Source organism: Pseudoalteromonas sp. MMG012 (assembly GCF_018100875.1).
GTDB classification, from domain to species: domain Bacteria; phylum Pseudomonadota; class Gammaproteobacteria; order Enterobacterales; family Alteromonadaceae; genus Pseudoalteromonas; species Pseudoalteromonas aurantia.
The window spans coordinates 1-115,343 of record NZ_JAGJEF010000003.1 but is presented as its reverse complement, the minus strand read 5'-3'; the positions used below and the strand labels follow the sequence as shown (position 1 = coordinate 115,343).

Annotated in this window: 92 protein-coding genes, 1 pseudogene and 1 riboswitch (1 of these 94 running past the window's edge); of the genes and pseudogenes, 60 read left to right on the top strand and 33 right to left on the bottom strand. The window is 40.6% G+C overall.

Translation table 11 applies throughout. The features are described from left to right. The 3 genes in view from kdsB to tcdA are tightly spaced (at most 1 nt apart) and all read left to right on the top strand, a layout consistent with a single transcriptional unit that may run on beyond the window. Positions 1 to 335, top strand: partial view of a 3-deoxy-manno-octulosonate cytidylyltransferase gene (gene kdsB, locus J8L97_RS02045; protein WP_192507240.1) — the end only. The gene continues 421 nt to the left of window position 1, outside the view; only the last 335 of its 756 coding nucleotides appear in the window; its start codon lies beyond the left edge, outside the window; it ends in the stop codon at positions 333 to 335. Then, entirely contained in the window at positions 328 to 993 is a 666-nt protein-coding gene (locus tag J8L97_RS02040) for a TIGR01621 family pseudouridine synthase (RefSeq protein ID WP_211047685.1), read from the top strand. The genes kdsB and J8L97_RS02040 overlap by 8 nt, the downstream gene beginning before the upstream one ends. Position 994: 1 nt before the next feature. Then, complete coding sequence (tcdA, locus tag J8L97_RS02035; protein ID WP_211047684.1) at positions 995 to 1,795, top strand: tRNA cyclic N6-threonylcarbamoyladenosine(37) synthase TcdA; 801 nt, start codon at positions 995 to 997, stop codon at positions 1,793 to 1,795. A 21-nt stretch (positions 1,796 to 1,816) separates the two neighbouring features. On the opposite strand, the gene J8L97_RS02030 is transcribed toward tcdA, so the two are convergent. The 3 genes from J8L97_RS02030 to J8L97_RS02020 form a co-directional block, all read right to left on the bottom strand. Then, complete coding sequence (locus tag J8L97_RS02030) at positions 1,817 to 2,221, bottom strand: SufE family protein (protein WP_211047683.1); 405 nt, start codon at positions 2,219 to 2,221, stop codon at positions 1,817 to 1,819. Between the two features lie 3 nt (positions 2,222 to 2,224). After that, complete coding sequence (locus tag J8L97_RS02025) at positions 2,225 to 3,442, bottom strand: aminotransferase class V-fold PLP-dependent enzyme (protein WP_211047682.1); 1,218 nt, start codon at positions 3,440 to 3,442, stop codon at positions 2,225 to 2,227. A 102-nt stretch (positions 3,443 to 3,544) separates the two neighbouring features. After that, positions 3,545 to 4,831, bottom strand: coding sequence for a citrate synthase (locus J8L97_RS02020; protein WP_211047681.1), 1,287 nt, complete (start codon positions 4,829 to 4,831; stop codon positions 3,545 to 3,547). A 411-nt stretch (positions 4,832 to 5,242) separates the two neighbouring features. Between J8L97_RS02020 and sdhC the strand changes: the two genes are divergently transcribed. The 9 genes from sdhC to J8L97_RS23910 all read left to right on the top strand — a co-directional run bounded on the left by sdhC (position 5,243) and on the right by J8L97_RS23910 (position 17,026). After that, on the top strand, positions 5,243 to 5,620 hold the full coding sequence (sdhC, locus tag J8L97_RS02015; protein ID WP_192508535.1) for a succinate dehydrogenase, cytochrome b556 subunit: 378 nt from the start codon (positions 5,243 to 5,245) through the stop codon (positions 5,618 to 5,620). Further along, positions 5,611 to 5,958 carry a succinate dehydrogenase, hydrophobic membrane anchor protein gene (sdhD, locus tag J8L97_RS02010; RefSeq protein ID WP_192507246.1) on the top strand — a complete coding sequence of 116 codons (348 nt, stop codon included), beginning with the start codon at positions 5,611 to 5,613 and terminating at the stop codon, positions 5,956 to 5,958. Before sdhC ends, sdhD begins: the two co-directional genes overlap by 10 nt. Then, positions 5,959 to 7,731: a succinate dehydrogenase flavoprotein subunit gene (sdhA, locus tag J8L97_RS02005; RefSeq protein WP_192507247.1), complete on the top strand. Its 1,773-nt coding sequence runs from the start codon at positions 5,959 to 5,961 to the stop codon at positions 7,729 to 7,731. 10 nt (positions 7,732 to 7,741) lie between these two features. Next, positions 7,742 to 8,461: a succinate dehydrogenase iron-sulfur subunit gene (locus J8L97_RS02000; protein ID WP_192507248.1), complete on the top strand. Its 720-nt coding sequence runs from the start codon at positions 7,742 to 7,744 to the stop codon at positions 8,459 to 8,461. Between the two features lie 84 nt (positions 8,462 to 8,545). Continuing rightward, a complete protein-coding gene (sucA, locus tag J8L97_RS01995) occupies positions 8,546 to 11,365 on the top strand; it encodes a 2-oxoglutarate dehydrogenase E1 component (protein WP_211047680.1) in 2,820 nt (939 codons plus the stop codon). A gap of 3 nt (positions 11,366 to 11,368) precedes the next feature. Beyond that, positions 11,369 to 12,871 carry a 2-oxoglutarate dehydrogenase complex dihydrolipoyllysine-residue succinyltransferase gene (gene odhB / locus J8L97_RS01990; RefSeq protein WP_211047679.1) on the top strand — a complete coding sequence of 501 codons (1,503 nt, stop codon included), beginning with the start codon at positions 11,369 to 11,371 and terminating at the stop codon, positions 12,869 to 12,871. A 177-nt stretch (positions 12,872 to 13,048) separates the two neighbouring features. After that, on the top strand, positions 13,049 to 14,215 hold the full coding sequence (gene sucC / locus J8L97_RS01985) for an ADP-forming succinate--CoA ligase subunit beta (RefSeq protein ID WP_192507251.1): 1,167 nt from the start codon (positions 13,049 to 13,051) through the stop codon (positions 14,213 to 14,215). Then, a complete protein-coding gene (gene sucD, locus J8L97_RS01980) occupies positions 14,215 to 15,087 on the top strand; it encodes a succinate--CoA ligase subunit alpha (RefSeq protein ID WP_211047678.1) in 873 nt (290 codons plus the stop codon). Before sucC ends, sucD begins: the two co-directional genes overlap by 1 nt. Before the next feature lie 103 nt (positions 15,088 to 15,190). After that, on the top strand, positions 15,191 to 17,026 hold the full coding sequence (locus J8L97_RS23910) for a tetratricopeptide repeat-containing diguanylate cyclase (RefSeq protein ID WP_211047677.1): 1,836 nt from the start codon (positions 15,191 to 15,193) through the stop codon (positions 17,024 to 17,026). A 13-nt stretch (positions 17,027 to 17,039) separates the two neighbouring features. Here the strand turns inward: J8L97_RS23910 and J8L97_RS01970 are convergent, their stop codons facing one another. Then, positions 17,040 to 18,110 carry a DUF3083 family protein gene (locus J8L97_RS01970; protein WP_211047676.1) on the bottom strand — a complete coding sequence of 357 codons (1,071 nt, stop codon included), beginning with the start codon at positions 18,108 to 18,110 and terminating at the stop codon, positions 17,040 to 17,042. 229 nt (positions 18,111 to 18,339) lie between these two features. Between J8L97_RS01970 and glnS the strand changes: the two genes are divergently transcribed. From glnS to J8L97_RS01950, 4 genes are all read left to right on the top strand, one after another. Then, positions 18,340 to 20,004: a glutamine--tRNA ligase gene (gene glnS / locus J8L97_RS01965; protein ID WP_211047675.1), complete on the top strand. Its 1,665-nt coding sequence runs from the start codon at positions 18,340 to 18,342 to the stop codon at positions 20,002 to 20,004. 60 nt (positions 20,005 to 20,064) lie between these two features. Beyond that, positions 20,065 to 21,906: a protein kinase domain-containing protein gene (locus J8L97_RS01960; protein ID WP_211047674.1), complete on the top strand. Its 1,842-nt coding sequence runs from the start codon at positions 20,065 to 20,067 to the stop codon at positions 21,904 to 21,906. 287 nt (positions 21,907 to 22,193) lie between these two features. Then, positions 22,194 to 22,529 (top strand): hypothetical protein, encoded by a 336-nt coding sequence (locus tag J8L97_RS01955; protein ID WP_247688497.1) that lies wholly within the window; start codon positions 22,194 to 22,196, stop codon positions 22,527 to 22,529. A gap of 43 nt (positions 22,530 to 22,572) precedes the next feature. Beyond that, positions 22,573 to 23,142: a hypothetical protein gene (locus J8L97_RS01950; protein ID WP_211047673.1), complete on the top strand. Its 570-nt coding sequence runs from the start codon at positions 22,573 to 22,575 to the stop codon at positions 23,140 to 23,142. A gap of 73 nt (positions 23,143 to 23,215) precedes the next feature. On the opposite strand, the gene J8L97_RS01945 is transcribed toward J8L97_RS01950, so the two are convergent. Both J8L97_RS01945 and J8L97_RS01940 read right to left on the bottom strand, forming a co-directional pair. Beyond that, the gene (locus J8L97_RS01945; protein ID WP_210997446.1) at positions 23,216 to 23,662 is read right to left on the bottom strand and encodes a DUF3010 family protein; all 447 of its coding nucleotides are present in this window, start codon (positions 23,660 to 23,662) and stop codon (positions 23,216 to 23,218) included. A 63-nt stretch (positions 23,663 to 23,725) separates the two neighbouring features. Beyond that, positions 23,726 to 24,730 (bottom strand): endonuclease/exonuclease/phosphatase family protein, encoded by a 1,005-nt coding sequence (locus J8L97_RS01940; RefSeq protein WP_211047672.1) that lies wholly within the window; start codon positions 24,728 to 24,730, stop codon positions 23,726 to 23,728. 264 nt (positions 24,731 to 24,994) lie between these two features. Here J8L97_RS01940 and thrS point away from each other — a divergent pair, with 264 nt between their 5' ends. From thrS to rplT, 4 genes are all read left to right on the top strand, one after another. Further along, on the top strand, positions 24,995 to 26,905 hold the full coding sequence (gene thrS, locus J8L97_RS01935; RefSeq protein ID WP_211047671.1) for a threonine--tRNA ligase: 1,911 nt from the start codon (positions 24,995 to 24,997) through the stop codon (positions 26,903 to 26,905). Positions 26,906 to 26,961: 56 nt separating this feature from the next. Continuing rightward, complete coding sequence (infC, locus tag J8L97_RS01930; RefSeq protein ID WP_084622626.1) at positions 26,962 to 27,522, top strand: translation initiation factor IF-3; 561 nt, start codon at positions 26,962 to 26,964, stop codon at positions 27,520 to 27,522. 182 nt (positions 27,523 to 27,704) lie between these two features. Then, positions 27,705 to 27,905, top strand: a complete 201-nt coding sequence (gene rpmI, locus J8L97_RS01925; RefSeq protein WP_010363888.1) for a 50S ribosomal protein L35 — start codon at positions 27,705 to 27,707, stop codon at positions 27,903 to 27,905. A 15-nt stretch (positions 27,906 to 27,920) separates the two neighbouring features. After that, positions 27,921 to 28,280, top strand: a complete 360-nt coding sequence (gene rplT, locus J8L97_RS01920; RefSeq protein WP_192507261.1) for a 50S ribosomal protein L20 — start codon at positions 27,921 to 27,923, stop codon at positions 28,278 to 28,280. A gap of 114 nt (positions 28,281 to 28,394) precedes the next feature. Here the strand turns inward: rplT and J8L97_RS01915 are convergent, their stop codons facing one another. Next, on the bottom strand, positions 28,395 to 29,219 hold the full coding sequence (locus tag J8L97_RS01915) for an SDR family oxidoreductase (protein ID WP_211047670.1): 825 nt from the start codon (positions 29,217 to 29,219) through the stop codon (positions 28,395 to 28,397). Positions 29,220 to 29,372: 153 nt separating this feature from the next. Here J8L97_RS01915 and J8L97_RS01910 point away from each other — a divergent pair, with 153 nt between their 5' ends. The 6 genes from J8L97_RS01910 (at position 29,373) to J8L97_RS01885 (ending at position 36,060) form a co-directional block, all read left to right on the top strand. Continuing rightward, a complete protein-coding gene (locus J8L97_RS01910; RefSeq protein WP_211047669.1) occupies positions 29,373 to 31,157 on the top strand; it encodes a M14 family metallopeptidase in 1,785 nt (594 codons plus the stop codon). A 1-nt stretch (position 31,158) separates the two neighbouring features. Then, on the top strand, positions 31,159 to 31,800 hold the full coding sequence (locus tag J8L97_RS01905; RefSeq protein ID WP_211047668.1) for an MBL fold metallo-hydrolase: 642 nt from the start codon (positions 31,159 to 31,161) through the stop codon (positions 31,798 to 31,800). A gap of 68 nt (positions 31,801 to 31,868) precedes the next feature. Next, positions 31,869 to 32,327, top strand: a complete 459-nt coding sequence (locus tag J8L97_RS01900; RefSeq protein ID WP_192507265.1) for an Lrp/AsnC family transcriptional regulator — start codon at positions 31,869 to 31,871, stop codon at positions 32,325 to 32,327. A 139-nt stretch (positions 32,328 to 32,466) separates the two neighbouring features. Further along, positions 32,467 to 34,023, top strand: a complete 1,557-nt coding sequence (locus J8L97_RS01895) for a SulP family inorganic anion transporter (protein WP_192507266.1) — start codon at positions 32,467 to 32,469, stop codon at positions 34,021 to 34,023. Between the two features lie 142 nt (positions 34,024 to 34,165). Then, positions 34,166 to 35,236 (top strand): sensor histidine kinase, encoded by a 1,071-nt coding sequence (locus tag J8L97_RS01890; RefSeq protein WP_192507267.1) that lies wholly within the window; start codon positions 34,166 to 34,168, stop codon positions 35,234 to 35,236. Then, positions 35,236 to 36,060 carry a LytTR family DNA-binding domain-containing protein gene (locus J8L97_RS01885; RefSeq protein WP_211047667.1) on the top strand — a complete coding sequence of 275 codons (825 nt, stop codon included), beginning with the start codon at positions 35,236 to 35,238 and terminating at the stop codon, positions 36,058 to 36,060. Before J8L97_RS01890 ends, J8L97_RS01885 begins: the two co-directional genes overlap by 1 nt. A gap of 39 nt (positions 36,061 to 36,099) precedes the next feature. On the opposite strand, the gene pyk is transcribed toward J8L97_RS01885, so the two are convergent. Next, a complete protein-coding gene (pyk, locus tag J8L97_RS01880; protein WP_192507269.1) occupies positions 36,100 to 37,533 on the bottom strand; it encodes a pyruvate kinase in 1,434 nt (477 codons plus the stop codon). A 497-nt stretch (positions 37,534 to 38,030) separates the two neighbouring features. Here pyk and gndA point away from each other — a divergent pair, with 497 nt between their 5' ends. Next, a complete protein-coding gene (gene gndA, locus J8L97_RS01875; protein ID WP_211047666.1) occupies positions 38,031 to 39,404 on the top strand; it encodes an NADP-dependent phosphogluconate dehydrogenase in 1,374 nt (457 codons plus the stop codon). A gap of 415 nt (positions 39,405 to 39,819) precedes the next feature. Here gndA and J8L97_RS01870 read toward each other — a convergent pair whose 3' ends face one another. The 3 genes from J8L97_RS01870 to J8L97_RS01860 form a co-directional block, all read right to left on the bottom strand. Beyond that, the gene (locus tag J8L97_RS01870) at positions 39,820 to 40,257 is read right to left on the bottom strand and encodes a hypothetical protein (RefSeq protein WP_192507271.1); all 438 of its coding nucleotides are present in this window, start codon (positions 40,255 to 40,257) and stop codon (positions 39,820 to 39,822) included. A 230-nt stretch (positions 40,258 to 40,487) separates the two neighbouring features. Then, positions 40,488 to 43,631, bottom strand: a complete 3,144-nt coding sequence (locus J8L97_RS01865; RefSeq protein ID WP_211047665.1) for an efflux RND transporter permease subunit — start codon at positions 43,629 to 43,631, stop codon at positions 40,488 to 40,490. 3 nt (positions 43,632 to 43,634) lie between these two features. Then, positions 43,635 to 44,810 carry an efflux RND transporter periplasmic adaptor subunit gene (locus J8L97_RS01860; protein WP_211047664.1) on the bottom strand — a complete coding sequence of 392 codons (1,176 nt, stop codon included), beginning with the start codon at positions 44,808 to 44,810 and terminating at the stop codon, positions 43,635 to 43,637. A 623-nt stretch (positions 44,811 to 45,433) separates the two neighbouring features. Here J8L97_RS01860 and J8L97_RS01855 point away from each other — a divergent pair. Next, on the top strand, positions 45,434 to 46,126 hold the full coding sequence (locus tag J8L97_RS01855) for a metal-dependent hydrolase (RefSeq protein ID WP_210997457.1): 693 nt from the start codon (positions 45,434 to 45,436) through the stop codon (positions 46,124 to 46,126). 84 nt (positions 46,127 to 46,210) lie between these two features. After that, positions 46,211 to 46,978: a viroplasmin family protein gene (locus J8L97_RS01850; protein WP_409455145.1), complete on the top strand. Its 768-nt coding sequence runs from the start codon at positions 46,211 to 46,213 to the stop codon at positions 46,976 to 46,978. A gap of 452 nt (positions 46,979 to 47,430) precedes the next feature. Here the strand turns inward: J8L97_RS01850 and J8L97_RS01845 are convergent, their stop codons facing one another. Then, positions 47,431 to 50,241 carry a TonB-dependent siderophore receptor gene (locus J8L97_RS01845; protein WP_211047662.1) on the bottom strand — a complete coding sequence of 937 codons (2,811 nt, stop codon included), beginning with the start codon at positions 50,239 to 50,241 and terminating at the stop codon, positions 47,431 to 47,433. An 868-nt stretch (positions 50,242 to 51,109) separates the two neighbouring features. On the opposite strand from J8L97_RS01845, the gene J8L97_RS01840 reads away from it, so the two are divergent. Next, positions 51,110 to 51,355: a hypothetical protein gene (locus tag J8L97_RS01840; protein ID WP_211047661.1), complete on the top strand. Its 246-nt coding sequence runs from the start codon at positions 51,110 to 51,112 to the stop codon at positions 51,353 to 51,355. Between the two features lie 536 nt (positions 51,356 to 51,891). Here the strand turns inward: J8L97_RS01840 and J8L97_RS01835 are convergent. Next, positions 51,892 to 56,121 (bottom strand): DEAD/DEAH box helicase, encoded by a 4,230-nt coding sequence (locus J8L97_RS01835; RefSeq protein ID WP_211047660.1) that lies wholly within the window; start codon positions 56,119 to 56,121, stop codon positions 51,892 to 51,894. A 318-nt stretch (positions 56,122 to 56,439) separates the two neighbouring features. On the opposite strand from J8L97_RS01835, the gene J8L97_RS01830 reads away from it, so the two are divergent. From J8L97_RS01830 to J8L97_RS01820, 3 genes are all read left to right on the top strand, one after another. Next, the gene (locus J8L97_RS01830; protein WP_211047659.1) at positions 56,440 to 56,751 is read left to right on the top strand and encodes a hypothetical protein; all 312 of its coding nucleotides are present in this window, start codon (positions 56,440 to 56,442) and stop codon (positions 56,749 to 56,751) included. Then, complete coding sequence (locus J8L97_RS01825; RefSeq protein WP_211047658.1) at positions 56,711 to 57,556, top strand: S41 family peptidase; 846 nt, start codon at positions 56,711 to 56,713, stop codon at positions 57,554 to 57,556. Before J8L97_RS01830 ends, J8L97_RS01825 begins: the two co-directional genes overlap by 41 nt. A 505-nt stretch (positions 57,557 to 58,061) precedes the next feature. Further along, the gene (locus J8L97_RS01820) at positions 58,062 to 58,313 is read left to right on the top strand and encodes a YkgJ family cysteine cluster protein (RefSeq protein WP_192507280.1); all 252 of its coding nucleotides are present in this window, start codon (positions 58,062 to 58,064) and stop codon (positions 58,311 to 58,313) included. A gap of 33 nt (positions 58,314 to 58,346) precedes the next feature. Here J8L97_RS01820 and J8L97_RS01815 read toward each other — a convergent pair whose 3' ends face one another. From J8L97_RS01815 to J8L97_RS01795, 5 genes are all read right to left on the bottom strand, one after another. After that, a complete protein-coding gene (locus J8L97_RS01815; protein WP_211047657.1) occupies positions 58,347 to 58,754 on the bottom strand; it encodes a hypothetical protein in 408 nt (135 codons plus the stop codon). Positions 58,755 to 59,047: 293 nt separating this feature from the next. Then, the gene (locus J8L97_RS01810) at positions 59,048 to 59,602 is read right to left on the bottom strand and encodes a DUF4136 domain-containing protein (protein ID WP_211047656.1); all 555 of its coding nucleotides are present in this window, start codon (positions 59,600 to 59,602) and stop codon (positions 59,048 to 59,050) included. 53 nt (positions 59,603 to 59,655) lie between these two features. After that, positions 59,656 to 62,448 carry an ATPase gene (locus J8L97_RS01805; RefSeq protein ID WP_211047655.1) on the bottom strand — a complete coding sequence of 931 codons (2,793 nt, stop codon included), beginning with the start codon at positions 62,446 to 62,448 and terminating at the stop codon, positions 59,656 to 59,658. Then, positions 62,445 to 62,996: a condensin complex protein MksE gene (locus J8L97_RS01800; RefSeq protein ID WP_211047654.1), complete on the bottom strand. Its 552-nt coding sequence runs from the start codon at positions 62,994 to 62,996 to the stop codon at positions 62,445 to 62,447. The genes J8L97_RS01805 and J8L97_RS01800 overlap by 4 nt, the downstream gene beginning before the upstream one ends. Beyond that, complete coding sequence (locus tag J8L97_RS01795) at positions 62,983 to 64,245, bottom strand: hypothetical protein (protein ID WP_211047653.1); 1,263 nt, start codon at positions 64,243 to 64,245, stop codon at positions 62,983 to 62,985. The genes J8L97_RS01800 and J8L97_RS01795 overlap by 14 nt, the downstream gene beginning before the upstream one ends. A 149-nt stretch (positions 64,246 to 64,394) precedes the next feature. On the opposite strand from J8L97_RS01795, the gene nhaD reads away from it, so the two are divergent. From nhaD to J8L97_RS01775, 4 genes are all read left to right on the top strand, one after another. Beyond that, positions 64,395 to 65,642: a sodium:proton antiporter NhaD gene (nhaD, locus tag J8L97_RS01790; RefSeq protein WP_211047652.1), complete on the top strand. Its 1,248-nt coding sequence runs from the start codon at positions 64,395 to 64,397 to the stop codon at positions 65,640 to 65,642. 118 nt (positions 65,643 to 65,760) lie between these two features. Then, positions 65,761 to 65,932, top strand: a riboswitch (Lysine riboswitch). Between the two features lie 87 nt (positions 65,933 to 66,019). Further along, entirely contained in the window at positions 66,020 to 67,366 is a 1,347-nt protein-coding gene (gene lysC / locus J8L97_RS01785; RefSeq protein ID WP_211047651.1) for a lysine-sensitive aspartokinase 3, read from the top strand. A gap of 102 nt (positions 67,367 to 67,468) precedes the next feature. Further along, positions 67,469 to 67,999: a DUF924 family protein gene (locus tag J8L97_RS01780; RefSeq protein WP_192507288.1), complete on the top strand. Its 531-nt coding sequence runs from the start codon at positions 67,469 to 67,471 to the stop codon at positions 67,997 to 67,999. 108 nt (positions 68,000 to 68,107) lie between these two features. Continuing rightward, on the top strand, positions 68,108 to 69,430 hold the full coding sequence (locus J8L97_RS01775; protein ID WP_211047650.1) for a sodium-dependent transporter: 1,323 nt from the start codon (positions 68,108 to 68,110) through the stop codon (positions 69,428 to 69,430). A gap of 54 nt (positions 69,431 to 69,484) precedes the next feature. Here the strand turns inward: J8L97_RS01775 and J8L97_RS01770 are convergent, their stop codons facing one another. Next, positions 69,485 to 70,789 (bottom strand): NAD(P)/FAD-dependent oxidoreductase, encoded by a 1,305-nt coding sequence (locus J8L97_RS01770; RefSeq protein WP_211047649.1) that lies wholly within the window; start codon positions 70,787 to 70,789, stop codon positions 69,485 to 69,487. Positions 70,790 to 70,931: 142 nt separating this feature from the next. Continuing rightward, complete coding sequence (locus tag J8L97_RS01765) at positions 70,932 to 71,798, bottom strand: AraC family transcriptional regulator (RefSeq protein ID WP_211047648.1); 867 nt, start codon at positions 71,796 to 71,798, stop codon at positions 70,932 to 70,934. Positions 71,799 to 72,113: 315 nt separating this feature from the next. Between J8L97_RS01765 and J8L97_RS01760 the strand changes: the two are divergent. From J8L97_RS01760 to J8L97_RS01745, 5 genes and pseudogenes are all read left to right on the top strand, one after another. Next, positions 72,114 to 75,080 (top strand): annotated as a pseudogene (locus J8L97_RS01760) (TonB-dependent receptor). 222 nt (positions 75,081 to 75,302) lie between these two features. Then, positions 75,303 to 75,629, top strand: a complete 327-nt coding sequence (locus tag J8L97_RS23905; RefSeq protein ID WP_312037112.1) for an MFS transporter — start codon at positions 75,303 to 75,305, stop codon at positions 75,627 to 75,629. Continuing rightward, positions 75,604 to 76,542, top strand: a complete 939-nt coding sequence (locus tag J8L97_RS01755) for an MFS transporter (protein WP_312037111.1) — start codon at positions 75,604 to 75,606, stop codon at positions 76,540 to 76,542. The genes J8L97_RS23905 and J8L97_RS01755 overlap by 26 nt, the downstream gene beginning before the upstream one ends. A gap of 10 nt (positions 76,543 to 76,552) precedes the next feature. Continuing rightward, positions 76,553 to 77,404, top strand: a complete 852-nt coding sequence (locus J8L97_RS01750) for an ROK family protein (RefSeq protein ID WP_247688495.1) — start codon at positions 76,553 to 76,555, stop codon at positions 77,402 to 77,404. Beyond that, positions 77,397 to 79,940, top strand: coding sequence for a family 20 glycosylhydrolase (locus J8L97_RS01745; RefSeq protein WP_211047647.1), 2,544 nt, complete (start codon positions 77,397 to 77,399; stop codon positions 79,938 to 79,940). The genes J8L97_RS01750 and J8L97_RS01745 overlap by 8 nt, the downstream gene beginning before the upstream one ends. Before the next feature lie 55 nt (positions 79,941 to 79,995). On the opposite strand, the gene J8L97_RS01740 is transcribed toward J8L97_RS01745, so the two are convergent. Then, positions 79,996 to 80,976: a 2-hydroxyacid dehydrogenase gene (locus tag J8L97_RS01740; RefSeq protein ID WP_211047646.1), complete on the bottom strand. Its 981-nt coding sequence runs from the start codon at positions 80,974 to 80,976 to the stop codon at positions 79,996 to 79,998. Further along, positions 80,942 to 81,457 (bottom strand): glutathione peroxidase, encoded by a 516-nt coding sequence (locus J8L97_RS01735; RefSeq protein WP_211047645.1) that lies wholly within the window; start codon positions 81,455 to 81,457, stop codon positions 80,942 to 80,944. The genes J8L97_RS01740 and J8L97_RS01735 overlap by 35 nt, the downstream gene beginning before the upstream one ends. Before the next feature lie 138 nt (positions 81,458 to 81,595). Here J8L97_RS01735 and J8L97_RS01730 point away from each other — a divergent pair, with 138 nt between their 5' ends. Next, on the top strand, positions 81,596 to 82,489 hold the full coding sequence (locus J8L97_RS01730; RefSeq protein WP_211047644.1) for an NAD(P)-dependent oxidoreductase: 894 nt from the start codon (positions 81,596 to 81,598) through the stop codon (positions 82,487 to 82,489). 7 nt (positions 82,490 to 82,496) lie between these two features. Here the strand turns inward: J8L97_RS01730 and J8L97_RS01725 are convergent, their stop codons facing one another. The 4 genes from J8L97_RS01725 to J8L97_RS01710 all read right to left on the bottom strand — a co-directional run bounded on the left by J8L97_RS01725 (position 82,497) and on the right by J8L97_RS01710 (position 91,471). Next, positions 82,497 to 83,717 carry a serine hydrolase domain-containing protein gene (locus J8L97_RS01725; protein ID WP_312037110.1) on the bottom strand — a complete coding sequence of 407 codons (1,221 nt, stop codon included), beginning with the start codon at positions 83,715 to 83,717 and terminating at the stop codon, positions 82,497 to 82,499. A gap of 267 nt (positions 83,718 to 83,984) precedes the next feature. Further along, positions 83,985 to 86,744 carry a methyl-accepting chemotaxis protein gene (locus J8L97_RS01720; protein ID WP_211047643.1) on the bottom strand — a complete coding sequence of 920 codons (2,760 nt, stop codon included), beginning with the start codon at positions 86,742 to 86,744 and terminating at the stop codon, positions 83,985 to 83,987. 176 nt (positions 86,745 to 86,920) lie between these two features. Beyond that, positions 86,921 to 88,747, bottom strand: coding sequence for a di-heme-cytochrome C peroxidase (locus J8L97_RS01715; RefSeq protein ID WP_211047642.1), 1,827 nt, complete (start codon positions 88,745 to 88,747; stop codon positions 86,921 to 86,923). Between the two features lie 171 nt (positions 88,748 to 88,918). Beyond that, entirely contained in the window at positions 88,919 to 91,471 is a 2,553-nt protein-coding gene (locus J8L97_RS01710) for a TonB-dependent receptor domain-containing protein (protein ID WP_211047641.1), read from the bottom strand. Between the two features lie 155 nt (positions 91,472 to 91,626). Here J8L97_RS01710 and J8L97_RS01705 point away from each other — a divergent pair, with 155 nt between their 5' ends. Beyond that, a complete protein-coding gene (locus J8L97_RS01705; protein ID WP_210997939.1) occupies positions 91,627 to 92,151 on the top strand; it encodes a YaeQ family protein in 525 nt (174 codons plus the stop codon). Between the two features lie 23 nt (positions 92,152 to 92,174). Here the strand turns inward: J8L97_RS01705 and yfaE are convergent, their stop codons facing one another. From yfaE to ubiG, 5 genes are all read right to left on the bottom strand, one after another. Continuing rightward, positions 92,175 to 92,447: a class I ribonucleotide reductase maintenance protein YfaE gene (yfaE, locus tag J8L97_RS01700; protein WP_211047640.1), complete on the bottom strand. Its 273-nt coding sequence runs from the start codon at positions 92,445 to 92,447 to the stop codon at positions 92,175 to 92,177. After that, positions 92,447 to 93,577, bottom strand: a complete 1,131-nt coding sequence (gene nrdB / locus J8L97_RS01695) for a class Ia ribonucleoside-diphosphate reductase subunit beta (protein WP_210997941.1) — start codon at positions 93,575 to 93,577, stop codon at positions 92,447 to 92,449. The genes yfaE and nrdB overlap by 1 nt, the downstream gene beginning before the upstream one ends. A 49-nt stretch (positions 93,578 to 93,626) precedes the next feature. Next, on the bottom strand, positions 93,627 to 95,912 hold the full coding sequence (gene nrdA / locus J8L97_RS01690) for a class 1a ribonucleoside-diphosphate reductase subunit alpha (RefSeq protein WP_210997942.1): 2,286 nt from the start codon (positions 95,910 to 95,912) through the stop codon (positions 93,627 to 93,629). 361 nt (positions 95,913 to 96,273) lie between these two features. After that, entirely contained in the window at positions 96,274 to 96,921 is a 648-nt protein-coding gene (locus tag J8L97_RS01685; protein WP_210997943.1) for an HAD family hydrolase, read from the bottom strand. Further along, a complete protein-coding gene (ubiG, locus tag J8L97_RS01680) occupies positions 96,918 to 97,628 on the bottom strand; it encodes a bifunctional 2-polyprenyl-6-hydroxyphenol methylase/3-demethylubiquinol 3-O-methyltransferase UbiG (RefSeq protein ID WP_211047639.1) in 711 nt (236 codons plus the stop codon). Before ubiG ends, J8L97_RS01685 begins: the two co-directional genes overlap by 4 nt. A 191-nt stretch (positions 97,629 to 97,819) precedes the next feature. Here ubiG and gyrA point away from each other — a divergent pair, with 191 nt between their 5' ends. The 9 genes from gyrA to pyrF all read left to right on the top strand — a co-directional run bounded on the left by gyrA (position 97,820) and on the right by pyrF (position 108,137). Next, positions 97,820 to 100,510, top strand: a complete 2,691-nt coding sequence (gene gyrA / locus J8L97_RS01675) for a DNA gyrase subunit A (protein ID WP_211047638.1) — start codon at positions 97,820 to 97,822, stop codon at positions 100,508 to 100,510. Positions 100,511 to 100,578: 68 nt separating this feature from the next. Further along, positions 100,579 to 101,661: a 3-phosphoserine/phosphohydroxythreonine transaminase gene (serC, locus tag J8L97_RS01670; RefSeq protein ID WP_211047637.1), complete on the top strand. Its 1,083-nt coding sequence runs from the start codon at positions 100,579 to 100,581 to the stop codon at positions 101,659 to 101,661. Next, complete coding sequence (gene aroA / locus J8L97_RS01665; protein ID WP_210997947.1) at positions 101,661 to 102,941, top strand: 3-phosphoshikimate 1-carboxyvinyltransferase; 1,281 nt, start codon at positions 101,661 to 101,663, stop codon at positions 102,939 to 102,941. The genes serC and aroA overlap by 1 nt, the downstream gene beginning before the upstream one ends. A gap of 158 nt (positions 102,942 to 103,099) precedes the next feature. Beyond that, positions 103,100 to 103,813, top strand: a complete 714-nt coding sequence (gene cmk / locus J8L97_RS01660; protein ID WP_210997948.1) for a (d)CMP kinase — start codon at positions 103,100 to 103,102, stop codon at positions 103,811 to 103,813. Positions 103,814 to 103,906: 93 nt separating this feature from the next. Then, positions 103,907 to 105,574: a 30S ribosomal protein S1 gene (gene rpsA / locus J8L97_RS01655; protein WP_192507312.1), complete on the top strand. Its 1,668-nt coding sequence runs from the start codon at positions 103,907 to 103,909 to the stop codon at positions 105,572 to 105,574. A 60-nt stretch (positions 105,575 to 105,634) separates the two neighbouring features. Beyond that, positions 105,635 to 105,925, top strand: coding sequence for an integration host factor subunit beta (gene ihfB, locus J8L97_RS01650; RefSeq protein ID WP_192507313.1), 291 nt, complete (start codon positions 105,635 to 105,637; stop codon positions 105,923 to 105,925). A 27-nt stretch (positions 105,926 to 105,952) separates the two neighbouring features. Beyond that, complete coding sequence (locus J8L97_RS01645) at positions 105,953 to 106,216, top strand: lipopolysaccharide assembly protein LapA domain-containing protein (RefSeq protein WP_192507314.1); 264 nt, start codon at positions 105,953 to 105,955, stop codon at positions 106,214 to 106,216. Between the two features lie 2 nt (positions 106,217 to 106,218). Next, the gene (locus J8L97_RS01640; protein ID WP_211047636.1) at positions 106,219 to 107,355 is read left to right on the top strand and encodes a lipopolysaccharide assembly protein LapB; all 1,137 of its coding nucleotides are present in this window, start codon (positions 106,219 to 106,221) and stop codon (positions 107,353 to 107,355) included. Between the two features lie 77 nt (positions 107,356 to 107,432). Further along, a complete protein-coding gene (gene pyrF / locus J8L97_RS01635; protein WP_211047635.1) occupies positions 107,433 to 108,137 on the top strand; it encodes an orotidine-5'-phosphate decarboxylase in 705 nt (234 codons plus the stop codon). A 140-nt stretch (positions 108,138 to 108,277) separates the two neighbouring features. Here pyrF and J8L97_RS01630 read toward each other — a convergent pair whose 3' ends face one another. Together J8L97_RS01630 and sbcB are read right to left on the bottom strand one after the other, a co-directional pair. Then, positions 108,278 to 109,342, bottom strand: a complete 1,065-nt coding sequence (locus tag J8L97_RS01630; RefSeq protein WP_247688494.1) for a metallophosphoesterase — start codon at positions 109,340 to 109,342, stop codon at positions 108,278 to 108,280. A gap of 109 nt (positions 109,343 to 109,451) precedes the next feature. Further along, positions 109,452 to 110,903, bottom strand: coding sequence for an exodeoxyribonuclease I (sbcB, locus tag J8L97_RS01625; protein ID WP_211047634.1), 1,452 nt, complete (start codon positions 110,901 to 110,903; stop codon positions 109,452 to 109,454). 141 nt (positions 110,904 to 111,044) lie between these two features. On the opposite strand from sbcB, the gene J8L97_RS01620 reads away from it, so the two are divergent. The 7 genes from J8L97_RS01620 (at position 111,045) to J8L97_RS01590 (ending at position 115,134) form a co-directional block, all read left to right on the top strand. After that, positions 111,045 to 112,241 (top strand): site-specific integrase, encoded by a 1,197-nt coding sequence (locus tag J8L97_RS01620; protein ID WP_211047633.1) that lies wholly within the window; start codon positions 111,045 to 111,047, stop codon positions 112,239 to 112,241. A 149-nt stretch (positions 112,242 to 112,390) separates the two neighbouring features. Beyond that, on the top strand, positions 112,391 to 113,014 hold the full coding sequence (locus J8L97_RS01615) for a DUF2116 family Zn-ribbon domain-containing protein (RefSeq protein WP_211047632.1): 624 nt from the start codon (positions 112,391 to 112,393) through the stop codon (positions 113,012 to 113,014). Between the two features lie 12 nt (positions 113,015 to 113,026). Further along, positions 113,027 to 113,191, top strand: coding sequence for a hypothetical protein (locus J8L97_RS01610; RefSeq protein ID WP_211047631.1), 165 nt, complete (start codon positions 113,027 to 113,029; stop codon positions 113,189 to 113,191). Positions 113,192 to 113,215: 24 nt separating this feature from the next. Continuing rightward, positions 113,216 to 113,425, top strand: a complete 210-nt coding sequence (locus J8L97_RS01605) for a hypothetical protein (RefSeq protein ID WP_211047630.1) — start codon at positions 113,216 to 113,218, stop codon at positions 113,423 to 113,425. A 130-nt stretch (positions 113,426 to 113,555) separates the two neighbouring features. After that, positions 113,556 to 113,969, top strand: a complete 414-nt coding sequence (locus J8L97_RS01600) for a hypothetical protein (RefSeq protein WP_211047629.1) — start codon at positions 113,556 to 113,558, stop codon at positions 113,967 to 113,969. A 46-nt stretch (positions 113,970 to 114,015) separates the two neighbouring features. Beyond that, complete coding sequence (locus J8L97_RS01595; RefSeq protein WP_211047628.1) at positions 114,016 to 114,393, top strand: hypothetical protein; 378 nt, start codon at positions 114,016 to 114,018, stop codon at positions 114,391 to 114,393. 273 nt (positions 114,394 to 114,666) lie between these two features. Beyond that, the gene (locus tag J8L97_RS01590; protein ID WP_247688493.1) at positions 114,667 to 115,134 is read left to right on the top strand and encodes a hypothetical protein; all 468 of its coding nucleotides are present in this window, start codon (positions 114,667 to 114,669) and stop codon (positions 115,132 to 115,134) included. Positions 115,135 to 115,343: the final 209 nt, after the last annotated feature.

Genomic DNA, 115,343 nt, shown 5'->3' with positions numbered 1-115,343 from the left:
CGGTTAAAGTAGTACAAGATGCACATAACAATGCTCTATACTTTTCTCGCGCTTCAATTCCATTTCAACGAAATAGCATGTTAACGCTAGATAAAAACTCAATTCCTTTACATAATTTTCAACGCCATGTTGGCATTTACGCTTACCGCGCAGGGTTTATTCAAGAATACTTAGAGTTACCAGTGTCGCCACTAGAAGTGCAAGAATCACTTGAGCAACTGAGAGTTTTGTATCATGGTAAGCAAATTAAGATAGCCAAGGCGATAATGCCCGTCCATGCGGGGGTCGATACACCAGAGGATTTAGCGCGAGTAGTTGAGTTGTTAAATGCGTGAATTTGAAGTTATCGCAGACGAAGTTGATTATATTATCGCATTAAAACCTGCAGGAGTGAGTTTTCATAGCGAAGACGGGGCTGGGTTTGTTGTTCAATTAGAGAAACAAGTTGGCTATAAATTGTTTTCGGTTCATCGTTTAGATAAAGTCACTTCGGGACTATTAATCTTAGCCAAGTCAAGTGAGTCAGCCAACCTCTTTACTCAGAAATTTGTAGGAAGAGAGGTAGAGAAAATTTATTTAGCGTTAATTTCGAAAAAGCCCAATAAAAAGCAAGGGTGGATCAAAGGTGATATGGTCAAATCCCGACGGGGGGCACACAAGCTACTCAAATCACAAGAAAGCCCTGCCGTTACGCGCTTTTATTCAAAAAGTATTGCTGCTGGATTACGTGGTGTAATTTTGAAGCCTTTTACAGGTAAAACACACCAACTAAGAGTTGCTATGAAAAGTTTATCCGCGGCAATAGTGGGAGATGAATTGTACGGGGGAATGCCAGCAGCACGGGTATATTTGCATGCTTATGCATTAAGGTTTTCTTGGGATGGACAGCAGCAATGCTATTATGCAACACCAAAAGATGGTGATGAATTTATAAAATTAATTAATCATGAGGATTTTGCTAATTGGCGAAACCCTTGGCAGTTAGAGTGGTAACATGACTGAGCAGCAAACTGAATTGAGATTTGGCGGTATTTCACGCCTTTATGGTACACAGCAGCTTACGTGGTTGCAGCAAGCACATTTTTGTGTAGTTGGTATTGGTGGAGTTGGCAGCTGGGTGGCGGAAGCGTTAGTACGAACGGGTGTAGGCCATATAACATTGATCGACTTAGATGATATTTGTGTTACAAATATCAATCGTCAAATTCATGCGTTATCAAGTAGTGTAGGTGAGCAAAAAATTGAAGCAATGAAAGCGCGTTTATTAGAAATAAACCCGTATTGTACAGTGAATTTGATCGATGACTTTATCACCGCCGATAACATTGCAGAACATATCATTAATTATGACTATGTCATTGATTGTATTGATGCGGTTAAAGAAAAGGCCGCGCTAATTGCGCATTGCAAACGTCGAAAAATCCCAGTCATTGTCACCGGTGGTGCTGGTGGACAGACGGATCCCAGTCAAATTTTATTTGGCGATATTGCGAAAACAACACAAGACCCTTTACTTGCGAAAGTACGTTATTTATTGCGTAAGAACTATAATTTTTCCTCAAATCCAAAGCGTAAATTTGCTGTTGATTGTGTTTATTCAACTGAGCAACTTGTTTATCCAACAGCCAGTGGTGAAGTTTGCCTAGCTAAGCAGCAAGCTGAGGGAGCAAAAAACATGGACTGCGCAACTGGGTTTGGTTCTGCAACCATGGTGACAGGCACCTTTGGTTTTTTCGCGGCTTCACGAGCAATTAAAAAGTATTTACAAAAAAAACTCAAAGCTGAAAACCAATGAGTATGAAACTTTCTCGGTGATTTACCACTGAGAAAGCTTTTCTTGTATGGCCTTAATAATGGCTTGAATACCATTACCACGTGACGGGCTCAGGTGCTTTATTAGTCCGAGAGACTCAAACTCAGCGTAAGCATCAATATTTTTAGCTTCGGTAGGGGTTATGTCGTTATACATACTTGAAATAATTGTGAATAGCCCTTTGACGATACGGGTGTCAGAGTCACCAATTAATAGAATTGTTCCCCGGCTTTCATCTAAATCAATATGCAACCAGACTTTGCTTTCACACCCTTGTATAAGGGCATCATCATTCTTTAAGCAGTCGGGTATAACGGGCAGCTGTTTGCCAAATAGCATTATTTCTCGATAACATTGTTGCCAACTTTGGGTCTTTTTTAATTGGTTTTGTATTTCTTGATAGTTCAAATCTTATCCTGCGATTAATTTAATACTGCTTTTTAAAGCAGTAATAAATGTATCTATGTCATTGTGTGAATTATAAAAGGCGAGGCTTACTCTTAATGTACCCTGAATACCTAGTTCAGCAATAAGTGGTTGCGTACAATGGTGGCCACTTCGCAAAGCAATGCCATAGCTATTGAGTAACGTTGCAATGTCATAATGGTGCTCGTCGCGATAATTAAAGCTAATTGTACCTATATTATTTTGCGTGTCGCCATAAATAATGATGCCATCGATTGCTTGTAATTGATTAAGACAGTACGAATATAAGGTTTGTTCGTATTGATGAAGCACGATAGGGTCAAGCTTATTTAAATAATTGATGGCTGCTCCAAACCCTAATACACCTGATATGTTTGGTGTCCCTGGTTCAAATTTAGCTGGGGCCTCTCGGTAACTTGACGATTCGTATGTTACCTTGTCAATCATTTCGCCGCCTGTTTTGAAAACGCTTAGTGCGTTGAGCTTTTTAAATTTCCCATATAAGAATCCAAGCCCTGTAGGACCTAATGCTTTGTGGGCTGAGCCAACATAGAAATCACAATCTAACTGTGACAGATTAGGCCTTAAATGAAGAAAAGCTTGTGCGCCGTCAATCACGGTAATGGCATTAACTTTCTTCGCTGCATCAATTAGCTTGGCGATGGGGTTAATATTACCAAGCGTATTAGATGCATGTGTGCATGCCATAACTTTGGGTTTTAAGTCTTCAATCATAGCGATTGCAGCTGGTATATCCAAAATTCCTTGTTTATTTATGGGCATGATAGCTATCTTTGCACCGCTTTCTTGCGCTGCTTGTTGCCATGGAACAATATTAGCATGGTGCTCTAATGCACTAATTAGAATAATATCCTGTGAATTTAGATCACATGTTAAACCAGAGGCGATAATGTTAAGGCTTTCAGTTGCACCACTGGTCCAAACCACTTCTTTGGAATTAACGGATAGAAATTTAGCCAGTTGTGTCCGCACATATTCGTATTTCGATGTTGCATTTTCACTAAGTGAGTGTAAACCTCTATGTACGTTTGAGTTGTTTTTACTATAAAAATCGTTTATCTCATCAATCACACTCTGAGGCTTTTGGCTGGTCGCACCAGAGTCAAGGTAGATTAAAGGCTGACCTTCAATAGATTGAGAGAGTACAGGAAAGTCATGGCGCAACTCAGCAATTATGTTCATTTCAATATTATTCCGGCAAATATAACGAAGGGATTGTAATTTGATCTGTGTAAGATGCAATAAAAAAGGCCGCTAATAGCGGCCTTTTTTTAAGACTTTACGTTATCGTTTTGCAGAGTCCGCATAGTCGCGTTGTGCGTAGCCAGTATAAAGCTGACGCGGACGACCAATTTTGTGTCCTGCTTGAGATAGCATTTCATCCCAGTGCGAGATCCAACCAACAGTACGTGACATTGCGAAGATCACAGTGAACATACTTGTTGGAATACCAATTGCTTTCAAGATGATACCTGAGTAAAAATCTACATTCGGATATAGCTTTTTCTCGATGAAGTATGGGTCTTCAAGCGCGATTTGCTCTAAACGCATAGCGACGTCGAGTAATGGATCTTGAATGTTTAACTCTTTCAAAACTTCATGACATGTTTGACGCATTACTGTCGCACGCGGGTCGAAGTTTTTGTATACGCGGTGACCAAAGCCCATTAAACGGAATGGGTCGCTCTTGTCTTTTGCTTTCGCGACATACTCGTCGATACGGTCAAGCGAACCGATTTCTTCAAGCATGTTAAGACAAGCTTCGTTTGCACCACCATGAGCAGGTCCCCACAGTGAGGCGATACCAGCAGCAATACATGCGTAAGGATTAGCACCTGATGAACCAGCTAAACGTACTGTAGACGTTGAAGCATTTTGTTCGTGATCAGCGTGCAGCATGAAAATACGATCCATAGCTTTAGCTACAACAGGGTTAACCGTGTAATCCTCAGCTGGGACAGAGAACATCATATGCAAAAAGTTTTCTGCATAGCTTAAATCGTTGCGTGGGTAAACGAATGGTTGACCAACGTTATATTTGTACGCCATTGCTGCAATGGTAGGCAACTTAGCAACTAATTTGATAGCACTGCGCTGACGTTGGTCTGCATCTGAGATATCTAAATCATCATGATAGAACGATGATAATGCACCAACAACACCACAAAGTATAGCCATTGGGTGAGAGTCAACGCGAAAACCTTGGAAGAATGCAGCGATTTTCTCGTGCATCATGGTGTTACGTGTGATTTCATCTGAAAATTCAGCATGTTGCTCAGCTGTTGGTAACTCACCGTTTAGCAATAAATAACATAATTCAATGTAATTTGAATGCTCAGCTAACTGCTCAATTGGGTAACCGCGATGTAGCAGTACACCTTTTCCACCGTCGATGTAGGTGATAGATGATTCACAAGAACCGGTAGACATAAAACCTGGGTCATAAGTGAAGTGGCCGTGAGCACCTAAAGTACGAACATCAATTACATCTTGACCAGCGGTACCCGAATAAATTGGTAGCTCGATTGGGTCGTGACCATCAATATGGACAGTGGCTTTTTTATCTGCCATCTATTTATCTCCTATGGAATAACAATTCTGATTGTTATGTTGTGATACTAATGTTAAGCAAATTCAGATCATTTTAACGTAAAACTAGGGTATAAAGTCAATTTTTCTTGGAATTATGCAAAGATGTATAATAAATATTCTGTAGAGATTAAATATTATACCATTGGCTAATTCGCAAGCGTCTCAATCTAAACAAGAATTGTAAAAGCGCGCACGGCCTTATATACTGTGATAGGTTTTACACCGTATCGTCTGTGGGTAAACCTTTTTTTACAACAAACAGAATGAATTAAGATCGGTTCGTTGAAAAAGCAGGTATACCTAGAGTGTGCCATTTGTGCATGTCGTGCAAGTGGATTTTATAAAAACAAAGTAGATGAGCTCCTTTGTGGGCAAGATGGGCAAGTAACTGTGAAAAAGCAAAGACCTGTAAATCTAGATCTTACGACTATATCGATGCCGGCAACGGCTAAAGCATCAATTCTGCACCGTGTAACGGGTGTTGCATTATTTTTCGCTTTAACCTTCGTCATTTGGGCATGGTCTGAATCTCTTTCTTCTCCTGAAGGTTTTGAATTAGTAAAGGGGCTGTTTAACGGCTTCGTTGCAAAATTCATCGCGTGGGGCACGCTTTCTGTGTTGGCATATCACCTAATCGTTGGTATCCGTCATTTGATCCAAGACATGGGTCATTGGGAAGAATTAGAGTCAGGTAACAGCAGCGCTAATATCGCGATTGCACTTTCTGTGATTGTAGCAATATTGGCAGGAGTGTGGATATGGTCTTAAATCAAGCAACTCTCAAGCGTGATGGCGTACAAGATTACGTTTCACTGCGTACAACCGCGTTAATAATTGCAGCTTATGCTGTATTTATCGTTGGCTACTTACTTCTAACTCCTGAGTTAACATTTGAAGCATGGCAGGGTTTGTTTTCTAACCTAGCTGTTAAAGCTGCGACATTGGTCACGCTTGTATGCATTATGGTTCATACAACTATTGGTTTATGGCAAGTATTAACAGACTATGTAAAGTGTTCGACATTACGTTCGGTACTTGGCTTCGTGTTAAACCTGATGGCACTTGCTTATGTAGCAATAGGCCTGTTTGTTTTGTGGGGTGTTTAAGTGAAATATCATGTCCGTGAATTTGACGCTGTTGTAATTGGTGCCGGTGGTGCTGGTATGCGTGCAGCGCTTGCAATTTCTGAATCAGGCAAAACGTGTGCATTGATTTCGAAAGTTTTCCCAACACGCTCTCATACAGTTTCAGCACAAGGTGGTATCACAGTTGCGCTAGGAAACTCGCATGAAGATAACTGGGAATGGCACATGTACGATACGGTCAAAGGGTCAGACTTTATCGGTGACCAAGACGCGATTGAATATATGTGTCAAACAGGTCCTGAAGCGATTACTGAATTAGAGAATATGGGTTTACCGTTTTCTCGTTTTGAAAATGGCCGTGTATATCAGCGTCCTTTCGGTGGTCAATCGAAAAATTTTGGTGGTGAGCAAGCAGCACGTACAGCGGCTGCTGCTGACCGTACTGGTCATGCACTATTACACTTGCTTTATCAGCAAAACGTAAAAAATAAAACCAATGTTTTCTCTGAGTGGTATGCGTTAGATATTGTTAAAAACGATAACGGTGATGTTGTAGGTTGTACTGCAATTGAGATTGAAACGGGTGAAATCACTTTCTTCAAATCAAAGGCCGTCGTACTTGCAACCGGTGGTGCAGGACGTATTTTTGCATCAACGACTAACGCACATATTAACACCGGTGATGGTGTTGGTATGGCAACTCGTGCTGGTATTCCGATGCAAGATATGGAAATGTGGCAGTTCCATCCAACGGGTATCGCGGGCGCGGGAACGCTTGTTACAGAAGGTTGTCGTGGAGAAGGTGGTTATCTTTTAAATAAAGATGGCGAACGTTTCATGGAACGTTATGCACCTAACGCGAAAGACCTTGCCTCTCGTGATGTTGTTGCGCGTTCAATGATGACAGAAATTCGTGAAGGTCGTGGCTGTGATGGTCCTTTAGGCCCGCACATTAAGCTGAAACTTGATCATCTAGGCGAAGAAACGCTGTATAAACGTTTACCAGGTGTTTGTGACCTATCTAAAACGTTTGCACACGTTGATCCAGCTAAAGAGCCAATTCCAGTTATTCCAACTTGTCACTATATGATGGGTGGTGTACCGACAAACGTTAACGGTCAGGTATTGAGCGTTGATGCTGAGGGTAACAATAAACTCGTTGAAGGTTTATTTGCGGTTGGTGAAATCGCTTGTGTATCTGTACACGGTGCTAACCGTCTAGGTGGTAACTCATTGCTTGACTTAGTTGTATTTGGTCGTGCTGCGGGTAACTTCTTAGGTGAGTACTTAGCAAATGCTGAAGTGACTAAGCAAGCGTCAAGCGATAACATCGATGCGGCATTTGCGCGTTATAATCGCTGGGAAAATTCGAGCAAAGGTCAAGGTGAAGATCCGGTACAGATCAAAAAAGATCTACAGCAATGTATGCAGTTAAATTTCTCTGTATTCCGCGAAGGTGACTCGATGGCTGAAGGGTTACAACAGCTGAAAGAGATCCGTGAACGCTTACAGCATGCTCGCTTAGACGATAAATCTACAGAATATAATACGCAAAGAATTGAGTGTCTTGAATTAGATAACCTGATGGAAACTGCATATTCAACAGCGGTAGCCGCTAATTTCCGTACTGAAAGCCGTGGTGCACACTCTCGTTTTGATTATCCGGATCGTGATGATGAAAATTGGTTGTGTCATACTGTATTTAACCCAGAAACGGAAGTTATGAGTAAGCGTGAAGTAAATTACGCGCCTAAGACTCGTGAAGCATTCCCGCCTAAAGCACGTACTTACTAGGAGCACAACGATGGCAATTTTAGAGTTATCTGTTTATCGTTATAATCCTGATGTGGACAATGCGCCACATATGCAGGAATATAAGCTGGAAGTAGAAGAAGGTCGTGACATGATGGTGTTGGACGCGCTTTTACTCTTAAAGGAGCAGGATCCTTCACTTTCTTTCCGTCGTTCTTGTCGTGAAGGTGTATGTGGTTCTGATGGTGTGAACATGAATGGTAAAAATGGCCTTGCATGTATTACGCCTATATCAGCACTACAAAAAAATGGAAAAGGCAAAATCATTCTACGTCCGTTACCTGGTTTACCAGTGATACGTGATTTAGTTATTGATATGAGCCAGTTTTACACTCAGTATGAAAAAGTTAAGCCGTTTCTTATCAATGATAAGCCAACGGGTGGCGAAGAGCGTCTTCAATCTGTAGAAGATCGTGACAAGCTAGATGGTTTATATGAGTGTATTTTATGTGCGTGTTGTTCGACTTCATGTCCTTCGTTCTGGTGGAACCCAGACAAGTTCATAGGTCCAGCAGGTCTTCTTCATGCTTATCGTTTCTTAGCAGATACACGTGATACGGCAACAGAAGAACGATTGGCTGATCTTGATGATGCGTTCAGCGTATTCCGCTGTCACAGTATTATGAACTGTGTTAGCGTTTGTCCTAAGGGCTTGAATCCAACTAAAGCCATTGGTCATATAAAATCTATGTTGTTAAATCGTTCGGTTTAATACATATTTAAACAGTAAGATGGCATGCATAGTATGCCATCTTGTTAATAATTAAATTTCTGCGCTAGAAAAAAGGGCTAATAAATGCACGAAGGTGTGATGAAGGCATGGCTAGAATCTTCGCATTTGTACGGCGGAAACGTAGCTTATGTAGAAGAGCTTTATGAAGCGTATCTTGACGATGCGACTTCAGTGCCAGAAGAATGGCGAGAAGTGTTTGATCAACTTCCTAAAGTTGATGGTGTGGATGTTGATGTTAAACATTCCGAGGTAAGAGCTCAGTTTAAAGATCTTGCTAAAAACAAACACAGAGAAGTAGTTGTTGCAGCAAGTGGCACATCAGATGCCAAGCAAGTTCGCGTGCTACAACTCATAAACGCATTTAGGTTTCGAGGGCATCAAAATGCCAACCTTGACCCGTTAGGATTATGGAAGCGTGAAAGAGTTCGAGATTTGGAACTCGAATATCACGATTTAACGGAGTCGGACCTAGAAAAAGAATATAACATTGGCTCTTTTGCTTCCGGTAAAGAGACAATGAAGTTGAAAGACTTATATTCGGCCTTGAAGACCACGTACTGTGGGTCTGTTGGTGCAGAATATATGCATATCACTTCTACAGAAGAAAAGCGTTGGTTACAACAACGTGTTGAATCTACCTTCTCACAGCCTAAATTTAGCAAAGAAACAAAACTACGCATATTAAAAGGCTTAACCGCTGCTGATGGCCTAGAGAAATATCTTGGTGCTAAGTTCCCTGGAGCAAAGCGCTTTTCTCTTGAAGGCGGTGACGCTTTAGTACCAATGCTTAAGGAACTGATTCATCGCGCTGGTGAAAGTGGTCAAGAAGAAGCGGTTATTGGGATGGCGCACCGTGGCCGTTTAAACGTTTTAGTAAACGTACTCGGTAAAAACCCACAAGAATTATTCGACGAATTCGCTGGAAAATATGGTGAATCAGCGGGCTCGGGTGATGTTAAATACCATATGGGCTTTTCATCTGATTTCGCCACAGAAGGTGGTGACGTTCATATGGCGTTGGCGTTTAACCCATCTCACTTAGAGATTGTTAACCCAGTAGTTATGGGCTCTGTTCGAGCGCGTCTAGAGCGTTTAGGGTGTAAAAATGGTTCTAAAGCATTACCAATAACTATTCATGGCGATTCAGCTATTGCGGGTCAAGGTGTTGTTCAAGAAACATTTAATTTATCTCAAACTCGTGCGTTTGGTGTGGGCGGTACAATTCGTATTGTCGTAAACAACCAAGTAGGCTTTACAACGAGTAAGCAAGAAGATGTACGTTCTACAGATTATTGTACTGACATTGCTAAAATGGTTCAGGCACCTATCTTCCATGTTAATTCTGATGACCCTGAAGCCGTTACGTTTGTTACACAGTTAGCACTTGACTTCCGTAATAAGTTCCACCGTGATGTTGTTATCGATTTAGTATGTTACCGTCGCCATGGTCATAACGAAGCTGACGAGCCTAGCGCAACGCAGCCTGTGATGTACAAAAAGATCAAAAAACACCCAGTACCACGTCAGTTATACGCGGACAAGTTAGCAAGCGAAGGTGTATTAAGCGCAGACGATGCTAAGCGACTTGCCAATGACTATCGAAATGGCTTGGATAATGGTGAGTGTGTTGTTGAAGAGATTCGTCCTGATACGAAGCATTCATCTGATTGGTCAAAGTTTGTAGGTCACGACTGGGATGTAGCTTACGACCCAACGGTTCCGGTTGAAAAACTAAAAGAACTGAGTGCAAAAATCTCTTCATATCCAGAAGGTCATAAAGCACAATCTCGAGTTAAAAAGATTTACGAAGATCGTAAATTAATGGCATCTGGTGAAAAGCCATTGGATTGGGGTATGGCAGAGACTCTTGCTTATGCAACGCTTGTTGATGACGGTGTTAATATCCGCATGACCGGGCAAGATTCTGGTCGAGGAACGTTCTTCCATCGTCATGCAGTTGTTCATGATCAAGCTGAAGGTAATACATATTTACCACTGCAAAATATCCATGCTGATCAAGGTAACTTTGAAGTTTATGACTCCGTTTTATCTGAAGAAGCTGTATTAGCATTTGAATATGGTTATACGACGGCAGAACCAACCTCGTTGGTATTGTGGGAAGCGCAGTTTGGTGATTTTGCAAATGGTGCACAAGTTGTATTTGACCAATTCCTAAGCTCAGGTGAACAAAAATGGGGCCGCTTGTGTGGCTTAACAATGTTATTACCACATGGCTATGAAGGGCAAGGTCCAGAGCATAGTTCTGCACGTTTAGAGCGTTATTTGCAATTGTGTGCTGATCACAATATGCAAGTATGTGTACCTTCAACGCCAGCTCAGGTATATGCGATGCTACGTCGTCAGTCTGTACGACCGTTACGTCGTCCATTGATAGTAATGACGCCAAAATCATTATTGCGTCATCCATTGGCTGTGTCATCTTTAGATGAATTGGCAGATGGTGTATTCCACAATATGATTGATGAGATTGATGATATCGATCCGGCAACTGTGGAACGCGTTGTATTTTGTAGTGGTAAAGTCTATTACGAATTGTTGCAAGAACGACGTAAATTAGAGCTCAACAATGTAGCGATAGTACGTGTTGAACAATTATATCCATTCCCTCATCAGGAGATGGATGAAGTTATGGCACGGTATCAGCACGTTAAAGATTTCGTTTGGTGTCAAGAAGAACCACAAAATCAGGGGGCGTGGTATTGCTCTCAACATCATTTCTGGGAAGCTATCCCGTCAGGTGCTAATCTTTCATACGCGGGGCGTGAAGCGTCTGCGGCACCAGCATGTGGCTATATGTCGACTCATACAAAAGAACAAAACGCGTTAGTTGCTGACGCCTTAACAATTAAAAATAAGGGATAAGAGATGACAACCGAAATTAAGGTTCCTGTTCTTCCTGAATCTGTTGCAGATGCGACAGTTGCAACTTGGCATGTAAGCGTTGGTGATACTGTAACGCGAGATCAGAACCTTGTTGATATTGAAACAGATAAAGTAGTACTAGAAGTTGTAGCTCCAGAAGATGGTGTTGTCGTTGAGATTTCACAAGCAGACGGAGCGACTGTTCTAGGTGAACAAGTTATTGCACTTTTAGGTGCAGCTGGTGCATCAGCAAGCGCACCAGCTCAGCAATCAAATGAACAACCAGCAGCGGCAGTAGCCACTACAGCATCAGAAGGTAACGAAGTGGACATCAAAGTACCAGTACTTCCAGAATCAGTAGCAGATGCTACAATTGCAACTTGGCACGTTCAACCAGGTGAAGCGGTAAGCCGTGATCAAAACTTGGTAGATATTGAAACCGATAAAGTGGTATTAGAAGTTGTTGCACCGGAAGACGGTGTAATGGGTGAACACATTCACGCTGAAGGTGATACCGTACTAGGTGAGCAAGTTATCGGTAAAATTAGCAGCGGTTCTGCAGCGCCAGCCACTCCAACTGCGGCGACTGAAGCAAGTTCAGCAAATGACGATAGCTCTGATGTATTAACGCCTTCAGTTCGTCGTTTAATCGCAGAGAAAGGCCTAGATGCTTCTGCTATTAAAGGCTCTGGTAAAAACGGGCGTATTACTAAAGAAGATGTTGATGCATTCTTGTCAGCACCGGCGGCGAAAACAGCTCCAACTAAAGCTGCGTCAACGCCAGCGCCTGTTGCTGATTTAGGTGAGCGTACACAAAAACGCGTACCAATGACGCGTTTGCGCAAAACAATTGCGACGCGTTTACTTGAAGCTAAAAACTCTACGGCAATGTTAACAACGTTTAATGAAGTTAACATGAAGCCTATCATGGACCTTCGTAAGCAGTATAAAGACTTGTTTGAAAAAACACATGACACACGTCTTGGTTTTATGTCTTTTTATGTTAAAGCAGTTACTGAAGCGCTTAAGCGTTACCCTGCAGTAAATGCATCAATTGACGGTGATGATATTGTGTATCACAACTTCTTCGATATCTCGATTGCAGTTTCTACACCTCGTGGTCTTGTAACGCCAGTATTGCGCGACTCAGATCAGTTGAGTATGGCGGGTATTGAAAATGGCATTCGAGATTTAGCAATCAAAGGCCGTGATGGTAAGCTATCAATGGCAGATATGACGGGTGGTAATTTCACAATTACCAACGGTGGTGTATTTGGTTCACTGTTATCTACGCCAATTCTAAACTTGCCACAAGCTGCTATTTTAGGCATGCACAAAATACAAGAGCGTCCAATGGCCGTGAATGGTAAAGTTGAAATATTACCAATGATGTATTTAGCATTGTCTTATGACCATCGCCTAATTGATGGTAAAGAATCGGTTGGCTTCTTGGTAGCGATTAAAGAGCTTCTTGAAGATCCAACACGTCTGTTGCTGGATGTATAAGCAAGCTGATTAGATATTAAGCTGTATGTTAGTCCATACAGCTTTTTTTTTGCGCCTTTGGTCTAACTAGGGTTTTCATAAGTACCCTTGGGATCTATACTAGGGGCGCATTTTGGGATAGCTGATTATTTGCATAAATATTCAGCTTTTTTAGTACAAGAAATTGGATAAAGCATCATGAATTTGCATGAGTATCAGGCAAAACAACTGTTTGCCGACTATGGTTTACCAGTATCTGAGGGTTTCGCATGCGATACTCCTCAGGAAGCTGTAGAAGCAGCTGCTAAGATTGGCGGCGACAAGTGGGTAGTTAAATGTCAAGTACACGCCGGTGGCCGTGGTAAAGCGGGCGGTGTTAAACTAGCAGATAGCAAAGACGAAATCCGTGCATTTGCTGAAAACTGGTTAGGTAAGAACTTAGTTACTTATCAAACGGACGAAAAAGGTCAGCCAGTTGCTAAGATCTTAGTAGAAAGCTGCACAGACATCGCAAACGAATTATACCTTGGCGCTGTTGTAGACCGTGCAACTCGTAAAGTTGTTTTCATGGCATCTACTGAAGGTGGCGTTGAAATAGAAACTGTTGCCGAAGAAACACCTGAGCTTATTCATAAAGCTGAAATCGATCCATTAGTAGGCCCTCAAGCTTACCAAGGTCGCGAATTAGGCTTTAAATTAGGCCTAAATCCAGTTCAAATGAAACAATTTGTTAAGATCTTCATGGGTCTAGCAAAAATGTTTAATGATCATGACTTTGCGCTTTTAGAGATCAACCCTCTAGTTGTGACAGACGAAGGCAACCTTCACTGTCTTGACGGTAAAATTGGCATTGATGGTAATGCGTTATACCGCCAACCTAAAATCCGTGAGTTCCACGATCCTTCGCAAGAAGATGCACGTGAAGCACATGCAGCAAGCTTTGAATTAAACTACGTAGCGCTAGATGGCAACGTTGGTTGTATGGTTAACGGTGCAGGCCTAGCGATGGGTACTATGGACATCGTAAACCTACACGGCGGTAAACCAGCTAACTTCCTAGATGTTGGTGGTGGTGCAACTAAAGAGCGTGTAGCTGAAGCATTTAAGATCATCCTTTCTGATGACAATGTTAAAGCTGTATTGGTAAATATCTTCGGCGGAATCGTTCGTTGTGACATGATTGCAGAAGGCATCATCGGCGCAGTGAAAGAAGTTGGCGTTGAAGTACCAGTAGTAGTACGTTTAGAAGGTACTAACGCTGAACTAGGTCGTGAAGTTTTAGCTAACTCTGACCTTGACATTATCGCTGCAGAATCTCTAACTGATGCTGCTGAGAAAGTTGTTGCTGCTGCGGAGGGCAAATAATGTCTGTATTAATTAATAAAGTTACTAAAGTAATCTGTCAGGGTTTCACTGGTGGTCAAGGTACTTTCCACTCAGAGCAAGCTATTCAGTACGGCACGCAAATGGTTGGTGGTGTATCTCCGGGTAAAGGCGGTCAAACGCACCTTGGTTTACCTGTATTCAACACTGTACGTGATGCAGTGCAAGAGACAGGTGCTACTGCATCAGTTATCTACGTACCAGCTCCATTTTGTAAAGATGCTATTTTAGAAGCAATCGATGCAGGTATTGAGCTTATCGTATGTATTACGGAAGGTATTCCAACACTTGATATGGTTGACGTTAAAGTTAAGCTAGACCAATCGGGTGTTCGTATGATCGGTCCTAACTGCCCAGGTGTTATCACTCCGGGTGAAACTAAGATTGGTATCATGCCTGGTCACATTCATAAGCCAGGTAAAGTAGGGATTGTTTCTCGTTCTGGTACTCTGACGTACGAAGCGGTTAAGCAAACTACTGACGCTGGTTTCGGTCAATCTACTTGTGTTGGTATCGGTGGTGATCCAATCCCAGGTACTAACTTTATCGACGTATTAGAAATGTTCGAAAAAGATGACCAAACAGAAGCGATCGTCATGATCGGTGAGATTGGTGGTACTGCAGAAGAAGAAGCTGCAGAATACATCAAGGCTAACGTGACTAAACCTGTTGTTTCTTACATTGCTGGTGTTACTGCTCCAGAAGGTAAGCGCATGGGTCACGCTGGTGCAATTATCGCTGGCGGTAAAGGTACTGCTGACGAGAAGTTTGCTGCACTAGAAGCAGCTGGTGTTAAAACTGTACGTTCTCTTGCAGACATCGGTGTTGCACTAAAAGAAAAAGCGGGTTGGTAATCACCAACTCTTGCTTAAAAAAGGTCCCATAAGGGGCCTTTTTTGTTGCCATTTGCTTTACAAAACATTACATTATACTAATACAAATTGATGAGTTGATGTAGTGGTGAAAGTATTTTTAGCAATGGTCGCTATGTTTGTTTGGTTGTCGTGTTTTCAACCAGTACAGGCGAGCGGAAATGACTTTTTGGAATTGGAACAACAAGTACTCAAATCACCAGAACTACATATTGAACTAGCAAACCGCTGGATTAATACGTCAAACTCTGCCGACACTGAATTTTTCTTAAGTGCTTTGAGCGCAAGAGCATTTTTTTTTGCCGGTCATATAGAACGTTCTAAAAAGGAATTTTCGCGCTTTTCTTCAACACTTAAGACGCAACAATTCTCTTGGGGGGCAGGGTACTGGTATTTATATCGAAGCTTTTTTGCTATTGAGCAGGGTCACTTAGATGATGCGAAGCGTTTAGTTAAACAATCTAAACGGGCATTTACGCATGTTAAAGACTCCGCTATGTTAGTTAGGGTTCAAGCTATGGAAGCTGTGATCTCTATTTGGCGAGAAGAATATAGTGAAGCGCTGAAATCTGTACAAGCGGCCCATGCTTATATCATGAGAAATGATATTGGAGATGTGAGTAAATTAGCTGTATTAGACAGCCTCACAGCTTATTATTCAACACTTAAATATCACCGGAAAGCCATCGAGTTTGCAAATCAAGCCAATGTTCTCGCTGTACAAACACAAAATGTATTGGATGGACTACCAATAAAATACAATTTGTGCATGGCTTTATTACGTTCTAAGCTTGTTGAAAAAGCCAGATCTTGTTATTCAGACATGCTCGTGAGCGCCAAACGCTTAACACTGCCACGCTATCATTTTTGGGCAAACGCGGGCCTAGGTAAGGTCTCTTTATTGTTAAAGGAGTATGATGAAGCCGTCGACTATTTTTTGCAGGCAAAAGAATTAGAATATAAAGCTATTGTTAACCCGGCACATCTCATCGTTTTGCATAACAACTTAGCCAAAGCACTGTCTTCGATGAGCCGTTATGCACAAGCACAAATCCATTTAAAAGAATCGCTGTCTATATTGGACAATTATCAGAGTCCTTTGAATAATAGGTACATGCGTAGAACACTTAAATTAAAAGCGCATGTATTGGATTTGCAGCAAGACTATATCGGCAGTATTGCGGTATTGAATCGCTATATTAGATTGCTAGAAGAAAATGAATTAGCAACGAAAGAAGTGTTAGAGCAAGAAGCGCAAAGTTTTTTTGAGGCGGAACAGCATAAATTTAAGTTAGCGCTGACAAATGAGAAACTCAAAGCACAAGCGGCGAACCTTGCTGAATTAGAAAAAGAAGAGCAATTGAGTAGAGCGTATATTTTTATTGCCTTTTTGAGCTGTATTAGCATCGGTCTTTTTGCTTATTTACAACGTAAAGCGAGCTTAGTTAATCGTAACTTTGCGTATAGGGACCCGTTAACTGAATTATTCAATAGGCGATACTTTCAAGAGCATATTGATAAGTTGTCCCACCAAAAGCAGTCATTTAGTTTAGCCATGCTAGATCTTGATTATTTTAAACGAATTAATGATGTATCCGGACATGACATCGGCGATGAAATACTCGTACGATTTGGTCAGCATTTAAGGTCTCATTTTCGAGACGACGCTGATGTAGTTTGTCGTTATGGGGGCGAAGAGTTTGTTGTGGTGTGTCAATTTATGGATGTATCACAGCTAACACAAAGGTTAGAGATGCTTCAGGCAGTATTGAGAGAAAATTTATCTCATGATAGTGAAGCGGTCACGTTTAGTGCGGGTGTTGTAAATAGCTCAGATTACTCCAAAGATACACTTATCAAGGCGGTTGATGAGCTAATGTATCGCTCTAAGAAGTTAGGAAGAGATAAGATCTCTTCCTAACTATACATTAATGCTAATATTGATAACTAATATGCTGGAAAAAACGAATGTTAATATCTTGCTTCTGCGGAGATATCGCTAAAGAGGATGTGAATGTTTTGACCATAGATTCAACTTGATTCATGAATTTACCATAGCCAACATCTTTTTTATCAGAGGCTTTGGCTACAACCACAAAATGCATTGTGTCGACTAAACCATCCGATTGCCAAATAGATTTAATTTTTACATCACTATTGTCAATATTGAAGCTTAATTTTTGTAATTCACAATTTCCGTCCGACTTATCCGTTCTACTGTTTCTGATTATTGGCAATCGTCCATTCGCAACAAAAGCAGAGTGTGTAAGATGTTTATTGGTACATGCAGACAAAAATAGATCTTCGATGGTTTTGTAAAACTGTGAACAGTCGTCACTGAGTAATAAGTGTTGATATTCAGTTTTAAGGGAGCGGGTCACAGGTATGCTAAATGTGGCATATGTCATTTCCGAGTGGTCGGCTGGTAATGTGCAATTTCTTGCTTGATACCGGGGATATAAACTGCGTAGCTTATATCCATAACTTTCTTTATTACCTTTGGATTTAGCAAAAACGTCATAGGTTAAATGTTGATGGTCTCGAACCTTAAATGTCACATTCTTGAATGTTAGGGCGTTATGTAATGCGTCGAGCGTTTTGGTTACTTTGTTATGAAAATGCGCCGCATTAGCTCTAATATCATCCCCAGTGGCTAGAAATAATAGCCGTATCTTCTTTGCTGCGGTGTCATCATGGTAGTAAGTTTTATGGGCTTCATGGTATTGTGGGTTGTAGAAAAATAGAATTTGCTTTTCTGTTTGCAAGCAATGTGATTCTTCGTGAAACCGCACAATGGGCAGCTTATCATTGGCAATGAGATGTACATTATGTAACTCGTATTCGTCACATAATGCAAACAGTTGTCGGGCTATACGTTCGTAGCAACTTTTTAGGTTATCAAAGCAATCGTAAAATTCATTTTCGGGTTTAAATTCAGCCAATATATATTGGTTATTACGCGCATTAGCGGGAATGTAAACGCGGTTTAAGTTCATTGAAGCCATGTTGAATATCCTTAAGTTACTTCGTTCTATGCTGCGCACTATATAGACGTTTTATGACTTTTTTATTGCGCTAGAACAAAAATTGTCATGAATTTGGCTAAGTTCATTGATCACGAGTACTTTTGGACCAATATTCTTTAAACTAAGGAAAGGATTTGCTGTAAGTTGTCGAAGCTTTTTGTAATAATGCGCTGATATAGAGCGCTAAATTTTTGAGGAATGCATACCCATGGCGGAAACAGAGAATCGCCCATCAAACTTTATTCGAAATATTATAGATTCTGATTTATCTAGTGGTAAGCACCAACAGACGCACACGCGTTTTCCACCAGAACCTAATGGCTTTTTACATATTGGTCATGCTAAATCGATCTGCTTGAACTTTGGTATTGCACAAGACTATAAAGGTCTGTGTAATTTACGTTTTGATGACACAAACCCAGAAAAAGAAGACATTAATTACGTAAAGTCAATCCAAGAAGATGTGTCTTGGTTAGGGTTTAAGTGGGATGATGAAATATGTTATTCATCTAATTACTTTGACCAATTACATGGGTACGCTGTTGAGCTGATTGAAAAGGGACTAGCGTATGTTTGCTTTTTATCGCCAGAGCAAGCCCGCGAGTATCGTGGTACCTTGACTGAAGCTGGCAAAAATAGCCCACACAGAGATTCGGCTGTTGAAGACAATTTGGCATTGTTTGAAAAAATGCGCAATGGTGATTTTAAAGAAGGGGAATGTGTACTTCGAGCTAAAATTGACATGGCTAGCTCGTTTATGGTTTTACGTGATCCGATAATTTATCGTATTCGTTTCGTACATCATCATCAAACGGCTGATAAATGGTGCATTTACCCAATGTATGATTTTACGCACTGTATTTCTGATGCACTTGAAGGGATCACCCATTCTTTATGTACCCTAGAGTTTCAAGATAACCGCCGTTTATATGACTGGGTACTAGATAATATCAGTCTTGAGTGCCATCCACAGCAAATAGAGTTCTCGCGACTGAACCTAGAGTACACCATTATGTCCAAGCGAAAGCTTAATGACTTAGTCGTTAATAATCATGTTGAAGGATGGGATGACCCACGTATGCCAACCATTGCTGGTTTACGTCGACGAGGTTACACACCGGGGTCAGTGGTTGAGTTTTGTAAGCGTATTGGCGTTACCAAGCAAGATAATATGATTGAAATGGGTATGTTAGAGGCTTGTATTCGTGATGATTTAAACGAAAATGCACCACGAGCAATGGCTGTGTTAGATCCTATAAAGGTGGTTATTGAAAATTATGATGCTGACAAAGTAGAGCAATTAGTTGCACCAAACCATCCATCGATCGAAGAAAAGGGTACACGTGAAGTGCCATTTACCCGAGAATTGTTCATTGAACGTGAAGACTTCAGAATTGAAGCGAATAAAAAGTTCAAGCGATTAGTACTTGATAAAGAAGTTCGTTTAAGAAATGCTTATGTTATTAAAGCAGAGCGTATTGAAGAAGATGCTGATGGAAACATTACAACGATTTTTTGCTCTTATGATCCTGAGACGCTAGGTAAGAACCCAACTGATGGTCGAAAGGTGAAAGGCGTGATCCATTGGGTTTCTGCGTCTGAATGTATCGATGCTGAGGTGCGTCAGTACGATCGTTTGTTCAACGTACCTAACCCAGCAGCGGCAGAAGATTTTTCGCAAGTATTGAATCCAGATTCACTCAAAGTTATTACTCACGCAAAGCTTGAACCGTCACTTGCTAATGCAATTGCTGAACAAGGATTCCAGTTTGAGCGTATGGGGTATTACTGTAGAGATAATAAATCTGACGCGTTAGTGTTTAACCAAACGGTTGGCTTAAGAGATTCTTGGGCAAAAATAGAAAACGCTTAATAATATATTGTTTATAAAGGCCGAACTTTTCGGCCTTTTTTATGCCCGAAATTGTAGCTGATGAAAATATCAAACTTATCTAAAGCAAACATTAAGTCGATAAATAATTTCTATATTAATGAGCAGCAATCGATTTATCTGCTGTCTCACCACGATGCCAAGAAGCATCGCCAATGGCTCAATATCTGTAAAAAGCAATTAACCGTATTAGGCTATGAGTCGGTAGAATTAATCGGCTCAGGCGCATTTGGTTTTGTGTTTGGGGGAGTGAGTACTGACAGTCAACAATGGGTGTTTAAATTTTCTCGTATTACGTTGGCACAAAGTGTACGTGATAGGTTAGAAGATGAAGCGTATATGCTGTCGCAAATTGATAACACCATGGTTCCAAAATTTTTGGCTTTTGAGCGTGTTAAAAAGCAGGGGATTTTGATGATGGCACGTGCTAAAGGTGAAGACTTAGAAAAGGTATCACTGAAACGCGGCTGTTTTGAGCCTAAAGAATTGGTAGAGCTGGCATTGTTGTTGCGCAATGTGTTATTGGATTTAAGAAATCATCGTAATGGGATTTTACCACAACCCATTGTTCATGGTGATATTAAGCCTTCTAATATCGTATGGGATGAGGTTTCGAAAAGCTTTTCATTAGTCGATTGGGGTAGCTCTGTCTATGCGCAAGTAGATACAAATGGGGAACCTGTTGCTAGCAATATTATGGACTTAATGTCGTCCGATGTAGCGGGTACCAATGCGCGTATGGGTGATGTGTACTTCATTGGCGATGAGCAGATGCAAGGTGCTCAATCGTCTCCACGCTTTGATGAGCAAGGCGTGGCATCAACCATTTATGCATTAGCCAGCGCTCAGTCATGTCGATTTGGTGAACAAGTTATTCCTGCAAAGAGCTTGGGGTTGCCCCAGGAGTTTGCGGCGGTTATTGATGCCATGCTGAGTAAAGATAAACAAGAGCGAGACAAAGCCGGTGACTATTTTATGCAGCATATGCCTAAGATAGCAAAGTCTTATTTACCTGTATTAAATGTCGAAAAACCAAAGTCAAATATTCCATTTTGGGTCACTAATACGAACGATCATCCGGATACTGTTGTTTATAGTTCAAGAAAAGAGTTTTTACGCAGAGCTGACCATAACCATCAATTACATGATATCAATGATGCCCAGTTAGACCGGTATTATAAGGAGTTTTTATTTGATACAGGTGACACTGAAAAAGCATTTTTAGCATCAATAAGCCGTTTAGCAAAATACCCTTTAGTCGGTGGCTTGAGCTTTCATTGGAAGGAAGATTCTTTGTATGTTGAATCGAGTTTAATTTTGCATGATGAGACATTAAATAACGCTTTGACGGATGCGATAAATGCGACTGTCATGTTGGCGCAAGGGATAACGCAAAAGGGGTTGTTTAAGTGTTGCTTATTTGATGCACGTCAAACCATCCAACTAGAACGAGATGATACGGGGGCGTTTATATTTGATACCTTGCCTCAGCTGCACTATTCAATGGTTGACGTTGCAAGTAGTGAGGTAACTCGTCCTCATAGTTATTTTGAAGACGGTAAAGATCCAGACGAACAGCTACAATTGCCGAAAAGCATCATTCAATGTGTATTTGAGCTTAACCAAATTCACCATACAGGGTGTATTATATTTGAGTCATTGCCTAATAGATTGAAAATCCATCATTACTATCGTTTGTTAGACGCCAGCCAGGAACAAAAATTTGAGCTCCTTCTTGCGCGGATAATGCAATACGCGATGAGTATTGATGATGTAGGTGTAGCAGGGTTTATGAAGCTGCCCTATAAAAATACCAGAGAGTTCGATTTGTGCTTGGAGCAACCAGTCAAGTATTACCCTAAAAACCCGAAACAATATGCGTGAAAATTTGCGATGCAAATTGCGACTAATTATTTCTTAAAATGATTATTATATATAATTCAACTGGCTAGACTTTTATTAATTTGGCATGCCGTTTGAATATAATAAACTAGCACATTCACTTCTCCAGGCTTTGTTGCTAGTAGTTAGGCACTTCTTTTATGAAGTGCTTTTTTTTTGTATGAATATAGCCGTTGTCAGTCTTCACACGATTGCATATTTTTCTATGTATATCTTATGAATAAAATTACATTGAATTTACTTTATTTTTATTACACAGTGACAAAATAATGTTAGATAAGTACGATTGGGGCTGCTATGGACAAGCAACAACGACAAGAAATACTCACATTGAGTTGGACCATGACCAAGTAGAGCAGGCTATTTTACAACATAGCGCTGCTTCAAATGATGCAAATTGGCATGAGAAACAACGATTACTGTTGGCTGATATGGCATTACACCTTTTGCAAACTGCACTTAAACCAGGTGATTTACATTATGATAAGTTGGTAAGCAACCTAAATGGTATTTTGAGTTTGAGTGATGACTTTATTGAACATGTGAACTTACGCTCGGTGTCTGATAGTTTGTATGCGACTCATGCGCAGAGCAGTGTTGATTGACAGCCCCTAGAAAATGATTTTGGTAATTTGAAGGTAGGAAGTGGTGAAAATTCCCAGTCAACTTCGAGAAGTGTTAGGCACCCATCAATCTGGGATAGCTTTGAGTTCAATAGGGTTAATGACCTTATTTGGGTGTTATGTTGTGTATGTACTTTTTGTTCGACAACATTCGTTACCAGATGTCGCTTGGTGGCAGTTGGCCATTGGTGATTTGTTGATCATTGATGTGATAGCTGGCTGTGTGGCCAATTTTACTAAGGGAACTAACGATTATTATAAAGCTCGTAGCCAGTCTCGCTGGGTGTTTATTGCGATTCATGTCCATATTATTGTGATCGCATGGGCCTACAATATTGCACTCAATGAAAGCGCGATTATATGGGGCTACACTGTCGTAACAGCAGCAATATTAAATACATTATATGGTCACAAGTCACAGGCGCTCATTGCAATTGTGTTTGTTTTATTAGGGGCAGGGGTGATTGCATCGCTATCATCACCGTTATGGTTTCAGTGTATTGCTGGCTTGTTTCTAGTTAAAGTATGTTATGCATTTTCAGTTGATCATTACGTCAATGACGTTCTACAACACGAGCATCCTACGAACCCATAAAAACCTGACATAATATCGGTTTTTATGGGTTCGTAGTTGTTGTGCAACAGCAAGAGAACTGATCAATGAAGTGTTATTCTTCTGGACGATACGTTTTCTTTTGAATATATACATAGGCATTAATAAACGCATTTTCTTGAAACTTTTTTAGTCCCGTATCGGCGAAGTCAATTGGTACTGGGTTGCGCTTCAATTGCTCTTTTACTTCTGTTGTCGACAGTAAACGTACATCTAAATCTGCAATTAGCTGTATTGCTGCTTCCATTTTAAAGCCTGTGGCGCTGCCGGCAAATTTACCTTTTGGCATACGTTGGCGAATTGCCACAGAGTCAACTTGATAGTCTTGCATAAGTTTGGCGAAATCAAATTGAAATTTTTGCATATCTTCAGTATCTAAGCCTACATTGCTTAGCGTAAAACGAGTTTGGCGAATATCACGAATATCGAATACGTCGTTTTCTTTGGTTAGCAAGCATAGTAGAACTTCGCTACCTGCTATTTCAACGCCACATGTTCTCATTAGTCTTTCCAGTTTATATAAAATTTTGAGCGATTATAGCAATCACTTTACTAAATCAAAAGATTATAGCGTTACCTTTATTGCAATTGCACTATGATCTGAATAGCGAATATCTTCTTCATCTCTTTTTACATCTAAATGGCCATCATAATTATGGTAAGTTAAAGTTTTAACTGTTGGATTAATTTGGTTGGGGTTAAACACTTTGGAGGTCAATATATAGTCTAACACATTGCCTTTTCCGCGATAAAAGTGCGTCGGGGGCTTTTGGTCAAAAGTGTGGTTATTATCGGCAAACAAATAACTGTCAACTAGACCGACACTTTCAAATGGGGAGCTATTGTGTATTTGTGGGGGGAAAGTTTGGGTCATAAAAGATAGAGCTGGACTATGCAGATGGTCATTAAAGTCTCCCATTACCAAGGTTGCGCAGTTTTGTTCGCGTTGTGTTTTTAGAGCGTCATAATAAATAATAGATGCCTCTAACGAACGGGAGATTTGTGATTGCATAGTACCAACCGTTTCATGTAAAAGAGTCAGTAACGGATCTCCCTGCTCGGATTCGCCAAGCATGTGCGCCATTGATAAAACTCGCTGGGACTTGAAGTGTACGGCATAGCACATAATAGGACCTATGCCGTCAAGCTCAATTCGGCATTTAATGGGGGTACGATTAAATCTAAACTGTTGTTGGTTATTAAGATATTCGAGTAACTCTGGACATGGTTCAAGTGCTTCAACACTGGTAAATGGGAGTTTAGAAGCAATAGCGACGACTGGGTTAAATAAAACCGTTGGATACATGCTGTCTGGCTGAGGCATGTCCACAACCGCGAAATGAATAAGTCCCAGATCTTTACAAAGAGTCTCAAGTACCTCAACACTAAAAACTTCTTGAAATACAATTAAAGTCGGGTTGATATGTTCGATAAGCCCTGTGATGAATTGGGTCTTGGATTGCCATTGCGTATCGTTATAAGTTTCATGAAGTTGATAAAATGAGAATGGAGGTGCTGTGAAATTAAGCAAATTTAGTGACGCGAAGCAATATTGCTGAGAATGTGCCATGGAATACCTTAATATTTTTACTACTTATACTCAAATTGAGCAGAAAATTTGCATTTAATGAATCAATTTTAGTCTTTCTCTTGAATTTCGTCACGGGCGCAGTCAAAATACTTGCTGGTTTGAAAGACCTCAAACACAATACAGGTACATAACTTGTGTAACCCAATGCTTATTCGTAAAAGCGTTGTTAGGCACATTTAATTATTATTAATTTTTTATACATGTGATGCATCGTAGGTGTCACCACTGTAAATAGGACATATCATGCCAATTATTACGCTTCCTGACGGCAGTCAGCGTACTTTTGAAAATCCAGTTTCTACTTTAGATGTAGCTCAAGATATCGGCCCTGGCCTTGCTAAAGCCACTATTGCTGGCAGAGTGAATGGCACGCGAGTTGATGCGTGTGACATTATTTCTGAAGACGCAAGCTTAGAAATAATAACAGCCAAAGATGATGATGGATTAGAAATTATTCGTCACTCATGCGCTCACTTAATCGGTCATGCAATTAAGCAATTATTCCCAGATGTGAAAATGGCCATCGGTCCCACGATTGACAATGGCTTTTACTATGACGTTGATCTGGATCATTCATTAACGCAAGAAGACTTGGATGCAATAGAAAAGCGCATGTTAGCGCTTGCAAAAACGAATTACGATGTTGTTAAGAAAACGGTTTCTTGGCAAGAAGCGCGTGATGCGTTTGAAGCACGTGGTGAAAATTATAAGATTGAAATCTTAGACGAAAACATCGATAAAGATGATAAGCCCGGTCTATATCATCATGATGAATATGTTGATATGTGTCGTGGTCCTCACGTTCCAAATATGAAGTTCTGTCAACACTTTAAAATAATGAAAGTTGCGGGTGCATATTGGCGTGGTAACTCTGAAAATAAAATGCTGCAACGTATTTACGGCACAGCTTGGGCAGATAAAAAGCAACTTAAAGCATACTTAAAACGCCTAGAAGAAGCTGAAAAGCGTGATCATCGTAAAATTGGCAAAGCACTTGATCTGTGGCATTGGCAAGAAGAAGCGCCAGGCATGGTGTTTTGGCATAATGATGGTTGGAGCATCTATCGTGAACTAGAAGAGTTTGTTCGTGAAAAACTACGCGAATATAGCTACGAAGAAGTCAAAGGTCCAATGATGATGGACCGTGGTTTATGGGAAAAATCAGGTCACTGGGATAAATATTCCGATGCGATGTTCACAACTGAGTCAGAAAAACGTGAATATGCTATCAAGCCGATGAACTGCCCAGGCCATGTACAGATATTTAACCAAGGCCTTAAGTCATACCGCGATTTACCGTTACGTATGGCCGAGTTCGGTTGTTGTCATAGAAATGAGCCCTCTGGTGCATTGCATGGTTTAATGCGTGTACGTGGTTTCACACAAGATGATGCGCATGTATTCTGTACAGAAGATCAAGTGATGGATGAAGTTTCACAATGTATTAAGATGGTTTACGATACATACGAAACATTTGGCTTTGAAAAAATAGTTGTTAAGTTATCAACGCGACCTGAAAAGCGTATTGGTGAGGATGATATTTGGGACAAAGCAGAACAAGCTCTGGCTGAAGCATTGAAAGTCAATAATATTGAATTTGAATATTTACCAGGTGAAGGTGCTTTCTACGGTCCAAAAATTGAATTTACCTTATATGATTGTTTAGAGCGAGCGTGGCAGTGTGGTACAGTGCAACTAGATTTTGCATTACCAGGTCGATTAGGCGCAACGTATGTGGCTGAAAACAACGAACGTAAAACGCCAGTTATGATCCACCGTGCAATTTTGGGGTCTATTGAGCGGTTCATTGGTATTTTAACCGAAGAGTATGCTGGTCTATTCCCAACCTGGTTAGCACCAAAGCAAGTGGTAATTATGAATATTACCGATAAACAAGCTGATTATGTGCACGAAATTGTACAAAAATTAAATAAACTTGGAATTAGAGCCTGTGCTGACTTGAGAAATGAGAAAATAGGCTTTAAAATTCGGGAGCATACTTTAAAACGTATACCATATCTGCTTGTTGTTGGAGATAAAGAAGTAGAACAACAAGAAGTAGCTGTGAGAACGCGCAAAGGTGAAGATCTTGGCAAGTTCTCGGTTGATGATTTTGTTGCCCATATTAGTGCAGAAATTAAAGACCGTAAGTAAATAAAACCTGTGTGTAGTAGTAACATATTAACTACACACAATATATTTTGATATTCTTGGAGGAACGTACCATTAGAGGCGGAAAAAAAGGGCAAACTACAGCTCAAAAAAATCGTATCAATGAAGAAATAACAGCGAAAGAAGTTCGATTATCTGGTGTAGAAGGCCAGGAACCGAAGATCATGTCGTTAAGAGAAGCTCAGGCGATTGCTGATGAATTAGGTGTGGATTTAGTTGAAATAAGTCCAAATGCTGAACCCCCTGTCTGTAAAGTGATGGATTACGGTAAGTTCATTTTTGAAAAAGCAAAATTACAAAAAGAACAGAAAAAAAAGCAGAAGCAGATCCAAATTAAAGAGATCAAGTTCCGTCCAGGTACTGATGAAGGTGATTACCAAGTTAAGTTACGCAACCTAAGAAAATTCTTAGAAGCGGGCGATAAAGCTAAAATCACTATTCGCTTCCGTGGCCGTGAAATGGCACACCAAGAAATCGGCATCGACTTATTGAACCGTGTTAAAGGCGATTTAGAAGATTTAGCAATTGTTGAGTCTTTCCCAAATCGTGTTGAAGGTCGTCAAATGATAATGATGATGGCCCCTATTGCTAAAAAGTAATAGATACGGTAAAATGCGCGCGAATTTAATACAGGTTTAAAGTGCCTCTGGCCACCTGTATTGACCGGTCTTAAAGAAAGGGGCGACCCTTCACCGGAATATGGTTGTAAGTTAGGCCTTTCAAGTGATGGCAACATCCGCCTACTTATATTTGTTTAAGCAATACTATTGGAGTTATTGCAATGGCTTATAAGCTAAAATCACACAGAGGCGCAGCGAAGCGTTTCAAGAAAACTGCTTCAGGCGGTTTTAAGCGCAAGCAGTCGCATCTTCGTCACATTCTGACTAAGAAATCATCTAAGCGTAAGCTACACCTACGTGCTAAGTCTATGGTTCATAAAAATGACCTTGGTCTTATCAACCGTATGTTACCATTCGCTTAATAGAGGATATCAGAAATGGCAAGAGTTAAACGCGGCGTTGTCGCACGTGCACGTCACAAGAAAGTATTAAAACAAGCTAAAGGTTACTATGGAGCACGTTCACGTGTTTACCGCGTAGCGTTCCAAGCAATCACTAAAGCTGGTCAATATGCATACCGTGACCGTAGAGCTAAGAAACGTACATTCCGTCAACTATGGATTGCACGTATAAACGCAGCTTCACGTCAAAACGGCCTATCTTACAGCCGTTTCATCAATGGCCTTAAAAAGTCATCGATTGAAATCGATCGTAAGATCCTAGCTGATATCGCAGTATACGATCAAGTAGCTTTCGCAGCACTAGTTGCAAAAGCAAAAGAAAGTCTTGCTGCATAATAAGTTTCGTACTTATTATGTGAAAAAGGAGCCTTGAGCTCCTTTTTTTGATCCATTTATTCTGTTTGTTTATCGTATTAAATTCGATGGGTCAAAGTAGTGAAAAATGACTTCTTATTTATTTTTAAGTAACACTTTATCTAGCATATTTGTACTAAGTAGCCGTTTTAAGTAGCCCATGAAGTACGTTGGGAAAGTGACATAATAGCGAGGTTTGGCTTTTTTGGCTGTAAACGCGTGTATTAACTTGTTGTAAACAGCATCGGGACCAAGCGTAAATGGTTGTGGCGCTGAGTTTGATTTTAAACGGTCCAGCTGTTTTTGATAACTAGTAGCGTGTGCACTGTTATCAATGTCAATATTTGTCATAAAGGCATGTAAAGCATTTTCTCTAAATTTAGACGTTATTGGTCCAGGCTCAATTAAACTCACTTGAATATTTGTTTGTGCTAACTCCATTCTTAACGTGTCCGCCAGTCCTTCAAGTGCAAATTTACTGGCATTGTAAGCGCCTCTGTAGGGCAGTGCGACTAAACCTAATACTGAAGAGTTATAAATTATTCTCCCTTGTCCACGGATTCGCATATGTTTGATGGCTAAATTTGTTAGTGTGTGCCATGAGAAAAAGTTCACTTCAAATTGCGCCCTTAGTGCGTCGGTTGGTAAGTCTTCTATAGCGCCGGGTTGCCCATAGGCGCCATTATTAAATAGCGCGTCTAGTTCATTGTTACATAGCTCAAGTGCGCGTTTAAAACCTAATTGAACACTGTTTTCATCGCAAAGGTCCAATAAAATGGCGGTGAGTCCTAGGGCTGTGAGTGCATCAACGTCTACTTGCTTTTTACAAGCCGCAATAACATTAAACCCTTCATCATGTAATCTCTTGGCACAGTAGTATCCAATACCGGATGAAGAGCCGGTAATTAAAATTGATTTCATATTAAACCGTCTTTATTTTAGCTAAAAATGCCTAAAAAATGTGAGCAGCATGTTATTAGCTGCATATTTTTGTTGAATCACCGCACATTGTAAGCTGTTAATTAAAATATTGATATAATTGCGCTATTCAGGCAACTATTTAGAGAGCGCATCATGATTGCCAGTATTATTATGTTATCCGCAGCAATGAATTTGGATGCACATTTACCACCTTTAGAGACTTGGCAGGGACAAAGCCTACAGCTAATTCAACAAAAAGGGCCGCTAACAACTGATTTTGAACTTAGTGGTGGGGTAACGTCACCAGACTATCAGTTAACGATGGCATTTGTGGACCGTTTAGTTGCTGCCAACCCAACGCAGTTTAAGGCAATTAGCATTGGTCAAAGTCAGGCCGGTCGAGATATTAAAATGCTGGTCGCATCAGAGCAAGGTACGTTTAGTGCGACAGAGATCAGCACTAGCGCTAAACCCACGTTACTTATTCAAGCAGGTATTCACGCTGGTGAAATTGATGGGAAAGATGCTGGGTTTATGCTGTTACGCGATATTGCTACTGGTAAACGCTTAGATATATTAGAAAAAATTAATATTTTATTTGTTCCCATCTTAAATGTGGATGGACATGAGCGACGAAGCCCATTCAATCGCATAAATCAGCGAGGTCCAATTGATATGGGCTTTCGAACTAATGGTAATAATTTAAATATTAATCGAGATTATACGAAATTAGATACACCAGAAGTGCGGGCTGTATTACAAGTGATTAAAGCGTTTGACCCTGATCTATATATTGACGTTCATGTGACGGATGGCGCTGATTATCAATATGATGTGACGTATGGGTATAACCCACAATTTGCAAGTGAATCCCCTCTTGTCGCAAAAGTATTGGATACGCACTTTAAACCACAAATAGACGCCGCGCTAACTCAAGCAGGCCATATTGCAGGCCCTTTGGTGTTTGTAATGGACAAGCAAGATTTTAAACAAGGGTTAGCAGGTTGGGTAGCAACACCTCGTTTTTCAAATGGCTGGGGTGATTTGGCTAGTGTACCAACTATTCTTGTTGAAAATCATTCATTAAAACCTTACAAACAAAGGGTTTTGGGAACATATGTTTTTTTTGATGGTGTAGTGGATGCGTTGGCAAAGGGTCACAGTGCATTAGAAAAAGCCATTGATATAGAGCATGCAACGAGGCCAAAAGAAATAGTAGTACGACGTAGTTACGCTAAACAGCCTGATCACATACCGTTTAGAGGTATTGCATATAAGCAATTTGATAGTGCACTATCTGGTCAAGTGGAAGTGAAATATTTAGGTCAACCTAAATTTTATGATGCGCTACCAATATATTGGCAGAAAACAGTCGAGAAGAAGGTAAAAGTGCCTGCTGCATTTTATATTCCCCCTGCATACCCGAATATTGTAGAGAAACTACGGATTCATGGTATCTCCGTGGAAATTGTTAGCACGGCTGAAAGTAAAGGGGGACTTAAACAAGCGAAAATTACTCAATATGAGTTCGCTAAATTGCCTTTTGAGGGACGTTTTAGAGTAACGGCTGAATTCGATTTGAACGAAGTTGAGAAAATGCCTTTAACAGGATGGTACCGCATATCTACAGATCAGGCTAAGTCTGAGTTGGTGACGCATTTATTACACCCTGAAGCACCTGATTCATTCTTTCAGTGGGGGGAGTTTAATACCATATTTCAACGTACTGAGTATGTTGAAAATTATGCACTGGAACCTTACGCTCGTTCTATGTTAAAAAGTAATCCAGCGATGGCACTTGAGTTTGATAAAAAAATCCGAGAAGATGAATCATTCGCCAATGATGCTAAAAAAAGGTTATCGTGGTTATATGAAAAAACGCCGTTTTATGATCAGGCGTACTTAAAATATCCAGTATTAATTGAACTAGGAGAGTAAGGTGCACGTTTTAACTGTCCCAGTTACCTCGTTTATGCAAAATACTCGGTTCATAACATGCCAAAGCACAGGAAAAAGCGCGGTTATAGATCCGGGTGGAGATGTTGATAAACTGCAATCCGTTATTGCGCAGAATAAGCTAGATGTAGAGGCTATACTGTTAACTCATGGTCATTTGGACCATGTTGGTGCTGCAGATCTTTTGAAAGCAGCGCTCAAAGTAGATATTATCGGCCCACACAAAGATGAAACATTTTGGTTTGAGGCCATTCCAATGCAGGCTCAAATGTTTGGTTTCAAGCCTAAGCAGGCATTTTTACCAGACCGTTGGCTAACGGCAGGTGATGTAGTCAAAGTGGGTAAACTCGAGCTTGAGGTACGCTTTTGCCCAGGTCATACGCCGGGGCATGTTGTCTTTTATGAGAAATCGTCGAAGACAGTGATTGTTGGAGATGTACTATTTAAAGGGGCTATAGGCAGAACCGATTTTCCAAAGGGAAATACGGAGCAACTAAAAGAATCTATTCGGAAAGAATTATTTTCTCTTCCAGATGAAACTATCGTGATGTCAGGACATGGCGAAAACACAACGATAGGGTACGAGAAACAGAATAACCCATTTATGAGTGGCCGTTTTGGCTAAGGAAATGCAGACAAGTATTCATTCTGTATGTATAATTTATCTAATTTACTTAAATTTAAGAAAAATGTATGTCTTTAAATCAAGTTGACCGCCAAATATTGGCATTATTACAGCAAGATGCAAGTTTATCTACTGCTGAAGTTGCCGACAAAGTCGGGTTGTCTCAATCGCCGTGTTGGCGTCGAATTGCTAAACTAGAGCAAGACGGGTATATAAAAGGGAAGGTCGCGCTACTCGACGAGAAGCAACTTGGTTTTGATATGCTAGTGTATGCACATGTGCGTTTATCTAATCATGGTAGAAATAATTTATCGGAGTTTGAACGATTAATTATGAGTTATGATGAAGTAACTGAATGCTATACGATGGCAGGTACAATGGACTTTATGCTCCGCATCATTTCGAGAGGAATAGAAGGGTATGAGCAGTTTGTTAGAGACAATCTACTCAATTTAGAATATGTTCAAGAAGTCCATTCTAACGTCACCATGACGTGCGTAAAGCGTACGACGGCACTTCCACTATAACCCTCTGAGAATATGACCATGATATTGTAATATCAATGTACTGACTATTTACTATAGTCATACTTCATCATTTGTTAAAAGCGCTGGATTTTGATAGAATCCAGCGCTTTTCTGTTCGTTGTAAATCAAGAGGATATGAATGTTTAATTTAATCGGCAAGGCGCCAAGCTCTGCTAAAAATGACATACTGTCTGGTTTGACTGTTGCGCTTGCATTAGTCCCAGAAGCTGTTGCTTTCGCATTTGTAGCGCAAGTTGACCCATTAGTAGGCTTATATGCTGCGTTTATTGTCGGTTTAATTACGTCAATATTTGGCGGTCGTCCAGGTATGATTTCAGGTGCTACAGGTGCACTAGCGGTTGTAATGGTCAGTTTAGTGGTAGAGCACGGGGTTGAATATTTATTTGCCACAGTGCTATTGATGGGGGTTTTACAAGTCCTTGCTGGGGTATTTAAACTAGGTAAATTTATCAGGATGGTACCTCACCCCGTGATGCTTGGGTTTGTAAATGGTTTAGCAATTGTCATCTTTTTGGCACAATTAGGTCAATTTAAAGTAATGGATGCTGAAGGTCAATTACAATGGATGCAAGGTTCCCCATTACTAATAATGGCTGGATTAGTCGCTTTGACTATGGCTATTATTCAATTCTTACCTAAATTAACGACTGCTATTCCTTCTTCTCTTGCGGCAATTCTCGTCGTTACTGGATTAGTTATTGGGTTAGACCTTGAAGCTAGAACAGTGCTTGATTACCTCAAAGATATGTCGGGAGATATGAATGCAACTATTGCAGGTGGTTTCCCTGAGTTTCATATTCCAATGGTGCCTTTTAATTTCGAAACATTTAAAATTATTTTCCCATATGCACTTATTTTAGCTGCAATTGGTTTAATTGAATCATTACTTACATTGACTCTTATTGATGAAATTACTGACACGCGGGGTAATAGTAACCGTGAATGTATTGGTCAGGGGGCTGCTAATATGACATGTGGCGTGTTTGGTGCAATGGGAGGCTGTGCAATGATAGGCCAATCTATGATTAACATTAACTCGGGCGGTCGTAGTCGATTGTCGGGTATTACAGCTGCATTGTTATTGCTTGGGTTTATTTTATTTGCAGCAAGTCTAATTGAAATGATCCCATTAGCTGCGCTAGTAGGTGTTATGTTTATGGTTGTACTCGGTACTTTTGAATGGTCTAGTTTCAGATTAATGAAACGCATACCAAAAACAGATGCATTTGTTATTGTACTTGTCTCTGGTGTGACAGTTGTAACTGACTTGGCAATTGCAGTGTGTGTCGGTGTTATTGTATCTGCATTAGTGTTTGCTTGGGAACATGCGAAGCACATATACACAAGCAATTACATTGATGAGCAAGGTTCTAAAGTATATGAATTACATGGCCCATTATTTTTTGGCTCTGTTAAGAACTTTAGTGAGCTGTTTGATGTGCTGAATGACCCTGCTGATGTTATTGTAGAGTTTAAGCACAGTCGTGTTTCTGATCACAGCGCGATAGAGGCAATTGATAATTTAGCCGAAAAATATACTAAAGCAGGGAAAAAGCTGCATTTGAGACATTTGAGTCAAGATTGCAAAGACTTGTTAAACAAAGCAAATGATTTAGTAGAAGTAAACGTAATTGAAGACCCTAAATATAAAGTAGCGTCTGATAAACTAGCGTAAATATTAGCATTTTCTAAAAAGGCACTTTTATAGTGCCTTTTTTATTTGCGTCGAGCCGTAAAAATTCTGAGACTATCGGTAGTGATTAAAAGGTTATCACTGATATATAATTAAATTATTATGATAGGAGTTAATTACACTGTTGAAATGGCAAGCATTAGTCGATAATCGACAACGTTTTTTTTGGGTTCTTCAAATTGCTGGCTGGTTAGGTTACGCGCTAGTTAACTATATAGGGTCCAAAGTATTTGAGATGAGAGATATTTATGTCTTCGTGATCGTACTCAATGCTTATGCAGGGTGTCTTTTAACTGTGCCTATAAGGTATCTTTACCGCAGAATTTGGAACGCTCCTCCACTTATTCTTATTTTAGTGGTATTTAGTGCGTCTTATTTTACAGGTACTTTATGGGCAGTAATCCAAAAGTTTAATTTGTGGGAAATTTATCGTCATGGCTACCGTCCCACTGAGTGGTTTTACTACTTTCAGCAAGGGCTCGACTCGGTTTACATCGTACTATGTTGGAGTGGCCTATATTTTGGCGTTAAATATTATCAATTATTACAAAGTGAACGACAAAAAGCATTAAAAGCGAACACAATGGCCCATGAGGCCCAGTTAAAAATGTTACGCTATCAACTAAATCCACATTTTTTATTTAATACGCTCAATGCTATCTCTACGTTGATTTTGGTAGAAGAAAACAAAGATGCAAATCAGATGGTAGCAAGATTATCAGACTTCTTACGATATACCTTAAACACTGACCCTATAAAAAAGGTACCGTTAGAGCAGGAACTCCATGCGCTGATGCTTTACTTAGAAATAGAGAAAGTGCGGTTTGACGAACGACTCAGTATTGATGTTGATGTAAGTTCTGAGGCCAAACAAGCATTAGTACCAAGTTTAATACTACAACCAATCATAGAAAACTCGATAAAATATGCGATAGCACACCTTGTGGAAGGTGGTAAGTTAGAGATAAAAGCTCAGGTTTTTGCAAATGAACTATTGTTAGAAGTGGGAGACAATGGCCCTGGTGCAGAATTAAAAAACGGACAATTACAAAACGCACAAGGTGTTGGGATTGCCAATACGATTGATAGGCTAAAAACACTTTATGAGAATAACTACTCATTTGTGTTATCGCATAACGAACCGAATGGCTTGAAAGTAAACATTCGAGTTCCTTTTGAAAAGGCTAAGAAGTAATGAGCAAAATAAGAACGTTGATTGTTGATGATGAACCGCTTGCGCGCAAAGGGCTTGCTGTTCGCTTGAAGTCGTTTCCAGAATTAGAGATAGTTGAGTTATGTAATGGTGGTGAACACGCAATCGCTCAATGCCAAGAGAATGATATAGATTTAGTTTTTCTAGATATCCAAATGCCAGGAATGAATGGATTTGAGGTTGCTCGAACTTTAAGTGAAAGCATTAAGCCTCTACCTGCAATTGTATTTGTTACTGCATTCGATCAATATGCTGTGCAAGCATTTGAGATCCATGCTTTGGATTACATTTTAAAACCCGTTGATGACAACAGACTAAGACAGGCGGTGGAAAAAGTGCAAAGTTATTTGAAGACACAACAAGACAACGTACATAAGAAAAAGCTAGCGAGCTTTGTGGCGGGAATAACAGGTAATAATTGTGAAGAGATCCTAAAAAAATTAGCAACAGGGGATACCCTAGTTGATAAAAAATATCCAGAGTCGATTGCTGTAAAAGAGCAAGGTGAAATTGTTCGGGTATCAACAGCGAGTATCCAATGGGTAGATGCAGCAGGAGATTACATGTGTTTGCATTGTAGCGATGGTCAAACCCACATATTGCGTAAAACCATGAAAGAACTAGAGCAAGAGCTAGATCCTGCATTGTTTGTTCGAGTTCACCGTTCTGCAATTGTAAATACAAAACAAATTAGTAAGTTAGTTACACAAAGTAGTGGTGAATATTTACTGGTTTTAGATAATGGACAAGAGCTGAAAGTAAGTCGTAGTTATAGAGACAAAGTAAAAGCAGCGTTGGCTAGTTAAGATAAGGTAGCCTCATTGGAAGCTACCTTAGAAAACTATTTATACGGTGACAATTTTCATTGTGTTGGTTGCACCGACAGTTTCCATTGCATCACCATGCGTTAGTATTACCGTATCGCCTTTTTCAAGTGAGCCAGCTTCGAGCAATGTAGCGAGTGCATCGCGGACCATTGATTGGTCAGAGCAGGTGGTCGAATCAAAATAGACAGGATAAACACCGCGATAGAGCGCCGTTTGTCCGAGTGTAGTTGCGTGGCGAGATAATGAATATATAGGTAAACCAGAACTAATACGAGACATGAGTTTCGCCGTTTTGCCAGACTCAGTAAGCGCCACGATAGCTTTAACGCTATCCAAATGGTTTGCGGCGTACATAGCTGACAGTGCGAGCGTCTCTGACGTGTCAGAAAACATACTATCTAAACGATGTTTTGATACATGAATTTCGGGTTGTGACTCTGCTCCTAAGCAAACTCGAGCCATAGTTGCGACGGTTTCTTCAGGATAATCACCAGCAGCTGTTTCCGCTGATAGCATCACCGCGTCAGTGCCGTCAAGTACAGCATTTGCTACGTCCATCACCTCAGCACGTGTTGGCATAGGGTTATCGATCATTGATTCCATCATTTGTGTCGCAGTGACAACCGTACGATTTAACGAGCGAGCACGGCTAATGATGAGTTTTTGTTTGCCAACTAATGCAGCGTCGCCAATTTCAACGCCTAAATCTCCACGGGCAACCATCACTGCATCAGATGCAAGTACAATATCATCAATATCAGCTTGCGTAGCAACAGCTTCTGCACGCTCTATTTTTGCCAGAAGTTGTGCATTTGAACCTGCTTTTTCAGCCAAAGAGCGAACATAGCGCATATCATCGCCACTGCGTGGGAATGAGACCGCTATATAGTCAACCCCAATTTCTGCTGCTGTTATCAAATCTTCCTTATCTTTGTCAGTAAAAGCCGGTGCTGTCAATCCACCACCTAAACGGTTGATACCTTTGTTATTTGATAGCACGCCACCAACTGTAACGGTAGTATGCACCAGAACGCCATCAATTGAGTCAACGGTAAGTTGAATGAGGCCATCATTAAGTAACAATAGATCACCAGGTTTGACATCTTGAGGAAGTTCTTTGTAATCAATACCAACTGCATCCACAGTACCTTGACCTAACTCCATCTGCGCATCAAGTGTAAATTTAGCACCAACCGCAAGTGTTACTTTACCTTCTTTAAATGTTGAAACTCGGATTTTAGGGCCTTGTAGATCAGCTAAAATAGCAACATGATTTCCAAGTTCTTTGGCAATTTTACGAACGGCTTCAGCTCTATCTTTATGATCTTGTGCTACACCGTGGGAGAAGTTTAATCTAACAACGTTAGCACCCGCTCGGATAATTTTTTCTAGGTTGTTATCACGGTCTGTTGCCGGTCCAAGGGTTGCTACAATTTTTGTGCGTCTAAGCATCAGGATCTCCTGTCGACCTACTATTTATAGGGTTGTTTAAATTCGTGCCTATCGATAATACATGATTTGCCTTGCTACTGAACAAAACAATGTATTCATCACATGATAAAGATCGTGTGTATAAAGATTTGCTCTATAAACTCTTTTTTACACTTCAATTAAATTATATGATCTGTATTACATCATTATGACACCGGTGTCAGTGTTGGTCAATCTCTGATATTCAGACAATATGAGTTTACATCTGTTGTTTTGTTAGTCGAGATAAGAAAAATCACAGAATTCGAAATTACTCATTTAAAAACTAGTGATGGTATTTGTACAAAGAAGCGACTACAACAGTCATATAATGAAAAAAAAGCAGATTAGCAAGGACATTTAACCTGACTTTGCTATTAATGCGTGGTCATGCGCTGGCTTCTTACTAAAGCTAGGGTATAATGCGGCGCGAAGTAATAAATTACTCACAATTTTGTAGTTACCGAGGAGGAAACTAAATGCAAGTTGCATTAGTTGGTTTAGGCGTGATGGGTAAAAACCTAGCATTGAATCTAATTGAGAAGGGGTTAACGCTAGTTGCCTATGATAGAAACCCAGACGCAGGTGCTGAGTTAATTAGCTGCGCCCAATCTATGGGCATGGCTGAGCGCTTACACATAGTTTCAGATCTCGGTGATATGGTCAGACGACTAGAAACACCTCGTTCAATTTTACTACTGGTCCCAGCTGGTGAATTAGTTGATCGAGTGTGTGGTGATTTGATTGAAGCGGGTGTGGCAAAAGAAGATATTATTGTCGATTGTGGTAACAGTAATTATAAAGATGGTATTACTCGTAAGTTGAAGTATCAAAATAAATTTGAGTTTGCGACGATGGGGATATCAGGTGGTGCTGAAGGTGCACGTCATGGCCCTGCTATGATGGCGAGTGGCTCGGAAGGTGGCTGGGAGCGCGTAGAACCTTGGTTTGAAAAGGTTGCTGCAAGTTATAACGGCGAATCTTGTTTCGCACGTGTTGGACAATCTGCAAGCGGCCATTTTGTTAAAATGGTACATAATGGCATAGAGTATGCGTTGATGCAGTTAATTGCAGAAATGTATCAATTGCTGCGCCATGGCACAGGCCGTTCACCTAAGGAAGTGGCTGAAGTATTTGAGTCTTGGTCTGAAGGGGCACTCAATAGTTATTTATTGTCAATTTCCAGTCATATTTTACAGTTAGAGACAGATCGAAACGAAGCATTAGTTGATTTGATTGATAACAAGGTGGGTGCGAAAGGTACCGGTCTTTGGACTGCACAAAATGCACTAGAGCTGGGGATTGCAGTACCATCATTAGTTGCTGCTGTTCAAGCGCGCCATTTGACTAATACAATCGATACTCATGCGGCAAAAGAAATGACTTATGCAGCAAAAGGTACGATTAATATTGAAGTTGATCTTGAGGAGCTTAAGCAAGCATTTTATTTAGCAAGCCTACTCTGTTATCGCCAAGGTTTAGCACTGATAAAAGGCGCATCTCGTGCTCATCAATGGAAAGTTGATTTAGCAAAGACATTACAGACTTGGCGCGCTGGTTGTATTATTCGCGCTGATTACCTAGATGATGTGGCGCAAGGTGTTGAGTTCATTGATGATTTAGATTTAGAGGTGGCGGCGTTACGTAAAGTGACAGGCTTAGCAGTATCAAGCGGCTTAGCGTTTCCTGTATTATCATCGACACAAACCTACATTGCGACATTAAGCACACCCAGTAATGGTCACTTAGTACAATCGCAACGAGATTATTTTGGTGAACATGGCATTAAAACTCACGATGGTGAAATTTGCCACTTGACAGACTTAGTGGACATAGCAGAGAAAGTTCGCTAAGAAACTTGCTTAGTTTAAAATGAAAAACCGGTTTTTTAGACCGGTTTTTTATATCTCCAATCTGTAAGTTAATGTCAGATAAAACCGTGATAACACAATATGCGTTTTTTGAATAGTAGGTAATTTTACCGGTTAGAACGGTCATTCACGAAGTTAATTTTTGAACAAATAAAACTCAAATTGCCGATAGTCGATATATTGTCCTTACTAATGTATGACTGTGCTCGCGTAACCATAGATGTTATTGAGCATACATTTTGCGTTACTGCTGCCAACACCATTTTGTCAGTTATGGCGTTCAATAGGTAAGGGAAGGTGAGCCGTTTTTTATAGCAAGTTCTCGGGCGAAGCAACTGCAAGTTACCCGAGCTAAAAGCGTCCATTGTAACAACGCACAACAAGTAAAGTGAGTGGGTTATCGGGCAAACGGATCTGGGTTTATTTTATCTACGTACCATTTTCCTTTTTTTCGTAGCAGCTTCACGCTTCGCATATCATCTACTTGCTCTCCTCTGAGCGTACCTGTAAAGACCATATTTATATTAGCTGTCTCACCGTATTGTTCTCGTAAACTCTGATTCGTCATGTCCAATTCTATGGTAACTTGATCAAACTGCATATTAACGAGGTTTCGCGTGAACTGTTTTGCAGTTCCATATGAGCGCATAACACGTGCCAGACGTGGCGTTGCATTCTTGGCTGCTCTTTCTAAATTATTATGATTATACAAAGCATCAAAAAAAGCGGTGGCGGTGTAGCCAGGAGAGCTTGATTCACCAGTTCCTTTATTATCTTTTCCGCAACCAGATAAGAAAACCAAGGCACAAGTTAAAATTATCGTTAAATACTTCATGGTGGTGTCTAACTAAATCTATTTATATATCAGTTTGTCTTTAAAACATGGATATGTAAAGAGCGATACGGTGTATGAGTAGATAAATTCTCTTAGATCGGTATTTTGTATTAGTCAAAGAGATTATTTTCAATAACAACAGCAAATTACCTGTTTAAACATTGTCATTATTTTAAAAATAAAAAAGCTCGGTGGAATCCGAGCTTTGGGTTGGGATTACTTAGTGTTTATTAAGTTGCAGATGTTTTCTGTAGCGTATCCTTTTTACTAAACCATTTGTTCTTGAGTGCCTTAATATCTTCAAGAACAACATATTGACATGGAATAAGTATTAGGGTGATTACAGTCGCAAACAATACACCAAACGCTAAAGAGACAGCCATTGGAATAACGATTTGCGCTTGTAAACTGGTTTCGGTAATAATAGGCACAAGTCCAATAAATGTTGTTAATGAGGTTAAGAGAATTGCCCTGAAACGTTTGCAGCCAGCTTCTACAACCGCTTGCTTAATCGTTGCGCCTGCATCTCGAGCTTTATTCACAAAATCGACCATGACCAGAGAGTCATTCACCACAACCCCTGCGACAGCTATAATTCCAAAGAACGACAAGCTACTCATGGTCATACCCATAACCATGTGACCAAATACTGCCCCTACAACACCAAATGGGATAACCGACATGATCAGGATTGGTTGAGAATAGGAGCGTAAAGGAATCGCAAGTAATGCAAAAATGATCATCATTGAAAGTGCAAAATCACGAATTTGCTCTGCAACACTGTCCATTTCTTCTTGAATTCTGCCTGCTACATTACTTTGTACACCGGGGTAATTAAGCAGCAATGATGGCAGATACTCATCACGTATTTCTGTTGCAATTTCAAATGGCTGGGCTTGATTTGTATCTACAGAAGCCCACACGTTAATAGTACGTTTTGCGTTTTCTCGACGAATACGATTCACACCGTCGACGAGTTTTACATTTGCGACTTCAGCGAGGAGTACTTCTGCGCCGGCTGGTGTAACGATACGCACATCTTGAATGTCACTGATTGAATTGCGAGACTCTTTCGGATAACGGATCATCACTTTGATTTCTTCACCGTCACGTAAAATACGCTGAGCTTCTAATCCGTAGTAACTAAAGTTTACTTGGGAGGCTACGTCTGCAAGTGTTAATCCCATGCTATAAGCCAAAGGCTTCAGCTCTAGTTGTACTTCATCGGTTGCACTTTGCATCGAATCATTGACATCACCGACACCTGTAATCGTATTGAGTTTTTCGGTGAGCTTTTCGGCAACTTCTTTCAATTGTTCTTTATCTTTTCCCTCAAGCCTAAAGCTAATGTCACCATCATCTCGGCCGCCATTCATTATGCTGTCGCGAATATTCAGGTTCTTCACACCAGGCAGTGGGGGCATTTGTTCGCGCCACATGGCACTTAGCTCAAATGTGTCAATTGGACGCTTATCTGGTTCAACGAGAATAGCCATGATATTTGCATTGGTACGGCCTCTGAGACTTACAGATAAGTCACGGATCATACCTTGTCCATATTTTTCTTCAATTTGCTTATCAACATCAAATAAAAGCGCTTCTATTTTTTGTGCTGTTTCAAGTGTGGCACTTTCAGATGAGGATAAATTCATTTCAATTGAAATTTCGGGGAAGTCATGAGGAATCTTTGGGTTCGCAACAAACTTAATGAAGCCTCCTGCAAACATGCCAGCGCTCACGATAAGAATTGTTAAAAAGCCGACAATTACTGTGTAGCGGTAGTGAATGCAACGCTCGATAAAAGGGCGGTAAAGGTTTTCAATAAAGTTCTTAAGGGCGCCATCTAAAAGTGCTCGAAGTCGATGAAAGGGATTTTTAGGGTTGCTAGGCTTATCTTTCATCGCGGCTAAGTGTGCAGGTAAAATAAGCTTTGATTCAATTAAAGAGAAAATTAAGCAAAGTATAATTACGCCACCAATGGCTTTAGAAAAAGCAGCAGCAGGGCCGGTCGCTAGCGTTTGTGGTAAAAATGCCGCAACAGTGGTTAGTACACCAAATGTCGCTGGGATCGCAACACGCTTCACGCCTCGAACAACGTTATCTAAACTATGGCCATGTTCCTCAATTTCTGAGTGAACGGATTCACCGACAACAATGGCATCATCTACCACAATCCCGAGTACCAGTATAAATGCAAATAATGAAGCTAAATTTATTGTGACATCTAGCGCGCCCATTGGCATAAATAAAAAAGCACCTAGAAACGAAACAGGTAGCCCCATCATAACCCAGAACGCCAGTCTAACGCGTAAAAATAGTGCCAGCATCAGCATGACCAGCAAACCACCCCAGATCATGTTTTCAACCATCATATTTAAGCGGCCATCAAGATAGTAAGTTAAATCAATGAAAGGTTCTAGTTCAGCATCTGCGGGTAAGGTGGTATTACGTTCAGCTAGGTAGCTTTTTATAACATTGGCAACTTTACTGATATCTTGATCTTTTGAAGCACTTACTTGGTAAATGAGAGAGCTTTTACCGTTGTACTTTGAATACTGTAACCCTTCTTCAAAGCCGTCATTGACGGTTGCCACATCACCCAGTTTAATTTGCGCACCATCGGCTAACGTGATCAATGGTAAATTTTCAAACTCCGAGCCTCGGTATGCTTGATTCTCAACCCGCATTGATATGTAGCCGTTGTCAGAGCGAATTTGACCAGCAGACATGTTAGCGGAGAAAGCTGAAACAGCGTTTGAAATATCTCTAAAGCTTAGTCCATATTCGCGTAGCTTATCAGGACTAACTTCAATGCCAATTTCGTAGTTGAGACCACCATTGAATTCAACAAGGTTAACACCTGGCAGGGCAAGCATCTCGTCGTGTAATGTGTTACCTAACTCTTTGAGCTCGGCCCGACTTAAACTGCCATTTAAAGCAAGCCACATGACTTCCTGTTCAAACTTGTCGTAACGAACAACAGGGCGCTCCATACCAACAGGAAAGCTAGATATGGAGTCAACTTGCATTTTTACTTCATCAAGTACTTCTTGAGGGTTGTACTTTTCTTCGACTTCGATCCATGTTTGCGACATACCACGGTTGGAATAGGTGATCAGCCGTTTGATACCTTCGAGTCCTTCCATTGACTCTTCAACTTTTATCGTGATGCCTTCTTCGACTTCTTGAGGTGCAGCACCAGGATAAACAGCTTGCACACTTAACCAGTTATTTTCGAATTGAGGGAACATTTGCTTTCTAATTGAGAAAGCAGTGAGGATCCCGCCAACCAGAATAAAAATCATTAATAGGTTTGCTGCAACAGGGTTACGTGCAAACCATGCGATAATGCCTTTTTCGGATGGTAATGACATAAGTTACTCCTCCTTAAGAGCCAATTGTGTTGTTGGCGCTTGATTAGCAGCATCTTCAATACGTAATTGCATGCCGTTAGCAGGGTACTCTAGTGCAGACGTGATGATTTTATTGCCATTAGAGAGACCTGCATTCGCAATAACCATTCCATTACTTTCTCTAATAATTTGAAGCGATTTGAAGCTGAGTGTTAAATCATCGTTAAGTGTCGCAATTTGACCATTTTTGACCAAGTGGCGAGGAACAGATACCGCGGACTGGATAAGCTGCCCCTCAATTTTTGCATTAATATAGGTGCCAAAGCGAAGCTGTTTGTCGCCAGAACTGTAAGGGACATCTACTTGCGCAACCAAATAAGTCATTCGGCTTCGCTCGTCTATGACGCCTTCATTACGGACAATCCTACCTTTCCAAATAACGTCTTTGCCCGCAAATTTCGCGGCGAGTGACACCTTTGAATCTAAGCCATTGTTGACTAAATATTGTAGCTCTTTATCAGCAACCGGTAGTCTTACCTCAGCAACTGATGTTGCATTGAGTACACCAAACTGATTTCCCGGACTAACGACACTCCCTAAACTGATTTGTCGACTGTCCACAATGGCGTCATAGGGTGCCTTTATATAGGTCCGTTCTAAGTTGCGATTTGCACGCTTTTCGCTGGCTTGTGCAGCTCTGTACTGCGCTAGTTTGTCAGCCAATTGCGGCTTTCTGAGATATAATTCAGATGGAATGGTTTCACTGGCATTGTTTTTTATCCGTTGCCATTCCGTTTTTGCCACATGCGCCTGAGCTTGTTCAATTTCAAGGGCTGAATGCGCTTGGGCTAAATTAGCTTGTGCTTCAATGAGCGCCGCTTCATAATCATTGGGATCAATGCGCGCTAATACTTCACCAGCTTTAACAAAACCTCCTCGCACAAATTTCTCTGAGATTTGAATTATTTGACCACTGACTTGGGCAACGAGTTCAGTACTATATTTCGGTTTTACAATACCGTATGAGTCAACAGTAAGTTGCATGGGGGCAACTGAGACTGATTCAATTTCAACAAGTGGGTGAATGATTTTTTCGGCTTTTTCTTCTGGTGATTGTTTCATTGCAGAAAATGCTGCTGCAACGCCAATTCCTGTAATGAGTACCGCAATCGGTAATATAATTTGTTTTTTACTAGCCACGTTATAGTCCTTCCTACTATTAAAACACGCAATATCAATGACGGCTGATATCTTTACCTATTATGATACGACAATAGATGTTTCTAGGTGTTTAAAGTCTAAGGTAAGTTGTAACAAAGCATTGCGATAACAGAAACATTTTTACATTTACAGTATCAGTATCAGGCGTATGGCTTCTTTGAGCGTGATACCTATTTAACCTCAGGTTTGGATAAGGGTTTTGAAGTAGAAAATGTTTTTCAAACAAACTTACGGACAATCCAATGATGATATTTTGTTCAATATCAAGGCGCTTTTATGCAGTAATAGCGGGCTATTACAAATGAAAGCAACGCCGAGAGTGAGAAAAAGAGCTTTATTGGGCAAATTCGCTTATCCAGAGCTGAGGTTATTTAATGAATGCTTTTTGGTTGTGCAAGACTGATTGCATTACAAACTCGCTGCTTTGTAAATATGGTAAATGATTTCACTGGAAACCACGGCTAAATTTGCATGTAGGGTTAATTATTTTAACTGCAGCAGGAATTGGTGCTTAATGTACAGTTAAAGTGTTAAAATCACTCTATAACAGTAGCCTATACGATTGCTTTCTATCGTGTCGCTAAATTTAGTAAGGAACCCACTTGGCAAATTTCTCTACTCATATAACAGCAAGTACAGTATCAAGCGCCATGCTAGGAACAACTTTATTGGCATCACACATTGTGACGATGTCAGAGAGTTTTCTGCTTATATTGATAGGCGCTTTGTCTGGATTGTTGCCCGATCTTGATGCGGATGATTCAACATCGATAGGATGGCTATTTTCTATTTTAGGCTGTGTGCTTGCTGGTGGTTTTATTGCGACTTACCCATTATCATCATTACTGTCGGTTTGGCTTTGTGCAGGCGGTATTTACGGCCTAGTTTGGTTTTTAGTCAAACCAATATTTGAAAGTATAACGGTGCATCGGGGAAGTTTACATTCAATTTTAGCTGTACTTATGTTTACGCTACTTGGATGTGTTTGTGCACTTCAGTTGGGGGCCACGTTGAGTTTTTCACTATTGGTAGCACTGTTTGTTTTTTTTGGTTCTTTAGTACACTTGCTTTTAGATGAATGTTACAGCGTCGATTTAGCTAACAATCGTATTAAGTCTTCATTTGGCAGTGCAATGAAGATTATTGATATTCGTTACCCCTTTATTGCGTTGTCGCAGTTAGGTCTGGTAGGGGCTGGCTATTACTACCTTTATCAGCACTATACACAGATACCCACAGTGGTCGTAAATTGGTATGAGAAATTAATGCAGTTAACCATCGTACCCAGTTTCTAGGGTTATGATGACTCTTCACTACATACCATCAAATGATCGTGAGATAAGCGTAAATTGGGGGTATATAGTTGATTAATATAAGGAGTGACCTTGGCTAAAAAATTTTATGTCGTTTGGCAAGGGCGAGAGCCTGGAATTTATACTAATTGGGCACAATGCAAAGCCCAAGTGGATGGCTTTTCAGGTGCTAAGTACAAGTCTTTTTCAAGCCAAGAAGAAGCCGAGTCAGCCTTTGGAGGCAGATCAATCCCACTGCGTGAGATTAAAGATATTTCATCCAAAATTACAAAAAAGAAGCTTAGTGCTTTGTCACAAGCGCACATTGATCAAATGGCTTATGATATAAAAATTTTTACCGACGGGGGTTGTGAACCAAACCCAGGGGAAGCGGGAACAGGGCTAGCTGTTTATGAAAATGATGTACTTAGTGAACTATGGTACGGGCTTTATCAGTCAGTCGGAACGAATAATACCGCTGAATTACGCGGGTTAAATCAGGCTTTGTTGATAGCACAAGAGAAGTTATCAACAGGAAAATCTGTGGTTATTTATTGTGATTCAAAATATTCAATTGATTGTATTACTAAGTGGGCAAGTAAATGGGAGAAAAAGGGTTGGACGAAGGCTTCTGGAGAAATAAAAAACTTAGATATTATTCAACCTGCGTATGCACTTTATCAGACACTTTTATCGAAGATCGCGATATATCATGTGAATGGGCATGTAGGTATTGAAGGCAATGAACTTGCCGACAGAATGTCTATTCTGGCGATAGATTCAAAAGATGAAGGCTTATGCCGATATAATAAAAATGTTGATATACCAACTATATTGGCTATGCGCACAGGATAAATATTTTTAAGGCGCCTGAATTTCAATATCTCTATTTTCAATAACTCGGTGTAATGTGAACGGTCGCATGTCGACTATTTTCAGCCGTTATGAGCATAACGAAGGGGTTTATTTTTTTAATATAATGGGGCTGATTTTAAGTCGTGATTATACCGTCACTTTGATATATCTATTGTCACAATGAACGTGCAACTGCCAAACGAAGGGTTTAGTGGCCCAAAAGTGATTTTTATGACGTGAACGCCCAAGCAATGAGTCAACTTTCTTGTGAGTTTTTTGCAATTATTGATTGTTTTGCTTGTGCTTTAGATGTATGAATAAACCCATGTCATTGTTTACTATAGGCAAATATGCACTGAGTCGTATGGGGGGATTAATGCAAAATAAGTTGCTCTATTATTCTAGAGCAACTTATGGTTTGTTTTATATAACAGGGAGTTTTTTAAATTCTATTAGAAGTCTAGATTTACGCCTATATAGCCAGAGCGACCTAGTATAGCCCAACCATTATAGGCTCCACGTGAAGTAGTCCAATGGTCGCCGCCATTGTTATCTGTAATATTGTTGATACCTACATAAACAGATGCCATGTCAGTTAGTTGATAATCTGCGCGAATATTGTGAATACGAGAGTGTGACGGAGTATCACTATCACGGAAGCTTTCAGCCTCATCATCATCAAATCGACCTGACGTTTTAAATTTGAATGTCCAACTTAGGGTTAAATCATCCAGTGTATATTTAGTAACGAGGTTAGACGCCCACTTAGGTCGGCCTAATTGACCGGCTTCGTTATTCGTTTCAGCGGTACCTTCTGCTAAATCTTGAGTCGTAGTTGAGTCTTCATATAATCTGGTTGCCTTGAAATCAAATGACAATGCATCCCAGCTATAATATAACTCGAAATCAGTTCCTCTCACGCGGCCTTGGTCGAAGTTTAAGCTCAGTGGGCGAACATAATCTACGTCGCCATTGTCTTTTCGAGTTACTAGGTTACAGAACATATTATCAATGGAGTTTGCTGCTAAATCTACGCAGTTTTCCATAACGTCTTCACCGTCAAACTCAGATATTTTATCTTTTAGCTTAATATCAAAAAAGTCAACCGAGAGTGTTAAACCTTCAAGTATTGAAGTGGGTGTATATACCAAGCCAACCGTCAGTGTATTGGCTTTTTCTTGTTGCAGGTCAGCGTTACCCGAGTTTCTGACTTCTCCGCGAGTTGTTTTAATATTCGAGTTCCAACCTGCTGGAATACCGTATAGTGCACAGTTTGCTTTACGGCGCCCATCAGCAGGGCCGCCATCTATATTTGATTCATCACAAGGGTCGCTAATAGTTGAGAAAGCAACACTTTCACCTGCGTATAGCTCATATAGCTGAGGCGCACGAACGGCCTGTGAGAAAATAGAGCGTAATCTGACTTCTTCATTAATCGACCAGTTTACAGCAAACTTAGTACTTTCAAAACGATTTTCATTGGTTGAGTAATCGGCAACACGATACGCAGCTTCTACTTCAAGCAGTTCGGCAAATGGCATGTCACTAATGACAGGTACTAATAGTTCAACATACGCTTCTTTAATATTACGGCTTACATCTAATGGTAGCTTTCTAGATGCTAAGTTACCCGACGCCCATAGCTCTGAAGGGTCAAAGTGAATACCTTCATAACGAACCTCTAAGCCACTGCTCATTTGCATAACACCTGCTGGTAGCTCGTATAAGTCGCCAGATAAGTTCGCGGTGAACGCGTGGTTGACTGAATCAGTAGTCGCAACAAAAGCATCTATTACGTAATCAGTTAAAGCTTGAGATTGACGTTCAAATGGAGAGAAGCTTGGGCAATTACCCGCTTCAACACATGGGCCGATCACTTGTAATTGACTATCTAGACGGTCCGATCTTAACTGAGTTTTGTTTTCTAAATCATTCATCGATTTACCGGATGAAAAATTCACATCCCAAAACCATTCGTCATTATATACGCCAGAGAAAGTCAAAGATGAACTGAAGAATTCACGAACATTTTTGTGCTTACGACCTCCAATCTCATGAAATGTGTGGTGGAACCCGATCCAGTCGGTATCTTGAAAGTTGTCTGTAATGGAAGCTGGAGTGTCGAATAGTTCCTTAATATCAGCTACTTGAATCCACGCTTGTTTGAACGGTGGGTCGATAACATTATTAGACTCTGTTCTAGCAAGTGTTACATCAAATGACATATCAAAGTCGTCAAACTGATAATTTACAGAAGAGAATAGGTTAATACGCTCAAATGGGTCTTCAATATTACCCCATCGAGTGCCCTCGTATCCATTACTGGCATCGACTAACCAGCCGTCATACATGTCTCTGTATCGAGCTCGAAGTGCCACATCTTGAGTCGATTCATCAAAATCGTACCAATCATAGCCATCATCATCATTGTTGTATACAGAAAAGATAGTTTCAGGTACACCCCACGGGATTGGTGAGACGTTTTTAACCCAAATTTTACTCGGCTGCCCATCGGCTTTATTTGGGTTTGTTACTGAACGTTGATAGTTATACGCTTTTTCACGGTCGTTTTGCGTTAAGGCGGATTCTGATAAGTAATCGACGGCAACGGTAAAATTACCATTGTCATCATCGAAATTAAAACCATGGGTAAATGATAAGCTGCGTGTGCTATGACCACCTTCTTGCGTACCAGAAAGGTGTGCGTTTGCTTTAGTACCTTCAAAGTCTTTTCGCAGAATAAAGTTAACAACACCTGCAATTGCATCTGAACCATAAATTGCTGATGCACCACCCGTCATAACTTCTACACGTTCAATTAGAGAGGCCGGGATAGTACCAACATCAGCGAAAAGACCTTGGTTATCAGTAGATACAGAAGGGGGACGTTTACCATTTACCAATACAAGAGTACGTTCTTCACCCATATTGCGAAGATCTAATATATTTAGACCTGAATTACCAAACGAGTAGTTCCCTGAAGCGGAATCAAAACCATCGGAAAATTGTGGCATGCCTGTAAGAATATCATTTACGTTCTGAGCACCAGTTAGTTTGATGTCTTCTGCTGAGATGACAACGGTAGGAGAAGGCGCTTCGAAGTTGATTCGTTTTATACGAGAGCCTGTAACCATAATTCGCTCTGGTGTATCGACGTCAACTGAATCATTTGCCTGTGCAGTAGCCCCAAGACTTGCAGCTGAAACAGCAAGTGCAAGTAAACTTTTATTTAGCTTTGTATTAGCTACCCATTGATTATTCATTGTGTATACCCCTTAGTATCACTAATTATTGTTATATTTTTCATATGCTTTCTGTGCATGCAAATAAGAGTTACTGTTTTGCTTTTAGAAAGAATAAACATCAACATTCCGATGTTGATATATTGTATACAATATATCAAAAGCAAATAATTACAAGTCCTTTTATTGGGTAATTTTGTGCAAAAGGGGATTTTTGATGTTTTTCGGAAAGGATGGTTTAACCTTTTTTTTTAAAATTAAATTCATTTTTTGTTGGTTTTACATTATTTTTGCATTTTTTATTTGATTGTTTTGCTTTATCTGATTGAATTTTTCTTGCGTTTAATGTTGTTATTGTGGTATTGATTTGTTTATTAAAACAGCAGCTGTCGTTATCTATAGGAATATGTTAAAGGTGACTCTGTTATGGTGGTCTGATTCAGTGGGTAATACATTTCTTGTTTCTGAGTAAAACAGAATGGTATGAGAGCTCATTTTTTTAGTTCTACGGGAGAGAAGGGGTTACTCGTTAAAGCAACATATAAATGAGGACGGGGCAGCCGTATCCGTAGGGTATTTTAATTCAGTATAACAGTACCGACTTTCAATTAATTGTAGGCTATTCACCGCATGGGATTTATATAATAATATGAATTTATAAGTATTTGAAGTCTACATGTGTTTCAATTCTTCCTGACTTATTAAGGTGAGTTAATATCAAGAATAAGCTTTCTTACTTAATATTTACGTTTATTCTTAATTCACCCTTTATTCTTGTTGATTTATCTTTTATTTAAGGCTAGGTTAAACGCTCATATGTTTTTTGCAGATTTTTACTCTGCTCTAAATACCAAAAAATAATTAATAAGACATAATGGAAGAGGGAAATATGAAAAATATACTTAGTGTAGTGGTGTCTTGTGTTGTTTTAGCTGGTTGTAATGCAACTGATGATGAAGCTGATAAACAAGCAAGAAATACCAATGGATATAAATGTGAGCAAATCAGAGTATTAGGGTCAAGTATTCCTAAAAAGGTATGTTCTACGCGAGAGCAGCGTAAGCAAGCTGAGATCCGTTCAAAAGAAGCGACAAGAGACGCGCAGCGCCCTGTTACATTAAATGGTATTGAATAACTGTTATGCGGTTCTAGGGCCTCAAGCAGTGCCCTAGGGCTTTTTCAAATAGATGAGTTCTTTCCTCAGTATTTTCAGTTTACGTAAGACTTAACTCGATACCGAATCGAGCACGAATGAGTTAATACGTTTTCTATACCTATGATGTAACTGTTAAAGCGCTTCTTTAATAGCGTATTTTAGATTGTTTTTTCTCTCGTGACTTTAACTTTTATTTTACATTTAAGGTTTTATATAAAACTGAATGTTATTATCGGTATTTATTTTTAAGTAAGCAAAGGTAGTGCTGGTTTCTAATGTGAAAATTAGCATGTGGTGTTAAATAGTAGTTAATATTGATTTATCAACGATTTATCAACGATTTATCAACGATTTATTAATTTATATTTCTCTTTGCTTGTTATGTTTGTAACATTAAATTCTCTTTTGTTAGCTTTATGTTTTTTCTGATTATCATGAATCGTGAGTTATTTATAGTCTCCTAGTTGTAACCTAATAGTCGTGGCGTAATCCCCCCGAAAGTATAAACATTGTGGTTAAAAGGTTTTTTTAAGCATTGCTATGATCTCAGTTACCGATAGTTTACTTACAGAGTCACTACCAGAGAGTAATGTTTGCGCGAGATCTCGTTTATGTTGATGCAGTGCTACAATTTTTTCTTCTATGGTGTTTATCGTAATCAATCGATAAACGGTCACCGGGCGCAGTTGGCCCATGCGATGTGCACGGTCACTGGCTTGTTCTTCTACAGCAGGATTCCACCATGGGTCCATATGAATAACGTAGTCGGCAGCAGTGAGGTTTAACCCTGAACCTCCCGCTTTGAGGCTAATTAAAAATACTTGACCTTCACCTTGTTGAAAGGCATTGACGCGATGTTGTCTGTCTCTTTGTGGTGTACTGCCATCTAGGTATTGATAGTCCACACCTTTGCTATCTAAGTGCTGTTTGATTAGTTGTAAATGTCCTACAAATTGGCTAAAAATGAGGGCTTTGTGATTATTTTCTTGGAGTTCGTTTAATAGTTTATCAAGAGCGATAAGCTTCGCACTGGGGAGCGTATTGTCTGAAAGTACCAGCGATGGATGACAGCATGCTTGGCGAAGTTTAGTTAATTCTGCGAGCATTTTGATTCTTTGTGCGCCAGCTTGGTCTTGTTGAGATGTCGCGGTGAGGTTTTCTATCGCAGTTAGCCGTAGAGCTTCGTAAAGTGCCATTTCTTCTTCACTAAGTTGCACTTTAACATTAATATCCGTTCTGGCTGGTAGTTCGGTGAGTACCTGATCTTTCATGCGACGCAGTATAAATGGTTGGATCAGGTTTTTTAATTGAGAACGGGCTTTTTTAGCGGCAATTGGGTTATCTTTAACATTGTCAATAGGCGTTGAGAAACGTGCACTGAAGCGTTTTAAGTTACCAAGCAGGCCGGGGTTAACAAAACGAAATAAGCTCCACAATTCGGTTAAATTATTTTCAATAGGTGTACCAGTGGTTATAAGCTTAAAATCGCCTTTTAATGTGCATGCTGCAATCGAACGCTGTGCTAAAGGGTTTTTTAATGCCTGAGCCTCGTCAGCGACAATCGTTGACCATGTGCACGCTTGCAGTAATGCGCTCTCTCGCTGCAGTAACCCGTAGCTTATAATTAAGCAATCAAGACTGTTGAGCTGTTTTAAGGCGTCAGCTCGTTTGGCTGAAGTTTTAATATCAGACAACAGTTTTATGTTTAATGTAGGAGCAAATTTAGTTGCCTCTTGTTGCCAGTTGAAACAGACTGATGTAGGCGCTATCACTAAGCTAGGACCTAAGTGTGCTCGAGAGACGAGCAGCGCAAGTGCTTGTAGTGTTTTACCAAGCCCCATATCATCAGCTAAACACGCCCCAGCCCCCCAATGGGCAAGTCTTGATGCCCAATCAAATCCTTCAATTTGATAATCACGGAGTGTAGCACGTAATGTTGTGGGAACTTTGCATTCAAGGAGATTAGCTTGCGTCATTTTAACATGTTGTTCATCCCAAGCATGTAATGTTTTCATTCTCATGCCTGTTGTTGCCTGTGATACATGTAAGCTGGCAAGTGGATGAAATTGTCCATTATCTGTTGCGGTGTTAAGTTGGTCTAAGCGTTGTTTTAATTCATCAGATAGGGCGAGTATTTGATGGTTATCCAGTTCTATAAATCGGCCATGAGCTTGAGAAGTTAACGAGAGTAACCTCTTAAGCTCAATTACATGAGAATCGTCAACGACCAAATGGCCCGATAAATCAAACCATTGATGTTTTTTGCTCAGAGCCAATTGCAAATGATGACTGTGCAGTGGTTTTGTCAAAGTCATTGTTTTACCTTTCGGCCAACGAAGGGTCAAAGGAATAGGGCTGGGATCTAACGCCGTGGTATGGTCTAGCTGCTGAAGTGTCTCCAAAGCAGTTTGTAAATCGTTAAGTTGGAGACGATTATCTTGCATCGTTAGAAATGCAGGGCAATGCGTATCTAATATATCAAGGTACTGCTCTTCTTGGATGAGGTTGCGACTAGTCGCAACGCGTTTGCCATTAAGTTCTGTGGTTACTTTGGCATTGCCAATACCAGGTTTGAACGTTGGCCCTTGCTCACCAAATGGCATCACAAAACAGGTAAACTCAAGTCCATCATGAAATGGTTGAATATTGATGACTAATCGAGCATCAGCAGGGTGGGTTTCAAGCCCTGTATCTAGTTCAGCAATGCTTGATTGAATGTTGAGTAAAGGCGCAATCGCACTGACGCTTTCTAGCACCTTTTCTTTAGCTGATATAGGAATTGTTAACCCTTCTTCACCAATGATCTGCGCGACTTTTAAGTGTTCTGGTGCAAAGACTGTAAGTCGATATTGCTCTGGGGCATATTCAGTTAACGAGTAATTCAATGGTATGCCATTCAAAGTTGCGGGAATCTCAGCGATACTCAGTACTAAATGATCATTTTGTTGCGTGATAAGTAACTCGGGCTGCGCCTTGTTCAATTCAATGGGTGTAAATACATCATCGACTAAAAATAAGTTCGGTGCACCGCATGCGGCGGTGAGTGCCCTTGCGCCTTCCAAAGTATAATGGGTTTTATCTTGCCATTGCTTTGCTCTATTAATATGTGAACAAATTTTAATGTCTTGCTCAGACATAAAAGTAAACTCGTGCGATTGTTCATATAGACGTTGTAATGATACAGGGCGACCTTTACTCCATCCCGATGTCGTTTTTTTTTGCGCGCGTGCAGACAGTGAAATGCAAAACGGTGCTATGGTTATCTCCCATATTAGCCTTGAGGCTGTGTCCGGAAGTTGAGTGTCAGCCGATGTGTCTTCAGGAGCGAGTGAAATGAGTTTATCAAGTGCGAGATCCCAGCTTACTTTATGTGAAATAGCCTGTGTTAAATCAAAAAGGTTATGAGTGCTAGGGAGCTCTACGTCAACGCTATTATTAACATTAAAATGTGGCGCCAATTGTTCAATTAGTAGGGAAAATAAGCGGTAATCAGTTGCTTCAAAAAAAAGATATGCCTGGTGAAGGGCTTGCGAGCTGAGCTGCTGTTCATTCGATAATGGTTGACACCACTTTACGGCCAGAGCATCAAAATAATGTATTAGATGAGCATAAAATACATGATGGCTATATAGAAACGTAAAGTCAGGTAGCAAAGATGTATACGGTGTTGCTGTTGATAAGCTCTCAATAAGAGGGAGCATAAATTGACCTACGTAATGGCTGTGATCCTGACTATTTTTGTCGTGGCTTTGGGCATGTACATGTTTTTCTGCAAGTGAAAAGTAAGTCGCGTCTAGTTTGTTTGCTGCAATTAATAAAGTTAACTGATAAAACAGGCTATACAGTCCATCCAAGTGTTGAAATTTCTTTTTTCCATATTTATTTTTAGCCGTAAGTGCTTTACTGAACAAATTAAGCGCACTGTCTATGTCACCTGCCAACAATGCAAGGGTTGCCTTGAGTTGCAAGCTATAACAGCTATTGTCGCTCGGTACCATTAATAGGCGCACTTTGTTTATTTTACCTTGTAATAAATACTGTTCAGCTAAAAGAAGACTGAGGGAGCGTTCACTATTATTAGTGTCGTGTACCTGCTCTAGCAATGTTAATGCATAGGCATTTGAAGCGCCTCGCTGGCGAAGTACATAAAACCAGCATGCAAAAGATTGATATTGAAGCGTGTCTGGTAAGGTCACAAAATGTGTTAGCTGAAAAGGGACAAAATTCAGCTCAATTAATATTTGACCACGCTGATAGTCGATTTGCTGTGGATTTTTATGTATTTTTAGATATTGGACCATCTTGTTGTGATCATTTAAGAAATAAAAATCCCGAATTAATCGTTGTTCATCATCAAGCGTTTGCTCCCAATCATACAATTGTATAACAGGAACAACCGTTTCACCGGCCTTTAAAATGGTAAAAAACACGTCACGAGTGATGGCTTTATGCGTAAGCTGATGAGTGAGTAAATGGGTGAGTTTTAGCTCATCATTATGTACGCGAATAAACCCCAATTGCTGCCAAGCTTTAATCGCGTTTGATGTAATACGTTCATAGGCGTAGTGCTTGGAATCAAATGCTTGTTTATCTAATTGTTTAAGGAGTTTATTTAAATTCCCTAAAGAAATGGGTTTATAAATCACGGCCATGACCGTGAATACCCACTGCTCAGCATGTGACAGAGATAAAAACTGGTGATAACAGGCATCAATTTCTTGCGGCAATAGAGCTGTGATTTTCATAGCGTTAAGTGTGTACTTAATAGCAAATTAAAGAGCGCTAATTTAACACATAATTTAGTTGCTTAAATAGTCGGTTATGTTGGTTGTGCATTTGCTTATTATTTGAGTGATAAGAGAAGGGGGATTCGCCCTTTAAAGAAATCTAATGCGTCAATGGTGATAGCCTTCGATTCGTTTGTGAGCAGAAAACTGAACTTCGAAGGGGATGCGTCGATTGCTGGGGATGGTGATAACTGGGATACTACTATAGACTCGACTAGCTTGTACCTTATTTGGATTAAGGTGAAACATAATAAAGCTTGTTTTGAAGGAATAAAGATGAAAAGAAATCTCGTACTTATGCTAGCAAGTTCTGTGATGCTTATGGGCTTTAAATGTGCTGCATTTGATGCTGAAAAAGCCATAAATGAACTTCAAACAATACTCACCGACAACTACGCATACTTGCACGATAGAGAGCAGTCAGCAGTAAAGCTATTCAATACTCATGAATCAAGGTTACGTGATAGTAAAACAGCGAAGGAATTTAGAGATAACGCACAAGTATATTTACGAGCATTTACAGACCCGCATTTGAATTTGGGGCCCTATGACTGTGATGATTTCAGTGTTTACCCAAACAGGTTCTGACATTTTTGTCCAGTTTGATGACAGAAAATTGGTGGTTTATGACATTAAAGCGGGGTCTGATGCACATATCAAGGGGTTAAAGCCTGGTATGGAGATTAGCGCCATTGATGGGCAATCGATTGAACTGGCTATGAGTCAAGTAACTGGCATGGCATTGAATAAGTTAACGAAAAAGCAGCGTAACTATGCGGCTAATATTGCGTTAGGTGGAAGGCGCCACCAGACCAGAAGGTTACTAATTCGCAGTAAAAATGGAGATAAAGAGTTTAACTTAGCAGCGAGTTATTCCAATATAAACGCACTTAAAAAGGCAGAGCCCGTCACGATTGAAGTGTATGGACAGGTGGGGTATATACGCTTTAATAATGCATTGGGTGATACACAGACAAGCGACTTTTTCAAAAAAGGGTTAAGAAAACTTGTTAATACCAAAGGTCTGATCATAGATTTACGCAATACACCTAGTGGCGGTAATACGGGAGTTGCAGAACCAATACTTGGCCACTTTACTAATAAAGTGGCCACTTATCAGACGTATAAAACGCAAAGTAAAGGACAGCTCTACGGTGAGTCTGTTATGCAATTTGCCCAAGTTTTACCTGAAAATCCGTATATAGTTCAGCCATTTGTTGTGCTCGCCGGACGTTGGACCGGTAGTATGGGAGAGGGGATGGTGATTGGCTTAGATGCGCTTGGTGCACAAGCAGTGATAGGTACTCCGATGGCAGACTTACTTGGCGGAATTAAACAAGTCAAACTCCCTTACAGTGACAGTTGGATTGAAGTTGGGTTCGAGCGTTTGTAACACACTAATGGTGAATATCGAGAAGATTTTATACCTCAGGTATTGCTAAAATCTGCGGATATAGATGCATCAGGCAATGATGTTGCAATGCAAAAGGCATTTGCATTTTTTAAATAACCTCGGGTTTGGATAAGGGTTTTGGAATAGCAAATGTTTTGTAAACAAACTTACATACAATCCAATGATGATATTTTGTTCAATATCAAGGCGCTTTTATGCAGTAATAGCGGGCTATTACAAATGAAAGCAACGCCGAGAGTGAGAAAAATAGCTTTATTGGGCAAATTCGCCTATCCAGAGCTGAGGTTAAATAAAGATATAGCTGATTAATTTTAGTTTTGTACATGCGCATTGTTACCAAGGAAAGTAACTGAATCAACACGTATTGTGAAGCAGTGTATACCGTGATTGTGAGGTTAACTGCTTGTTGTATCTAGTGCTATAAAAATCGCGTAAAGCTGAGCGATTTTTGATATACTGCGTGCTTTATTTTTAGGGCTGTGTTATGGAATGTCGTTTACATTGTGGTGCGTGTTGTATAGCGCCGAGTATAAGTTCAAGTTTTCCATTGCACCCAAATGGAAAAGCGGCGGGTGAGCGCTGTAAAAACTTGTCGGATGATAATTTATGCAAATTATTTGGTCAGCCTGAGCGTCCTAATGTGTGTCACGATTTTAAAGCGGTTGAGTGGGCATGCGGTAAATCTTCAACGGAAGCGTTATCAATATTAACAAACATGGAAATTATGACGTGTTAAATTGCGCTATGTTCAAATATAGCGCTTTATTCTTTATTGGCCTAGTAGTTCATTTGCAAGAGGACCGCCTTGGCCCCAGTAATTTGCATGGGCAGTGGCACACCAATTTACGTCAGCCCATGTGAAATCTTTATAATAGATTTTATCAACACACGCATTCACTTCATGCTCACCTAGGCCAACTCTGACAATACACGTTGTACCAGAGCAATTAGCATTATATCTGCTAATATCCCATTCGACACTTTGGACTGGCTTTGACGTATTGACTTTAAATACAGCAGCACCTTGGCGAGTGTGTGTGAGTGACTCACCACCAAAACAGGTGCCTTGCCTGTACTCATCATATGCTCTTGTATCTACATAACAAGATACTGAACTTGCTAATGCTGCACCGCTAAATAATGTTGCACCAATTAGTGCGAGAACTGCTTTTTTCATGATTAACTTCCTTTTATTAACTTATTGGTTGCTCAATTAATGAGCAGTTAATAAATTAGAGCATTTATATCATTTTTACAACACTATATTATCAAGTAGATGGATGTTTTATACGCAATGTGTGGGTCAGTCAATTCTAAAAATGTTCGGGCTGTACTGGTGTGGTGACTGGTGAATAAGTAATTATTGTGATGTGTGTTGAAACATGTAAACAACACACTTATATTTAGGCTTATAGCCTAAACATAAGTGTTACTGGGCAACTTGATACATGTATCATCGCCAATTTTTTATCAGTGGACTTCTACAGGAGGAAAGTTTTCAAGAATTGCAAACACCGTTTTATTCACAGATGTGGTACGTTGTTCTGGATTTTGTTTGTTACGAAGGCGGCCTTCTTTTGCACCACGCCATACTAGTTGATTAGATGCTTTATCTATGACATCTATTACCAGCGTCCCTACATCATATTCTCGAGCATGGGTTTGTGTTTGGTAACCGAAGCCCCAGTAATTCCAACGAGCGGAATAACTTGTATTAAATGAATCTGCTTCTATTTTACTATCAACAGATGCGTGATAGTTTACAAGAACGTCTGCGTTTTCACTTTCGACTAGCTTAATATTATGCTTTAACATTGCTTCAATAATGGCGTTGCGAACACGCTTTTCCATGAGATCATTTATTTGATACGCATTTCCGCCATTATTTTTTAAATCAGCATCTGCAGACCAAGAAAATGTTTTGTAATTGGTAAACTTAACGGACTTATCGTAATCCCAATCAGGTGTATTACTGCACGCACTGATCAATATGACCGAGGCAGCTAAAATAATATTTCTTAACATGTTTTATCTCCTAGAGGGCTGAATTACTTCAGCCAATACAGCATATTGTCCACTCAGACAGCTTGATTCGTAGAATGTTCCACTTCAATCCAATCTTTTTCAGACACCCAGTTCTGGCTACCATTTTTAACACTTCGGATCGGCACGATATAGTCGCAACTTATTTGCGGCTTTACAGATGCAAATATTGGCACAAACCCAAAGCTTAACGCAGTTTCGATAATCGCTTTTTGGTTTTGTGGATCAATATCGGCGGCTTCATCAATATAAATAGGTATACGGTACAGAGCTTGTTCTTGATCAGACAACAAATAACGTATAAACAACATACCACATAACAACTTAATTGTAATACGGGTACCATTAGAGCCAGCTGAATCAATTTTATCGAAATGTTCAGTTTCGCCTGCGCGATTGACTATTTCAAAACGAATATCGAATAGATCTGTGAGCGTTAAACCCGCTTTCTCACTGGCCAATTTAATCAAGTGATCTTTGGCTTCATTGACGGCTTTTTCATCTGAGGGCTGTTCTGAAAGTAAGTCTAGGTTATCTCCCTTTTCATAATTGTCAGAGGTGGCGATGATGGTATCAATACTCTCCACGAGCATTTTTCTAGGTATAATATTGATCTTAAATGACTTAAGATTTGAAATACGATGTTGACTGATCCCACGGTTAAAGCTATTCATCTCTCGGCGGAGACGATCTAAGTCTTCACGCAAGCCCTTAATTGTTGCCGCAACCTCAGTCAATGCGACGCGCGCTTGACGGTCTACTGCGTCTCTTTCGTTGTCGATATTATGGTATGCACTAATAAGCTTGGTGTATTTATTTGACTCATCCGTTTCATTATCAAATTTGGTGATCCCTGCATTGTAAATATGCAAGTAAGTATTTTTAACGTTAACCGCTAAGTTTCTTAACTCATTACAATCTTTATTAAATTGATGAATGACTTCAGATAGGTTATCAAACTCGATGGTGATTTCTATAGGATAGGGAGCAAGCGAGCCACTGTACAAATTCAATGTATGATCTAGTCGTTCGGACTTTACTTGGCGTAATCGATCAGCTTGGCGAGTTAATAAATCTTGTTTACTTTTAATGATGGAGCGTCTATCAGAGATGGAGCCAGCATTGCGTTGAACATCTTGTAAATATTCGTCAACTTGCTCTCGCTCAACGTGCAATTGCTCTTTTAATAACTCTTGTGCCTCTACTGATTGTAGCATTGTTTGATATTGCTCGAATCGTTTGAGTGATCCTTCCAATGCCATGAGTTCATCATACAATGCATCACGCTCTTGTTGTTTTTGGGCAACGTTTGCCGCAACGTCTCGTTGTTGTTGAAACTCTTTCAATGATTGCTGAAGAGCGGTTAACTGTGCAGCCAGTTGCTCCTTATTTTCACCACTTTGCATTTGTACTGGAGTCAGTTTTTTAAGTTTTATACTGGCACCAGGAACCGTCAATTCACCTCCTTTTACTGAGGCGGATAGTTGACTTAAGAACTCACCAAAAGCATCTTCATCGGTGATACTAACTTCACCTTGGTTGGTCGTAGCAAATGACAATAAATCAGGGTTAAGTATACGAGATATTTCTTCAACCTCTTTGAGTGATAGGTCTTCACGCATACGTGTAAACAAGTTAAATTCTAAGTTCTTGAGTTGTAACTTTAAGCTCTTAATTTGTTTTTGTGTTTCATTGATCCTAAAGTCGAGTGTATGTAAGCTTTGTCCATGCGCGCTATTGATAGAAAAAGACAGTTGTTCATATTCTTTTTTCAATAGCTGTAGATTGGTTTTTAGAGTGGCGTGATTGGTGAGCTCAAACTCAGTTTTTAGGCCGTGGTAGTTAATAAACCATTGTTCAATTTGTGTTTGACGACGCTCAATGTCTCTAGACTGTTGCAAATACAACTGCTGTTTTTGTTCAAAATCGTGTTTCTCTTGTTCAATGTTAGTCAGTTGCTCTGAAAGCTCAGTATGTTGCGATTGTTGGTATTCTTCATACTCGCCTAAGGCAATATCTATTTTAGGTGCGTAGGCAGCTAGCTTTCCTTTGAGTGTTGCATCAGCGTTAAGCATTTCCTCTAATGCACCGATGGGCTCTTGCATTGATTCCAAAACGGTAAGTTCTCGACGGGAGCGATTAACTTTATCGAATGCACGACGCCATACTTCGTAAAAATCAACTCGAGAGTTTGACATATGCCGCTCAAATACTCGCAACATAAAACGTTTTACATCTTGTGCACCTAGCTTATGTAGATTAAGTATACGTCTAAATATTTCTTTATAAATAGCAGCATCTTGGACGTTGTTAAGTGGGATCATTTTTAAATTGATGTCGCCATCAAATTGTGTGGCGCCGCCGGTTAAAAGTGCATTGAGTTCAGCGGCTTTTAGTTCTACGGGACTCATGCCCTTGCTTTGTAGATGTTTGAATAATTTAGTGTATTTTATGATGCTTTTACCTTCAGTAAAGTCATCTAGGTTTAGTTTACCTGGGTAGCAAAAAAATTGGTGTGCAAACCCAGCTATTTTGCCAAGGCCAGCAACGCCAATTACCACATCTCCATGGGGGAGGTTTGCTTCGAGCAAAATATAGGATTGGTCAGACGAAAAGTAAAACTTTCGCGTTTCTTCTAAATCATGGCCATCCCACTCGGTCAATCGTAAATCATTGATAAGAGGGAATTGTAAGGCATTAATAACCGAACTTTTACCGGTGTTATTTGGTGCGCAGATAGAAGCACTTTTATTGAGTGGGATCACGCACTTCGCATAGCCCGCGGTATTTAATAGCGCTAATTTACTTAGGCCGTATAGTTCACTCATACTTCTTCCTCTAGTCCATCAAAATTTGTGTCGTTTACTTCCATTAGTGCATCAATATAACGATATACGGGCGCTAAATGGATAAAACCTCGCTCAGTTTCTTTCGCTAGTCCAAGTCTAATCATCCTGAGGTATACATCTTTACGGAGGTCGGAGCCTGAGAAAATCTCAAGTTGATCAAATAAGTGTTTATTTAACTGCACTAAAGTTTGCATCAGCTCTAGATCTGCCGGCTCGTCAAAAATTGCACGCAAAGGATCTTTTCCCTGATTGGCAAAGTGTTCGATAAGAATAAAGAGTGTGAGTGCAATGGCACGAGAAATTTTTCCCATGTTAGGGGTACTTTCATCACTTGCGAGATAGTAGAACCCACGAGCATCGTGTTGTAGATCATGGCCTAAGGCATTAAATAGTGCTTGATAGGCGTCAATGTTCTGGTCGAGTTGTTGCCATAACGTCGTGTCTTGCTCACTGATATGATAGCCACTGGCCAATTTTTTGTTAATGGCTTGTAATTCTGTTAGTTCTGTTAAATTAATTGTTGTCATTAGTGTGTTCTATTTTTGTACTGGCATTAAATGGGTAGAGAGAGAAGTCATGCTCTGCTATGTTCACTGTGACTCGCTGTTCATCTTGCGCCAGCTCCAGTGCTTCATCACTGATTAGCTTTTGATATAAAAATAATAACTCATCAGCGTCTAAGTCAGGGTAGTGCCCAGTGAGAAACCCGAGCAATGCAATTTTAGTTTTACCTGTATTTGAAAAGCTGTTCTTAACATCTGCATAGTCTGGAATATGCGGGCTTTGATATACAGAGACATCACTTTGATCTGGAAGTTGATATTCATCATGTTCAAATTCGGCCAAGCCAGCCATATAAGCAACCATGTGTCGTTGCTGGCCAAGTGAAAAGCGCTGAATGTCTGATACGAACTCTGGTTGAACAGGGCTTAACATTGGATCAACCCCATTCTTACGGATCATTGCGAGTACTTTGGATGCTTGACGCGTAATTAAAGAGTTTCTGCGCAACTCTTCACGCAATGGCATTAACATATCTGCACTTTTTCTTAAGCTTTCCCTACCGACCAAGTGCATATCCAAGATTCGTGTGCGCAGTTGTTCAAGCATACGTTTGTCTTGGGCACCACGGCCATATAATTCAATATCATCAATTTGTTGACTCAACTGATTTTCAATGACGTTAAAACAGGCATGAAACTCACCGCGTATATCAACCATTTCTAACATCGGTTCTATATATTCGTCAAATGCCTCTATAACTGCGCGATACCGTTTTTGTAGTGATATTGAGCTGCTATCAGATTTTGCTTGTTCGACAATGTTGAAAATGGCATTTTCATTATGTAAAAATAATTTAATGATCTTTCTGACGCGCTCATCCATGATTCGGCTAAAGCGCCGTAGTTCACTTTGATCACCTTCATCAGCAGCTTGCTCTAGGCGGTTACCAAGTCGTTCAAGATCTTTTACCAGAACGGTGATCTCTTGTGCCAAACCTAGGTGCTCTTCTTGTAACAGAAAACTTGCGAAATCTGCGATAGCTCGATTTATTTCCAGCTGTGAAGATTTAGCCAGTGGAATGATGATCTCTTGATTGAGTAAGCGATTAGTTTCTCTGAATATTCGTTCACTGGTCCATTGAGGATTTTTGTGTTTTATGATGTTTTGAACATCTTTGACGCTAAAATCGGTCATTTTAAAGCGTTTAAAAAGTAGCTCCAATACGCTCCAATGTTCATTTAGCGTATTTAAAACTTTCTTAGCTGGGATCATAACTTTCCAGAGTGTATCTTTTATGTGACGTTTATAGGAAATTAATTGGGCTTAGTCGTAGCGTATCCTATATGTAAGTGCTAGACTCCGCGCCGAATTACGTTACCTTTCTAAATTTTTAACTTTTAATTACAGGTTGTTTACGCATTATGGTTACGCCCATTATCCTTACCCTAATAGCGATTGCGTTTGTGCTTATCGTTATAGAGGATATCATCCATGTAAACAAGGCCAAAACCACCCTTTTTTTTGGTACTTTATGTTGGATTATCGCTTTTATCTCACCTATTCATGGTCAAAGCCCAGAAAATGTACAACATGCGCTAGATCATAACATTCTTGAAATCGCCACACTGTGGTTGTTTTTGATGGCTGCAATGACGTTTGTGGCCTATTTAAACTCTAAGGGGTTTATACAAAATATCGTGCATCGTGTTATGCCATCTCAGATCAGTGAGCGTAAGCTTATGTTCTTGGTAGGCATTGCCGCTTTTGTATTTTCCTCGGTTTCAGACAATATTACCGCAACCTTGATTTCTTTGGCAGTAGTTATGTCGTTGAAGCTAGATCCAAAGAAGTTAATTAAGTATGCAACACTAATTATTTTTAGTGTTAACTCTGGTGGTGTGTCACTCATTACAGGTGATGTAACAACATTAATGATCTTCTTAGCGGACAAAGTCACTATTCCTAATTTATTGTTACTTGTCGGTCCTGCGCTGGTGAGTGTGATAGCGCTGGCAGCTATGTTGTCTATAGGTATGAATGAGCAACTACGCTTTGAAAAGCAGATACAAAGACGGATAGAGAAAACGGATATAACGATTGCAGTGATATTTACTTCGACAATTTTTGCGACGTTATTTTTGAGTGTGCAGTATCAAGTGCCGCCTTTACTTACATTCTTATTTGGTTTGTCGTTGATGTTTTTGGTTGCTCAATTCTTAATGCGCAAGAAAGATGTGAACAAGAAAATTATTGATTATATTCGAGAGATTGAGTACGACACTCTATTATTCTTTGTTGGTGTACTATTACTTGTTGGCGCGCTCAAAGAAGTGGGTGTCCTGGCCATGTTTACAGACCTGTATGTTTACATTGCACCAGAATATGCCAATTATTTAATGGGATTACTCTCAGCGGCAGTTGATAACGTACCGTTAACGGCCGCTTTATTAAAGGCCGATATTGTGATGACGCCACAGCAATGGTTGATGTTTACCTATGCGACAGGGGTAGGTGGTTCAATGTTAGTGATAGGATCTGCTGCGGGAATTATCGCGATGAGCAAAGTGAAAGCACTGACGTTCATGAGCTACTTGCGTATGTTTTTATATTTGTTGATTGCATATACCATTGGCTATGCTGGAGCGTATGTCGCAGGGCAATTTATGTAGTTCACTACAAAAGGTACAATTTAGCACTTGACACCTAGACGTCTAAACGTTACTTTGTTTTTAGCCCGCGTAATATGCGGGCTTTTATTTTGCCTGTGTTCAGTAATGACGAGGCAAAATAAACAGAAGAGGTGCGATACTTAGGTATTTAGTGAAAGGTGACGAACGCCAAAGACCACTAAAGAGGGAAGTACTCGCCGAGGAAGTTCATAGCACGTCACTGTGAACTTTCGGTTTACGAGGTTGAATCCTTGGAACTGTCACCGTTTTGGTGGAGAGCTTCTGGCAATGGTTCCTTCTTTATTTACAAAGCACCTTAATTGCCAAGTTCTCCTTATTTATTATGATTGCCCCCAATGCAGTCAAAAGGAGATATTATGAGTTCACAGTACACGGTCGCAAAGTTTGGTGGCACCAGTGTAGCCGATTTTGATGCCATGCACCGTTGTGCGCAAATTATTCACGATGACAATAATGTACGTGTTGTTGCCGTGAGTGCCAGTGCGGGAGTGACAAATCATCTAGTAACGCTAACGCAACAAAAAGCCGACGAAAGTGCACGTATGGCGTTAGTCGATAACATCATTAAAATTCAGGACTCGATTTTAGCCCATTTAACACTGGAAGCGGATTTAGCACAGTTATTTAATTTAACCCTTGATGAGCTAAAGTCGTTGGCGTCTTTACCCGCGTTAAGTGCACAACAGTGTGATGAAATGTTGAGTTTTGGGGAGCGTTTATCGTCATTTTTATTTACCCAAGTACTCAGAGATATTGGCGTAAACGCCGAGCGATTTGATGTACGTAAAGTGTTAAAGACTGATAACCAATTTGGTAAAGCCACACCGGATATTGCAGCGACACAGGTGGCGGCTCATAAGCACTTAATACCATTGTTAGGTGAGAAGGTGATTGTGACTCAAGGTTTTATCGGCAGCGATCCGTATAATCAAACAACGACGCTGGGACGTGGTGGCTCTGACTACAGTGCGGCTTTATTAGCGGAAGCTATAGAAGCAAAAAGTGTTCATATCTGGACTGATGTTGTTGGTATTTTTAGTACAGATCCGAGACTGTGTGTAAAAGCTACACCTATTGCCAAATTGAGTTTTGATGAAGCAGCAGAGATGGCTACTTTTGGTGCGAAGGTATTACATCCAGCAACAATATTACCAGCTAGCCGCAGTAATATTTCAGTGTTTGTCGGATCGAGCCGCGACCCACAAGCAGGCGGCACTTGGATTGAAAAAGACACATCATCACAAGCAGGGATCAGAGCTGTTACGCAGCGGAAAAATCAAATATTGCTCACGCTAAAGAGTCCTGAGATGTTACTAGCTAGTGGTTTTTTGGCGCGTATCTTCACGATATTGAGTGCTTATAATATCTCAGTGGACTTGGTAACAACATCAGAAATAAGTGTCGCGATCACGCTAGATAACGCACTGAACGCGTCACGACCTGAACTTGATCAAGATTGTTTAGAAGAGCTAAGCCAATTTTGTCATGTTACTGTTGAGAACAATTTAACACTGGTGGCTCTTATTGGTTCTCAGATCCAGTTACGTCAGCATGAAGTCAACTTAATGCAAGTGCTCAGTGATTTCAATATTCGACTGATTTGCCATGGCGCAAGTAAGCACAATTTGTGCTTTTTGGTTGAACAAACAGACTCGGATAATGTGGTTCAAGCCATTCATGCGAAGTTACTGGAGGCTGCATAGCGGCTAGTATCTTTTTAGTAACAATAACTAGTAATTAAGTTTTAGATTGCATGGTGGTTGAATCCCGAGTAAAGTGACTATTACATAAACTGGGAGGCCGTCATGCAGTATCAAGATATCTATAATTTTTGGTTTGTCACTTGTTCAGAGTCTGATTGGTGGCAAAAGTCCGCGCATTTTGACATCAAAATAAAATCCCAATTTATGGTTCATTATAGAATGGCTGTACAAGGAGAACTCGCACATTGGCGAGCTGATCCTGTGGGCACTTTGTGTGAAATAATCGTGCTCGACCAGTTTTCTAGGAATATGTTTCGAGATACACCAGAGGCTTTTTCTGCGGATCCATTGGCGTTGTGTCTCGCGCAAAATGCCATTGATAAAGGCTTCGATAAACGCTTAAATGATACTGAGCTAAGCTTTTTGTATATGCCATTTATGCACAGTGAAAGTAAAATTATTCACCAACAGGCTGAACAGCTTTTCAGAGCTTTGCCTAATTATGAGTTCGAGTTATCCCATAAGCGAATTATTGATCGATTTGGCCGCTATCCACATAGGAATCAAATATTAAGCCGCGTATCTAATGATGAAGAGCTACAGTTTTTAATGGAAGCTGGCTCAAGTTTTTAGACATTAATCATATTTGTTGCGCCTATTCTAAATTTTCGACTCGCTGTCGCATTTTTCAAACAGTTAAGTATAATCAGCGGTCCAAAACAATAATCATATAGACTCGTTATGGCTCAATTGCGTGATGGCTTTCAAAGTCGACTTGGCTTTGTTCTTGCGGCGGCTGGTGCTGCGGTAGGACTTGGCAACATTTGGGGATTCCCCACACAAGCAGCGAACCACGGTGGTGGCGCATTTTTGCTTGTTTATTTCATTGTGATATTTCTTTTAGCGCTGCCTGCATTGTATACCGAGCTATATTTAGGGCATCAAGCGCAGGCTAACCCTGTTAAAGCATTAAAACAAGCGTGGCAAGAAAAGGGGCCGAATATTGGGGCCACGGCAGGCTATGTTGGATTATTTGGTGCCATTGTAATGCTGAGTTTTTATTCTATCGTTGCTGGATGGATGTTGGCATACTCTATAGAACCGATTACTCGCTTTTTGGGCTTTGACCAATTGAGTGCTTTTTTGGTGGGAGAGTCCACACTTCGTAACTTTATATTTACACCTGTGATGTTGATCCTAACAGCAAGTATCATATTGAAAGGAGTGAAGTCAGGCATAGAAATCTGGTCTCGGCGTTTAATGCCAATGTTATTGCTGCTTTTAGCTGCACTCATTGTTTATATCGGCACGTTAGACGGTGCGGCGCAAGGGTTTCAAGCTTATTTGGTTCCTGATTTTTCACATATCACAGATCCCGACTTAATTATTGCGGCAATGGGTCAAGCATTTTTTTCATTGTCTTTGGGTGTTGGCTGTATGATGATTTATGGATCTTACCTGAAGCCAAACGCGAACTTACCAAAGCTCACTGCAAGTGTTGCGCTGTTAGATACAGGCGTCGCATTCTTAGCTGGTTTACTGATCATTCCTGCGATATTTGTTGCCCAACATAACGGGGTTGAAGTGTTCCAAGATGGTAAGCTAATAGGTGAAGGGCGCTTAATTTTTGCGGTTCTTCCTGAATTATTTGCCAGTATGGGAGAGGTGGGTTTAGTTGTAGGTTTAACATTTTTTGTTTTAATGTCGATAGCGTCACTGACATCAACTATCTCATCAACTGAAATACCAGTATCATTCTTAGTAGAAAACCACGGCTTAAAACGACATGTTGCAACATGGTGGGTCACAGCGACTATTTTAGTTGCTTCATGCCTTATTATCTTGAACTTTGACTGGATGTTTGGGCTCGTAATAAGCTTGTTTACGCAGTATCAGCTACCATTAATGGGCTTATTTTACTTTATTACAGTAGGGTGGATGTGGAAACGTGGTAACCAGTTACATCTCGAATGTAAAGGCCCACACTATTGGTTTGCCCAATATGTTCGTTTTGTTTGCCCTATTTTGATGACGGCGGTATTTGTAAACGTTGCACTTAAGTAGAGCGTATTATGCTACGGTCGACAATGGGTTGGGGGTAAACCCAACCCATTTCGTTTAATGTAACTTCATTTTTGGTCGGACAATTTTGAGCATTTTTTCACTCAGCCAAAGAATAAACGTACGGAGTGAGCCATGAATTGCGCGTTGATGCATTCTATATAAAGAGACATACATTAAGCGTGCAATTTTCCCTTCAATGAAGAAACTGTTTTTAGTTAAACTCCCCATTAAATTACCCACCGCGGTGAATTGAGATAGATTTACCAAAGACCCATGATCTTGATAGGTAAATTGCTTGAGGGGTCTATCAAACACTGTTGCGATTAAATTATGTTGGACACATTGGGCCATTTGATGAGCCGATTGCGCCCTTGGGGGAACGATAGAGCCGTCAGCTTGAGTGAAGGCACAGCAATCACCAATGACATAAATTTGATTATCAACGGTACTTTGTAAGTATGAGTTCACTTGGATCTGATTATTTCGAGTCAGTTCAAAAATGTTTAAATCTCTAATAAAATCAGGTGCTTTTACACCTGCGGCCCATACTTTTATATCTGCTGGTATCGTGGTTTGTTGCACAGTGGTAAAGGCGCTTTTAGATGCAGATGCTACTTGGGTATTTTCGAGTACGGTGACACCCAGTTTAAGCAGTTCACGTTTAGCCGCACTTGCGATTCGCTCGGAAAGAGCAGGTAATATACGTGGGCCCGCTTCAACTAAGCTTATTTGCAACTGATTTGCAGTCATATTGTTCATGCCGTACATTTTTAATAGCTGTGTAACATGATATAGCTCGGCTGATAACTCAACCCCTGTCGCGCCGCCGCCAACTATGGCAATGTTTAAGGGTTGACTCGTATGGTTACTTTGGTGAATTCGGGTAAAATTATCTAATAGTGCGTGCTGGAAATTTTCCGCTTGAGCATGGGAGTCTAAAAAGAAACAATGTTCTTTTACACCAGGGGTATTAAAGTCATTGCTGACACTGCCAACAGCTAAGACCAGTTTATCGTATTGTACATGCCGTTCTGGGAGGATTTGTTGTTGGTTATCACCTAACAGTGGTTTTAATGTTAGGGTGTGTTGATGAGCGTCTAGGGCAATGAATTCGCCTAAAATAAAGCGAAAATGATGCTTTGCAGCGTGGGCAGAGTAAACGACGCCATCTAAATCAGCGTCAAGTGAGCCCGTTGCGACTTCATGCAATAATGGCTTCCAAATATGATTCCGGTTTTTATCAATGAGAATAATATCAGCGTATTGTTTTTTTCCTAATTTATGGCCCAGTTGCGTAGCCAGTGCTAAGCCACCCGCACCGCCACCAACAATCACAATCGTCGGGCGTTTTATAGACATAGTAATTCCTCATAAAGTAATAAAGGGCTACTATCAATATGCCTTTGAGTATTGATCATCAAGTAGTCCTTTATAACCTTGGGTAATGAGGCTACAACATCAATAACTTACCATACTTATTTGGTTGATTTAAAGGGAATAGTTAAATTAATGACGCTTGTTTCAATCGAGATCTAAATGCGCTGGGTGTACAGGCTTTAATACTGAGAAAGCGGCGATTAAAATTGGAAATATTATTAAAACCACACTGGTCACTGATCACTGAAATAGGCGCTGAGCTACTTATTAATAATTTACATGCTTTGGCGATTCGTAGCTGATTAATGAATTCAGTAATGGTGCGCTCTGTGCGCTTTTTAAAAAACCTATGGAAGTGATTGGTACTCATATGTGCATATTGTGCGAGAGACTCAGCACTAAGCTGCTCACAGTAGTTGTCGTAAATGTAATTCATCACCTTTTCAAATTTGTCTTGTGCAGGGTCTAAGCTGTTAACAAATGAGAATTCTTGGCTCGATAATGTTTGAGCCTCACTTAAGCATAATGTATTAAGCAAGCTCATCAGTAGCGTAAAGCGTGTCAATGGGTCAGCTGCTTCCATCGCTTTGAACTGCGGAAAAATAGAGTTAGCTGTAGCGGTACTAAAGCGAACACCGCACCTTGCTTTTTGTAATAATGTACTCAATGAATATAAGTCTGTGTTGTTTTGTATTAACCCTTCGAGCCACTTAACGGGAATTTGTGCAACATGTACTAATTGCTGCGAGCCATCTGGGTAGGGAAGTGATTGCCAAGTATGTGGTAAATCGGGCCCTAACAGTACTAAGTCAAAATCACCATAGGGTGCAATATGATCCCCCACATGACAAACGCCTTGACTGTTTAGGGTTAAGCAAATTTCATATTCTGGGTGATAGTGCCAATTAAAGGAGATTTCATTTAGTTTATATAAACAATACCGCCATGAACAGTTGACGGAGGGAATAACCTTTTCACACATTGCTCTCATTAATAGCTCCTTTATTAAAGCGTCAGCACGTCGTTATCTATGTTGAATGGATTGATTATTTATAGTGATACTAATCAATCAACAATTGCACCATATCACTCATAGAAGAAGGAAATGGTGAGTTTATAATGTTATCAGTTATTAATTATATATTAATTTATTGAGTGACAGCGATGTCAAAACGATAGGTTAGTATGTAAAAAGGTTTGAAATTGTCCACTGTTTGCGCGAATAGCTGCTGAAATAAGTCAGTACCAATTATTTGGTAGTAAACATTAACACTCCTAACTATATAAAAATTATCAGAGGAATGACATGAACAACAAGGCATCATTCAAACTCTCACACCTTACTTATGCTATTTTGGCTGGGCTGTTGTCGAGTAATGTATCTGCAGCGAGCGAATTACAAGCGCAAGAGTCCGTTGAAGTAATAGAAGTACGCGGTATACGCGCTTCGACAGAAAAAAGCTTAAATACAAAACGTTTTGCTGACGGGGTTGTAGATTCAATTACAGCGCAAGACATTGGTAAGTTGCCAGATGTTACTATCGCAGATTCATTACAACGAGTACCGGGCATACAAATTCGTCGAAATGCTGGAGAAGGGGCGACAATTAATGTGCGAGGGATGCCACAGGTTACCACGCTACTCAATGGAGAGCAGTTTCTAAGTGCGGGTTCGCTCACGAAAGTACAACCAGATTTCACTGATATTCCTTCGAGTTTAGTGGGGGCCATGAATGTTATGAAGTCACCTACAGCCGATACGTTAGCTGGGGGGATATCCGGTACTGTTGATTTGCAAACACGCAAGCCATTTGATTTAGCTGAAGGATTCACTGGGGCTGCATCAATTGAAGCCGCACGGGGGTCGTATTCAAAGGAAACAGATCCAAAAGCAATGATTTTTGCCGGGTACAATGCTGATAGTTTTGCCGTACTTGCCACCGTATCTAAAGATGAAGTAACACTGGTAAATTATCGTCTTGGGGCAACCAATCATGGTTGGGTTGGTGCGCCTCAAGAATCGGGGAATTGTTGGTACTGTCCACAAGCTGATATGAATGGGGATGGTGATACCAATGATGCGGAATATACCTACGTTAGTTATGGTATGGTCAATCGATTTACTGAGCGAGAAAGAACGGGCGCTAACATCAGTTTTCAGGCCGATGTTTCAGAAAATTTAGAGTTGAGTGCGGATGTATTTTATACAAAAATGGATGACGCTGACCGTCAACGCGGGTTAATGGCAGATAACGCGTGGGGCGGGCATTGGCAGTGGCAAGACCAACATGATCCCATAGATCGCGGTGATATACTCGCATCAGGCCATCGTTTATATACTGCACAAGATATTACCTTAAATGCGCCAAGAGTGGTTGCGCATTCAGAAAGTCATACCGATGAAAGGCAATCGACTAACTATAACGTTGAACTTGTTTATAAAGGAACTGGGGCTTTTTCAGGTAAAGCGCGGTTTATTACTGCGGATGCATCTCGTAGTCATACAGAGAATGTTGCGCAGGGGTATTTAACAAATGGCTTAGCCCATTGTCTCAGACGCAACGAAGGGAATGGTCCAATCGCTGTAAACCCAAACGGATATGGGCCAGGCACCATTGCGATGCGATTCAATTTTAAGGGAGAGCATGCCATGTTGTTACCACCAGCTACATTGCAAGGTGAAACATTTGGCTCAAACATATCACGTTACTCGGTCACTTCAGCTTACTCTGAAAATAACTATGATGAGGATGCATCACTCGATATTGTGCGACTTGATGGCGAATATGAATTTGATCATGCCCATTTAAATAAAATGACATTTGGGGTTCGTTTTGGTGAGCGTGATATTTCACGGGACCAATATGTTTTGCTTGCCCCATTAAACAACCCTGTTGGCGAAGGGAGCGTTAATGTCATGTGGAAAGATCAAGGGCTGGCCGCATTTGATACTGATGGTAGTGGGGGTACGCCAAGTGCATCTGCGGGAGATTTGACGATGGGCTATGATAACTTGATTACGTTTTCAAGTTTGCCAGAGGGCTGGGTACAACCAGTATCAGATTTTGGACCAATCAGTATCGATAGCATTTATTTTATCGATCCTAAACAGTTAGATGACCCATTTGCATTTCAAAATAAGTTTTATCCGGGCAATATACGTGGCACCGTACCTGGCAGTTCGTACAAGGTGACAGAGCAAACCCAATCAGTCTATTGGCGCAGTGACTTCTCAGGTGAAAATTATCGCGCAAATATTGGATTTCAATACATCAAAACAGACTTAGAGATTGTTCAGAATATCATTGGGGATTCTATCTGTACTAGTTGTCCAGGATCTGTTGCCGAGGATGCTGGAGATATCATCACGGATAAATCATTCTCTGACTTTTTACCGTCATTAAATTTAAGTGTCAATCTAAGTGAAGATGTTGTCTATCGTGCGGCATGGGGTAAGACCATGACAAAGCTGGATCTTGAACAGATTGCTGGAGGGTTGAGGATCAGTCGTACACGTGCCGGTGAAGACTTAGCTGCACGAGAAGGCATTTCACCTGATTTACTCATAGCAACGAATGCCACAATGCAAGGAAACCCTGATTTAAACCCATGGCGAGCTCAAAACACCGATATGGCAATCGAGTGGTACTTTTCTCCAAGTGCGATGGTGAGTCTTGGTATTTTTAACATAAAGCTAGATTCTTTTATTGAGTCTAGTATATGGACCCAGCCTATGGCCGATGCTGACGGTGTTGTTCGTCGTGAAGTGTCTGTAAATGGTTTAATCAACGGGCAGGGAGGCACCATGAGTGGGGCTTAATTCTCGTATCAACAGGCATTTGACTTTTTACCTGGTGTCTGGAGTGGCCTAGGTGCAGCGTTTAATTACACCTATAGCGATAGTGAGAGTGGTCGGATAGATTTAAATGGGGATGCTTTACCATTAGAAGATAACTCAAAAGAGTCTGCTAATGCGGTTTTATGGTATGAAAAATCAGGGTTCCAATTTAGATTGGCTGCGAATTACCGTGCTAAACGGTTGGCTGAGATATCAGTGCCGTACGGTATGAGCGATACTGCGATTTGGACCGAACCGACGACTTATATTGATATATCTGCAAGTTATGACGTTCAAGATAATTTCACAGTATTTATGTCTGGGAGTAATCTGACTGAAGAGTATGAGACCAACTACGCGCAATGGAAAGACAATCGTATCTCTCAAAATATTTATGAACGACGCTTAACCTTTGGTGTTAGAGGGCGCTGGTAAGGTTTCTATTGATTGGCAAATTTAGGGTACCCCACCCAATTGATTTGTAGAGTCATGTTATTGATGTCTGAGCGCCTAAAGTCACTGGTTGTATGCGTTCAGTCCCTACAAAGTAACGCATTCATAATTTAAGGCAATGTCCTACTCCTTGAGTCATATGGTTTGTTTGCCCGCAGACCACGCGCTAGTGCCATTGCCTTATTCAATATTAAGGTTATTACAATGAATCCTAAATATGCAGTTGTCTTGCTGGTACTTATGACATTTTTTATGGTGTCGTTTATGACCAATATTTTAGGCCCCATTTTTCCAGAGTTGATAGCTGATTTTGGAATTGGCTTTGCATTAGCGGACTTTTTTCCATTTGCTTTTTTTGCAGCCTACGGGGTGATGTCTATTCCGGCCGGTCTATTGGTGCAAACTGTAGGCGAGAAAAAAACGATGCTGATAGCTTTTGTATTGGCTGGTACTGGCTCTTTGAGTTTTGCACTTTTCCCTAGTTTTACTATTGCAATGGAGTGCAATGGCCTTATTGCAAGTCGCGATTAACCCGCTGTTGCGCGTTAGCGGGGGGAGTCAGTATTTTGCTATGTATTCTGTCCTTGCACAGCTTATATTTGGTGTAGCAGCCACCTTGTCTCCATTAGTTTACAGCTTTTTTGTTGAGCGTATTCAAAAGGGCTCCGAGTTAGGCTTAATATTTAAAGGATTAGTACCGAATGGGATGGAGTGGCTGAGTATGTATTGGCTATTCTCGGTACTGTGTTTTGGTATGACACTTTATGTTGCAGTTACGCCACTGGTTAAAGTAACACGATGTGAAAATGAACTACTCACAGTAAAACAGAGCCTTGCATTATTGAAAAAGCCGAAAGTTTTGCGGTTTTTCTTTGCAATTGTTGCTTATGTCGCCTTAGAGCAAGGCATTGCCAATTCCATTTCGCTATTTTTGCACTCGTATCATCAGGTAGACGTTCAGACCCAAGGCGCGTTTGCGGTGAGTCAGTTCTGGATGTTACTCACCTTGGGATGTTTTATTGGATTACTGTTGTTACGGTTCATCGACGCTCAAAAACTGCTCATGGGATTTAGTGCTGGAGCCGGAATCTCTTTAGTGGCAGCTCTTTTTAGTGATCAAGTGGGTGCAATATTTGGTTTTGCTACGATGGGGTTTTTCTTGTCAATTATGTGGTCGGTACTCGTGTCGTTGGGATTAAACTCAGTACGGGTTGGCCATGGTGCGGTTACTGGCATTTTATGTACAGGTATCGTGGGTGGAGCAATGATATCACCCATACTGGGGGTCGCGAGCGAAGTGCTTAACTCACAACGTAGTGCCATGCTGTTATTGCTGATACCGCTGGCTTATATATTTAGTGTTGGAGTATGGGCTAGACCGTTGGTTAAAAACCATACCGCCAAATTGTTTAAGAAAAAAACGCAGGGGCAGCAATTATTATGAGTCATATTATATGTATAGATTTAGGAGGCACAAAGCCCATGTTGCTCAGGTATCAAAGTCAGGTCTTGGCCAAGTATATCGCCATGATGTGCCACGTCGTGGTACTAAACAAGAAGTCAATGATTTTATCGAGTATCTCGTTGAGTCAAATATGACCCGTAAGAGCACGGGAATTGCGATTGGCGTTCCCAGTGCAGTACGCATCAGCGATGGACATATTATCGATACAGTGAATATCCCAAACTGGCATGATGTTTCGTTAAAGCACAATTTAATGCATCGCTTTTGCGTAGAAACCTATGTGCAAAATGATGCAAATTGCTTCACCTTAGGTGAATATTACTACGGCCCTCATTTACCGACTGATAACTTAGTTGGCGTGACACTCGGAACAGGATTGGGTTCTGGAATTGTACTCAATGGTGCGTTATATACGGGGAAAAATGGTTTTGCTGGTGAATTTGGTAGTTTTCCTTATTTAGATGGCATAATCGAAGATTATACCAGTGGACAGTTTTTTAAGAGGTTCGCGACTGATGGCGCAAAAGAAGCAGAGAAGGCCAATCTTGGAGATTTAAAGGCACTAAATATGTTCGTTCAATTAGGCGAACACTTGGGTAATGCATTGGCACACGTCTTATTAGCATTTGACCCAGATAAAATTGTGTTAGGTGGCTCAGTGGCACACTCTTTTCCTTTGTTCAGCCAAAGCATGTTTAGCACATTAAAACAACATAGTCATAGCGCATTGGCTGAGCATGTGCAGGTCCAGCCGAGTCGTTTGCAGTATGCCCCGCTACTAGGTGCTTATGCAGGATTCACCAATCAGCTTATTTATAGCAAGGAGCTATCGAATGTATAAATATGTGTTAGGGTTACTGGCGTGTGCAATCAGCGTGAATGTATTTGCCATGGATCAACCGCAATTAGATTCAATGGCAAAAGATTTAAAAGTCATTTACACATTACTTGATGCGAATTCTGCTTGTCCGGCGAAGGTGCAACAATGTTATTTATCGGAACTGTCATTGACATTACCCTATGACCTTAAGAGTCATAACTGGGCTATCTATTTTAGTCAATTAATGCCTATTGTTCATAGCTCTAATAGCGAGTTTGAGATCACGCATATAAATGGGGATCTACATCGCTTATCACCGTCAAAAATGTTTAGTGGTTTTGCTGGTGGAGATGCACATCGGATCCGCTTTTATACTCAAGACTCACAAATAACGCGCTCTGAGTTTATGCCAAATTATATCCTAGCAGATAGTGAGGGGGTATTAAGTGCTAAAGTCATCGCGAGTACAATCCCTACCGTTGACCCTGAAACAGGTTTGGAGGCTCAACCATATTTGGCGCCTTTCAATACAATGTCTCAATTACGAATTCACGAGCGTGATAAAACACCGTGGATGGGGACTAAATATCTATTTGAAAATGCGTTACGGCCTGTACTGACTGAAGCGCCAATTGACATTATTCCAAAACCAAAGACACTGATACTCAGCTTAGAGCCGGTGGTCAGCATTCAAAATGGCATTAAATTATCACTGGTTAATATTAAGCGTGAAGGCATTTCACAGGCTTTATTCAGGTTGTCAACATTGGGTATTCATGAGCAAGAACAGGGGTTTAATGTAAACGTCAAGCGCACGACCACAGCAACGTTGGCGGAGCAAGCTTATACCTTGAAGATATCAGCGCAGGCTGTAAATATCGAGGCTGCAACTGAGCAAGGGGCGTTTTATGCATTACAAAGTTTAATCGGCTTATTGAATATAGAAACGCACACACTGCCTCAGGTTGATATAACTGATGCACCGCATTATATGTTTAGAGGTTTGCACATTGACAGCGCACGAAACTTTAGGTCAAAGCAGTTTATTTTGGAGACGATAACGCATATGGCCAGCTATAAGCTTAACCGGTTACATTTACACCTAGCAGATGATGAGGGCTGGCGACTAGAAATTGCAGGGCTACCTGAGTTGACGGAGGTGGGGGCGACTCGGTGCTTTGACCTATCAGAACAACGTTGTTTATTACCTCAGCTGGGGGCTGGTAATGCAATTGATGCCAGTATCAATGGCTTTTATAGTCGTCAGGATTATATTGATATTTTACAGCATGCGAAACGACACCATGTTGAGGTGATCCCTTCGTTAGACATGCCAGGTCACTCACGAGCGGCAATCGTATCAATGGAAGCACGTTTTGAGCGTTTGATGGCACAAAATCTTGAAAGAGATGCACTCAAATACCGTTTGGTTGAACCAGAAGACTTGACTCGCTATCGCTCGATTCAGCACTATAGCGACAATACTTTGAATGTATGCTTAGAGCAAACCTATCAATTTATAGATAAGGTGCTCTCCGAAGTGCAAGCATTGCACGAAGCCGCCGAAGTGCCTTTAAAAACCTACCATATTGGTGCAGATGAAACCGCTGGTGCATGGCTGAATTCTCCTGCATGTAGCGTACTTAAGTATTCAGAACCATCTTTAAATGGTTACTTTATTGAGCGTATTAGTAAAATAGTGACCGATAAAGGAGTTGCAGTTGCGGGATGGAGCGATGGTTTAGATGATGTGCGGGTAAAAAATATGCCTCATGTTGTGCAGAGTAATGTATGGGGAACACTGGCTCATGGAGGCCATCAAGTTGCACACCGCCATATAAATAGAAATTGGAATGTCATTGTGTCAAATCCTGATGTGACATATTTCGATTTTCCTTATGAGTCACATCCTATGGAACGAGGTAACCACTGGGCTACGCGGGCGGTGAATACACGTAAAGTTTTTGAATTTATGCCTGATAATTTACCGGCACATGCAGAGCTTTGGCATAATAATTATGCACGTTCATATATCGCAGATGATACTTCGAGTAGATTAGAAAAAGGCGTAAATGCAAAAGGAATACAAGGGCACCTCTGGTCTGAAATGATCCGTACAGATGAACAAGCAGAATATATGCTGTATCCGCGCTTATTGGCGTTAGCAGAACGAGCATGGCACAAACCAGACTGGGCGTTACGATACAAAGAAAGTCGCTCTTTCGATAAAAATACGACTTTTATGACGGAAGGCGCTCTGCAAGCAAGAGAAAAAGATTGGCAAAGATTTATTGCCTTAGTGGGTTTTAAAGAAATTCCTAAACTGGCTTCCCAAGGGGTGTTTTACCGCCTGCCAAGTGTTGCCGCTGGCAAAAGTGAGTCAGGTCAGTTAATGGTTTTTACTGAGATCCCAGGGTTTGATATCGAAGTAAAAACATTGAATGGCTGGCAAGCTGTCAGTCCAAAGATGTTGCACTCTACCGCGTTGGCTGTACGTGCTAAATTAGGAAGAAGAGTCGGTAGAGCCTTGCCTGTATCGGACCACGTTCTTGAATGAGTATGGTGTTATGAGAGCGTAAAGAGGCTTTTAGTGGGGGCCTCTTTTTTATGTGCTATATGACTTGATTCGTTAACGGTAGATCTGACGTGCACTCAGAGAGATTTTCAATGGTAATGTTGGCTATTTGTGTCAACGCTTCTTGGGTGAAGAAACCTTGATGACCTGTAACGAGTACATTTGGAAAGCTGATAAGTCTACTAAATATATCGTCTTGAATGATTTCTTGGCTACGATCTTTAAAAAACAACTCAGATTCTTGCTCGTACACATCAAGGCCTAAATATCCAACAGTTTGGTTTTTTAACGCGCAAATGCATGCTTTGCTGTCAATGAGTGCACCGCGACTGGTATTGATTAACATCACGCCGGGTTTCATTTTTCCAAACGCTTGCTCATCAAGCAAATGATAGGTTGCATCATTTAACGGGCAGTGCAAACTAATAATATCACTTTGTGTCAATAGCATGTCGAATGTTACTTTTGTATAACTGCCTTCCCCTATATTCGGATCATACACTAAAACATTTGCACCAAAGCCATTTAATATAGCAATCAACGCTTGGCCAATTTTCCCTGCTCCGACAATACCTACCGTTTTATTGTGTAAATTGAAACCAAGCAACCCATTGAGGTCGAAATTATCCTCTCTTACCCTGTTGTAAGCTTTATGTGTTTTTCTACTTAATGTTAGCATCAGGGCAATACAAAGCTCAGCAACGGCTTCTGGGCTGTATGCAGGCACGCGAACAACTTTGATGTTTAATTCATTAGCAGTGGTCATATCAACATTGTTAAAGCCGGCACATCTTAGCGCAATAAAGCGAATACCCAGTGAGGCTAATATATTGAGTACCTGCTGATCAGCGGTATCATTGACAAATATGCACACGGCGTCAAACCCTTTACACAATGATGCTGTGTGTTCGGATAATGACTCATTAAAACACTTAATATTTAATTCTGGATGAGTACTAAGTGCTTTATCAAAAAATGGTTGTTCATAACTTTGCGAACTGAATAGGGCTATCTTCATTGTATAAATGGCTCTCTATAACCGGTCTTAGTGTATCTGGTTTGGTGCGAGGTGCGTATCTTGATACTAGCTCACCTTCTGAGTTTACTAAAAACTTAGTAAAGTTCCACTTAATTGCTCGGTTTTGTGAGATTCCACGAGTGTGTGATTTTAAGTAGTTAAACAATGGGTGTGCATCAGGGCCATTGACTTGTACTTTGTTACAAATCATAAAGCTAAGATCAAAATGACTGTTATAAAACTCTTTTAACATTGCATCTTCAAGTGGCTCATTACGGCCAAATTGATTACAGGGAAACGCTAGAATTTCAAGCCCAAGCGAATGATATTTTTTATACATTTTTTCGAGCGCACTAAGCTGTGCTGCGAAGCTACATTTACTGGCAATATTGATAATGAGTACAGGTTTACCCTGCAATTGCTTCAATGCGATTGTTTCACCGTTGAGTAGCTGTACACTATAACGATAAATTGTTTCCATTTGACTCATACTCCTTCACGGGCATGTTGTAAGTAGTGTTTTAACTACCTTATTAGTGATTTAAATTTGCTATACGCCAATTACTTGGGGTATAAAAACTCCATTGTTAATACCATAGCAGCGAAATAGGACAGAATTATGTCAATGAAAGTGGCGTTTATCGGATTGGGGGTAATGGGATATCCAATGGCTGGACATTTGGTCAGCGCAGGATACGAAGTCACGGTGTATAACAGAACAACAGCAAAAGCACAGCAATGGACGGAGCAACATGCAGGTAACTATGCTCAAACACCGAAACTAGCGGCTAGCGGTGTAGACATCGTGTTTATGTGTGTCGGTAATGATGATGATTTACGGTCTGTCGTTTATGGCGCAGATGGGGTACTCGCCGGTATGCACCCAGGGGCTATTTTAGTCGATCATACGACGACCTCGGCAACGGTTGCATGTGAGGTTGCAGCGGTGGCGGCAAAACAAAATATCTCATTCATTGATGCGCCAGTATCTGGTGGGCAAGCTGGTGCGGAAAATGGGGTACTTACGGTGATGGCTGGTGGCGACCAAATAAGTTTCGAGGTAGTTCAACCAGTGATGGCTGCATTTAGTCGTTTTAGTCAGTTATTGGGTGATGTCGGCAGTGGGCAAACTTGCAAAATGGTTAATCAAATATGTATTGCAGGTGTTGTGCAAGGTCTCGCTGAAGGTCTGCACTTTGCAAAACAAGCTGGGTTAAATACTGAACAGGTTATTGAAACGATTTCTAAAGGAGCTGCGGGCTCTTGGCAAATGGAGAATCGTTATAAAACAATGATTGCAGGAGAGTATGACTTTGGTTTTGCAGTAGATTGGATGCGTAAAGATTTAGGGATTGCACTAGATGAGGCACGTAATAATGGCGCTTCTTTACCATTGACGGCGACGGTTGATCAATATTATGCCGATGTACAAGCATTAGGTGGCGGTCGTTTTGATACATCGAGCCTACTGGCGCGATTAGATGCATTGCATCAGGTCAAGAAAAAGCAATAGGTGTGCTCTAAATTGGAAGGAATGACGGGTTAACCGCCATTCCTGATTGAACTACTGAGCGTTCTAGCATAACCGCAATGGCTTGCTCTACAGCTTCTCTTACTTGTGTTGTACTTCCGTTTGTAACCGCCAGTAATGCAATATTCTCTTCTGGAATGATGAGGTTATCAAGGTAAAATGATCCAGTAAATCCGTTATGGTGAAACTGATTGTTTTCTTTTAATATCCACCCTAATCCATAGCTTTCACTGACAGGTGAATGCATGTGAGCGTAACTGTCAGTACTTACAATATTACCTTTGCCCATTGCACCAGATAAGTGGGCTTGTAAGTACAGTGATAAATCGTGAAGGTTGGTATTTATTGTGCCAGCAGGACCGATGACTTTTGGAAGGCTAACCCTATCAGCTGCGGTGATTGCATGCCACTGTCCGTCACGTATCTGATGACCACTTGGTTGATTGTCAGGATCCATAAAGCTAGCAGTACCAAAATCAATAAGGTTCATCTCTAAAGGAACGGCAATTTCCTGAGCAACAAGCGCTTCCCAAGATTGACCCGTAACACGTTCTAACATGTGACCTGCGAGTACATATCCGGCATTACTATATAAGAATGTACCTTTGGTGGTTTCAGGTTCTGTATTAAGTAGCTCAATGGTCCATGAATACCTTTGTTCTGTCATTGATCTTTGATCCATATGCCATTGACCAGTAAACATACTGTCTAAATCTCGCTTTAACCCAGACGTCATTGATAATAAATCTCGAAGTGTAAGGTGTTCATATTCGGGTTTAATTTTTCCAGATAATTCAGGGAATATTTCTAATACATCACTTTCTAGTGAGATCAACCCTTGTTCAACAAGCCGGGATGCAACTGTTGCCGTGATTGATTTAGTGAATGACCCAATTGACCAACGATCTTCAGTCGTGACGAGTGTTGGTTGACCACTGATACGATATCCACTCACATCCATTTCTAAAAGTGCATCACTACTGACGATAAAAGCAGCCAAAGCAGGCATGTTGTATTGTGTACGTATTGCTTCGAGTTCTTCATGGAGTTTTTCGTCTCCAGTTTTACCATAAAGCAGTTCAGGCTCAGTTGCTTTTAATTTTGGTTGCTCAGAATAGCTGGAAGAATCGCTGCCACATGCAATTAATAGGGTTAGGGTAATGAACACAATGATAGAGTGCACAAGACCATTCTTAATATTTAAATACACAAAAATTCCTTGTTGATTTTAAAACCAACAATTGTAAACTATTTATATTTCTTTGTGGTTAAAATGAATACAAAAAGTTTTTTTGTATTCAAAGGTTAAATTTTTGGTGGTTGAAGAAAGGGGAGCGCCTTCATCTTTATCTCCCCCAGTATTAAAGCCCGTTAACTTATATTGCCAATCAATAAGTCAAGGAGCAGAGGGATCCGTTAGGTGACTTTAGCCTCCATTTTAGTTTATCAGCATGATGATGTAATAGGCTCAGCAAGCTCATACTTCAAACCCAGACATAAAACGATTAAGCTCGTTGGCTTGGTGCGATAAACTATTGCTTGATGAATTGGCCGTTTCAACGAGTATTGTGTTCTTCTGTATAATGCCATCCATCTGTTTTATAGCAACATTGACTTGTCCAACACCATTAGACTGTTCAGTGCTGGCAAGCGCTATATTTTCCATTAGTTGGGATAGTTGTTTAATACTACTCACAATGTGACCGAGCGTTTGACCTGACTCAGTGACTAGCTGCACTCCATGGTCAACCTTCATCGCGCTGTCATTGAGTAAAGTTGATATTTCTTTAGACGCATTTGCACTGCGCTGGGCAAGTTCACGTACTTCAGCAGCAACAACAGCAAATCCTCTACCAGATTCGCCTGCTCGAGCAGCTTCTACCGCCGCGTTGAGTGCAAGTAAGTTAGTTTGAAAAGCAATCTCGTTAATGACCTCTATAATACTCGATATTTCATTGGAGCTATTACTAATTTCTTTCATTGCGTTGACGGTTGAATGAACGAGTTCACCACCTTGTTGGGCTTGTTTATCAGCTTCAGTCGCTAAAGATGCTGCTGAGTGCGCATCTTTGGAGTTGATGGAAACCGTGTGGGTGATATCACTCATCGACGCGGTGGTTTGTTCAATGGATGCCGCTTGTGATTCTGTGCGTGCACTTAAATCATTCATACCCAGCTTTATTCCATTTGCCGAGCCATTAATTGTATTGGCTGTGGTGCGTATTTGACTGACCATCTTTGCAAGGTTTGATACCGATGTATTAACAGAGTGCTTTAAAGTATTAAAATCACCTTGATATTCACCTTCCACAAGTTGCGTTAAGTTACCTTCAGATAGTGCATGCATGACCGATTTGCATTCATGCAAAGGCTTAGAGATCGCATCAATTGTTGAATTTATCCCACCAACGATAACGGAAAATTCCCCTTGATGTTTAGAAGCATCGACTCGCTGTTCAAGTTGCCCTTTGCTGGCAGCTTGCGCCAGCTCAGTGGTGTCTTTTACCATACTTTTAATCGCATCAATTGATGTTGTTAAGCTATTCTTAATTTGTAGAAAGTCGCCTTGATAGCTATTACTAATATCTGTAGGTAATTGTCCTTTGGCTATGAGATCTAAATAATCAGCGGTTAGGCGTACAGGCTCTACAATCACATCTAATGTGGTGTTGAACCCTTTTACGATACTCTGGAAATCACCTTGATGCAGGTTAATATCAGCGCGTTTTGAGAGTTCACCTTGACTGGCCGCTTCCATTAACATATTGGTATCCGCGATGAGCGCATTGATTGCACCAGTTGCTGTTTTGAGGCTATGATTTATTTCTAGAAACTCACCGCTGTAATCTCCGTGAATAGCATCAGGCACTTGGCCAGTTGCAATTAAGTTAAGGGTATCTTTGGTTTGTTTGATAGGAAGGGCAATGGCATCAAGTAGTGAGTTTATGCTTTTTGCGAGTGTATGCATAAAGCCGGTAAATTCTGTGCTATCTAAGCGTGTGGCAAGCTGTCCTTGAGATGCTGATTGAATGATTTTTCCTACTTGTTCTTCTGCGTAGCGCTGCTCAGTCAGATCGGAGAGTTCATAAACAATGCCCAATAGGTGTTTTTCTTCATCGAAAACTGGGCCCGCGACAACATTAAATATCACAGATTGGTAATTTACTTCGCATTCAACTTGGTGCCTGTGTGCTTCACGGAGTGTGCCATAGCAGCTTTGTTGATCAAAAAAGTGTTCTACATTAGCTTCATTTAATGATGTGACATTGGGTTGAGTGGCTTTTATTTGATCTTTATAGCGAAGAAATAGACGCTCACACTGGTGATTGGAATAAATGATTTTACCGTTGCCATCACTTAACATCACAGGCGCTGCGGCATTATCAAGTGCTTGTTTAATTCTTCCATTTTCTTGAGCTTGGGTTTGTTGTTGCACCATTTGCAGTTTGAGGTCATCGGTCATAGCCAGTAAATTTTGCTGCATAGTATTGAGATTATTTAACAGTAAACCAATTTCATCATTGTCGTGTCCATGAATATCGTTTGCCAAATTCCCGCTAGCAATTTGTTCAGCTATGCTGGAAGCTTGGCGAATAGGATGCGTGATCAACCTTTGAATGAATAACGTCATAAGTAGGAGTATTACTGAAGACAAAATAAACATCATGACCATACTTTGAAATAGCACTTGCTCTTTTTTTGCAGTGAGGGCAACAGAACGATCAGAAACTAAATGGGTGATCGCAACGTTGATATCACCAAGGAGCTTAGCCGACAAGCGGTCTATACCTTTTACTGCTTTATCGCCTATTTGGGTGTTAAATAAGGATGCACTATATTCATTTAATCCTACTCGATATAATACCCCTAGCTTTTGGTGTTCTTTTTGAAAACTAGCTAATTGGTGAATAATAGAATCAGGGAGTGTATGGGTATCTAGCAGCACTTTAATATTATCTTGTATCAGTTGTTCATTTTTTTCGAACCGTAGCCAATATTTTTCGTATTGCTCTGGTTCACTTCCTCTGATCAAGACATTTTTCCATTCTTGAACTTGTGTTTTAAACTGGCTAGATATCAGGCCGACTTGCTGACGGGTAGATAATTCATTGTTTATTAATGAATCTAATTCTGCTGCGACATTTTTTACTAAAAATAAAGTCACTAACGCGCCAATGAGTATTATTGACATACCACTGATGACACACAGCATTAATTTGGCTTTTACACTATTCATACGTATCTTCCTTGCAAGGTTTTATTTTGCATCATTACCAAAATATAGTAAAAATTCTCATAAACTCAAATACTTGTTGTAAATAAATGACATATATATGACAGGCATGCGTAGGTATTTAGTGAAGGTAAAAAGCCGAAGTAGGGCATAAGCTGATGGCCTATGCCCCTTTGATATTAAAGTGTTTTCATGAACTCAACGAGTTGCCATTTTTGCGTATCGTTTAGGTGGGTGCCATAGCTATGGCCTAAGTTAGAGTTACCAGCTCTAATTTTGCCATTGCTATCAGTGACTTTAAACAAATTCAACCCTTGATGCGTTTCATAACCTACGTTGACAGGATCAAACTCTCTACTACCGACCCAAAAAGTGTTAGATCGAGCTTTGGGAGTTTGTAAAAGCTCCCATAAACTTGCGACAGAGCCGTTGTGTAAGTATGGCGCGGTTGCCCAAATACCATTTAAAGGTCGTCCTTTATATACACCATTGTCTAATGTGCCATCTATACAGTCAGTAGCGGCAGATTTTGCTTTGTTATTACGGGCTTTTAGATGCTCAGATACCAGTGCCTCAAATTCAGCAAGCCCACTGAGCTTTTTGCCATTGGCTTGTGTACGTTCAGCAATATTACCTGCTTTTAATGCAAGTGGAATATCTTTAAGCACCAGACCTACAACACCATTTACAGGAATATCAATCGCATTACCAGTTGGCCCGAACTTATCACCAATTAATATACGCTCTTTAGTTCCTTCTAGAATAAGCGTGTTCGCCATATGGCATGATGCGTTGTAAGCCGTTACAGGATCAGTGCCTAATTCACTTATCAGGGTTTGGTTTGCAATGTAGCGTTTAAGCTCATCTTCGCGCGGAACAATTTGATGACAGCTCGCACATTCCGCTTTATATAACAGTGCGCCAGCGGCGGCTTTATTGTTGTCTATCGCAGGGAAGTACTGGACAGGCCATTGTGGTGACTTGAGTGTTTTAACCCATGATTCAAGGTAGCCTAGACCCATAATATCAACGGTTGAAGAATAGCGAACCTTTTTACCCCATAAACGTTGCCATATAGGCGCCTCCTTAATATCTAAGCTACCAAATACACCGACGACCTCGCCAATATTTCTCACCAGAGGTCCTACAATAGGGGTATTAGGTGCTGAAGCATTCCATTGTACAACATCGGATTGATGGGTTCCCCACAAGAACGGATATGATACAGGGCCTGTCGGCGTGTTTTTATTTGTAAGGTCATGTAGAGCAAAAGCCGTTCCGGCGTTTTGTATATTGCCAAAAGCATCAAGCCGTGCATAACTTGTAAAATCTTCAGGGTAGTCTGTAGGTAGTGCATTAACAGTTTGGCGTTTTGCTGAAGCCAATGCAATGTCTTGGAGGCGAGTTTTTAATTGTGCTACATCATTGTCCGTTCTATTTGGGCCGAGTACATTTGCTGCAAAACGCTCAAATTTGGCTGTGTCAGCTAGGGTTTTATCCATAGCTTCAATCAGTTTTTTGAAAAAAAGTACAAAATTACCGAGTGTCGGCGCACCTTCGATGAGTATTTTTGTCCCTTTATAATCTAATTGGTTAGTATGACAAGCTGCGCACGTCATACCAACCCAGCTTTCACCAGTTGTTTGATTATTATGCAATGCAAAGCCTATGGGAAGACCACCAGGATTTGACTGTGATGCTTGCATCGGCAAGTAACGTAACATCTCCATATGATCCGTGTGGCGAAATAGTTGCTCACTTTCTGCTTGTTCAAGCCATACAAACCATGTGTAGGGAATGATTTGTGCGCCTTGATTAGTAAACCAAAAATCGTTTCTTATTTGCTCGCTCCAGCCTTGATCTAACCACACCCGTTTAATTTCACCACCTTCTGCTGGTGTTATTTTTGGTGGGTTAACGGGTGGTGCGGATTGTTGTGTACTGCAGCCAACGACCGTGACGAGGCCTATTATGCTAGAGAGTGTAGCAATACGTAACTTGCTCATTGCATCTGTCCTTACTAATTGAAGTGGGCAGAGCATAGGTCTAAATGTTAATTTTATCCATTACAGAGCATTACATTAATTTAACGTTGAAAGTGTAAGAAGGGGGAAGGGAAAATATTGAAGAAAAAATGGAACCAAAACTAGGTTTGGTTCCATTTTCCGAAGCGCGAATTAAAAGTAGGCGCGTAAGCCTAATTTTAAGTTTCTACCCGGTAAAGGGGCTTGTTCTTTTATGAAGGAGCTATGTACAAAGCCAAGTTCATTGGTCAAGTTGTCAATATTAGCGTAGCCAACAAAGTCGATACCCTGTGCCGAGAAATCATACTGAAAGCTTGTATCTACCAATGTATAACCATTAGTTTTACTCTCATAAGCAGCAATATCTGATTGGCTATTATAACGTGTTATTGTCATATTTGCTTTCCAACCTGCATGCTCATATTCATATTTCACGCCAAGCTTATTACTTGGGATCCGAGGTAGATATTGGTCATTGTCTAATTTAGCTGTTAGCGTGTCAGCGAATACTTTCACACGGTTTTTATCATTGATCCGATAATGTGCATCTAGCTCAACACCATAAAGTTCAGCATCATCACTGGCAAACTTAAATACTGGTAATGCGCCTTCATGGAAATGATCTGCGTTTTCAATACCATGTTCAGAGGTAAACATTAACCCTGTATTTTGTTGATAGTAATAATTAGCAACGTCATTATAGAAAACGTTAATGGTATAGCCAAAATCACCAATAAAACGACGTACGCTGAAATCAATATTAGTGGCCGTTTCTTGCGCAATTTCCTGCGGCTCGAAATGCACTTCACCATCTTCAATTACATAGCCAAGGCCTAGCTCGTAAGTACGAGTAGCAATATGGGTACCATTTGACAATAGTTCGGCCGTTAGGGGAGCTCGCTCAGAACGAGAAACATTAAATGCGACGTTATGCCCTTCTGTAAAATTGTAAACACCACCAATTGAAGCACTGATATTTGTCATGTCTAATTGATAAGCCACTGATTCATATTCTTTGTGGTCGTCGTGATCATCATGTCCGTGGTCGTCGTGATCATCATGGCCGTGGTCGTCATGATCATCATGGCCGTGGTCGTCATGATCATCATCACCGTGGTCGTCATGATCATCGTGATGCGCTTCAGTTGTTACTAAGCTAGATAGCTGAAAATCTTCAATACGCGCACCAAGCTCTAGAGTAAAATCACCAAACGTGCGTTCTTCAAGTAAAAACAGCGCATGAGATTTTGTTTCTGTTGCTGGAGTAAATGCTTCGGCACCATCAGCTTTATAGTCGCTATCTGCGTAATGGTATCCTACAATACCGTGCCATTCACCGATACGATGTTCTATGCCGGTGCGTAACTCTGTGGTTTTGTTTTTGAATGTTGTGCCAATACTGCCATGCTCAATCTCGCTATGCTCATAGTCCGTATAACCCGCTCTTACATTAATTGATTCAATCCATTCGTTATGAAGAGAGTAGTTAAAGAGAGCTTGCCAACGGTCTTGTTTTACACGAGCAAATACACCTTGTTCAGCGCTTTCATCTGCATGATCATCTTCACCTTCATGCTCGTCATGTTCATGGCCTTCATGCTCGTCATGGTCATGACCTTCATGACTATGGGCAGGAATACCGTAATCTGTATCAATTCGACCGAAGCTTAAACCCAGTGTTAAATGTTCATTTACGTAACTAGTACCAAAATTAACTTGCTGAGAATCTATAAAAGTATTATCTACCTTTTTAGCCGTTTCAGGTGACTCATTGTGATCATCATGCTCACCCTCGTGCCCGTGATCATCATGTGCGTCATGATCATCTTCGCCATGCTCGTCGTGTTCTTCATGCGGTAAGTTAAACTCAGGCGTGTCATAATCACCACCTTTGCGGCTTACGCCGTCAAAATGGAAATTAAAACCGTCAGATCCAGTTTCAAGCATTGCAGCATAGGTATTGGTATTAGATACCGTATCGTGGCTATACTCAGCGGCGCCAGACAATGACTCTATAATGTCAGTAGGAATACGATTATCGACCACATTTACAACGCCACCAATCGCGCCTGAGCCATATAACAATGTCGCTGGCCCACGAAGCACTTCAATTTGTTGTGCGGATAGACTGTCGTTTGTATTTGCGTGGTCAGGGCCAACGCGAGATGCATCACTGCTGTCTAATCCATTTTGAGTAATTTTGACACGAGGACCGTCTAAGCCTCGAATAATAGGGCTCGAAGAAACAGGACCAAAGTAGCTTGCATTGATGCCAGGTTGACCTTTCAGCGTTTCCCCAAGAGTTGGCTTGGCTGCGTTTTTCAATTCGTCACCAGCTAATACTGTCACTGGAGACGCCATTTCAACATTATTTTTGTGTAACGCAGATGCATAAACAACCATACTTTCAACAGCACTAGGCTTTAGTACGACGGTTACATAAGCGTTATCGGTTATTACTGGTAAGCGTTCATCTAAATAATTGTTTTTGGTGATATGAAGTTGTGAGTCGGCATCGACATTAATTGTAAATTGGCCGTTTTTATCAGTAGTTACTGACTGGCTTTTACCATGTAAGTGTACTTTTGCTCCACTTACTGGCTGATTGTTATTGTCGAGTATTTTACCTTTTACATCTGCGGCAAATACGTTGCTTGAGAAAAGTGCAGTAACAATTGCACTGCTGATAAGAGACTGCTTCATCATAATTTATTAGACACTAACGTTGAGGTTGAATTAATTCGTGACAATATAACACCACATAATTGGCAGTTCAATGATGTTATACTATAACCTCAAATATTTTTGCTAAAATCGACACAAAGTCTATAGTTAGAGCGTGACAGAGTAGGGAGATTAACATGATCAAACCTTTTGTTTTTAAAGCGCGCGTTAATGTGGCTGACTTATTTCATCATGCCAATCACCAAGAAGTGTTTACGACTGCGTTACAAAAGTCTGAATCTCTTGAGCATTTTGTACTTAAAATAGTAGGATTGTGCGCGATATCTTATGATCAAAAAGCAAATTTAAACGCCAACTCAGACAAACAAAAGCCGGATGTATGGCTGGAAGATGATACTGGCTATATTACCGTGGCTTTGTATGCAAATACCTTGGAGTTCGATGAGATCATACGACTCGCTAAATTGTTTGGTAAATTGGTGATTTTAATAAAAGAAAATGATGTGTGGTTTGATGAGGTGTCGCAAAGATTACATTTGATAGATAATTTAAGTGTTTTTTCTCTTGAAGCACAGTTTGTAGATGCATTAAGTGATGCATTAAGTCGCAGCTTGCATTGGGATGTGGTGATTGAACAAAATCAACTGAGCATTAGTGATAAGCATGAATACTATGAAACCAGTGTTGCTCAACTGCTCTAAAACCCGCTAGGGGCAACTTGTTTCTATAGCAGCGTAATTTTAATGTTAGAGAGGGGGCGAGAGCAGCATAGTAATATCTCTCCTTCTCGTACAAAAGCGAGAGGCTCTTGATTATAGGTGATTTTCCCCTCATTGAGCTGTGCTCTGCACGCCCCACAAAACCCTTCACGACATTGATATGGTACATCTATATTTGCAGCTTCCAATGTATGTAATAGAGTTGGGGAATGAGCCACAAATTCAAGTGGCTCATCGTGATCTGTTATCGTTATCACAGGGTAGGGTTTTTCAACCATTACAAGTCAAAATCACCGAAGTCAGAGGCATCAACCTTTGAGTCTATTTGTCCAACAAGATAGGAGCTAATTTCAGCTTCTTGTGGTGCAACTTGGACATTATCTGAAATTAACCACGCATTGATCCAAGGGATTGGGTTAGATTTTTTTTCAAATTGTGTTGGTAAGCCGACGGCAGTCATACGTGTATTAGTGATGTACTCGACATACTGGCATAAAATATCTTTATTTAGGCCAATCATTGAGCCATCTTTAAATAAGTACTCAGCCCATTCTTTTTCTTGCTCAGCAGCTTCTACAAACATCGCGATTGCTTCGTCTTTACATTGTGCAGCGACGATTGCCATTTCAGGGTCGTCCTTGCCTTCTTGCATTATGTTGAGCATATGTTGTGTACCAGATAAATGGAGTGCTTCATCACGCGCAATTAACTTAATGATTTTTGCATTGCCTTCCATTAACTCACGTTCTGCAAAAGCAAACGAACACGCAAAGCTGACGTAAAAACGAATAGCTTCTAAGATATTTACCGACATGACGCAAAGGTAAAGTAGTTTTTTCAACTCGAATAAACTAATTACAACAGTTTTGCCATTGACCTCATGTTTACCCTCACCATACAAGTTAAATAGGGAGACTTGCTCAATCAAAGCATCATAATAACGCGTGACGGCATCAGCACGCTCATTAATTTTGTCGTTGCTGACAATGTCATCAAAAATAAGTTCAGGTGACTGCGTTACATTACGAATAATGTGCGTATATGAGCGACTATGAATTGTTTCGCTGAACGCCCATGTCTCAATCCAAGTTTCTAATTCAGGGATAGATACAATCGGCAATAGTGCAACGTTAGGAGAACGACCTTGGACACTATCTAATAGTGTTTGGTATTTCAAGTTACTTAAAAATATATGTTTCTCGTGTTCAGGCAGTGCCTGAAAATCTATTTTATCTTTACTCACATCGACTTCTTCTGGTCGCCAGAAAAAGGACAGTTGTTTTTCAATCAGCTTTTCAAAAATAGGGTACTTTTGTTGGTCATAACGAGAAACGTTTACAGTTTGGCCAAAAAACATTGGCTCCTGTAGTTGATCGTTGTGTTTTCTGCTAAACGTAGAATAGGACATAGTTAATACTCGATACTAAAGAGGGCGGGCCGAAAAGGCCCGCTAAAGCTTAAATTTTACACGCGCCGCCTTCACAGCCATCATCTTCAACTTCTGGTTTCATTTCATCATGAGCATCAGAAGCGCCATCACGGGTATTATGATAATAAAGCGTTTTTACCCCTAATTTGTATGCAGTAAGCAAATCTTTCAGCAGTAGTTTCATTGGAACTTTACCACCTTCAAATTTATTCGGGTCGTAGTTGGTGTTAGCAGAAATAGTTTGGTCAACAAATTTTTGCATAATACCAACGAGTGCAAGGTAGCCATCGTTAGACGGAATGTCCCAAAGCAACTCATAGTTGTCTTTCAAGCGTTCATACTCTGGAACGACCTGCTTTAAAATGCCATCTTTACTTGCTTTGACACTGATATGACCTCGAGGTGGTTCAATACCATTGGTCGCATTTGATATTTGCGACGATGTTTCAGATGGCATTAAGGCTGATAGCGTTGAGTTACGCATACCATGTTCTTTAATGCTGGCACGTAGCGCGTCCCAATCAAGCTTTAATGCTTCATCACATACTTTGTCTAGATCACGCTTATAGGTGTCTATGGGCATAATGCCTTGAGAGTACGTGGTTTCATTAAATAATGGACATGCGCCGCGTTCTTTCGCCAAAGTATTTGATGCTTTCATTAAATAATATTGAATTGCTTCAAATGTTTGGTGTGTCAGGCCATTAGCACTGCCATCTGAATATTTTACACCGTTTTTAGCAAGGTAGTAAGCGTAGTTGATAACACCTATACCGAGTGTTCTTCTACCCATTGTCGCTGTATGCGCAGCCGGCACAGGGTAATCTTGGAAATCCAGTAAGTTGTCGAGTGCACGTACGGCCAAATCAGCAAGCTCATCAAGCTCGTCTAATGATTCGAGGGCGCCTAAGTTAAATGCCGACAGTGTACACAATGCAATTTCGCCTTCCGCATCATTTACATTGTTTAGTGGCTTTGTCGGTAATGCTATTTCTAGGCACAAATTAGACTGGCGAATAGGAGCAACTTTCGAATCGAACGGGCTATGCGTATTACAATGATCAACATTTTGTAGATAAATTCTGCCCGTGCTTGCGCGCTCTTGTGCAAACATAGAGAATAATTCGATGGCCTTTATACGTTTCTTACGAATAGATTCATCTTGCTCGTACTGCACATATAGTGATTCGAACTTGTCTTGATCTTCAAAAAATGCGTCGTATAAGCCCGGTACGTCTGAAGGACTAAATAGCGTGATGTAATCATCTTTAATCAAGCGGGCATACATAGTTTTGTTAAACTGTACGCCGTAGTCTAAATGGCGAACTCGGTTTTCTTCAACACCGCGGTTATTCTTTAGAACCAGTAAATTTTCTACTTCTAAATGCCAAAGTGGGTAGAACAATGTGGCAGCACCACCGCGTACACCACCTTGTGAGCAGCTTTTAACAGCAGTTTGGAAGTGCTTATAAAATGGAATACATCCAGTATGGTATGCCTCACCGTTGCGAATAGGGCTACCTAGAGCACGAATTCTACCTGCATTTATACCAATACCTGCACGTTGGCTCACGTACTTAACAATCGCGGACGAAGTCGCATTGATAGAATCTAAGCTATCACCACACTCAATGAGTACGCATGAACTAAACTGACGTGTTGGTGTACGTACACCTGCCATAATGGGGGTTGGTAATGATATCTTGAACAATGAAATTGCATCGTAAAAGCGTTTGATATAATCAATACGCGTTTCTTTTGGGTAATCAGAGAATAAGCTTGCGGCAACTAAGATATATAAGAACTGAGCGCTTTCATAGATTTCTCCGGTTACTCGGTTTTGTACTAAATATTTACCTTCGAGCTGCTTAACCGCGGCATAGCTAAAATTAAGATCTCGAGAATGATCTAAGTAAGCATCAAGCTCGTGTAATTCTGCTTCTGTATAATCAACCAATAAATGTTGATCATAGCGCTTGTCTTCGACCAATTTAGTAATGTGATCATATAAGCGAGGTGGCTCAAATTGACCATACGCTTTTTTCCGAAGGTGGAATATGGCTAGTCTGGCAGCAAGGTATTGATAGTCAGGTGAGTCTTTATCAATTAAATCGGCAGCGGCTTTTATGATTGTTTCATGGATGTCTTCAGTGCGAATGCCATCATAAAACTGAATATGTGACTTAAGTTCAACTTGTGACACAGAAACATTATTTAGACCTTCCGCAGCCCACGTGATAACGCGGTGGATTTTATCTAAATCGAGCGGCTCTTTTCGGCCGTTTCTTTTACTGACAGATAGCTGTTGGTTCATAGTTGTGCCTGTATTCCTTCGGAATGTGTATTTTTATATTGATCGCTGAGACAACAATTGCTTAGCTTTTAACCACTATATATGGTGGGAGTGCCCCTGCGGATCACAAGATAGTGGGGTTATGGCAATTTTGCAATAGAACAACTTGCTCTCAATTGTGGATAACTTAGGGATAATTGCATTGTGTTAGTGTTCATTAACCTTTGAGGTTTTATACACTAAGCCGCCATAAAAAAATCAACTCAATGAAGACTATTTTTTTGTAAATTGAAAAAAAAAACTGACTGATTTTTTTATATGCAGCTAGGTATCAAAATACAGACAAAACACTACATATGGTGCTTTGTCTGATTTTATAATACTAAATGTGCTGAAGTAGTCCCACAGGGTTAGTAAGATTCAGATCCGCGGCCCACGACCGTGCAATTGTCTCACTAGGAACATATCCCCACAGTGCAGCAACAGGACGCATTTTGGCTGCCTTAGCTGCTTGTATGTCTCTTTCTGCGTCCCCAACGTAGTAACATCTTTCTGGGTTAACGTTTAATTGATGCGCTGCATGCAATAATGGCTTGGGGGATGGCTTTGCTTCTGAGAGCGTGTCTCCACACACAACAACACGGATGTTTTTGAGTTCATCTATTTTTTTCAGTAGGGGCAGCGTTAGGAAAGTTGGCTTGTTTGTCATAATTGCGATTTGTATATTTGCATCGTTGAGTGACTGTAGCAAAGTACTAATACCTTCAAAGCAATGACTATATACCGCTAAATTATTTGCGTAATAATCTAAAACATGTTGGCGCAGCTGTTCAACATCATAGTCCGTCAGCTTGTCACCGAACCCAACTTCTAGTAGCGCTTTAACGCCGTTAGAGATAGCTGGGCTATATGCTGCTTTACTGACTTCAGGTAAGCCATGCAACTTTAAAGTATGATTGAGTGCAGCACCTAAATCGTCACAAGTATTGAGTAATGTTCCATCTAAATCAAAAATGACAGCTTCTATCATGCTAGTTTCTCAAAGTGGAGGATGTAATTAACACTTACATCGTCAGTTAACGTAAATGTTTTTGAGAGTGGGTTATAGTTAATTCCTGCACTGGCTCTTACTTTTAAGCCACACTGTTCAGCCCATTTAATCAGTGTGGAAGGGCGAATGAACTTATCATGGTCATGGGTGCCTTCTGGCACCATTTTCAATACTTTCTCTGCTCCAACAATGGCTAATAGGTACGCTTTGGTGGTTTTATTGAGGGTTGAGAAAAAAGCATGCGCGCCGGGTTTAGCCAGTGCTGCAACAGCTTTAATGATAGAAGCAGGATCTGGGACATGTTCTAACATTTCCATACAGGTAACGACATCGAACTGCTCGGGGTTTTGTTGTGCGAATGTTTCAGCAGGTATTTTTTGATAATTAACTTTAACACCCGCTTCTAAGCTATGCAGTTTAGCTACGTTTAATGGCTCTTGCCCCATATCAATGCCAGTGGCATTTGCACCAAGTTTGGCCATACTTTCAGTGAGTATGCCGCCGCCACAGCCTACATCGAGTACAGTTTTCTCAAATAAACCTTGGCTTCGGTGATTGATAAAGTCTAGCCGTAATGGGTTTATGTCATGTAATGGTTTGAATTCGCCTTCTGTATCCCACCATTGCTGAGCAATGTCTTCAAATTTTGCTATTTCTTGTGGATCTACATTTTGATGTTCGGTCATAAAAAACTTCCTCGTTAATCTGAGCGCATTATAAGCAGGGTCAGATTAAAATCACTAAAATCTTGCGCCTGTAAATTATAAAAAAGTGTGTTAGCATAGCTATTCAGAAATTAATAATAACTCAATCTCTTTGTCATAAGTCTGACTAGTTTGACATAAAAGAGATAGACACTGAAGGAAAGTGGAATCGAATGACTGATCTCGCCAATGAAATCCTGCCAGTCAATATTGAAGATGAACTCAAAAATTCATACCTAGATTACGCAATGAGTGTAATTGTAGGGCGTGCATTACCTGACGTACGGGATGGGTTAAAGCCCGTTCACCGTCGCGTATTGTTCGCGATGAATGAGTTAAAAAATGACTGGAATAAGCCTTACAAAAAATCGGCTCGTGTAGTCGGTGATGTGATCGGTAAATATCACCCTCATGGTGACAGCGCAGTGTACGACACTATCGTACGTATGGCGCAACCATTTTCTCTGCGTTATATGTTGGTTGACGGCCAAGGTAACTTCGGCTCAGTCGACGGCGATTCAGCTGCTGCGATGCGTTATACCGAAGTACGTATGGCAAAAATATCTCATGAATTGCTGGCTGATTTAGAAAAAGAAACCGTTGATTATGTTCCTAACTACGACGGAACAGAGCAAATTCCAGATGTACTACCAACTAAGGTCCCTAGCTTATTAGTGAATGGGTCTTCTGGTATTGCTGTTGGGATGGCGACCAATATTCCGCCACATAACTTGACTGAAGTTATTAACGGCTGTTTGGCACTCATCCAAAACCCTGATTTGACCATTGAAGAACTGATTGATTATATCCCAGGGCCTGACTTTCCGACCGCTGCAATTATCAACGGTAAAAAAGGAATTGAACAAGCCTACAAGACGGGTCGCGGTAAAATTTATGTGCGAGCTCGTGCAGAAGTCGAAGTTGATGAGAAAACAGGCAAAGAAACAATTATTGTGCATGAGTTACCTTATCAGGTTAACAAAGCACGATTAATCGAAAAAATAGCTGAGCTGGTCAAAGACAAAAAAGTCGAAGGGATCAGCGCACTGCGTGACGAGTCTGATAAAGACGGGATGCGTGTTGTAATTGAAGTGAAACGAGGCGAAGTAGGAGAAGTTATTTTAAATAACTTATATTCGCAAACTCAGTTACAAACAGTATTTGGTATGAACATGGTTGCGTTGGATAATAACCAACCTAAGTGTTTTAACCTAAAAGAAATGCTAGATGCGTTTATCGTTCACAGACGAGAAGTTGTTACGCGTCGCACCGTATTTGATTTACGTAAGGCCAGAGATAGAGCGCATACGCTTGAAGGTCTTGCTATTGCGTTGGCTAATATTGACCCGATCATTGAATTGATCAGAAAGTCTCCAAGCCCTTCTGAAGCGAAGCAAGCTCTAATAGCGCGTCCGTGGGAGTTAGGTTCAGTTAAATCAATGCTTGAAAAAGCAGGCGAAGATAATGTTGCACGCCCAGATTGGTTGGCTGCTGAGTTGGGTATTCGTGATGGCCAATATTATTTGTCAGAGCAACAGGCTCAAGCCATCTTAGATTTACGTTTACATAAACTGACTGGCTTAGAACACGAAAAAATCCTAGCTGAATATCAAGAACTGTTAGATGTCATTGCTGAACTACTATTTATTTTGTCTTCTCCTGAGCGTTTAATGGAAGTTATTCGTGATGAGTTAGTTCAAATTAAAGAAACCTACGGGGATGAGCGTCGTACAGAGATCAGTGCAGCAGCACACGATATTAGTTTAGAAGATCTTATCAATGAAGAAGATGTTGTGGTTACGCTGTCTCATGAAGGTTATGTGAAATATCAGCCGTTGTCAGATTATGAAGCCCAGCGCCGTGGAGGCAAAGGTAAAGCCGCGACTAAGATGAAAGATGAAGATTTCATAGAGCGTTTATTGGTTGCCAATACGCACGATACAATTCTATGTTTCTCGACATCAGGTCGTATGTACTGGCTTAAAGTGTATCAACTGCCACTGGCATCACGTACAGCACGCGGCAAACCAATTGTTAACCTATTGCCATTAGAAGCAGACGAGCGTATTACCACCATTCTCCCAGTACGCGAGTATGAGGAAGATAAATACGTATTGATGGCGACAGCAAATGGTACGGTTAAGAAAACACCATTAACAGCTTATAGTCGACAACGCGCAAGTGGCATCATTGCAATTAACTTAAATGAAGGCGATAACCTAATCGGAGCAAATATCACTGATGGCAGTAATGACATCATGTTATTTACTGATCATGGTAAAGTTGTTCGATTTAACGAAAAATTACGTGATTCTGAAACTGGTGAAGTGAAAGTTGACCCAGAAACCGGTGAAGAAATGCTGGCATTGCGTCCGATGGGTCGCACAGCGACTGGTGTTCGTGGTATAAAAATGCCGGACGGTGTTAAAGTTGTATCACTGATAGTACCTAAAAATGATGGCGCTGTATTAACAGTTACTGAAAATGGTTATGGTAAACGTACACCATTGGATGAGTATCCAGCGAAGAGTCGTGCAACACAAGGTGTTGTATCGATTAAAGTCAGTGATAGAAATGGCAGTGTTGTTGGTGCAGTACAAGTAGAAGACAACAATGAAATAATGTTAATCTCTAATCGAGGCACGTTGGTTCGTACTCGTGTCAGTGAGGTGTCTACTGTTGGTCGAAATACGCAAGGGGTTATTTTGATCCGAACAATTGAAGATGAGCAAGTAGTTGGTCTACAGCGCATTGAAGAAATTGAAGTTGATGACTTACCAGAAGGTGAGGCTGACGATGTGAATACAGAGAACACCGAAACGATTGAAAGCACGCAAGTGAACGATGATTCACCGAGTGAATAAAGCAAACTAAAAAGCGGCCGTGGCCGCTTTTTTTATCTGTAATTATTGTTGTTTAGGAATGAGGAAAAATGACGGTATATAACTTTTGTGCAGGGCCAGCAATGTTGCCCCCTGAAGTAATGAAAAAAGCACAAGCAGAATTTTTAAATTGGCAAGGCTTAGGTGTATCGGTGATGGAAGTCAGTCACCGTGCAAAACCATTTCTAGCCATGGTTGAAGAGTGTGAAGCTTCTTTACGACGCTTAATGAATATTTCAGATGACTTTGAAGTATTGTTTATGCACGGCGGTGGTCGGGGGCAATTTGCCGCGGTCCCTCTGAATTTGCACCAAGGTGACGCGCCTGGTGTGTATATTGAAAATGGTATTTGGTCTAACGGTGCAACAAAAGAAGGTGCAAAGTTCACGCAAGTTGAATCGTTAAATATTCGCACCGATAATAATGGACAGTTCGATATACAACCTGTTACCCAATGGAACTTACCAGAACAGGCCTCTTTTATTCATTACTGTCCGAATGAAACAATCGATGGAATTGAAATATTTGACGTCCCGAAGCATAACAATGCGCCAATAGTCGCTGACATGTCGTCGATGATTTTGTCTCGTGAAATTAATGTTGATGACTTTGATTTGATTTATGCCGGTGCGCAAAAGAATATCGGTCCATCAGGTTTATGTATCGTTATTGTGCGCAAAACGCTTTTAGAAAGAGATGGGCTGCCTCGCCCAGCGATATTGGATTATGCAATTGAAGCCAAGCAAGGCAGTATGTATAACACCCCGCCGACGTTTGCATGGTACTTAGCTGCTGAAGTATTTAAGTATTTAGAGGCCAATGGTGGAGTGCCAAAAATGCAGGCACATAATCAAGAAAAAGCCGCGTTATTATACGATTATATTGATACGTCAGAATTTTATAGTAACAAGGTAGCTAAGCACTGCCGCTCGTTAATGAATGTACCATTTTGGTTAAGAGATGATAGCTTAAATGCCTTGTTCTTGTCAGAAGCCGAGAAAGTAGGGTTAGTGGCACTTGAAGGGCATAGGCTTGTTGGTGGTATGAGGGCAAGTATTTATAACGCAATGCCAGTGGATGGGATCAAAGCGTTGATTGCTTTTATGAAGAAGTTTGCAAAGGAGCATAATTAATGGAACAGTTAACATTAAAACCGATATCTAAAGTATCTGGCTCAATCACTTTGCCTGGTTCTAAAAGCCTATCAAACCGGATATTGTTATTAGCTGCACTTGCGGAAGGGACAACTGAGGTACATAACTTACTAGATAGCGATGATATTCGCCATATGCTAGGTGCATTGGCGCAAATGGGGGTCTCGGTCACTTTAAACGCAGACAAAACAGTAGCGACTGTACATGGCTGTGCTGGGCAATTAAAAACGCCTGAGGAAGTATTATTTCTCGGTAACGCGGGAACAGCGTATCGTCCTTTAACAGCAGTGTTAGCGGCAACACCTGGGCGATTTGAACTTATTGGTGAGCCTCGAATGGAAGAGCGACCAATTGGCCATTTGGTTGACGCGATGACAACCTTAGGTGCAAATATTCAATATTTGAAAAGCACTGATTACCCACCATTATTAATTGAAGGTAAAAAAATTACGGGTGGACAAGTCGACATCGATGGCAGTATTTCAAGCCAATTTTTGACAGCATTATTAATGGCTGCACCATTATTTACCGGCGATACCCACATTCGTATTAAAGGTGAGTTAGTATCTAAACCTTATATTGATATAACAATTGGTGTAATGGCTCAATTTGGTGTCGAGGTTGTTAATGACAACTACCAATCATTTACAGTTAAGGGCTTGCAGCAATATAAATCACCCGATCGCATTATGGTTGAAGGAGATGCTTCTTCAGCGTCCTATTTTATTGCTGCTGCAGCGATATCTGGCGGTGAAATAGAGATCAATGGTGTTGGTAAACAAAGCGTACAAGGAGATATCGGTTTTGCGAACGTTATGGAGCAGGTGGGCGCTAACGTTGAATGGTTTGATGAAAAGCTTATCGTGCGCAAAGGGAAGTTAACAGGCGTTGATATTGATGCTAACGCAATTCCTGATGCGGCAATGACCTTAGCGACCGTCGCATTGTTTGCCAAAGGGCCAACGGCTATTCGTAACATATATAATTGGCGAGTAAAAGAAACAGATCGCTTAGCGGCGATGGCAACGGAATTACGTAAGGTGGGTGCACAGGTGACTGAGGGGCATGATTTCATTGAAATAACCCCTCCAACAACGATAAAGTTGACTGATATAGACACATACAATGATCATAGAATTGCTATGTGTTTTGCGATGGTTGCTGTTGGTGGTCATGAAATCATTATTAACGATCCTGGCTGTACGGCAAAAACATTTCCGACATTTTTTAATGTGTTAGAGTCAATTTCAACATATTAATTCAACCTGTATAAATAATAGAGCCGGCATATTATGGCTCTATTATTTATTGATTTAGTACCTATTTAACAAAAAGTTACAGGTAAGTAAGGATATATTCATTAAACTTGCGTATAATGCACGCGGTAAATTTCAGGTGAGCATTTCAGGAGGTTTAAATGCAGGCATCTATGCCAGTTATCACCGTAGACGGCCCAAGTGGATCAGGCAAAGGAACAGTTTGTCGCTTGTTAGCTGAAAAACTAAATTGGGAAGTACTAGATAGTGGAGCAATTTATCGAGTTCTTTCTTTGGCGGCGTTACACCATCAGATAGCGCTAGACAACGAAGAAGCACTAGTACCATTAGCTGCCAATTTAGATGTACAATTTTTGATTGACCCTGTTTCTAAAAATGGCAGGGTCATTTTGGAAGGAGAAGATGTTACCACTACGATTCGTAATGAAGATGTAGGGGCTGCGGCTTCGAAAGTAGCAGCGCTTCCTCGAGTACGAGAGGCATTGTTACGCAGGCAACGTGCATTTAGAACTGAAGCAGGGTTGATTGCAGATGGTCGAGATATGGGAACGGTTATTTTTCCAGATGCTCAAATTAAACTATATTTAACTGCCAGTGCAGAAGAACGAGCTCACCGCCGATTCTTAGAGTTGAATGGGCGGGGACTAGATGTTACACTAAGTGGTCTGCTAGAGGACATAAAGGCTCGCGATGAACGCGATATGAATCGCAAAGTTGCGCCTTTGGTTCCAGCATCAGACGCGATTACAATTGATACCAGTGAGCTTAATGCAGAACAGGTGTTTGCAGTTGTAATGAAAGTTCTAGAGGAGTCGGTACTTGCCGGTAAACTAGAAAAGTCGCGTTTAACCTAATTTATCAATGCATTGGCAGGAAGCTGATGTTTATTTAACTACCCCATGCAGCATGGTTGCTAATTGGAATATACTTTATGAGACGTATTTAGTATGTCAGAAAATTTTGCGCAGTTATTTGAAGAAAGCCTAAAGGGTTTTGAAGCAGAGCAAGGCTCTATTGTTAAAGGTACTGTTATTTCAATCGAGAACAACATTGTTCTTGTTGATGCTGGTTTAAAATCAGAAAGTGCTATCCCTGCGGAGCAATTCAAAAATGCTGCTGGTGAACTTGAAGTTGCTGTTGGCGACGAAGTAGATGTAGCGCTAGACGCAATCGAAGACGGTTTCGGTGAGACTATCCTTTCTCGTGAGAAAGCGAAGCGTCACGAAGCTTGGATCCGTCTTGAAAAAGCATGTGAAGAGCAAGAAACAGTTATCGGTATGATCAACGGTAAAGTTAAAGGCGGTTTCACTGTTGAAGTTGACACGATTCGTGCGTTCCTACCTGGTTCACTTGTTGATGTTCGTCCTGTACGTGACACAGCACACCTTGAAGGTAAAGAGCTTGAGTTTAAAGTAATCAAGCTTGATCAAAAGCGCAACAACGTAGTTGTTTCACGTCGTGCAGTTATCGAATCAGAGAACTCACAAGAGCGTGAAGAGCTTCTTGCAAACCTTGTAGAAGGTCAAGAAGTTAAAGGTATCGTTAAGAACCTTACTGACTACGGTGCGTTCGTTGACCTTGGTGGTGTAGATGGTCTACTACACATCACTGATATGGCGTGGAAGCGTGTTAAGCACCCTTCAGAAATCGTTAATGTTGGCGACGAAATCGCAGTTAAAGTACTTAAGTTCGACAAAGAGAAGACTCGTGTTTCTCTAGGTCTTAAGCAGCTTGGCGAAGATCCATGGGCAGCTATCGCTGGCCGTTACCCAGAAGGTGCTAAGCTTTCTGGTCGTGTAACTAACCTTACTGACTACGGTTGTTTCGTTGAAATCGAAGAAGGTGTTGAAGGTCTAGTACACGTATCTGAAATGGATTGGACTAATAAGAACATCCACCCTTCAAAAGTTGTTAGCCTTGGCGACAGCGTTGAAGTAATGGTTCTTGAAATCGACGAAGAACGTCGTCGTATCTCTCTAGGTCTTAAGCAATGTATTGCTAACCCTTGGCAAGAATTTGCTCGTCTTCAAAACAAAGGCGATCAAGTTACTGGTAAGATCAAGTCAATCACTGACTTTGGTATCTTCATCGGTCTTGACGGTGGTATTGACGGTCTTGTTCACCTTTCTGACATCTCTTGGAACACTCCAGGTGAAGAAGCGGTACGTGAGTACAAGAAAGGCGACGAAATCACTGCAATCGTATTGCAAGTTGACCCAGAGCGCGAACGTATCTCTCTTGGCGTTAAGCAAATCGAAGCTGACCCATTCAATAACTACCTAGACGTAAACAAAAAAGGTGCTATTGTTAAAGGTAAAGTGACTGAAGTTGACGCTAAAGGCGCAACTGTTGAGCTTATCGAAGGTGTTGAAGGTTACATCCGTGTAGCTGACATCGCTCAAGAGCGTATCGAAGATGCAACGACAGTTGTTTCTGCTGGTGACGAGATTGAAGCTAAATTTGTTGGTGTTGATCGTAAGAACCGTACTATCAGCCTTTCAGTTAAAGCTATGTTCGAAGCTGAAGAGAAAGAAGTTCTTGAGAAGTTGAAGAAAGAAGAGCCTGCGTTCGAAAACGCAATGGCAGCAGCTTTCAAAAACGCTCAAAAAGACTAATAATTAAGTCTTATCAGGAAGGGCGCTTTAGCCCTTCCTTTTTATATTAAAGGAAACACTATGACAAAGTCAGAATTGATAGAACAACTTGCCGAGCAACACGCACATGTTCCTGTGAAAGATGTGGAAAATGCTGTGAAAGAAATTCTTGAACAAATGGCAGGTTCATTATCATGCTCCGATCGTATTGAAATTCGTGGTTTTGGTAGTTTCTCGTTACACTTCCGTTCTCCACGCACAGGCCGTAACCCTAAAACAGGTGATACAGTTGAGCTAGACGGCAAATATGTACCACATTTTAAACCTGGTAAAGAGTTACGTGATCGTGTAAATGCCAGTATAATTGATTAAAATTGCGATACATTGATGGAGTAGCACTTGGTTAAGGTAGTACAAAAAGGATTCGTTTTAGCACTCATATTATTAGCGTTTGTAATAGGTACACAAAACCCCGAAGTGGTTAACGTTAATTATTTAATTGCGACTAGCCAATTACCTTTAGCGACTTTAATGAGTGTTTGTTTTTTCATTGGTGTGCTTATTGGATGTATGGTGAGCGTAAAGGTTTTTTCCCAGTTGAAATGGCAAAATTATCGGCTAAAAAAAAGTAACCGCCAATTGTCACCTGACACTGAACGCTGACCATGATTGAGCTGTTGTTCTTACTGCTCCCAGTCGCAGCCGCATATGGTTATGTTATGGGAAAGAATAGTGCTAAAAATCAAGCCCATGAACAAAACCGTCAAATTACATCACAATATAGTAAAGGCCTTAAATTCCTTCTTGATAGAGAGGAAGATCAAGGCTTAGAACATTTGATACGACTCCTCGAAGTTTCCGCTGATTCTGTAGAACACTACCTTACGCTTGCTACGCTTTTCAGAAAAAGAGGGGAACTTGATCGCGCAATTAAAATACATGAGTTACTGCTGAATCAACCAAATTTGAGTCATGTTGACATTGACTCTTGTCGATTAGAATTAGCAAAAGACTATATTTTGGCCGGGCTTCTAGATAGCGCCGAAGAACACCTTATTGTTCTGGTTAAAAACTCAAATAAAGATGCTCTAGAACCAATTATCAATTTATATTCCCAAATGCGAGAGTGGCATAAGGGCGTTAGTATGTATGAGGCATATAGTGAACTATTTACTAAGCCACAACATTGTGCTGCAGTCGCAAACTTTTATTGTGAAGCTGCGCTAGCGGACAAAACCCCCAAACTCATGGAAAAAACAACGGCTTTAGCGCATAAAACAATTCGGCCATTATATGAGCTAGGCAAAGATGCATTTGAACAGCAAGATTACGTTAAGGCCATATATTATTGGCGAAAGCTGATATGCAGCTTTACTTACACAGCCCCTATTTATATCGCGCAGCTTGAGCAGAGTTATGCTGAGCTGAATTTAATGAATCAATTTAATGAATTGATTATTGAGTTACTGCCAAAAGGCGGTGTGTTGATACGGATTAAGCATTGCCAAGCTTTATTAACAGATGGGCAGCAGCAGCAAGCTATTGAGTTTTTAACCGACAGTTTAAAACGTGAACCATCTATTCGAGGGTTTAGCTTTTTGTTGCAGTTACTTGGTAATAGTAATACACGAATTCAAACAGTTCTGGCAGAAATAGATAAATTGGTACAATCGTATATTGCGACTAAGCCAGAGTATCAATGTCGGCACTGTGGTTTTACAAGTCATACGCTTTATTGGATTTGTCCGTCGTGCAAACATTGGGAATCAATTGCACCGAGTAAAGGATTAGACGGTTACTAATATGTGTTTACACTAACATAAACACACCTTTTAATAATAATGCTATTTCTGAAATTTAGGTCACACTTAGGAATATTATGTCCCAAATAGATTCAAAAAAAGTGCTTATCGCACTAGATTACGATAACGAGCAAGCGGCATTAAATTTTGTTAAACAGCTTTCCCCTAGTGAGTGTCGGCTTAAGGTAGGAAAAGAAATGTTCACCTACTTTGGCCCCCAATTTGTTAAACAACTCGTTGATTTAGGGTTTGACGTATTTCTAGATCTGAAATTTCATGATATTCCCAATACTGTTGCAAAAGCCGTTGCTGCAGCCGCTGAATTAGGTGTGTGGATGGTTAACGTTCATGCCAGTGGTGGACTTGAAATGATGCAAAAAGCCAAGCAGGCACTGGAAAAGTATGGTGAAAAAGCTCCACTGCTGATTGCTGTGACGGTTTTAACAAGCATGGACCAAGCGCAGTTACTGCGTTTAAGCATTGAAAAAACACCACAAGATCAGGTTGTTTACTTAGCTAAACTTGCTCAAGAAGCAGGGTTAGATGGGGTTGTGTGCTCGGCGCAAGAAGCAAAAACGCTTAAGGTGTCACTGGGCGGTGGGTTTAAGCTGATCACACCAGGTATTAGGCCTTTAGGCAGCGATGCTGGGGATCAAAAACGCATTATGACCCCGCAAAAGGCCATTGCCGCAGGCAGTGATTATTTGGTTATTGGTCGTCCAATAACACAGGCAGATGATCCGGTTAAAACATTAGCAGAGATCAATGCGTCAATAGCTTAACGATTTAGATAAATCGTTAAGTATTAAAAGCAGCCATAGGCCGCTTTTTTTATGTAATTTTTTCGCTAAGTCATGTAGTTAAGTTACTATGACAGATAGAAACAAAGCGCTATAAACTCATGCGCTTAAATTCAGAGGGGTTACTCAACCAAAAGCTCAACATCGCCATTATATTTTCCGCGAAAGAGCGCGTTATTTTTGAATAATAACAGTTCACCTTGTTTGCCATGTTTTATGCTGCTATCGATGGCAATGACTTTATTATCGGCAATTGCTTTAACTTTTGTTTGTGAGGTGTGGCCAACAACAATGTGCTCTACTTGATAATAGTTAAGTAATGTCGTCAGTTCTTTGTCAGTTATGTTGTTGAAATACCCTCTGTACCAAATTGGTCCATTTCGACCAAATAACCGTTTGGCAAATTGAGGCCGCTCTTTATTAACCAGGTATTGAGAAAATACAGCGTTAATTTTAGCGATAGAAACCTTGTCATGTGCAAAACTAGCAGGCAAACCACCATGCATGAATAATGCGTTATTTAGCTTCAAGATAACATTTTTGCTGCGGAGCCATTGCCCTAACACCGTGTTACTTGCATACAGTAAGTCGATGTCTCGGCCTAATAGCTGCTCAGTTTTTACATACTTCTCATGTAAGTACCTATCATCATTGTTTAACACCATCACTTCATGGTTACCCAATAACAAATGCAGTTGCCCATTTGCCTTTTTCGCTTGAGTTTCTAAATCGTACAAAAACCAAAGGATATCTGTCACATCCGGTCCTCGGTCAAATATATCACCGGTAATAATTAAGTGGCCTGCGCCAAACGCCCATTGGTTTTTACTATCAATGATGTTGTGATTGACAAGTAGGGTTTTCAATACTGAAAATTGCCCGTGTACATCACTGAGTGCCGCATACTTTTTGATATTACTAAAAATCGCAGGCTGTTTTGAAGAAGGGGTTTGTAGCTGCGTGTCTAATGTCATTCCACATTGGTTGAACTTCAACTCTTTTGTTAATTTACGTGTTTGTAAACTCGTTTGATTGTTACAAACCCATTCAACTTGCATGGTTTTGCTATTGAGCGTGACATAAGGTCCGTCAGAAAAAGCGGCAAGGCTTTGGCAACTTACGCAGATGAGCAACAGTAACATGATATGTTTTATTATTGAGTTTGGAGCTGAGGGAAAATGGCGCATGATGTCCTTATTTAGTTTATTAATAGTATGAGTAAAAAGCCTATTTAGGCATAGCGTGAAAGCTGTTGAGGTGTCAGCTTTCACATGAGTACAAGTTTACACCGTAAATTTATAGGCTCTGCGCATAGTGATAAAGGGCTTTAAGTATGTTTAAGTTTTTTTCATTGCCTTCATTTTCGTGAACCAAATTTTCAAGGGTTAACATAAAATCTTCAGCCGAAATAGAAGGGTGGTCTTCACCATGCATGAGCTTGTTTTGGCAATACTTACGCCAAGCATCAAGCTCGTTAGGGGTTAATGACTCAGGCCAGTTTCTGGCGCGATATCTAAATAACATGGTGGTAAACTTAGGGTCTTCAAACTCGATATTGAGTTCACTTAATGATTCCGGGCGTGAATCGCGCACTACTGCGAATTTGGCTTTGTCAGCTTTGCTAATAAAGCCATTATACAATTGATAATCAGGGTTGGTTGTTGCGCTAAAGTCGGCTGGGTCATTAAAAACCTTAGCCACTTTATCTCGCAGTTCAGGGTGAGCTTTTAATATTTTTAGGTGCTCAAGGCATTGTTCGCGATCAATCCCTAATCGAGCCGCGTTTTCAGGTAGCAGTGTTTTTGCTGGTGCGAGAATAGGGCACTTGTTTACGTGAACTAACTTTAATCCAACAGGTAAATCACCTTCAGCCATATCGCTGCGTTTGGTATACAATCGTTCTCGTAATTCTTCAACCGATAAATCAAGTAATACTTGCGGGTTTTCAGTTAAATTAAAGCAGACGATGGCATTTTTATTACTCGGGTGGAAACTCATCGGGGCAACCCACGTGGTACATCCTTGTGTTGCAGGAATACGAGAGGAGGTATGCACAAGTGGCTGCATGTTAAATACATCAATGATGTCGAGTAGCGCTTTCTTATTTTTAAGACTGAAGAAAAAGTTAAACAACTTTGGCTGTTTAGTTTTGATCAGTTTCGCTAAGTCGATGGTGGCAGTTACATCACTTAATGCATCGTGTGCAGCGCCATGTTCAATACCATTGGCAACGGTTAGGTGCTCAAGTTTGAAGCTCGGCGTACCATCTTCTTTTAGTGGCCATTCAATGCCTTCAGGGCGCAGTGCATAACAGGCACGTACTAAATCAATAATATCCCAGCGGCTGTTTCCATTTTGCCACTCGCGTTCGTACGGGTCATAAAAATTTCGATACAGGCTATAACGCGTGACTTCATCATCAAAACGAATACTATTGTAGCCCGCCACACAGGTACCCGGTTGGCTAAATTGTGCATGGATTTTTGCCATAAACTCGGCTTCAATTAAGCCATGTTTTTGCGCATGTTGCGGAGTGATCCCCGTTATCAAACAGGCTTCAGGGTGAGGCAAATAATCAGGCGCAGGTTTGCAATATTCAATGAGTGGTTCACCAATGATGTTGAGATCGTAATCGGTACGAATTCCAGCAAATTGGCTCGGCCTGTCTTTTTGTGGTGTCGCACCAAAAGTCTCATAGTCGTGCCAATAGATACTTGGTGTATTCTCGTTGTTTTTCTGGTTTTCCATTAGTATCTATTTACCTTTAATATCAATTGCTTAATCTCATTTTGTGTGTGCGGTGTACTTTTTGTGTTTCTATTCATTATCATATTGTGTGTATGCTAGTGTGTATATCGAAAACGTCATGGTGTGTATATCCTGTAGCTTATGATTAGTGATACAAAATTACGCAGTTTGTTAAACAAACCCAATGAACCACTTATATTATCTCACAGAGATGGCCTACGCGTAAAACGTAATAAAAACGGGTCGATTTCTTGGCAATATAGATGTCGTATAGGTGGCAAACAGGCGTTAGTAACTTTGGGTAAGTACTCAGGGCTTACAATTAAACAAGCGCAAGAACTCGTGCCTAAGCTTCAGACATGGCTCATTGAGGGTAAAGACCCGCGCATTGAATTAAAGCGCGGTGAGGCCAATGATCATGTTCCAAGCATTTCAGAACTGGCGCAACAGTGGTTAGAAAAAAAATCACCAACCCTCAAAATAAAAACGCAAACCCTTTATGCTAATAATATTAGCAAATGGATCGCCCCTTATTTGAACGTGCAAGCTGACACGATGACAGCACTAACATGGGTTCAGTATTTCGATAAAATTAACGAATTGGGTTCAGTTAAAAGCGCGGGCGTGTTACTTGTGCGTCTGAAAACCATTTTACGATGGGCGGCTATGCGAGGGCAGATAGAACCAGGCAACGCTTTATTTAATCTACAAGTAAAAGATATTGGTGAGCCTGCAAGTGTCGGACAACGCTTTCTACAATTCAATGAGGTTGCAATGCTTTGGCGCCAGATTGATTTGAGTCGAGCGGCACCGGCTACAAAAGCATGTTTACAACTGATATTTTTAACCGGCGCTCGACAGTCAGAAGTGCGACTAATGAAATGGGAACATTTAGATTTTAATAATAGAATATGGACCGTTCCGCCTGAAAATTCAAAAACAAATGAGGCGATCAGGCGTCCCATCACGCCGAAAATGGAAGAAATATTAAACTCGTTAGCGGCTCTATACGGCAGTCGTGATCATGTTATTCCGGGTAGTTCTCCACGCAAACCACTCACTACACATGCGGTCAACAGATATTGCGCTAGGGTATGGGAACAGCTCAATTACAAGTACAAGATTGTTAAATTCTTACCACATGATGCGCGGCGATCTTTAAGTACATTGTTAATCGAATTAGAAATCCCCCCTCACGTCACAGAAAAGATGCTCGGTCATAAAATGCGAGGTGTAATGGCGATATATAACAAGCACGATTACATGAAAGAGCAAGCACACGCATATGAGATTTACTGGCAAAAAATAAACGAGGCAATAGCAAACCTTAAAAGTTAGCTTTCCCGAAGTTGAGCAAGGGCGGAGGGTATCGTACCGAGACTACAAAGCGGGGTTGTAGGCCTTTCCCCGTTTCCTATTACCCCTTATTTAATAGTACCTGTAGACCGTTGTATTGTTTTTAAACTATCATATAGGAAACATTAGGTATGCCTAATTTGTCGGATTACACTGGCAACCGCTTTCACGCACTCACTGTGCTGCATCTCGTTGGTACAGTAAAACATGGTCGTAATAACGTCAAAATCTGGCTATGCGAATGCGTGTGTGGCAAAACGCTGGAAGTTGACCAGGCATCTTTGCTTAAAGGTCAAAAACCCGCGTGTAAAACCTGCCGCCGTGGGCCGTGTGTTATTTGTGGCTCACCGATTGACAATGACGACTGGGGCGTTAAGCGTAATACTTGCTCTGATAAATGTCAGCATGAGCAAAAAAAAGCAAGTCATCGCAAGCGCTATTACAAGCTCATTGAGCAAGACCCAGAACACAACAAAAAGCGGCATAAAGCACGGCAACTGGCTGATCCACTGTATGAGAAAAAGCGTTACCAGTTACGACTTAAGCGCTTAAATGCGTTACCAGAGAAACAGCGACAAGCGCTTATTCAAAAGCAAAATGAATATACGAATTTGTGGCGTTCTGCGTATGTTAAAAAGCTTAAAGTTGATGACCCTGAAGCATATCAGCGTTATTGCAAAGCAACGAACGCGTACTATCGACGTTGGTATCGAGAAAATAGAACACCAGACGAAAAAATGATATACAAGCATTAAAGGAGTATTTAAATGAAGCTTAAAGAATTAATTAAAAACTTACAGGAAATAGAAAAAACACTACCGTTTGATTCAGAGGTCGTTACTGGGGATGACTTCATGCCACAACGTGTTGTTAAGGTTCATCATGAGCCACCCTACACATTCATCGAATTTGAAGAACCAAAAGATTATTAAATTTTAATGAAGCAAGGAATCAAGATGAAAAACACTCTACCTGAAAGTGAAGGAACATATTTGATGATTGACTCTGATGGAAATAAAAAGGAAGTCAGAATAGAAAATATGGCCATAACTAAAAATCACCCGCGAAATTTGCATGTTATTGAGAGTAGTTCTGATTATTATGCTCTGACTATTGAAAACGGCTGTGATCAATATACATGGGAAAAATCGATTATGGCTGAGTAGATAGAAAACAAAGGGGTGAAGCCTAAATTTTCATTCGTTTCAGTGCGTTTTGATAACTGCATAAGCAACGATTCCGCACTTGCAGAGAAGCTAATTGAGAGTATCCATGTTGATGAATTGGAGTGGCATCTTGATCAATGCGGTGCAGAGCCAACACACTATAAATCAGCAATTAATTAATGTAGGAAATTGGGAAACTGAAATGCCAATAAATATAGCAAAAAAAGCTGCTGAAGCAGACCATATTCGACAAAACAAATTTAAGGAAATAACAGCTAAAGAAAACCGTGAAAATTTACCATACCATATGTTATTAGGTGTGGTGATAGTTATATGTATATGTACTATTAATGAATACCTCATGTCATTAAGTTGGGGGAAATTAGGTGGCACTATGGTGGGGTTATCTTTGATTGGCCAATCCATAGTGCATTGGATCGAACTAAATCCAACAAGAGACAACCTTAAATCTAAGGAATCAATGATTACTGTCGTGTCAGGAGTGGTAGCTTTAATTGGCACTATTTTATGGACATTCGGATAAATATTAGTAGTAGGATAAATTAATAACTACAGATAAGGAGGCTAAAATGGAAGAAATTGTAAAATATACCTCATTGATAACACTCTGCGGTGCTGCAATTTCATTTGTTATCGGTTTATTGAAGTGGATTGATCAGAGAAATAGAGAGCGAGAGCAGAAGCATTACGATGCTTTTCATAAAATGGTCCTTATTGCATCAGGAGTTGATGAAAGCGGCAAGACTGTCAGAATGGTTCAGCAAATTGCCGCAATCTATCAACTTCAAGAATTCAAAAAGTACTCATTTGCTTCATTACCTGTTCTAGAGTTAATGGAATTTGAATACACAGAGCTAGCAAAAAGGGAAGCAGAGCCTAGGGCTCACCATATGCATAAGGCTATTAAGTCATCAATAGCTTGCCTGAAATCTTACGAAAATCTCTAAAACCGCTGATTGGCTGGCCGTAAGCAACCTTAATTAAATATATGGGAAACTATTGCAGCTATCAATAACGTTTACTTAAGAATTAAAACAACTGGATTTTGAAATAATGCTTCAATCGAAAAACACACAAATTTTTATTGCATGCATTGGTTTAGTTTTTACAGGAGCAATATTTGAGCCTTTACTAAGTCAGCCTTTTTTTAGAATAATAAGTTTACTTTCCGGTATTGGTGGAATAGTCGGCGGAACATGTGCCTTAATTGCTCTTTTTCAATGGAGAAAAAAATTAAATATGGCAAGAAGCTTGAAGTTTTAGAGGTGTTAGAAAAAGTTCACTCAGCAGGTACAGGCCTTGACGTTTGTTTAAATTCAATGCATTTGGATGCAGTTTTGTTTGCGAAAAGTGAAGACGAATGTGTTAAAAGTCAACACGAAGAGAGATATAAGCTATTCTATAAAAAGTATCTGGAAGGTGTTGATAGAATTAAATTATTACACGCTGAGCTTCTAGTGAAATCGCGCTTGTTAAAAGCAATTAACCAGGATAAAGAAGTTCATAATTTAATGACAAATGTTATCTCAGTTCAACGGAAGTTTATTAATAAGGTACCTGTATCTATCCCGATCGATAGTCAAAATAGCAAAGCTTTATTAGGCCTTGCGTCATGCGAATTTGGTAATGAAAACAATAGAGAATGCTCTAAGTACAGAAACTATTTGTACAATTCTTTAGGTATTTAAATTAGTTATTGGAATACGTGAAATTTCGTGGAAATTGAAACAGTTGAAAAATCAGCCACGCGATTACATGCGGTCATTATTGACGGTATAGGTTTTGGTGATCCCGATGCAGGAGCATAACATGAGCAATAGCGCACCAACTTCAATTTCTGAGCCTCTAGGGGCTGTGTTTATTCTGGATGCAGCTGCTGAGATGTTAAGTACGTGTT

What these genes read in the sequence shown, in the direction of transcription:
- J8L97_RS01755 (WP_312037111.1), top strand. Translation starts at nt 75,604, where the DNA reads ATGGCCTTATTGCAAGTCGCGATTAACCCGCTGTTGCGCGTTAGCGGG.
- J8L97_RS02020 (WP_211047681.1), bottom strand. Translation starts at nt 4,831, where the DNA reads ATGGCAGATAAAAAAGCCACTGTCCATATTGATGGTCACGACCCAATC.
- J8L97_RS01815 (WP_211047657.1), bottom strand. Translation starts at nt 58,754, where the DNA reads ATGAAAAAAGCAGTTCTCGCACTAATTGGTGCAACATTATTTAGCGGT.
- J8L97_RS01865 (WP_211047665.1), bottom strand. Translation starts at nt 43,631, where the DNA reads ATGTCATTACCATCCGAAAAAGGCATTATCGCATGGTTTGCACGTAAC.
- J8L97_RS01775 (WP_211047650.1), top strand. Translation starts at nt 68,108, where the DNA reads ATGGCTCAATTGCGTGATGGCTTTCAAAGTCGACTTGGCTTTGTTCTT.
- J8L97_RS01810 (WP_211047656.1), bottom strand. Translation starts at nt 59,602, where the DNA reads ATGTTAAGAAATATTATTTTAGCTGCCTCGGTCATATTGATCAGTGCG.
- J8L97_RS01805 (WP_211047655.1), bottom strand. Translation starts at nt 62,448, where the DNA reads ATGAGTGAACTATACGGCCTAAGTAAATTAGCGCTATTAAATACCGCG.
- J8L97_RS01955 (WP_247688497.1), top strand. Translation starts at nt 22,194, where the DNA reads ATGTTAGATAAGTACGATTGGGGCTGCTATGGACAAGCAACAACGACA.
- J8L97_RS01825 (WP_211047658.1), top strand. Translation starts at nt 56,711, where the DNA reads ATGACTGTGATGATTTCAGTGTTTACCCAAACAGGTTCTGACATTTTT.
- sucC (WP_192507251.1), top strand. Translation starts at nt 13,049, where the DNA reads ATGAATTTGCATGAGTATCAGGCAAAACAACTGTTTGCCGACTATGGT.
- J8L97_RS01745 (WP_211047647.1), top strand. Translation starts at nt 77,397, where the DNA reads ATGTATAAATATGTGTTAGGGTTACTGGCGTGTGCAATCAGCGTGAAT.
- nrdB (WP_210997941.1), bottom strand. Translation starts at nt 93,577, where the DNA reads ATGTCCTATTCTACGTTTAGCAGAAAACACAACGATCAACTACAGGAG.
- J8L97_RS01970 (WP_211047676.1), bottom strand. Translation starts at nt 18,110, where the DNA reads ATGGCTTCAATGAACTTAAACCGCGTTTACATTCCCGCTAATGCGCGT.
- J8L97_RS23905 (WP_312037112.1), top strand. Translation starts at nt 75,303, where the DNA reads ATGAATCCTAAATATGCAGTTGTCTTGCTGGTACTTATGACATTTTTT.
- J8L97_RS01705 (WP_210997939.1), top strand. Translation starts at nt 91,627, where the DNA reads ATGATCAAACCTTTTGTTTTTAAAGCGCGCGTTAATGTGGCTGACTTA.
- J8L97_RS01615 (WP_211047632.1), top strand. Translation starts at nt 112,391, where the DNA reads ATGCCTAATTTGTCGGATTACACTGGCAACCGCTTTCACGCACTCACT.
- sdhD (WP_192507246.1), top strand. Translation starts at nt 5,611, where the DNA reads ATGGTCTTAAATCAAGCAACTCTCAAGCGTGATGGCGTACAAGATTAC.
- J8L97_RS01960 (WP_211047674.1), top strand. Translation starts at nt 20,065, where the DNA reads ATGAAAATATCAAACTTATCTAAAGCAAACATTAAGTCGATAAATAAT.
- J8L97_RS01870 (WP_192507271.1), bottom strand. Translation starts at nt 40,257, where the DNA reads ATGAAGTATTTAACGATAATTTTAACTTGTGCCTTGGTTTTCTTATCT.
- tcdA (WP_211047684.1), top strand. Translation starts at nt 995, where the DNA reads ATGACTGAGCAGCAAACTGAATTGAGATTTGGCGGTATTTCACGCCTT.
- J8L97_RS01910 (WP_211047669.1), top strand. Translation starts at nt 29,373, where the DNA reads ATGATTGCCAGTATTATTATGTTATCCGCAGCAATGAATTTGGATGCA.
- rpsA (WP_192507312.1), top strand. Translation starts at nt 103,907, where the DNA reads ATGTCAGAAAATTTTGCGCAGTTATTTGAAGAAAGCCTAAAGGGTTTT.
- ihfB (WP_192507313.1), top strand. Translation starts at nt 105,635, where the DNA reads ATGACAAAGTCAGAATTGATAGAACAACTTGCCGAGCAACACGCACAT.
- J8L97_RS01640 (WP_211047636.1), top strand. Translation starts at nt 106,219, where the DNA reads ATGATTGAGCTGTTGTTCTTACTGCTCCCAGTCGCAGCCGCATATGGT.
- J8L97_RS01740 (WP_211047646.1), bottom strand. Translation starts at nt 80,976, where the DNA reads ATGAAGATAGCCCTATTCAGTTCGCAAAGTTATGAACAACCATTTTTT.
- cmk (WP_210997948.1), top strand. Translation starts at nt 103,100, where the DNA reads ATGCAGGCATCTATGCCAGTTATCACCGTAGACGGCCCAAGTGGATCA.
- serC (WP_211047637.1), top strand. Translation starts at nt 100,579, where the DNA reads ATGACGGTATATAACTTTTGTGCAGGGCCAGCAATGTTGCCCCCTGAA.
- J8L97_RS01735 (WP_211047645.1), bottom strand. Translation starts at nt 81,457, where the DNA reads ATGGAAACAATTTATCGTTATAGTGTACAGCTACTCAACGGTGAAACA.
- J8L97_RS01770 (WP_211047649.1), bottom strand. Translation starts at nt 70,789, where the DNA reads ATGTCTATAAAACGCCCGACGATTGTGATTGTTGGTGGCGGTGCGGGT.
- J8L97_RS01895 (WP_192507266.1), top strand. Translation starts at nt 32,467, where the DNA reads ATGTTTAATTTAATCGGCAAGGCGCCAAGCTCTGCTAAAAATGACATA.
- J8L97_RS02000 (WP_192507248.1), top strand. Translation starts at nt 7,742, where the DNA reads ATGGCAATTTTAGAGTTATCTGTTTATCGTTATAATCCTGATGTGGAC.
- J8L97_RS01730 (WP_211047644.1), top strand. Translation starts at nt 81,596, where the DNA reads ATGTCAATGAAAGTGGCGTTTATCGGATTGGGGGTAATGGGATATCCA.
- sbcB (WP_211047634.1), bottom strand. Translation starts at nt 110,903, where the DNA reads ATGGAAAACCAGAAAAACAACGAGAATACACCAAGTATCTATTGGCAC.
- J8L97_RS02025 (WP_211047682.1), bottom strand. Translation starts at nt 3,442, where the DNA reads ATGAACATAATTGCTGAGTTGCGCCATGACTTTCCTGTACTCTCTCAA.
- J8L97_RS01945 (WP_210997446.1), bottom strand. Translation starts at nt 23,662, where the DNA reads ATGAGAACATGTGGCGTTGAAATAGCAGGTAGCGAAGTTCTACTATGC.
- J8L97_RS01715 (WP_211047642.1), bottom strand. Translation starts at nt 88,747, where the DNA reads ATGAGCAAGTTACGTATTGCTACACTCTCTAGCATAATAGGCCTCGTC.
- rpmI (WP_010363888.1), top strand. Translation starts at nt 27,705, where the DNA reads ATGGCTTATAAGCTAAAATCACACAGAGGCGCAGCGAAGCGTTTCAAG.
- glnS (WP_211047675.1), top strand. Translation starts at nt 18,340, where the DNA reads ATGGCGGAAACAGAGAATCGCCCATCAAACTTTATTCGAAATATTATA.
- gndA (WP_211047666.1), top strand. Translation starts at nt 38,031, where the DNA reads ATGCAAGTTGCATTAGTTGGTTTAGGCGTGATGGGTAAAAACCTAGCA.
- J8L97_RS01710 (WP_211047641.1), bottom strand. Translation starts at nt 91,471, where the DNA reads ATGATGAAGCAGTCTCTTATCAGCAGTGCAATTGTTACTGCACTTTTC.
- rplT (WP_192507261.1), top strand. Translation starts at nt 27,921, where the DNA reads ATGGCAAGAGTTAAACGCGGCGTTGTCGCACGTGCACGTCACAAGAAA.
- aroA (WP_210997947.1), top strand. Translation starts at nt 101,661, where the DNA reads ATGGAACAGTTAACATTAAAACCGATATCTAAAGTATCTGGCTCAATC.
- J8L97_RS01685 (WP_210997943.1), bottom strand. Translation starts at nt 96,921, where the DNA reads ATGATAGAAGCTGTCATTTTTGATTTAGATGGAACATTACTCAATACT.
- J8L97_RS01830 (WP_211047659.1), top strand. Translation starts at nt 56,440, where the DNA reads ATGAAAAGAAATCTCGTACTTATGCTAGCAAGTTCTGTGATGCTTATG.
- J8L97_RS01820 (WP_192507280.1), top strand. Translation starts at nt 58,062, where the DNA reads ATGGAATGTCGTTTACATTGTGGTGCGTGTTGTATAGCGCCGAGTATA.
- yfaE (WP_211047640.1), bottom strand. Translation starts at nt 92,447, where the DNA reads ATGGTTGAAAAACCCTACCCTGTGATAACGATAACAGATCACGATGAG.
- gyrA (WP_211047638.1), top strand. Translation starts at nt 97,820, where the DNA reads ATGACTGATCTCGCCAATGAAATCCTGCCAGTCAATATTGAAGATGAA.
- J8L97_RS01610 (WP_211047631.1), top strand. Translation starts at nt 113,027, where the DNA reads ATGAAGCTTAAAGAATTAATTAAAAACTTACAGGAAATAGAAAAAACA.
- J8L97_RS01840 (WP_211047661.1), top strand. Translation starts at nt 51,110, where the DNA reads ATGAAAAATATACTTAGTGTAGTGGTGTCTTGTGTTGTTTTAGCTGGT.
- J8L97_RS01620 (WP_211047633.1), top strand. Translation starts at nt 111,045, where the DNA reads ATGATTAGTGATACAAAATTACGCAGTTTGTTAAACAAACCCAATGAA.
- nrdA (WP_210997942.1), bottom strand. Translation starts at nt 95,912, where the DNA reads ATGAACCAACAGCTATCTGTCAGTAAAAGAAACGGCCGAAAAGAGCCG.
- J8L97_RS01720 (WP_211047643.1), bottom strand. Translation starts at nt 86,744, where the DNA reads ATGAATAGTGTAAAAGCCAAATTAATGCTGTGTGTCATCAGTGGTATG.
- J8L97_RS01835 (WP_211047660.1), bottom strand. Translation starts at nt 56,121, where the DNA reads ATGAAAATCACAGCTCTATTGCCGCAAGAAATTGATGCCTGTTATCAC.
- J8L97_RS01780 (WP_192507288.1), top strand. Translation starts at nt 67,469, where the DNA reads ATGCAGTATCAAGATATCTATAATTTTTGGTTTGTCACTTGTTCAGAG.
- J8L97_RS01940 (WP_211047672.1), bottom strand. Translation starts at nt 24,730, where the DNA reads ATGGCACATTCTCAGCAATATTGCTTCGCGTCACTAAATTTGCTTAAT.
- J8L97_RS01795 (WP_211047653.1), bottom strand. Translation starts at nt 64,245, where the DNA reads ATGATCCCAGCTAAGAAAGTTTTAAATACGCTAAATGAACATTGGAGC.
- J8L97_RS01765 (WP_211047648.1), bottom strand. Translation starts at nt 71,798, where the DNA reads ATGAGAGCAATGTGTGAAAAGGTTATTCCCTCCGTCAACTGTTCATGG.
- J8L97_RS01900 (WP_192507265.1), top strand. Translation starts at nt 31,869, where the DNA reads ATGTCTTTAAATCAAGTTGACCGCCAAATATTGGCATTATTACAGCAA.
- J8L97_RS01750 (WP_247688495.1), top strand. Translation starts at nt 76,553, where the DNA reads ATGTATAGATTTAGGAGGCACAAAGCCCATGTTGCTCAGGTATCAAAG.
- pyrF (WP_211047635.1), top strand. Translation starts at nt 107,433, where the DNA reads ATGTCCCAAATAGATTCAAAAAAAGTGCTTATCGCACTAGATTACGAT.
- J8L97_RS01595 (WP_211047628.1), top strand. Translation starts at nt 114,016, where the DNA reads ATGGAAGAAATTGTAAAATATACCTCATTGATAACACTCTGCGGTGCT.
- pyk (WP_192507269.1), bottom strand. Translation starts at nt 37,533, where the DNA reads ATGCTTAGACGCACAAAAATTGTAGCAACCCTTGGACCGGCAACAGAC.
- J8L97_RS01590 (WP_247688493.1), top strand. Translation starts at nt 114,667, where the DNA reads ATGGAGAAAAAAATTAAATATGGCAAGAAGCTTGAAGTTTTAGAGGTG.
- J8L97_RS01605 (WP_211047630.1), top strand. Translation starts at nt 113,216, where the DNA reads ATGAAAAACACTCTACCTGAAAGTGAAGGAACATATTTGATGATTGAC.
- thrS (WP_211047671.1), top strand. Translation starts at nt 24,995, where the DNA reads ATGCCAATTATTACGCTTCCTGACGGCAGTCAGCGTACTTTTGAAAAT.
- J8L97_RS01630 (WP_247688494.1), bottom strand. Translation starts at nt 109,342, where the DNA reads ATGCGCCATTTTCCCTCAGCTCCAAACTCAATAATAAAACATATCATG.
- lysC (WP_211047651.1), top strand. Translation starts at nt 66,020, where the DNA reads ATGAGTTCACAGTACACGGTCGCAAAGTTTGGTGGCACCAGTGTAGCC.
- J8L97_RS01915 (WP_211047670.1), bottom strand. Translation starts at nt 29,219, where the DNA reads ATGAAATCAATTTTAATTACCGGCTCTTCATCCGGTATTGGATACTAC.
- sucA (WP_211047680.1), top strand. Translation starts at nt 8,546, where the DNA reads ATGCACGAAGGTGTGATGAAGGCATGGCTAGAATCTTCGCATTTGTAC.
- J8L97_RS01800 (WP_211047654.1), bottom strand. Translation starts at nt 62,996, where the DNA reads ATGACAACAATTAATTTAACAGAACTAACAGAATTACAAGCCATTAAC.
- sucD (WP_211047678.1), top strand. Translation starts at nt 14,215, where the DNA reads ATGTCTGTATTAATTAATAAAGTTACTAAAGTAATCTGTCAGGGTTTC.
- nhaD (WP_211047652.1), top strand. Translation starts at nt 64,395, where the DNA reads ATGGTTACGCCCATTATCCTTACCCTAATAGCGATTGCGTTTGTGCTT.
- J8L97_RS02040 (WP_211047685.1), top strand. Translation starts at nt 328, where the DNA reads ATGCGTGAATTTGAAGTTATCGCAGACGAAGTTGATTATATTATCGCA.
- J8L97_RS01885 (WP_211047667.1), top strand. Translation starts at nt 35,236, where the DNA reads ATGAGCAAAATAAGAACGTTGATTGTTGATGATGAACCGCTTGCGCGC.
- J8L97_RS01845 (WP_211047662.1), bottom strand. Translation starts at nt 50,241, where the DNA reads ATGAATAATCAATGGGTAGCTAATACAAAGCTAAATAAAAGTTTACTT.
- odhB (WP_211047679.1), top strand. Translation starts at nt 11,369, where the DNA reads ATGACAACCGAAATTAAGGTTCCTGTTCTTCCTGAATCTGTTGCAGAT.
- ubiG (WP_211047639.1), bottom strand. Translation starts at nt 97,628, where the DNA reads ATGACCGAACATCAAAATGTAGATCCACAAGAAATAGCAAAATTTGAA.